The 115,343-nt window shown below is 50.7% G+C and carries 106 protein-coding genes and 1 riboswitch (2 of these 107 running past the window's edge); of the genes, 62 read left to right on the forward strand and 44 right to left on the reverse strand.

Annotated features, from left to right (window positions below; translation table 11 throughout):
• The 11 genes from serC to rfaE1 form a co-directional block, all read left to right on the forward strand.
• On the forward strand, positions 1-711 hold the 3' portion of the coding sequence (gene serC / locus Q8K39_RS17695; protein WP_305262267.1) for a 3-phosphoserine/phosphohydroxythreonine transaminase. 393 nt of this gene lie to the left of the window's left edge; only the last 711 of its 1,104 coding nucleotides appear in the window; the start codon falls outside the window, past its left edge; the stop codon is at positions 709-711.
• A gap of 203 nt (positions 712-914) precedes the next feature.
• Positions 915-1,988, forward strand: a complete 1,074-nt coding sequence (gene pheA, locus Q8K39_RS17700; protein WP_305262269.1) for a prephenate dehydratase — start codon at positions 915-917, stop codon at positions 1,986-1,988.
• 7 nt (positions 1,989-1,995) lie between these two features.
• Positions 1,996-2,904 (forward strand): prephenate dehydrogenase/arogenate dehydrogenase family protein, encoded by a 909-nt coding sequence (locus Q8K39_RS17705; RefSeq protein ID WP_305262271.1) that lies wholly within the window; start codon positions 1,996-1,998, stop codon positions 2,902-2,904.
• A gap of 54 nt (positions 2,905-2,958) precedes the next feature.
• Positions 2,959-4,296 carry a 3-phosphoshikimate 1-carboxyvinyltransferase gene (gene aroA / locus Q8K39_RS17710; RefSeq protein ID WP_305262273.1) on the forward strand — a complete coding sequence of 446 codons (1,338 nt, stop codon included), beginning with the start codon at positions 2,959-2,961 and terminating at the stop codon, positions 4,294-4,296.
• A gap of 18 nt (positions 4,297-4,314) precedes the next feature.
• Positions 4,315-4,992 carry a (d)CMP kinase gene (cmk, locus tag Q8K39_RS17715; protein ID WP_186952924.1) on the forward strand — a complete coding sequence of 226 codons (678 nt, stop codon included), beginning with the start codon at positions 4,315-4,317 and terminating at the stop codon, positions 4,990-4,992.
• 154 nt (positions 4,993-5,146) lie between these two features.
• Entirely contained in the window at positions 5,147-6,850 is a 1,704-nt protein-coding gene (gene rpsA / locus Q8K39_RS17720) for a 30S ribosomal protein S1 (RefSeq protein ID WP_186952926.1), read from the forward strand.
• 24 nt (positions 6,851-6,874) lie between these two features.
• A complete protein-coding gene (locus Q8K39_RS17725; protein ID WP_110256992.1) occupies positions 6,875-7,180 on the forward strand; it encodes an integration host factor subunit beta in 306 nt (101 codons plus the stop codon).
• A gap of 166 nt (positions 7,181-7,346) precedes the next feature.
• The gene (locus Q8K39_RS17730) at positions 7,347-7,661 is read left to right on the forward strand and encodes a lipopolysaccharide assembly LapA domain-containing protein (RefSeq protein ID WP_305262277.1); all 315 of its coding nucleotides are present in this window, start codon (positions 7,347-7,349) and stop codon (positions 7,659-7,661) included.
• Between the two features lie 23 nt (positions 7,662-7,684).
• Positions 7,685-8,860: a lipopolysaccharide assembly protein LapB gene (gene lapB / locus Q8K39_RS17735; RefSeq protein ID WP_305262278.1), complete on the forward strand. Its 1,176-nt coding sequence runs from the start codon at positions 7,685-7,687 to the stop codon at positions 8,858-8,860.
• 148 nt (positions 8,861-9,008) lie between these two features.
• A complete protein-coding gene (locus Q8K39_RS17740) occupies positions 9,009-10,382 on the forward strand; it encodes a UDP-glucose/GDP-mannose dehydrogenase family protein (protein WP_305262279.1) in 1,374 nt (457 codons plus the stop codon).
• A gap of 10 nt (positions 10,383-10,392) precedes the next feature.
• Positions 10,393-11,328, forward strand: coding sequence for a D-glycero-beta-D-manno-heptose-7-phosphate kinase (gene rfaE1 / locus Q8K39_RS17745; protein WP_305262280.1), 936 nt, complete (start codon positions 10,393-10,395; stop codon positions 11,326-11,328).
• Positions 11,329-11,383: 55 nt separating this feature from the next.
• Here rfaE1 and Q8K39_RS17750 read toward each other — a convergent pair whose 3' ends face one another.
• Complete coding sequence (locus tag Q8K39_RS17750; RefSeq protein WP_305262281.1) at positions 11,384-12,187, reverse strand: class III extradiol ring-cleavage dioxygenase; 804 nt, start codon at positions 12,185-12,187, stop codon at positions 11,384-11,386.
• A gap of 158 nt (positions 12,188-12,345) precedes the next feature.
• Here Q8K39_RS17750 and Q8K39_RS17755 point away from each other — a divergent pair, with 158 nt between their 5' ends.
• The 3 genes from Q8K39_RS17755 to cysM all read left to right on the forward strand — a co-directional run bounded on the left by Q8K39_RS17755 (position 12,346) and on the right by cysM (position 15,020).
• The gene (locus Q8K39_RS17755; RefSeq protein WP_305262282.1) at positions 12,346-13,227 is read left to right on the forward strand and encodes a LysR family transcriptional regulator; all 882 of its coding nucleotides are present in this window, start codon (positions 12,346-12,348) and stop codon (positions 13,225-13,227) included.
• A 142-nt stretch (positions 13,228-13,369) separates the two neighbouring features.
• Entirely contained in the window at positions 13,370-13,852 is a 483-nt protein-coding gene (locus tag Q8K39_RS17760; protein ID WP_305262283.1) for a helix-hairpin-helix domain-containing protein, read from the forward strand.
• Positions 13,853-14,117: 265 nt separating this feature from the next.
• Positions 14,118-15,020 carry a cysteine synthase CysM gene (gene cysM / locus Q8K39_RS17765; RefSeq protein ID WP_305262507.1) on the forward strand — a complete coding sequence of 301 codons (903 nt, stop codon included), beginning with the start codon at positions 14,118-14,120 and terminating at the stop codon, positions 15,018-15,020.
• Between the two features lie 227 nt (positions 15,021-15,247).
• On the opposite strand, the gene Q8K39_RS17770 is transcribed toward cysM, so the two are convergent.
• From Q8K39_RS17770 to Q8K39_RS17790, 5 genes are all read right to left on the reverse strand, one after another.
• On the reverse strand, positions 15,248-15,547 hold the full coding sequence (locus tag Q8K39_RS17770) for a hypothetical protein (RefSeq protein ID WP_110257001.1): 300 nt from the start codon (positions 15,545-15,547) through the stop codon (positions 15,248-15,250).
• A gap of 325 nt (positions 15,548-15,872) precedes the next feature.
• The gene (gene mltB, locus Q8K39_RS17775) at positions 15,873-16,901 is read right to left on the reverse strand and encodes a lytic murein transglycosylase B (RefSeq protein ID WP_305262284.1); all 1,029 of its coding nucleotides are present in this window, start codon (positions 16,899-16,901) and stop codon (positions 15,873-15,875) included.
• A 104-nt stretch (positions 16,902-17,005) separates the two neighbouring features.
• Positions 17,006-19,018 carry a DUF3488 and transglutaminase-like domain-containing protein gene (locus Q8K39_RS17780; RefSeq protein WP_305262286.1) on the reverse strand — a complete coding sequence of 671 codons (2,013 nt, stop codon included), beginning with the start codon at positions 19,016-19,018 and terminating at the stop codon, positions 17,006-17,008.
• Between the two features lie 5 nt (positions 19,019-19,023).
• Entirely contained in the window at positions 19,024-19,998 is a 975-nt protein-coding gene (locus Q8K39_RS17785) for a DUF58 domain-containing protein (RefSeq protein ID WP_305262288.1), read from the reverse strand.
• A gap of 27 nt (positions 19,999-20,025) precedes the next feature.
• Positions 20,026-20,946: a MoxR family ATPase gene (locus Q8K39_RS17790; protein ID WP_305262293.1), complete on the reverse strand. Its 921-nt coding sequence runs from the start codon at positions 20,944-20,946 to the stop codon at positions 20,026-20,028.
• A gap of 288 nt (positions 20,947-21,234) precedes the next feature.
• Here Q8K39_RS17790 and Q8K39_RS17795 point away from each other — a divergent pair, with 288 nt between their 5' ends.
• The 3 genes from Q8K39_RS17795 to Q8K39_RS17805 all read left to right on the forward strand — a co-directional run bounded on the left by Q8K39_RS17795 (position 21,235) and on the right by Q8K39_RS17805 (position 24,061).
• The gene (locus tag Q8K39_RS17795; RefSeq protein WP_305262508.1) at positions 21,235-22,173 is read left to right on the forward strand and encodes a histone deacetylase family protein; all 939 of its coding nucleotides are present in this window, start codon (positions 21,235-21,237) and stop codon (positions 22,171-22,173) included.
• Between the two features lie 3 nt (positions 22,174-22,176).
• Positions 22,177-22,731, forward strand: a complete 555-nt coding sequence (locus tag Q8K39_RS17800) for a GNAT family N-acetyltransferase (protein ID WP_305262295.1) — start codon at positions 22,177-22,179, stop codon at positions 22,729-22,731.
• 583 nt (positions 22,732-23,314) lie between these two features.
• Complete coding sequence (locus Q8K39_RS17805; protein ID WP_305262297.1) at positions 23,315-24,061, forward strand: hypothetical protein; 747 nt, start codon at positions 23,315-23,317, stop codon at positions 24,059-24,061.
• 130 nt (positions 24,062-24,191) lie between these two features.
• Here Q8K39_RS17805 and Q8K39_RS17810 read toward each other — a convergent pair whose 3' ends face one another.
• The gene (locus Q8K39_RS17810) at positions 24,192-25,118 is read right to left on the reverse strand and encodes a hypothetical protein (protein WP_305262299.1); all 927 of its coding nucleotides are present in this window, start codon (positions 25,116-25,118) and stop codon (positions 24,192-24,194) included.
• A gap of 102 nt (positions 25,119-25,220) precedes the next feature.
• Here Q8K39_RS17810 and Q8K39_RS17815 point away from each other — a divergent pair, with 102 nt between their 5' ends.
• Positions 25,221-25,745, forward strand: a complete 525-nt coding sequence (locus Q8K39_RS17815; protein ID WP_305262301.1) for a nuclear transport factor 2 family protein — start codon at positions 25,221-25,223, stop codon at positions 25,743-25,745.
• Positions 25,746-25,776: 31 nt separating this feature from the next.
• Here the strand turns inward: Q8K39_RS17815 and Q8K39_RS17820 are convergent, their stop codons facing one another.
• Positions 25,777-26,244, reverse strand: a complete 468-nt coding sequence (locus tag Q8K39_RS17820; RefSeq protein WP_305262303.1) for a DUF4952 domain-containing protein — start codon at positions 26,242-26,244, stop codon at positions 25,777-25,779.
• A gap of 232 nt (positions 26,245-26,476) precedes the next feature.
• Between Q8K39_RS17820 and ylqF the strand changes: the two genes are divergently transcribed.
• Together ylqF and Q8K39_RS17830 are read left to right on the forward strand one after the other, a co-directional pair.
• The gene (gene ylqF / locus Q8K39_RS17825) at positions 26,477-27,409 is read left to right on the forward strand and encodes a ribosome biogenesis GTPase YlqF (RefSeq protein WP_186952957.1); all 933 of its coding nucleotides are present in this window, start codon (positions 26,477-26,479) and stop codon (positions 27,407-27,409) included.
• Positions 27,406-28,191, forward strand: a complete 786-nt coding sequence (locus Q8K39_RS17830; protein WP_305262306.1) for an enoyl-CoA hydratase — start codon at positions 27,406-27,408, stop codon at positions 28,189-28,191. Before ylqF ends, Q8K39_RS17830 begins: the two co-directional genes overlap by 4 nt.
• A 1-nt stretch (position 28,192) precedes the next feature.
• On the opposite strand, the gene Q8K39_RS17835 is transcribed toward Q8K39_RS17830, so the two are convergent.
• Positions 28,193-28,627, reverse strand: a complete 435-nt coding sequence (locus Q8K39_RS17835) for a hypothetical protein (protein WP_305262308.1) — start codon at positions 28,625-28,627, stop codon at positions 28,193-28,195.
• Between the two features lie 594 nt (positions 28,628-29,221).
• Entirely contained in the window at positions 29,222-29,890 is a 669-nt protein-coding gene (locus tag Q8K39_RS17840; protein WP_186952963.1) for a GntR family transcriptional regulator, read from the reverse strand.
• 324 nt (positions 29,891-30,214) lie between these two features.
• Here Q8K39_RS17840 and Q8K39_RS17845 point away from each other — a divergent pair, with 324 nt between their 5' ends.
• Positions 30,215-30,982: an AraC family transcriptional regulator gene (locus Q8K39_RS17845; protein ID WP_230413638.1), complete on the forward strand. Its 768-nt coding sequence runs from the start codon at positions 30,215-30,217 to the stop codon at positions 30,980-30,982.
• Between the two features lie 164 nt (positions 30,983-31,146).
• Positions 31,147-32,289 (forward strand): ABC transporter substrate-binding protein, encoded by a 1,143-nt coding sequence (locus Q8K39_RS17850; protein ID WP_305262312.1) that lies wholly within the window; start codon positions 31,147-31,149, stop codon positions 32,287-32,289.
• A 44-nt stretch (positions 32,290-32,333) separates the two neighbouring features.
• On the opposite strand, the gene Q8K39_RS17855 is transcribed toward Q8K39_RS17850, so the two are convergent.
• Together Q8K39_RS17855 and Q8K39_RS17860 are read right to left on the reverse strand one after the other, a co-directional pair.
• Positions 32,334-33,272, reverse strand: coding sequence for a 4-hydroxyproline epimerase (locus tag Q8K39_RS17855; protein WP_305262313.1), 939 nt, complete (start codon positions 33,270-33,272; stop codon positions 32,334-32,336).
• A 214-nt stretch (positions 33,273-33,486) separates the two neighbouring features.
• A complete protein-coding gene (locus Q8K39_RS17860) occupies positions 33,487-34,050 on the reverse strand; it encodes a hypothetical protein (RefSeq protein WP_305262314.1) in 564 nt (187 codons plus the stop codon).
• 164 nt (positions 34,051-34,214) lie between these two features.
• Between Q8K39_RS17860 and Q8K39_RS17865 the strand changes: the two genes are divergently transcribed.
• Positions 34,215-36,233 carry a TonB family protein gene (locus Q8K39_RS17865; protein ID WP_305262316.1) on the forward strand — a complete coding sequence of 673 codons (2,019 nt, stop codon included), beginning with the start codon at positions 34,215-34,217 and terminating at the stop codon, positions 36,231-36,233.
• A gap of 70 nt (positions 36,234-36,303) precedes the next feature.
• Positions 36,304-37,338 carry a rhomboid family intramembrane serine protease gene (locus Q8K39_RS17870; RefSeq protein ID WP_305262318.1) on the forward strand — a complete coding sequence of 345 codons (1,035 nt, stop codon included), beginning with the start codon at positions 36,304-36,306 and terminating at the stop codon, positions 37,336-37,338.
• 286 nt (positions 37,339-37,624) lie between these two features.
• On the opposite strand, the gene Q8K39_RS17875 is transcribed toward Q8K39_RS17870, so the two are convergent.
• Positions 37,625-38,926, reverse strand: coding sequence for a hypothetical protein (locus tag Q8K39_RS17875; protein WP_305262320.1), 1,302 nt, complete (start codon positions 38,924-38,926; stop codon positions 37,625-37,627).
• A 163-nt stretch (positions 38,927-39,089) separates the two neighbouring features.
• Here Q8K39_RS17875 and Q8K39_RS17880 point away from each other — a divergent pair, with 163 nt between their 5' ends.
• Positions 39,090-39,710 (forward strand): tRNA-uridine aminocarboxypropyltransferase, encoded by a 621-nt coding sequence (locus tag Q8K39_RS17880; protein WP_305262322.1) that lies wholly within the window; start codon positions 39,090-39,092, stop codon positions 39,708-39,710.
• Between the two features lie 139 nt (positions 39,711-39,849).
• On the opposite strand, the gene Q8K39_RS17885 is transcribed toward Q8K39_RS17880, so the two are convergent.
• From Q8K39_RS17885 to Q8K39_RS17910, 6 genes are all read right to left on the reverse strand, one after another.
• Complete coding sequence (locus tag Q8K39_RS17885; RefSeq protein WP_305262324.1) at positions 39,850-40,761, reverse strand: LysR family transcriptional regulator; 912 nt, start codon at positions 40,759-40,761, stop codon at positions 39,850-39,852.
• A 268-nt stretch (positions 40,762-41,029) separates the two neighbouring features.
• Positions 41,030-42,007: an MBL fold metallo-hydrolase gene (locus Q8K39_RS17890; protein WP_305262325.1), complete on the reverse strand. Its 978-nt coding sequence runs from the start codon at positions 42,005-42,007 to the stop codon at positions 41,030-41,032.
• Between the two features lie 18 nt (positions 42,008-42,025).
• Positions 42,026-42,514: an ester cyclase gene (locus Q8K39_RS17895; protein WP_305262327.1), complete on the reverse strand. Its 489-nt coding sequence runs from the start codon at positions 42,512-42,514 to the stop codon at positions 42,026-42,028.
• A 58-nt stretch (positions 42,515-42,572) separates the two neighbouring features.
• Complete coding sequence (locus Q8K39_RS17900) at positions 42,573-43,496, reverse strand: NADP-dependent oxidoreductase (RefSeq protein ID WP_305262329.1); 924 nt, start codon at positions 43,494-43,496, stop codon at positions 42,573-42,575.
• Positions 43,497-44,071: 575 nt separating this feature from the next.
• A complete protein-coding gene (locus Q8K39_RS17905; protein WP_305262330.1) occupies positions 44,072-44,698 on the reverse strand; it encodes a hypothetical protein in 627 nt (208 codons plus the stop codon).
• Positions 44,699-44,835: 137 nt separating this feature from the next.
• Positions 44,836-45,534 (reverse strand): NADPH-dependent F420 reductase, encoded by a 699-nt coding sequence (locus Q8K39_RS17910; RefSeq protein ID WP_305262332.1) that lies wholly within the window; start codon positions 45,532-45,534, stop codon positions 44,836-44,838.
• A gap of 112 nt (positions 45,535-45,646) precedes the next feature.
• Between Q8K39_RS17910 and Q8K39_RS17915 the strand changes: the two genes are divergently transcribed.
• Entirely contained in the window at positions 45,647-46,537 is an 891-nt protein-coding gene (locus tag Q8K39_RS17915; RefSeq protein ID WP_305262334.1) for a LysR family transcriptional regulator, read from the forward strand.
• 91 nt (positions 46,538-46,628) lie between these two features.
• Here the strand turns inward: Q8K39_RS17915 and Q8K39_RS17920 are convergent, their stop codons facing one another.
• Together Q8K39_RS17920 and Q8K39_RS17925 are read right to left on the reverse strand one after the other, a co-directional pair.
• A complete protein-coding gene (locus tag Q8K39_RS17920; protein WP_305262336.1) occupies positions 46,629-47,084 on the reverse strand; it encodes a nuclear transport factor 2 family protein in 456 nt (151 codons plus the stop codon).
• A gap of 251 nt (positions 47,085-47,335) precedes the next feature.
• On the reverse strand, positions 47,336-49,318 hold the full coding sequence (locus Q8K39_RS17925; protein WP_186952969.1) for an OPT family oligopeptide transporter: 1,983 nt from the start codon (positions 49,316-49,318) through the stop codon (positions 47,336-47,338).
• A gap of 22 nt (positions 49,319-49,340) precedes the next feature.
• Between Q8K39_RS17925 and Q8K39_RS17930 the strand changes: the two genes are divergently transcribed.
• Positions 49,341-49,601, forward strand: a complete 261-nt coding sequence (locus tag Q8K39_RS17930) for a hypothetical protein (protein ID WP_305262339.1) — start codon at positions 49,341-49,343, stop codon at positions 49,599-49,601.
• Between the two features lie 88 nt (positions 49,602-49,689).
• On the opposite strand, the gene groL is transcribed toward Q8K39_RS17930, so the two are convergent.
• The 3 genes from groL to Q8K39_RS17945 all read right to left on the reverse strand — a co-directional run bounded on the left by groL (position 49,690) and on the right by Q8K39_RS17945 (position 54,505).
• Positions 49,690-51,342 carry a chaperonin GroEL gene (gene groL / locus Q8K39_RS17935; RefSeq protein WP_186952971.1) on the reverse strand — a complete coding sequence of 551 codons (1,653 nt, stop codon included), beginning with the start codon at positions 51,340-51,342 and terminating at the stop codon, positions 49,690-49,692.
• A 41-nt stretch (positions 51,343-51,383) separates the two neighbouring features.
• Positions 51,384-51,674: a co-chaperone GroES gene (gene groES / locus Q8K39_RS17940; RefSeq protein ID WP_110257032.1), complete on the reverse strand. Its 291-nt coding sequence runs from the start codon at positions 51,672-51,674 to the stop codon at positions 51,384-51,386.
• 416 nt (positions 51,675-52,090) lie between these two features.
• Positions 52,091-54,505, reverse strand: a complete 2,415-nt coding sequence (locus Q8K39_RS17945) for a phosphocholine-specific phospholipase C (protein WP_305262344.1) — start codon at positions 54,503-54,505, stop codon at positions 52,091-52,093.
• A gap of 237 nt (positions 54,506-54,742) precedes the next feature.
• Between Q8K39_RS17945 and coaE the strand changes: the two genes are divergently transcribed.
• The 4 genes from coaE (at position 54,743) to Q8K39_RS17965 (ending at position 59,132) form a co-directional block, all read left to right on the forward strand.
• Positions 54,743-55,387: a dephospho-CoA kinase gene (gene coaE, locus Q8K39_RS17950; RefSeq protein WP_305262346.1), complete on the forward strand. Its 645-nt coding sequence runs from the start codon at positions 54,743-54,745 to the stop codon at positions 55,385-55,387.
• Positions 55,384-56,538, forward strand: a complete 1,155-nt coding sequence (gene coaD / locus Q8K39_RS17955; RefSeq protein WP_305262347.1) for a pantetheine-phosphate adenylyltransferase — start codon at positions 55,384-55,386, stop codon at positions 56,536-56,538. The genes coaE and coaD overlap by 4 nt, the downstream gene beginning before the upstream one ends.
• A gap of 201 nt (positions 56,539-56,739) precedes the next feature.
• Positions 56,740-57,867: an ABC transporter substrate-binding protein gene (locus Q8K39_RS17960; protein WP_305262348.1), complete on the forward strand. Its 1,128-nt coding sequence runs from the start codon at positions 56,740-56,742 to the stop codon at positions 57,865-57,867.
• Positions 57,864-59,132 carry a sensor domain-containing diguanylate cyclase gene (locus Q8K39_RS17965; protein ID WP_305262350.1) on the forward strand — a complete coding sequence of 423 codons (1,269 nt, stop codon included), beginning with the start codon at positions 57,864-57,866 and terminating at the stop codon, positions 59,130-59,132. Before Q8K39_RS17960 ends, Q8K39_RS17965 begins: the two co-directional genes overlap by 4 nt.
• Here Q8K39_RS17965 and argP read toward each other — a convergent pair.
• Positions 59,113-60,024, reverse strand: coding sequence for an HTH-type transcriptional regulator ArgP (gene argP, locus Q8K39_RS17970; protein ID WP_186952976.1), 912 nt, complete (start codon positions 60,022-60,024; stop codon positions 59,113-59,115). The two genes, Q8K39_RS17965 and argP, sit on opposite strands and share 20 nt — an antisense overlap.
• 177 nt (positions 60,025-60,201) lie before the next feature.
• On the opposite strand from argP, the gene Q8K39_RS17975 reads away from it, so the two are divergent.
• The 4 genes from Q8K39_RS17975 (at position 60,202) to Q8K39_RS17990 (ending at position 64,171) form a co-directional block, all read left to right on the forward strand.
• Positions 60,202-60,810 (forward strand): LysE/ArgO family amino acid transporter, encoded by a 609-nt coding sequence (locus Q8K39_RS17975; RefSeq protein WP_305262353.1) that lies wholly within the window; start codon positions 60,202-60,204, stop codon positions 60,808-60,810.
• Between the two features lie 54 nt (positions 60,811-60,864).
• A complete protein-coding gene (locus Q8K39_RS17980; protein WP_305262355.1) occupies positions 60,865-61,239 on the forward strand; it encodes a hypothetical protein in 375 nt (124 codons plus the stop codon).
• Between the two features lie 94 nt (positions 61,240-61,333).
• On the forward strand, positions 61,334-62,743 hold the full coding sequence (locus tag Q8K39_RS17985) for a TolC family protein (RefSeq protein WP_305262357.1): 1,410 nt from the start codon (positions 61,334-61,336) through the stop codon (positions 62,741-62,743).
• A gap of 24 nt (positions 62,744-62,767) precedes the next feature.
• A complete protein-coding gene (locus tag Q8K39_RS17990) occupies positions 62,768-64,171 on the forward strand; it encodes a multicopper oxidase family protein (RefSeq protein WP_305262359.1) in 1,404 nt (467 codons plus the stop codon).
• Between the two features lie 92 nt (positions 64,172-64,263).
• On the opposite strand, the gene Q8K39_RS17995 is transcribed toward Q8K39_RS17990, so the two are convergent.
• Positions 64,264-67,137, reverse strand: coding sequence for a S53 family peptidase (locus tag Q8K39_RS17995; RefSeq protein WP_305262361.1), 2,874 nt, complete (start codon positions 67,135-67,137; stop codon positions 64,264-64,266).
• Between the two features lie 83 nt (positions 67,138-67,220).
• A riboswitch (cyclic di-GMP riboswitch) is annotated at positions 67,221-67,307 on the reverse strand.
• A gap of 268 nt (positions 67,308-67,575) precedes the next feature.
• Here Q8K39_RS17995 and Q8K39_RS18000 point away from each other — a divergent pair.
• From Q8K39_RS18000 to Q8K39_RS18015, 4 genes are all read left to right on the forward strand, one after another.
• Positions 67,576-68,244, forward strand: a complete 669-nt coding sequence (locus Q8K39_RS18000; RefSeq protein ID WP_305262364.1) for a hypothetical protein — start codon at positions 67,576-67,578, stop codon at positions 68,242-68,244.
• Between the two features lie 61 nt (positions 68,245-68,305).
• Positions 68,306-68,500: a hypothetical protein gene (locus Q8K39_RS18005; protein ID WP_305262366.1), complete on the forward strand. Its 195-nt coding sequence runs from the start codon at positions 68,306-68,308 to the stop codon at positions 68,498-68,500.
• Between the two features lie 2 nt (positions 68,501-68,502).
• The gene (locus tag Q8K39_RS18010; RefSeq protein WP_305262368.1) at positions 68,503-68,751 is read left to right on the forward strand and encodes a hypothetical protein; all 249 of its coding nucleotides are present in this window, start codon (positions 68,503-68,505) and stop codon (positions 68,749-68,751) included.
• Between the two features lie 213 nt (positions 68,752-68,964).
• Positions 68,965-69,438 carry a hypothetical protein gene (locus Q8K39_RS18015; protein WP_305262370.1) on the forward strand — a complete coding sequence of 158 codons (474 nt, stop codon included), beginning with the start codon at positions 68,965-68,967 and terminating at the stop codon, positions 69,436-69,438.
• Between the two features lie 132 nt (positions 69,439-69,570).
• Here Q8K39_RS18015 and gluQRS read toward each other — a convergent pair whose 3' ends face one another.
• Together gluQRS and Q8K39_RS18025 are read right to left on the reverse strand one after the other, a co-directional pair.
• The gene (gluQRS, locus tag Q8K39_RS18020; protein ID WP_305262372.1) at positions 69,571-70,491 is read right to left on the reverse strand and encodes a tRNA glutamyl-Q(34) synthetase GluQRS; all 921 of its coding nucleotides are present in this window, start codon (positions 70,489-70,491) and stop codon (positions 69,571-69,573) included.
• 9 nt (positions 70,492-70,500) lie between these two features.
• The gene (locus tag Q8K39_RS18025; protein ID WP_305262374.1) at positions 70,501-71,418 is read right to left on the reverse strand and encodes a LysR family transcriptional regulator; all 918 of its coding nucleotides are present in this window, start codon (positions 71,416-71,418) and stop codon (positions 70,501-70,503) included.
• A gap of 119 nt (positions 71,419-71,537) precedes the next feature.
• Between Q8K39_RS18025 and Q8K39_RS18030 the strand changes: the two genes are divergently transcribed.
• Both Q8K39_RS18030 and Q8K39_RS18035 read left to right on the forward strand, forming a co-directional pair.
• Positions 71,538-72,239 (forward strand): pirin family protein, encoded by a 702-nt coding sequence (locus Q8K39_RS18030; protein WP_305262376.1) that lies wholly within the window; start codon positions 71,538-71,540, stop codon positions 72,237-72,239.
• Positions 72,240-72,328: 89 nt separating this feature from the next.
• The gene (locus tag Q8K39_RS18035; RefSeq protein ID WP_305262378.1) at positions 72,329-72,898 is read left to right on the forward strand and encodes an NAD(P)H-dependent oxidoreductase; all 570 of its coding nucleotides are present in this window, start codon (positions 72,329-72,331) and stop codon (positions 72,896-72,898) included.
• 597 nt (positions 72,899-73,495) lie between these two features.
• On the opposite strand, the gene Q8K39_RS18040 is transcribed toward Q8K39_RS18035, so the two are convergent.
• The 7 genes from Q8K39_RS18040 to Q8K39_RS18070 form a co-directional block, all read right to left on the reverse strand.
• Positions 73,496-74,440 (reverse strand): alpha/beta hydrolase, encoded by a 945-nt coding sequence (locus Q8K39_RS18040; protein ID WP_305262379.1) that lies wholly within the window; start codon positions 74,438-74,440, stop codon positions 73,496-73,498.
• A gap of 192 nt (positions 74,441-74,632) precedes the next feature.
• Complete coding sequence (locus Q8K39_RS18045; protein ID WP_186952988.1) at positions 74,633-75,037, reverse strand: VOC family protein; 405 nt, start codon at positions 75,035-75,037, stop codon at positions 74,633-74,635.
• Positions 75,038-75,104: 67 nt separating this feature from the next.
• Complete coding sequence (locus tag Q8K39_RS18050) at positions 75,105-75,509, reverse strand: VOC family protein (protein ID WP_305262381.1); 405 nt, start codon at positions 75,507-75,509, stop codon at positions 75,105-75,107.
• Between the two features lie 11 nt (positions 75,510-75,520).
• Positions 75,521-75,871, reverse strand: coding sequence for a YciI family protein (locus Q8K39_RS18055; RefSeq protein WP_305262383.1), 351 nt, complete (start codon positions 75,869-75,871; stop codon positions 75,521-75,523).
• 36 nt (positions 75,872-75,907) lie between these two features.
• Complete coding sequence (locus Q8K39_RS18060; protein ID WP_186952991.1) at positions 75,908-76,330, reverse strand: VOC family protein; 423 nt, start codon at positions 76,328-76,330, stop codon at positions 75,908-75,910.
• Positions 76,331-76,471: 141 nt separating this feature from the next.
• On the reverse strand, positions 76,472-77,536 hold the full coding sequence (locus tag Q8K39_RS18065; RefSeq protein WP_305262387.1) for an alpha/beta fold hydrolase: 1,065 nt from the start codon (positions 77,534-77,536) through the stop codon (positions 76,472-76,474).
• Between the two features lie 69 nt (positions 77,537-77,605).
• The gene (locus Q8K39_RS18070) at positions 77,606-78,871 is read right to left on the reverse strand and encodes an RNA polymerase sigma factor (RefSeq protein WP_305262389.1); all 1,266 of its coding nucleotides are present in this window, start codon (positions 78,869-78,871) and stop codon (positions 77,606-77,608) included.
• A 387-nt stretch (positions 78,872-79,258) separates the two neighbouring features.
• Here Q8K39_RS18070 and Q8K39_RS18075 point away from each other — a divergent pair, with 387 nt between their 5' ends.
• From Q8K39_RS18075 to Q8K39_RS18130, 12 genes are all read left to right on the forward strand, one after another.
• Complete coding sequence (locus Q8K39_RS18075) at positions 79,259-82,108, forward strand: aminotransferase class III-fold pyridoxal phosphate-dependent enzyme (RefSeq protein ID WP_305262391.1); 2,850 nt, start codon at positions 79,259-79,261, stop codon at positions 82,106-82,108.
• An 8-nt stretch (positions 82,109-82,116) separates the two neighbouring features.
• Positions 82,117-84,744: a PEP/pyruvate-binding domain-containing protein gene (locus Q8K39_RS18080; RefSeq protein ID WP_305262392.1), complete on the forward strand. Its 2,628-nt coding sequence runs from the start codon at positions 82,117-82,119 to the stop codon at positions 84,742-84,744.
• Positions 84,737-85,300 carry a CDP-archaeol synthase gene (locus Q8K39_RS18085; protein ID WP_305262394.1) on the forward strand — a complete coding sequence of 188 codons (564 nt, stop codon included), beginning with the start codon at positions 84,737-84,739 and terminating at the stop codon, positions 85,298-85,300. The genes Q8K39_RS18080 and Q8K39_RS18085 overlap by 8 nt, the downstream gene beginning before the upstream one ends.
• Before the next feature lie 7 nt (positions 85,301-85,307).
• Complete coding sequence (locus Q8K39_RS18090; RefSeq protein WP_186952997.1) at positions 85,308-85,898, forward strand: phosphatidylcholine/phosphatidylserine synthase; 591 nt, start codon at positions 85,308-85,310, stop codon at positions 85,896-85,898.
• A complete protein-coding gene (locus Q8K39_RS18095) occupies positions 85,895-86,830 on the forward strand; it encodes a phosphatidylserine decarboxylase (RefSeq protein ID WP_305262397.1) in 936 nt (311 codons plus the stop codon). Before Q8K39_RS18090 ends, Q8K39_RS18095 begins: the two co-directional genes overlap by 4 nt.
• A complete protein-coding gene (locus Q8K39_RS18100) occupies positions 86,820-89,540 on the forward strand; it encodes a PEP/pyruvate-binding domain-containing protein (RefSeq protein WP_305262398.1) in 2,721 nt (906 codons plus the stop codon). The genes Q8K39_RS18095 and Q8K39_RS18100 overlap by 11 nt, the downstream gene beginning before the upstream one ends.
• On the forward strand, positions 89,537-90,376 hold the full coding sequence (locus tag Q8K39_RS18105) for a hypothetical protein (RefSeq protein ID WP_305262399.1): 840 nt from the start codon (positions 89,537-89,539) through the stop codon (positions 90,374-90,376). Before Q8K39_RS18100 ends, Q8K39_RS18105 begins: the two co-directional genes overlap by 4 nt.
• Positions 90,377-90,544: 168 nt before the next feature.
• A complete protein-coding gene (locus Q8K39_RS18110) occupies positions 90,545-91,441 on the forward strand; it encodes a diiron oxygenase (protein ID WP_305262401.1) in 897 nt (298 codons plus the stop codon).
• Positions 91,419-91,664, forward strand: coding sequence for an acyl carrier protein (locus Q8K39_RS18115; RefSeq protein ID WP_186953001.1), 246 nt, complete (start codon positions 91,419-91,421; stop codon positions 91,662-91,664). The genes Q8K39_RS18110 and Q8K39_RS18115 overlap by 23 nt, the downstream gene beginning before the upstream one ends.
• A 49-nt stretch (positions 91,665-91,713) precedes the next feature.
• Entirely contained in the window at positions 91,714-93,780 is a 2,067-nt protein-coding gene (locus Q8K39_RS18120; RefSeq protein WP_305262404.1) for an alpha/beta fold hydrolase, read from the forward strand.
• Positions 93,781-93,893: 113 nt separating this feature from the next.
• Positions 93,894-95,531 carry an amino acid adenylation domain-containing protein gene (locus tag Q8K39_RS18125; RefSeq protein ID WP_305262406.1) on the forward strand — a complete coding sequence of 546 codons (1,638 nt, stop codon included), beginning with the start codon at positions 93,894-93,896 and terminating at the stop codon, positions 95,529-95,531.
• A gap of 92 nt (positions 95,532-95,623) precedes the next feature.
• A complete protein-coding gene (locus Q8K39_RS18130) occupies positions 95,624-96,091 on the forward strand; it encodes an HIT family protein (protein ID WP_305262408.1) in 468 nt (155 codons plus the stop codon).
• 80 nt (positions 96,092-96,171) lie between these two features.
• On the opposite strand, the gene Q8K39_RS18135 is transcribed toward Q8K39_RS18130, so the two are convergent.
• The 9 genes from Q8K39_RS18135 to Q8K39_RS18175 all read right to left on the reverse strand — a co-directional run bounded on the left by Q8K39_RS18135 (position 96,172) and on the right by Q8K39_RS18175 (position 106,672).
• On the reverse strand, positions 96,172-97,854 hold the full coding sequence (locus Q8K39_RS18135) for a long-chain-fatty-acid--CoA ligase (protein ID WP_186953005.1): 1,683 nt from the start codon (positions 97,852-97,854) through the stop codon (positions 96,172-96,174).
• A 285-nt stretch (positions 97,855-98,139) separates the two neighbouring features.
• Positions 98,140-98,955 (reverse strand): DUF2145 domain-containing protein, encoded by an 816-nt coding sequence (locus tag Q8K39_RS18140; protein WP_305262412.1) that lies wholly within the window; start codon positions 98,953-98,955, stop codon positions 98,140-98,142.
• Between the two features lie 9 nt (positions 98,956-98,964).
• Positions 98,965-99,396, reverse strand: coding sequence for a hypothetical protein (locus Q8K39_RS18145; protein ID WP_305262414.1), 432 nt, complete (start codon positions 99,394-99,396; stop codon positions 98,965-98,967).
• A gap of 231 nt (positions 99,397-99,627) precedes the next feature.
• Positions 99,628-101,688, reverse strand: coding sequence for a M13 family metallopeptidase (locus tag Q8K39_RS18150; RefSeq protein WP_305262416.1), 2,061 nt, complete (start codon positions 101,686-101,688; stop codon positions 99,628-99,630).
• 168 nt (positions 101,689-101,856) lie between these two features.
• Entirely contained in the window at positions 101,857-102,753 is an 897-nt protein-coding gene (locus Q8K39_RS18155) for a sulfurtransferase (RefSeq protein ID WP_305262418.1), read from the reverse strand.
• A gap of 48 nt (positions 102,754-102,801) precedes the next feature.
• Complete coding sequence (locus Q8K39_RS18160; RefSeq protein ID WP_305262420.1) at positions 102,802-103,281, reverse strand: GNAT family N-acetyltransferase; 480 nt, start codon at positions 103,279-103,281, stop codon at positions 102,802-102,804.
• A 35-nt stretch (positions 103,282-103,316) separates the two neighbouring features.
• Positions 103,317-104,138, reverse strand: coding sequence for a LytTR family DNA-binding domain-containing protein (locus Q8K39_RS18165; RefSeq protein WP_305262421.1), 822 nt, complete (start codon positions 104,136-104,138; stop codon positions 103,317-103,319).
• A gap of 15 nt (positions 104,139-104,153) precedes the next feature.
• On the reverse strand, positions 104,154-105,281 hold the full coding sequence (locus Q8K39_RS18170) for a sensor histidine kinase (protein ID WP_305262423.1): 1,128 nt from the start codon (positions 105,279-105,281) through the stop codon (positions 104,154-104,156).
• A gap of 149 nt (positions 105,282-105,430) precedes the next feature.
• Complete coding sequence (locus Q8K39_RS18175) at positions 105,431-106,672, reverse strand: CaiB/BaiF CoA-transferase family protein (protein ID WP_305262425.1); 1,242 nt, start codon at positions 106,670-106,672, stop codon at positions 105,431-105,433.
• 48 nt (positions 106,673-106,720) lie between these two features.
• On the opposite strand from Q8K39_RS18175, the gene ugpQ reads away from it, so the two are divergent.
• The 9 genes from ugpQ to Q8K39_RS18220 all read left to right on the forward strand — a co-directional run.
• A complete protein-coding gene (gene ugpQ / locus Q8K39_RS18180) occupies positions 106,721-107,467 on the forward strand; it encodes a glycerophosphodiester phosphodiesterase (RefSeq protein ID WP_305262426.1) in 747 nt (248 codons plus the stop codon).
• Between the two features lie 151 nt (positions 107,468-107,618).
• Entirely contained in the window at positions 107,619-107,939 is a 321-nt protein-coding gene (locus Q8K39_RS18185; protein WP_305262427.1) for a hypothetical protein, read from the forward strand.
• 316 nt (positions 107,940-108,255) lie between these two features.
• A complete protein-coding gene (gene alaS / locus Q8K39_RS18190; RefSeq protein ID WP_305262429.1) occupies positions 108,256-110,868 on the forward strand; it encodes an alanine--tRNA ligase in 2,613 nt (870 codons plus the stop codon).
• The gene (locus tag Q8K39_RS18195) at positions 110,865-111,383 is read left to right on the forward strand and encodes a GNAT family N-acetyltransferase (RefSeq protein ID WP_305262431.1); all 519 of its coding nucleotides are present in this window, start codon (positions 110,865-110,867) and stop codon (positions 111,381-111,383) included. The genes alaS and Q8K39_RS18195 overlap by 4 nt, the downstream gene beginning before the upstream one ends.
• Positions 111,384-111,390: 7 nt before the next feature.
• A complete protein-coding gene (locus tag Q8K39_RS18200; protein WP_305262433.1) occupies positions 111,391-111,909 on the forward strand; it encodes an NUDIX domain-containing protein in 519 nt (172 codons plus the stop codon).
• A gap of 332 nt (positions 111,910-112,241) precedes the next feature.
• On the forward strand, positions 112,242-112,469 hold the full coding sequence (locus tag Q8K39_RS18205) for a sulfurtransferase TusA family protein (protein WP_110257077.1): 228 nt from the start codon (positions 112,242-112,244) through the stop codon (positions 112,467-112,469).
• Positions 112,470-112,958: 489 nt separating this feature from the next.
• Positions 112,959-113,711 (forward strand): electron transfer flavoprotein subunit beta/FixA family protein, encoded by a 753-nt coding sequence (locus Q8K39_RS18210; RefSeq protein WP_186953019.1) that lies wholly within the window; start codon positions 112,959-112,961, stop codon positions 113,709-113,711.
• A gap of 81 nt (positions 113,712-113,792) precedes the next feature.
• Positions 113,793-114,722 carry an electron transfer flavoprotein subunit alpha/FixB family protein gene (locus Q8K39_RS18215; RefSeq protein ID WP_305262436.1) on the forward strand — a complete coding sequence of 310 codons (930 nt, stop codon included), beginning with the start codon at positions 113,793-113,795 and terminating at the stop codon, positions 114,720-114,722.
• Positions 114,723-114,837: 115 nt separating this feature from the next.
• Positions 114,838-115,343 carry the 5' end (the start) of an acyl-CoA dehydrogenase gene (locus Q8K39_RS18220; protein ID WP_305262438.1) on the forward strand. 1,285 nt of this gene lie beyond the right edge of the window, so the window shows 506 of its 1,791 coding nt (coding positions 1-506); the start codon lies at positions 114,838-114,840; its stop codon lies off the right edge, out of view.

The following is a 115,343-nucleotide window of genomic DNA, read 5'->3' on the forward strand; positions in this document are numbered from 1 at the left end:
ACCGTGCCACCACGCGATAGCTGGAAATTGACGCCAGGTGCAGCCTATGTGCATCTGTGCACCAATGAAACCATAGATGGTATCGAATACAATTTTGCTCCGGATATCGCCGCTGAAACTGGCGATGCGCCGATTGTTGCCGATATGTCTTCGCACATATTGTCACGCGTGATTGACGTGTCCAAATATGGCGTCATCTTTGGTGGCGCGCAAAAGAATATCGGCCCGGCAGGTCTGACCATCGTCATTGTGCGTGAAGATTTGCTAGGCCATGCCTTGCCGATCTGCCCATCCGCCTTTGACTGGAAAATCGTCGCCGACAATGATTCCATGTACAACACCCCGCCGACCTATGCGATTTATATCGCGGGCCTGGTGTTCCAGTGGCTCAAGCAGCAGGGCGGTGTGGCAGCGATGGAGCAAAAGAATATTGCCAAATCCAACCTGTTGTATGACTACCTGGATTCCACAGACTTTTATGAAAACCGGGTAGAAAAAGGCAGCCGTTCGCGTATGAATGTGCCTTTCTACCTGAAAGATGAAAATCTGAATGCGGCATTCCTGGCAGAAGCCAAGGCGAATGGCCTGTTGCAATTGAAAGGCCATAAATCAGTAGGCGGCATGCGTGCATCGATTTATAACGCCATGCCTATAGAAGGTGTACAGGCCCTGGTCAGCTTCATGCAAGAGTTTGCCCGCAAACATTCCTGAGCAAGTTTGCATTAAAATCACTTGTTCAATATATATACTCCAGTCAGCCCTTTCTGAGCATGGCACAACACCATCACCTGGAAACCGTGGCGCTGACAAGCCGGATCAAAAGCCTGGCGAGTAGCAAAGTATGATCTGGCATGGCGCAGTTAAACACTGCTGGCCATGCCCACACCTTATCAAACACGGTTTTTAGGTACAGTATGAGCGACAATAAATTACTCCCCCTGCGCATCAAAATTGATGCCATCGATGCACAAATCCTGGATTTGCTGAACCAGCGCGCCCGCGTGGCCGAAGAAGTAGGTCATGTCAAGGCAGAAACCAATGCCCCGGTGTTTCGCCCGGAACGCGAAGCACAAGTCTTGCGCGGCGTGGCGGAGCGCAATCCGGGTCCGTTGCTCAGTGACGATATACAACTGATCTTCCGCGAAATCATGTCGGCTTGCCGTGCACTGGAGCGCCGCGTGGTGGTGGCTTTCCTTGGCCCTGTCGGCACCTTCAGTGAGCAGGCCGTCTACAAGCAATTTGGTCATGCTATCCAGCCTTTGCCTTGCGTATCCATTGATGAAGTTTTTCGTGCTACAGAAGCTGGTACGGCAGATTTTGGTGTCGTGCCTATCGAGAATTCATCAGAAGGCGCGATCAACCGCACGCTCGACCTGCTCTTGCAAACCAGCCTCGCCATCAGTGGTGAGTTGGCGATAGCTGTGCAGCATAGCCTGATGAGCAAGTCTGGCAATATGGAGGGCATCAGCCGCATCTGCGCCCACTCACAAGCTCTGGCGCAATGCCAGGCCTGGCTGAACCAGCATTATCCACATGTGGAAAGACATGCAGTGGCATCGAATGCAGAGGCAGCACGCATGGCCAGTGGTGACTATACGGTGGCGGCGATTGCCAGTGAAATTGCCGGTCATCAGTACAACCTGGGCATAGTCTCTGCACATATCCAGGACGACCCGCATAACCGTACCCGTTTTGCGGTCATTGGCCGTCTGCGTACCACGCCTAGCGGCAAAGACCAGACTTCCATCGTGCTGGCGACGCCAAACAAGGCGGGCGCTGTCTACAACCTGCTGGCCCCACTGGAAAAGCATGGCGTATCGATGACGCGTTTTGAGTCACGCCCTGCACGCACCGGCAATTGGGAATATTATTTCTATGTTGATGTGGAAGGCCATGTCATGGATGCCAAGGTAGAAGCCGCCATGTCCGAGTTGAATGACAAGGCAGCCTTCTTCAAGGTGCTGGGCTCTTACCCTTGTACAGTGTGAGTGCCTGATGCAAAAAGCTTTTCAACGTATTGCGATTTTTGGCGTAGGTTTGATTGGTGGCTCGTTTGCCCTGGCTTTAAAAAAGGCTGGTGCAGTTGAGCAGATAGTCGGAGTAGGGCGCAGTCAAGCTTCGCTGGAAAAAGCGCAGCAACTGGGTATCATCAATGAAATAGCCTTGAATGCCGAGCAGGCATTGCGCAACTGTGATCTGGTGCTGATTGCCGCGCCCGTCGCACAAACCGGCGCGATATTGAAGGCGATTTATCCGCATCTGCAAGCCGGTACGATAGTCACGGATGCGGGCAGTACCAAGGCCGATGTGGTGGCAGCAGCACGCGCCAGCCTCGGTGAAAAGATTGCGCAATTTGTACCGGCGCATCCGATAGCCGGACGTGAACTAAATGGGCCTGAGGCAGCACTGGTGGATTTGTATGTTGGCAAAAAAGCGGTCATCACCCGCCTGCCAGAAAATACTGATGCTGATGTGGCTAGGGTGGCCTGGGCCTGGCAGCAATGCGGTGCCATCATTCATCATCTGGAGCCTGCGGCACATGACGGCGTATTTGCCGCAGTCAGCCATTTGCCGCATTTGCTGGCTTATGCCCTGGTCGATGATATTGCCCGCAAGCCGCATGCGGATACCTTGTTCCAATATGCAGCAAGTGGCTTCCGCGACTTTACCCGCATTGCCGGTTCATCACCAGAAATGTGGCGTGACATCAGCCTGGCGAACCGTGCTGCGATGTTGCAGGAACTGGATTCGTATACTGCCCGCCTGTCCATTTTGCGCCAGCATCTGGTGGATGCCAACAGTGACGGCATAGAAGGTATTTACGCCAATGCCCAGCGCGCGCGCCATAACTGGATCAGCGCCATTGAGGCAGCCGAGAAACAGCAGCGTGAAGGTGGGGATTGATAACGCTTATGCGTTTCTCTCGTCTTCAAACTCAGATCAGAATTGAATAAGACCATGACACAAGCAAGCAAACATTATCCGCATTACCTCGATCTGCAACCTGTCATGCAGGTGCAGGGCACTGTCAAATTACCGGGTTCAAAAAGCATTTCCAATCGTACACTTTTGCTGGCAGCGCTGGCGGAAGGTAAGACCCAGATCATGGATTTGCTGGCATCCGATGACACCCTGGTCATGCTGAACGCTTTGACGCAATTAGGCGTGCACTGGGAACAGGATGGCGATAGCCAGAACTACACGGTAGATGGCGTCAAAGGTCATTTCCCCAAACACCAGGCCGATTTGTTCATGGGCAATGCCGGTACTGCGATACGCCCGTTGGTTGGCGCACTGGCGGTATTGGGTGGGGATTACACCATCCACGGTGTGCACCGCATGCATGAACGTCCTATCGGTGACCTGGTTGATGCACTCAACGAAGCTGGTGCGCAGATTGAATATACAGGTAATCCCGGTTACCCGCCGCTGCATATACGCCGTGGCCATATCCATGCCCAGCGTTTGCAGGTCAAAGGTAATGTTTCCAGCCAGTTTTTGACTGCATTGTTGATGGCCGCACCTTTGATGGCACGTGAACATGACGTGACGATAGAAGTGGTCGGTGAGCTGATTTCCAAGCCCTATATCGAAATCACTCTGAACCTCATGCAAAAATTTGGCGTGACGGTAGCGCGTGATGGCTGGCAGGCATTTACAGTCGCAAAAGGCCAGCATTATGTGTCGCCTGGCGTCATCCATGTGGAAGGCGATGCTTCTTCTGCATCCTATTTCCTGGCGGCAGGTGCAATCGCTGGCGGTCCTATCCGTGTAGAAGGTGTGGGCAAGTCCAGCATCCAAGGCGATGTACGCTTTGCAGAAGCGCTGGAAAAGATGGGGGCAACGATTACCCGTGGCGATAACTGGATAGAAGCCAGCTCGAACGGTGTCTTGCAAGCCATAGACATGGACTTCAACCATATTCCCGATGCTGCCATGACGATTGCGGTAGCTGCTCTGTATGCCAATGGCACCACTACGCTGCGCAATATTGCCAGCTGGCGCGTCAAGGAGACCGATCGCTTGTCTGCCATGGCGACAGAATTGCGCAAACTGGGTGCGATAGTGGAAGAGGGGGCCGACTATATGACGGTGACGCCGCCTGGGCATATATTGCCAGCTACCATCGATACCTATGATGATCACCGGATGGCTATGTGTTTCTCTTTGGCCAGTCTCGATGGACGTGCCCGCAGAGGTGCTACTATGCGCATCAACGATCCAAAATGCGTGGCCAAGACTTTTCCTGATTATTTTGAAGTCTTTGCCAAGATTAATCACAAAGATTTGTTTTAAAGGTTTTTATTGTTATCTATGACTGCACGTAGTCCTGTTATCACGATAGACGGCCCTACCGCATCCGGTAAGGGCACGGTGGCACACAGGGTAGCCAAGCATCTGGGTTTTCATTACCTGGATTCTGGAGCCTTGTACCGCCTCACTGCCCTAATGGCTACCCGCCATGGCATCGCACTGGAAGATGAAGCTGCCATTGCTACGATGGCAAGAACCCTGCCTTGTCGTTTTGTTCACGGACATGTTTTTCTTGAAGAAGCTGATGTTACCGACGCTGTGCGGGCAGAAGAAGTTGGCGTGGCTGCCTCGCGCATTGCTGTTTTGCCAGCAGTGCGCCAGGCGCTGGTCGATTTGCAGGTGGCTTTTCGCTATACACCCGGTCTGGTGGCTGACGGCCGTGATATGGGAACTGTCATCTTCCCTGATGCCAGCTTAAAAGTTTTCTTGACAGCAAGTGCAGAGGCGCGCGCAAGCCGTCGATATAAGCAATTGATTGAAAAGGGAATTTCTGCTAATATGGAAAACTTGGTAAAAGATTTGATGGAACGTGATGCGAGAGATAGTGCCCGCACCACAGCGCCGCTCAAGCCTGCGCCAGACGCGATCATCCTGGATACATCTGAATTAACTGCTGAAGAAGCAGTCAGTAAAGTCCTGGTCTGGTATGCGCAAACACAGACAAACAACGCCGTATAGGTAGCTTAGGTAATAAGTAGCTGGTGAAGTCTGCATGTGTCGTTTCAAGTGCCTTTATTGACGCAAGGTTAATAAAGGGATGTTCAACCTAACCCGGTAAACAGTGCCTTTGTGCTATTCCGGCTAACTTGTAAATACTATGTCTACTGTTTTTATGTCCCAAGATTTCGCAACCGGTGCAGATAGCTTCGCAGCTTTGTTCGAAGAATCCCTGTCACGTCAGGATATGCGTTCCGGTGAAGTGATTTCTGCTGAAGTTGTCCGTATCGACCACAACTTCGTGATCGTTAACGCTGGCTTGAAGTCTGAAGCCTTTATCCCTGTTGAAGAATTCAAAAACGACCAGGGCGACCTGGAAGTTAATATCGGCGATTTCGTTTCCGTAGCGATTGATTCGCTGGAAAACGGTTTCGGCGACACAATTTTGTCCCGTGACAAAGCTAAACGTCTGGCTTCCTGGCTCGCGCTGGAAAAAGCGCTGGAGTCTGGCGAGATCGTTACTGGTACAGTAAATGGCAAAGTCAAAGGTGGTCTGACTGTTCTGACGAACGGCATCCGCGCTTTCTTGCCAGGTTCTTTGGTTGATACACGCCCAGTTAAGGATACAACTCCTTACGAAGGCAAAACCATGGAATTCAAAGTTATCAAGCTCGACCGCAAACGTAATAACGTTGTGCTGTCCCGCCGCGCTGTTGTTGAAGCGTCCATGGGCGAAGAGCGTCAAAAACTGATGGAAACCCTGAAAGAAGGCACAGTGGTTACTGGTATTGTTAAAAATATCACTGACTACGGCGCGTTCGTTGATCTGGGCGGCATCGATGGCTTGTTGCATATCACTGATCTGGCATGGCGTCGTGTACGTCACCCTTCCGAGGTGTTGACAGTTGGTCAGGAAATCACTGCAAAAGTATTGAAATTCGACCAAGAGAAAAACCGTGTTTCCCTGGGCGTAAAACAACTGGGCGACGACCCATGGACAGGTTTGTCCCGTCGTTACCCAGCGAACACACGTCTGTTCGGTAAAGTAACGAATCTGACCGACTACGGCGCGTTTGTTGAAGTCGAGCAAGGTATCGAAGGTCTGGTTCACGTTTCCGAAATGGACTGGACTAACAAAAACGTTGCACCAAACAAAGTTGTTCAATTGGGCGACGAAGTTGAAGTCATGGTTCTGGAAATCGACGAAGAACGTCGTCGTATCAGCCTGGGCATGAAACAGTGCAAAGCCAATCCTTGGGATGATTTCGCGATCAACCACAAGAAAGGTGACAAAGTTCGCGGCGCGATCAAGTCCATCACTGACTTCGGCGTATTTATCGGTTTGTCTGGCAACATCGACGGTCTGGTACATTTGTCTGATCTGTCCTGGAACGAAACAGGCGAAGAAGCGGTACGTCGCTTCAAGAAAGGTGACGAACTGGAAGCTATCGTTCTGGCTATCGATGTTGAGCGTGAGCGTGTTTCTCTGGGCGTTAAACAGCTGGAAGGCGACCCATTCAACAACTACTGCGCAATGAATGACAAAGGTGCAGTTGTCGTTGGTACAGTTAAATCTGTTGAAGCCAAAGGCGCAGTAATCCAGTTGGCAGACGACGTTGAAGGTTACCTGCGTGCATCCGAAATCTCCCGCGACCGCGTGGAAGATGCTGGTACACACCTGAAAGTCGGCGACAGCGTTGAAGCCCTGGTATTGAACATCGATCGCAAAGCTCGTGGCATCCAATTGTCTATCAAAGCTAAAGATAGCGTTGAAACACAAGAAGCTATGCAAAAAATGTCCGTTACTGATTCCAACGCAGCATCCGGCACAACCAGCCTGGGCGCTTTGTTGAAAGCCAAGCTCGACAATAAAAACTAAGCTTACGTCATAAGATTTATTACTATGACTAAGTCGGAGCTGATAGCTCGTCTGGCAGAGCGATATCCGCAACTGGTAGCTAAAGATGTGGATATTGCTGTTAAAACTATACTGGATGCAATGTCGGATGCCCTGGCAACAGGACAACGCATAGAAATCCGTGGGTTTGGCAGCTTTGCACTGAACAGTCGTCCACCACGGATAGGTCGTAATCCTAAATCCGGTGACAAGGTGATGGTCCCTGAAAAACGGGTGCCGCACTTCAAGCCAGGTAAGGAATTGCGCGAACGTGTTGATGCCATGGTGGGGCAACCGATACACGATGACTAAGTCAGGCTGACTGGTTGTTGAGCTCGGAATTTTGAGCTAATTAGATGACGCAAAGATAAAAACGGCATATCGGTTTTCCGATATGCCGTTTTTTTTCAGTACAATGCTCTTTTCGGGATTAATTGCTTAATTGACGATTTTTCCGCTTATCCTCAAGGATGCATACATGAAATATATTTCAAGATTGTTCGCCATTGTCCTGTTTATCCTGTTCTTTGGCTTTGCCTTGAAAAACGACCAGATAGTCACGCTGCAATATTTCTTTGGCTATCAACAGTCTGCGCCGCTGGTCATCATGCTGCTGGCTTTTTTTGCTGGCGGTGCTACGCTGGGCGCACTGGCCATGGTACCTATGGTCTTCCGCCACAGACGCGATCTGCACAAGCATAAAAAGACCCTGGCAGAAATTGAAAAAGAACGTGAAGCAGCGCAAAGGGCCAGCACACAAGCCCCGCAGCCTGATAGCATTCGCAATACCTGAAAACACAATAAGAAAAAACGCACATGGAATTTGAAATCTGGTGGTTACTTGGTATCCCCTTATTCTTCACCCTTGGCTGGACTGCTGCGCGTATCGATATACGTCAGTTGATCTCGGAATCCCGCAGCCTGCCGCGTGGCTATTTCAAGGGTTTGAATTTCCTGCTGAATGATGAGCCTGACAAGGCCATTGATGCCTTCATCGACATTGTCAGGCTTGATCCTGAGGCAGTAGACTTGCATTTTGCCCTTGGTAACTTGTTCCGCCGCCGTGGCGAGACTGAACGAGCTATCCGCGTCCATCAAAACCTGCTGGCCAGGCCAGACTTGCCTACCGAGCAAAAAACCCAGGCCATGTATGAACTGGGCCAGGATTACCTGAAAGCCGGTTTGCTCGACCGCGCCGAAGAAACCTATAACCTGCTCGTCAATAGTCCCTATGAAGCCCAGGCCAGGCGCGCCTTGCTGGAAATCTACCAGCGTGAAAAAGAATGGGCGCGCGCCATAGAAGCAGCGAATGCCTTGCAGGAATGTGGTGCTGGTGGCCGTCAAAAAGAAATTGCCCAGTTCTACTGTGAAATTGCCCAGGATGAACTGGTGCATACCAATACCGCTGCCGCTTTGGCCAGCCTGGAAAAAGCACTGGCAGCAGACCGCAATAATGTACGTGCCATCATTCTCATGGGTGACGTGTATATGGCCAGTGGCGACACTGAAGTAGCCTTGTCCACCTGGCGCAGGGTAGAGCAGCAAAGTGTGCCGCACGTAGCCCTGGTAGCCCAGCGCCTCATGGATGGTTACCGCAAGCTCGACAAACCGCAAGAAGGCTTGAATCTACTGAAGAATTATCTGGCGGAGGCGCCATCCATCGATTTGCTGGAAGTGGTTTTCAAGGCCACGCTGGAACTGGAAGGTGTGGAAGCAGTCAATAGCCTGGTCAGTGAAGAATTACGCAGGACGCCGACGCTGCTGGGCCTGGATAAATTGCTGGATGGCCGCATCATGGTTGTGCCACCTGAAGTCAGGCCTGAATTGGCCATCATCAAGAATCTGGTCCACGGTTACGCACAAAAGCTGGCTCGCTATCAGTGCTCGCATTGCGGGTTCAAGGCTAGGCAATTTTACTGGCATTGCCCGGGTTGCAGTAAATGGGAAACTTACCCACCGCGCCGTACTGAAGAACTCAATGTAATGAATTAATAGGCTCGCTCCAGATAAGGAAAGAGCATTCCCTGAATACTCATTGAGCTTTAAAGAATCTTGAATAAGGTCCGTGATCCGAAACTCTATGTTGATGACTAGATGTCTGGATGCACGGAATGACTTATTTTTATATGGTGATGAAAAAATGAAAATCACAATTATTGGTACAGGTTATGTTGGTCTGGTCACAGGCGCCTGCCTGGCTGAATTGGGAAATGATGTGTTTTGCCTGGATGTTGACCAGCGCAAAATTGATATTCTCAATAACGGCGGCATCCCTATCCATGAGCCTGGCCTGGAAGAAATCGTCGCGCGCAACCGAGCTGCGGGCCGCATACAGTTTTCTACCGATGTCGAAGCCAGCGTCAAGCACGGTGATGTGCAGTTCATCGCTGTCGGCACACCGCCAGATGAAGATGGTTCTGCCGATTTGCAATATGTCGTTGCTGCGGCAAAAAACATCGGCAAGTACATGACGAATTTCAAGGTCGTCGTTGATAAATCTACCGTGCCTGTCGGCACGGCTGACCGCGTCAGTGCCGCCATTTCTGCGGAGCTAGGGGCACGTTCTGTGACGGCAGAATTTTCGGTGGTATCCAATCCAGAATTTTTGAAAGAAGGCGCGGCCGTAGAAGACTTCATGCGTCCTGACCGCATCGTCATCGGTTGCGACCAGACACCGCAGGGAGAGAAAGCCCGTAGCCAGATGAAGAAACTGTATGCGCCTTTCAATCGCAATCATGAACGCACTTACTGGATGGATGTGCGCTCGGCAGAGTTCACCAAATATGCCGCGAACGCCATGCTGGCGACCCGCATCTCGTTCATGAACGAGCTGGCGAATCTGGCTGACCATGTCGGTGCCGATATTGAAGCAGTACGTCACGGCATCGGCTCTGATCCTCGCATAGGCCACAGTTTTTTGTATGCCGGTTGCGGCTATGGCGGCTCTTGCTTCCCCAAAGACGTGCAGGCGCTGGAACGCACAGCACAGGACTATGGTCTGAATCTTCTGATACTGCAGGCGGTGGAAGCAGTCAATGCACGTCAAAAGCAGGTACTTGGCGACAAGATGCAGCAGCGCTTTGGTGAAAATCTCAGTGGCCGCCATTTCGCCATCTGGGGCCTGGCATTCAAACCGAATACCGATGATATGCGTGCGGCGTCTTCGCGTGTCTTGCTGGGCGAATTGTTGCGCGCAGGTGCTACGGTGGCGGTTTATGACCCGGTGGCCATGCAGGAAGCCAAGCGCGTGCTGGAACTGGATTTCTATGATGCACCAGAATTGCTGGCTTCCATACGCTATGCCGCCAACCCCATGGATGCGCTGGTGGATGCTGACGCATTGGCCATTGTTACTGAATGGAAGGCCTTCCGCAGTCCGGATTTTGACGAAGTCAAGGCGCGCCTGAAACAGCCGGTGGTGTTTGATGGCCGCAATCTGTTCGAGCCTACGGTCATGACTGAGTTGGGCATTGAATACCACGGCATAGGCCGCTCCGTATTGACAAGTAAATGACGAACAAATAATGCAAAATATTGATGCAAAGATGAAGCGTATTCTGGTCGCTGGCGATGTCATGCTGGACAGATACTGGTTTGGCGAAGTTAACCGCATATCACCCGAAGCCCCGGTGCCTATCGTGCGCGTGGAAAAAAGTGAAGAACGCCTCGGTGGTGCAGCCAATGTGGCACGCAATGCCGTCGCCCTGGGTGTGCAGGCTGCCTTGATGGGAGTCATTGGTGACGATGATGCTGGCAATAGCATGGAGCGCCTGCTGAAGACTTCAGGCATAGAAGCTTATCTCAGCCGTGATCAGCAAATTTCTACCATCATCAAGCTGCGCGTCATCGGCAGGCAACAGCAATTGTTGCGTATCGATTTTGAAGAACGTCCGACTGAGCATGTCCTGCGTGACAAACTCAATCGCTTCAATTCCTTGTTGACTGGCTATGATGTCGTCGTCTTGTCAGACTATGCAAAAGGCAGTCTGGTGAATGTCAGCGCCATGATCGCTGCGGCAAAGGCAGCGGGCAAGATTGTGCTGGTTGACCCCAAGGGGAGTGACTTCAAACGTTATGCCGGTGCCAGCTTGCTGACTCCGAACAAGTCGGAGCTGAAGCAAATCATCGGAGACTGGCCAAATGAAGAAGAACTGACAGCCAGGGCGCAGCAACTGCGCGCAGAGCTGTACATCGACGCCTTGCTGCTGACCCGTTCTGAAGAAGGCATGACCTTATTCACAGCTGATGGTGTGACCCATGTGCCAGCAATGGCGCGTGAAGTATTTGATGTTTCTGGTGCCGGTGATACCGTCATCGCTACCATGGCTGTCATGCTGGCGCAAGGAAAGTCCATGCAAGAGGCGGTAGTGATTGCCAACCGTGCGGGCGGTATAGTCGTTGGCAAGCTGGGTACGGCGACTGTGACGCGAGAAGAACTCTTTCCTGAGTCTGCACATTAAATTGATAACTGTACTGGCTTGAAGTATTCAAGCCAGCATTCTCAATACAGGTTTATCAGGCAATCGTCCCAAAGCGGAAGCTCGATGCCACCACACCGCCAAAGATGTTTTCTTCATGATAAACACAACTGGCAACTTCATCCTCTGCCGCACCCACGGCCACCATCAGTGGCAGTAAATGCTCTTCCCTTGGATGGGCTACCCTTGCTGCCGGCGCATCTTCCCAATGGATCAGGCGGGCGACTCTTTCTGTGGTGCTGCTGGCGATCAGGCTATCCTGCAACCAGTCATCAAAACTCGATGATGGTTCTTTCGCCAGCGGACCAAAGCGGCGCAGGTTATGGTAGCTGAGCCCGCTGCCTATGATCAGCACTCCCTCGGCCCGCAAAGGGGCCAGGGTACGTCCCAAAGCCAGATGCTCGGCCGGGTCCAGACCTGTGCGCAGTGATAATTGCACGACAGGCATATCCGCTTCAGGGTACATGACGGCCAGTGGTGCAAATGCGCCATGATCAAAGCCACGTTGTCCATCAGCTTGCGCGGGCAGTCCTGCTGCCCTGATCAGGCCAATTACACGGTCAGCCAGCTCTGGCGAGCCTGGGGCAGGGTAGCGCACATGATAGGTATGCTCGGGAAAGCCACCATAGTCATACACCATGCCCGGCCTGGGATTACTCATGAGCGTAAAAGAACTCTCTTCCCAGTGCGCCGAGATCATCAGTATGGCCTTGGGCTTGTGTGGCAATTGTTGTGGTATATCGACCAACGACGTTTCCAGCATATGCATGGCTTTGCGCATATCTTCGATGTATGGCCAGGGGCCGCCGCCATGCGAGATAAAGTAGGTAGGCAGGTTCATATGAGTATCCTTGAGTAGTTATTCAGCACGGGGGCTCATTTTCTTGAAGATGGAGCCAGATGTAATCCATCATAATGTTTCCCATTGAGGAAAACGATGGTGGTAAAGTAATTGTATTGTTTCCATAAATGGAAACATTAGACAAGTGAAGGCTGGTCATGGAGGAACTTGATATCAATGGCATCAGGGTGTTTCGCGAAATCGTCGAGTCAGGCAGCTTTACTGCTGCAGCAGATCGCCTGGGCATGGCCGCGCCCATGGTCAGCAAACATATCGCCAGGCTGGAGCGCAAGCTCGGGGCGCGGTTACTGAATCGCAGCAGCCGCAGCATGAGCTTGACTGAAGCAGGCAAGGATTTTTTTGCGCAGGGCAGGCAGGCACTGGATATTCTTGATGCTGCGGTCGCCTCGGTCGCGCAAACGAGCGGGCCGCCCCGCGGCGAACTGAAAATCAGCGCGCCTGTCTGGTGTGCCAACCCTGGCTTTGCCAAAGTGCTGGCAGATTTTCGGCAACACTATCCAGAGGTGCGGCTGGATCTGCACCTGGATAATCATATGGTGGATCTGGTGGCGGATGGCTTTGACCTGGCCTTGCGGGCCACCGATGAGCCTTCTTCTGCCCTGATCGCGAGGCGCTTGTGCAAGGTGGAATTCCATCTGGTAGCGACGCCAGCCTATTTGCTTGTGAGAGCTGAGAAAGCAGCCGAGCAGGCTGCCATGGCTGTCATCTTGCCCAATTATGTGCAGTTGGAACGGTTTCGTTTGCCACTACAAACAGAAATGCCACCATTGAAGCTAGATGCCATCATGAAATGTAGCGACACCACACTCAGCTATCATTGCGTACTGTCAGACATGGGCGCTGCATTTTTGCCAGCCTGGTTAGTGGATGATGATCTTGCCTCCGGCCGTTTGCAACTGGTCGGCGGTAATGAGCCGGGTTTTGCCGCCAATCTGTATGCCATCTATGCAAGTCGCCGCCAGATGCCACCCAAGCTGCGTTGTTTTATTGATTTTTTGATAGACAGGCTGGGCGATTGAATAAAGTTGACATATGTATACAGTGATTTTGTGGAATACTTGTCAACGGAATGTAGTTGATTCCGTTGATATCCATATAGACAGTGATAAAAACTGAACTATACCGCTTAAATAAATGTTCAATTATTGAGGGAGTATTCGCATGTTGAAGAAATTAGTGTTTGGCTTGATGGCTTTGTTGGCAGCTACCGGATTTGCATTTGCTGATGTTGATGTCAATAAAGGTGACCAGGCTGCATTGGATGGTATCAAGGGTATAGGTCCGACCAAATCCAAGGCCATCATAGAAGAGCGTACCAAGAATGGTGCCTTCAAGGACTGGGCAGATTTTGAAAGCCGCGTCAAAGGCATAGGCGAAAAGAGTTCGGCTAAGTTGTCTGCTGCAGGTTTGACGGTCAATGGTCAGGCAAAACCTGGTGCTGCAGCAAAACCTGTGGCCAGTGCTGCGTCTGCCAAGACTGATAAGGCAGAAAAAGCGGCAGATAAAGCTGCAGATAAGGCTGGAGCTCCAGCGGCGGCATCAGCACCTGCTGCTACCGCTAAACCCGCATCTGCCCCGGCAGCTGCCAAGGCTCCCGCTGCGGCTTCTGCAGCCGCGGCAGCGTCCAAGGCCAGCGCTAAATAAAGTCAAGTGAGCAATTTGCTGGACGCTGTATGTGCCAGCCATAAACCTCAGGGGTGACCCTGAGGTTTTTTATTAGCTTATTCAAAATTTGTATAAGCAAGTCATACACCTCAAATGACAAGGTGAAGCTCTTGATCTCTCTGGGGAGCAAGGCATTTCTGCTTGATGAAGACAGGTATCACCAGCTAACCAACTAGCTTATGCAGCAAGCGTCTAATGGTAACTGCGATTAGAATGAGGCTTTGCAATTTTAAGCATGCTGACCATGACCTATCTGACCATTGAAGATACCATAGGCAATACCCCACTCGTAAGATTGCAGCGTATACCAGGTGCTGAAAACCAGCGACGTAATAATGTCATTCTCGGCAAGCTGGAAGGAAACAATCCTGCTGGCTCAGTCAAGGACAGACCTGCCTTGTCCATGATCAAAAGGGCAGAAGAACGTGGCCAAATCAAGTCTGGCGATACCCTGATAGAAGCTACCAGTGGCAACACCGGCATTGCTCTGGCCATGGCTGCGGCCATGCGTGGTTACAAGATGATTTTGCTGATGCCAGAAAACCTGAGTATAGAGCGACGCCAAAGCATGGCCGCTTACGGCGCACAAATCATGTTGACGCCCAAGACGGGGGGGATGGAGTATGCCCGTGATCTGGCAACACAAATGCAGGCAGAAGGGCGGGGGGTGATACTCGATCAGTTCGCCAACCCTGATAATCCTTTGGCGCACTATGAAGCCACGGGACCAGAAATCTGGCGTGATACCAAGGGGCAGGTCACTCACTTCGTCAGTGCCATGGGCACGACTGGCACCATCATGGGTGTATCCGCTTACTTGAAGGAACAAAATCCGCAGATCCACATCATTGGCGCGCAACCAGAAGAGGGTTCACAGATACCTGGCATACGCAAATGGCCGGAAGCATATTTACCCAAAATCTATGACAAGGCCAGGGTGGATCAGGTGGAGTCTGTGACGCAGGCCGATGCCGAACACATGGCGCGCAGGATGGCAGTGGAGGAGGGGATATTCTGTGGTATTTCTGCCGCAGGAGCATGCGAAATTGCTTTACGCGTAGCACAGACTGTAGAAAATGCCACCATCGTCTTCATCGTTTGCGACCGTGGTGACCGCTATTTGTCTACTGGCGTATTTCCTGCCTGATAGACTTAGCCTGGTGGGTGCTGGCATTGCGCTCACCTTGTACTTACTCTGCAAGCCCGACTCTGTCAGCTCTTTACATCACGCTGTCACAAATCCTCAGCATAATAAAAAAAGCCAAAAAAATACCGAAATCACGCTTTTGGCGCATTTTCGGTATTTTTCAATAAAGCAGTTTTCCTGGAAATCCGAAGACTTATCAGGCAGCAACCACCGATCAAATAAAAGACTTATGCTGCGTCTTTTGGTTTGAATTGTTTGTCGCTGATACGGAACTTCGCACGACGGTCGCCCATCAATTCGCGCAGTTCTTTGATGCTGACATCGCTGATTTCATGCATGCGTATCAGTAATGATGCGCCTACAGGCAGGCGACGATGCCTGATTTTACTAATTACTGGTGGTGCCACTTCCAATGCTCTGGAGAGTGCCGCATCATTTTTCAAATGCAATTGCTTGATCAGAGTATCCAACAGATTGTTTGGATCATAGTCGATTTCATCGGATTCAAGCTGGGTCAGGTTTGCCATAATTACCTCGCTGTTTAGTTTATTGATGCTAAATTTAGTTGCTTCAATAAAAAATTAATCAAACGGTAATATTGTATCTTTAAAATATAATTTGCTTGTCAGAAAAATAGCAAACCATTGTTAAATCTCTTGACACATTGCTTACTTCATACATAAATGTGTCAACTAGATAACAACACTTTAGTTTAGAAAATACTGAATGGCAATGTTTATTCCAGTAATTAGTTACTAGAATAACATAAATTAACAATTTTATTCGGGCATGAAAAATCTGTTAAATTGTTATTATCCCCTTCAAATGTACCTCAAACTGCTTCTATGCTCATTATTTATGTCTGGCAGCTGCGATCATACGGCCCAAGTCAAACACTGACATGGCATAAAAATAACTCCGATTGTATAGCGTAATGGCAAAAAAATTGTCTGTTGCAAACCAGTACTCTGTTGCGTCATTGCCATTTTGCAGATCAACGAGCCCATAGGAAATATTTGTTGGCGCTTCGCTACTTGCTGTTGTCGCGATGGCTTTTAAATCCTGCAACTGATAGCTGGCCAGTAAACCTTTCCCCAGAGCAGTATTGAGTTGCTCGCTCTTTTCAGGGACGACCAGGGTCGCTGGAAAAGCAATCGGTAAGTTGCGTTTCCAGCCATGAACCGCCAGATAGTGGGCGACGCTGCCGATGGCATCGACTGGTGAGTCAGTCAAATTGATCTTGCCATCACCATCAAAGTCAACGGCATATTTCCTGATACTGCCAGGCATGAATTGTGGCCAGCCTATAGCACCTGCATAAGAACCCTTGAAAACAAATGGGTCGAGCGAAGATTCTTTGGCCATCAGCAACATGTTTTCCAGTTCACCACGGAAAAACTGCATGCGCGCATCGCGGGTCGGCGTGTCTGGGTAATCAAATGCCAATGTAGTCAACACATCCATGCCGCGAAAGCCACCAGTCTGTTTGCCGAAGATGGTTTCCACGCCTATCAAGCCAACGATAATCTCAGGCGGGACACCATATTCTTGCTCAGCTTTTGTCAGTGCATCAGCATATTTGTCCCAGAAGGCAGCGCCGGCTTCAATGCGATAAGGTTCGACAAATCGCGCGCGGTAGGCTTTCCAGTTCTTGGGCTTTCCCGGTGGGGCAGGGCGCATCAATTGCCTGGCGGATTCGATGTGTTTGACCTGCTTGAAAGTGGCTTTCAATTCAGTTTCAGTAAAGCCATGCTTGCTGATCATGCTGGCGATAAATCCTGAGACTTCTTTCCATTGCTCAAAATGGCTTTCGCTTGCAGTAGCAGCGGCAGCCGCTTTTTTTACTTGCTTTTTCGTTGCAGCATTTGCTTCACCCGTCATGATAAGTGCCGTTGCAATGATGAGGGAATAGATGCAGTTTTGCAAAGTGCCAGGCTTGCTTGTTACCGGTGTTATGGGAGAAATCAAAATGCGTCAATAAAAAATTAGCGGCATGCTGCCAGCAAGGTTTTTAAACGCCGGATCAATACGTTGTCCGGGCCTGGGTTTTTGCCGTAGCGGGCGCTGGCATACAGTTTCAGAAAACGCTCGGCATTTTCAAAATCGGCTGCGGGCAGGCTGGTGCGCAATCTTTCCAGATAGGCGGAAGGGCCTTCATGCAAGGCACGCGCTGCGGTCTTTTTTTCCATCTTGCGACAGAAAGAAAAGTATACCTTATCAAGAGCACTTAGACGTGGTCGGTTGCGTATCAAAGGCAAGGCCATCAAACCCAGTACCAGGCTGGTGAGAATGAAAAACAGCAAGGTAATCTGAGCCCAGTCGATTTTTTTGAAGCCCAGTGAGTTTAGCAGGCTGATTTGTTTGCTCTGATTGTAGTTCAGGACCCACTGGTTCCAGGAGTTATTGACGGCACTCCATTGCATGCGCATCTGATTGAAAAAAGAGATGCCGTCAGGGCTGAGGTTCATGAGCCCGGCCAAACCCTGGCGTGGCACGGCGTAATTGAGAGAACGTTCTACCCTCTCAGGAGCAACTGCGGCAGTGGGGTCTACCCTGATCCAGCCCTTGCCCTCCAGCCAGACTTCTGCCCAGGCATGGGCATTGGATTGGCGTATTTCCAGAAAACCGTCGATGGAATTCAATTCGCCACCCTGATAACCGGCAACCACGCGCGCCGGTATATTCGCAGCACGCATCAGCAAGACAAAGGCACTGGCATAGTGTTCACAAAATCCAGCTTTGGTATCGAACAAAAATTCATCGGCACTATTTTTGCCCAGCAGTGGTGGTTCCAGCGTATACGAATAGGCTTCGCGGCGGAAATAATCGAGTACCGCCCGAACCAGTTGCAAGTCATCCTGATATTGTTGCCGCAGGCTGGCTGCAAAGGCAGTAGTCCGCGGGTTATAGCCCGCCGGTAGATACAGAGAATGTGCTTGCATTTCCCGGCTGCTATTGGCTTCCAGGCTATAGCCGGGATAAGACGCTATCTTGTACTTGATTCTTTCCTGGGTACTCTGTTCGCGCCGGGTTTCCATTTGCTGGTTAATGACAATACTGCTTGCCGAGCTGCCTTCAATTTCGGGCTCGCTGGCGGGCATGTCCAGTGCGAACAACCAGTTTTGACCATTGGCTTCCAGCGTGATTTCTTGGTGTACAGGTTGACCGGTATAGCTGATCCAGTTTCTTTCCTCTGCATTCCTGTAGAGCGATCTCCTGTCTTCATGTGACCAACTGCGGCCATCAAATTTATCCATGACGATGCCGCGCCAGTACAACAAGGGTTTGGCAGGGATTTCCTGGGTAAACTTGACACGAAAGGCAATCTCTTCGGATTGCGCCAAATCACTGATATTGCCCGGTGACATGGAGCTGGACAAACCACTGCGTGCCGAATGTGCATCACCCGGCAAACCCCAGAGTGGCCCCTGTATGCGTGGAAACAACACAAAGGCGATAATCGTAAGCGGGATTGCCAAACCCAATATAGTGGCGCCGAACTTGAGTCTTTGCCTTAGTGGAGGTACCACGCCAGTATAGTGAAACGATAATTGTGCAGTCAGTAGCAGGCACAAGCCTGTCAGGGTAAGTACGGCGGCAAGTATGGTTTGTTGATAAAAGAAACTGGTCAGCAAGATAAAGAAACCGAGAAAGATAACCACGAACAAATCGCGTTTGGCATGCATCTCCAGAAGTTTGCAAGTCAATAGCAAGACCAGCATGGTGACACCAGCTTCCCGGCCAAAAAAAGTTCTGTGTGTCAAGTAAACGCATGCCATCATCAGGACTGCGACTGGCAGTAATATCATGGCATGCGGCAGGCGACGGCCACTCAAGGTCAACCAGCCACGCCAGGTCAGTAGCAAGGCACAGGATGCATTCACCCACCACATCACATGATCGGCATGTGGCAAGAGGACAAAGGCACAGGCGAAGATCAAGAGCAGGGTGTCGGCTTTGTCACGTGACAGGATGGTGCGGAATAAGGGCGTTTTCATGATGCTCACATATCGTAAAGCGCCAGCGCACGCAGGCAGGCATCGCAATGCTCAGGTCCGCTTGCCGCTGGATATTTTGTTTGCCCCAGGCGAAAACCATACATCAGCCCACGCTGGTCTGCCTCCAATACCCAACTGGTCATGCGCGATAGTTTGAGCTCGATATCCATGCTGCCGGGCAGGGCAGAAAAATCGAGCATGACATCACTACCAGAACCACCGGCAAATTGCTTGGTCACCAATTGACCGCCCAGTGCGGTATCGACTTTGGCAATTTGTTTCCAGGCCAGATGTTTCATCGGGTCTCCTGGCTGATAGGCGCGCACCCCAGCAAAGTCTTCATCACCGGCATGTCCGGGCACCTCGGTTTTTTTTCCCTGGCCGGACATGGGCAAAGGTGGTGCATTGACTTCAGGCTGCGGGTAGACCAGGGCATGGGCATCCGCCAGCCAGGTGCTCCAGGCGCGCAACAAGCCTAGCGGATAATAGGTTTGCAAGCGTATTCTGGGGATAGCCTGCAAGCCCCTGCTGATGGTGGGATAGCTGAGTTGTACTGCAACCCGGCTGTCTGCGGCAATATCGACAAACTTCTCCGGGTGACCTTTGTCGGCAAAACCCACGCTGATGGCGTAACGTGCATGGGCACGGCGGTTGATCAGGTAAACTGTAAATTCAGTTTCTTCTCCAGCAAATACAGCCCGGGCAGAACCTGGCAATAAATGCAGATAGGCCAGATTGCGGAAGGCATAAAACACATTGATCAGGGCGACGCCGCCCAGTACATATGTCAGGCCAAAGCCAAGATTAAGGCTGTAGTTGGTCGCGGCTAAAAACATCAGCAGCAGCAAGACGACAAATACCAGCCCGGGTTTGCTGGGCACGGTAAATACCCGTCGCTGGCTCAGGAAGACTTCACCACTTTCTGGCTTACTTTCCAGGAAAACGATTTTGCGCAGCTTTTTTTTAATCGATGTGAACATGCAGTTAGATATCTTTTACTGGCAAGATCAGACGCTGACACGTTTCATCAATTGCGCCAGCAATTCGCTGCTGGCACTGACTTTGCCCGTCATTGATTTTAGTGGGCGCAGCCTGTGCGCAATCACGGGGATCAGGATCGCCTGCACATCCTCTGGCAAGACGTGGTCACGACCTTCCATGGCAGCCCAGGCGCGGGCAGCTTGCAACAGGGCGATAGAGGCGCGCGGGCTCATGCCCTCGGCAAACAGATCACCCTGACGCGTGGCATGGGCCAGCGATTGCACATAATCGATCAGCGGCGCAGATGTATGGATTTTTTTCAGTTGCTGCTGGGCTTCCATCAATTCTTCGGCCTGCATGACGGCAGGTAGTTGGGCCAGCAGGCTGCGCCTGTCTTCGCCCAGCAACAATGCACGTTCAGCCGCGGCATCAGGATAACCCAGCGACAGGCACATCAAAAACCGGTCCAGCTGCGATTCAGGCAAGGCAAAAGTGCCGACCTGATGTGCCGGGTTTTGGGTGGCGATGACAAAAAAGGGCTTGGGCAGGTTGCGGGTTTGTCCCTCTACCGAAACTTGTCTTTCTTCCATGGCTTCGAGCAAGGACGATTGTGTCTTGGGCGTGGCACGGTTGATTTCATCGGCAAGCAAGACCTGGGCAAAGATGGGGCCGGGATGGAAAATAAATTGTGACTTTTCCCTGTCGAAAATCGATATCCCAACTACATCAGCTGGCAGCAGATCACTGGTGAATTGCAGGCGGTTGAATTTCAAGCCCAGGGAAATCGCCAGGGCATGCGCCAGCGTTGTCTTGCCCACGCCAGGCAAATCTTCTATCAATAAATGGCCGCCTGCCAGCAAGCAAACCAGTGCCTGTCTGATTTGCTGCTCTTTGCCTATGATGACGCTGTTGACCTGTTTTGCTACTTTATGTACTTTGGAAAACATGTTCTTCCTTGCTGAGCTGTGTTTGTTGTTGCCTGAAATTCAAGAAGTGCATACCTGAACTGGGAAGATCAGGTTCATGAATTGTCAAATTTCTGTGCCCACAGTGTAAACCGAAATGTCAAAAACTGTTGCTCCTGGTGAAAAGATTCAGACAAACGGATTTGCAAATTCAGGCAAATAGGGTGAAACTGATAATAAGACAGATAAGATAAGCAGAACAAATATCACATTTTTATGCGCTGGCAGCTGTCTGCCAGGCTGGATATGTGGCAGTTCTGGCACAGAGACATGACAACTGCGTATTACACCCATGCTGATTGCAAGCGCCATGAAATGGGCTCCTGGCATCCGGAATCACCGGATCGTTTGCAAGCCATAGACGATCAATTGATCGCCAGCCGCATCAGTACTTTGCTTGATCACCGCGATGCACCGCAAGCCTCGGAGGCGCACCTGGCACGTGTGCACACTGCCGATGCCATCTACCGGATACGGGAGAACTGTCCTTCCGAAAAATCGGAGTACAGCCATTTTCCGCTGGATGCTGATACCTCATTGAATGCTTATACCTGGCGTGCCTCGCTGCGCGCTGCTGGTGCTGCAGTCGCCGCGACCGATGCCGTGCTGGATGGCGAAGTGGAAAATGCCTTTTGCGCAGTGCGCCCGCCAGGCCATCACGCCACGCCCAGCGAAGCCATGGGTTTTTGCATGTTTAATAATATTGCCGTCGCAGCCAAGCATGCACTGGAAGTGCGCGGTTTGCAGCGCATTGCCATCGTTGACTTTGATGTCCATCATGGCAATGGCACGGAAGAAGCTTTCCGCAATGATGAACGGGTGCTGATGGTGAGTTTTTTTCAGCACCCCTATTATCCCTACACCGGTACTGAGCATCCTGCCAGCAATATGGTGAATATCCCTGTCCCGGCGCATAGTTATGGCGACGTCGTGCGCCAGTTGATTACCGAGCAGTGGTTGCCCGCCCTGCGCAAGTTTGCGCCAGAAATGATCTTCATCTCGGCCGGTTTTGATGCCCACCGTGAAGATGATATGGGGCAGATGGGCCTGGTCGAAGCCGACTATGCCTGGATCACGAAAGAGATCATGAAGATAGCCCAGGAGTTTTCCAATAAACGCATCGTCAGTTGCCTGGAAGGCGGCTATAACCTGTCAGCCCTGGGACGTAGCGTAGTCGCGCATCTCAAAGTCCTGGCTGATCTGGATTGATGCATGATTAATTACAGTAGCCTGAGTCCGCTGAAAACGCAGCGCCTGTTATTGCGCAAACTGGAACGCAGCGACATAGACAGCGCTGCCATCATCCATGGTGACCCTGCCACCAATATCCATAATCCTACTGGCCCCAGATCACGCGAAACCACCAGGGTATTGCTGGATGATTGGGCAGGTTCATGGGAGCGCCAGCGTTTTGGTTACTGGACAGTCTGCTCTATAGACGAACCAGATCAGGTGTTGGGTTTTGGTGGCGTCATGCGCAAGCAGATAGGTGACTTCAGTGGTTTGAATCTTTATTTCCGTTTTGCAGCCCACACTTGGGGCAAGGGCTATGCCACGGAAATGGCCATGGCAGCCTTGCATGCCTCCTTCGTGGTGCTGGCTGAGGATGCTGTGTATGGCCTGGTCAGGCCCGCTAATACGCCCTCGCGCCGCACCCTGGAAAAAATCGGCATGCAGCTATACTCAGAAGTGACGGATGTGCCAGGCGAAGCCGCCAGCCTGATTTACCGTATAACGCGCACAGATTATTTGGCCGCGCAGCCCTGATCCTCCCCTCTTTAAATGTTGATGCTAAAGTCATCAAGCGCGAATCCTTGCGTCAACCAGTTGACGGTCGACAGAAAGTCCGCAAGTTTCGTCAAACAAGACTTATCAATTGCTCCGCGAATTCGATACCTATCGCCTTCTTGGACTGATACAGGTGTCTTTACTTCAGCGGTAAACCTTGACATCAAATTTCCGAAACGAAAGAATTTATTTTCCAAATAAGTGCAGAATTTGTTCATAACTCAGCATGAAAAAAATCAGTTATTATTTGTTCGAAATTCGCGCACTTCAGTAGTGTGGATTCCACAATCCATGTCATCAGCGAGCGCGAATATGAAGTAGGCGATTTTGAATACAGCGCAAGCGAGTAGATGGTGTTCTGTGCTGAAATGCGAGTGCCACACTATGTGCTGCTTGCGCCGCCCTAATCGTCAGAACCCTAATTTCTGCGCTTCAAGCTTACTCGCGTCTCTATGCCCTACGTGGCTGAGTCATACGGTTCTTGTTGACGATATGTAGCCAGGAAAAATCCCAGGTGCAGAAGAGTTGAATGCGATGAACGCATTTTTTTGAGGAAATATATATGAATCTTGATTCTCCAGAAGTATCAATGAATACATCAGGCGGTTTTGCAGGTGGTACGCTAATTCATACCAAAGATGGTCTGCGGCGTATAGATACGATCAAGGTCGGTGATCTGATTCTGGTTCCCAATGGACCGAACGGGGAAGGCACTTATAAGCCAGTTGCCAGGATCAGCAAATCTGATCATTCAGTGATGGTAGCTGCTAATATTGGGTTTTGTGAGCAATGGCAAGAGTATCCAAATTTTAAACTGATATTTTCAGGCCTTCCTGCATTCCTGTTCTCTGGAATCGTGCCAGACTATCCAGAAGACGAAGCGGAAGAGTATCGGTCTTCTTTCGGCTGGAAAAGCGTGAATTCGATTAACGCCATATATTTGCTTGCCAGTTCACCAGCCAAGCAAGCTAATTTGGGTAGTTTAGCGCCGTTATGGAAGACGAAAGATGCAAACGTTGCTTTTGAGCTGTTTGGTTACGATGCGGAAGTAGGTTACCAGTTAACAATTAAAAACGGTGAAATCGTCGATAAAAAGACTGCAGATTGCGATCTATTTCACGATGATGACTTTATTTCTAAGGATGACTCACCAGAGGATGCAGAACAATGCGCTTATAAAGACACTGCGTTCAGCATAGAAACTGCAGATGTAGACCCGTTTTTTGTTGGCGAAGGGGGATTGCTCGTGTATGCCGGACGGGGGAGTGCGGAATATAAAGTATGGGCATATGGCAGAATTTGGGAATAATCCCCTACCGGCCCATTCATCTTTTGGATACGTGGTTTTTGCTACAAGAGAATTTCAACAGAATCCACGATAAGCTGCCGATTAAATTTATCCTGGCGCGCAAAGATGAATTGCGCGCATCTCTGGATTGCTAATGAGATAGATTTATAAGTGCTTGCTGGAGTTTTGGGGCGAAACTGGATTCACCCCAGGTTGTCATTTCCATGATGCTATGTGTTTCGGCTATTTTGCTGACAGCACGGAGGCCAAGGCAATAGCCACGGCGTTTGATATCCTGGCTGCTGATGACTCTGAACCAGTCGGCATACTGCTTGCCTTGCGGTTTCAACATCATGATTGTGGAGTAATCTTTTGCCCACGTCTTGATGTTGTTTTCAATGCAGGCTTCCGCCAAGTCTTCCTGCATTAATTGCTGTGACAACGTGGACTCGGGATTCAGCATTTTGCTGACATATGTTGCCAGCCCCTCATGCCACAAAGGTGATGCCATGGAAGAACCGGACTTCAGATGAGAAATTTTTTGGGACAGATACAAATGAAAGAATTCATGTGAAAATAATACGTCGAGAGACTCCCCGGTTTCGGCGATACGATCAACACCAATAATAAGCACCCATGCATCCTTGGACTTCAGGTATCTTTGTGCGCCATTGATCCCCAGTGTAGGCAAGAAAATAATCTGCATGCCATCCTGCATATCAGGAAATTGACGTTTGAACCGCTCACCTTGTGATGCTGTGAGTTTTTCTGCATTAGCGTAGAGCTGGAATATAGTTTTTTCGGTTACTGGCAAGGTTCGAAGCAGGTGTTGTATCTTCTCTTTGTATAGTGTGTGGCCGTCTGAAGTTGTTAAATCTGGCAGCAATTGTTCGTAGACATCTGCGTACTTGCGCTCAAACTGTAACCATAATTCTTCTTGCTCTGCCAGATCCTTGCCGTTTGCTTGTGCCCAAAATTGCTGAAAATCTGCTCCTGTTGATGTGATGGCCAGTTTTTGTGCGTGAGCAGGAAATGCAAAGCAAAAAAAAGTAAGCAAACTATTTAGCAAGTACTTCATTCGCCCATTCTCCATTGAATATTGACATAAAGCTGTTTATTTTAACACTTCGGATACAGGGCGACGTCAATGGCTTTCATGAGGTTTTTCAAAGGAGATATCATGCTGATAAAAATTTTAAAAGTCATTACTTTGAGCTCTGCAGTGAGCTTCATTATGCTGCCAGCACATGCATTTGCGACTGAAGACATGACCGTACTTGCAGAGAAAGTGACCCATTTTATCGATGAATGGCATGACGATGCCGCACACGCACGTCTGCAGTATTTTGACAAGATTGCAAAAGACGGTATCTACATAGGCACGGACAAGACCGAACGCTGGACACGGGATGAATTCAAGGTATGGGCCAAGCGTTTTTTCGAGCGCCAGTCCGCCTGGGCTTTCAAATCCTTTAACCGCCATATCAGTATGTCAGAAGACCGCAAGATTATCTGGTTTGATGAGCAACTACAAACCCAGATGGGCATCTGCCAGGCGACGGGCGTGATAGCGCAAACAGCAAAAGGGTTCGAGATCAGGCACTACCAGTTGTCGCTGACTGTACCGAATGAATTGACTGATTACCTGGCAGCAGGTGTCAAAAAGCTGGATGAAAAAAACGCTGGGCAAGTGCAAAAGAAATAAGCTTGGATTCCTGCCTTCAATCAAGTACGGTTCAAGGTGATTCCAGTGCCAGTTCAACGCTGACATAAAACCAGTCTATTTTTGCCCAATCTTTCCGTTGACTGATCAAATTTTCAGTGGTCCCCATGCTGATCCGGTAATTGAATTCAGTTTGGCTGACTAGCTGGCCACTACCCTTGCCATGCGCAGGGCTATTGCGGTTTTCCCAGATGCAGCAGACACGGTGTAGTGGCTGCATTCTGGTGTGCAGTATCAGATAGCGCTCTATTTGTGCTGCCTCACTCCCCTTGGTTTTGTAACTGGCCAGCAGGGTGTGTATTTGTGCATCCATCGCGGGCTTACATCCCAAGAAAATCAGGGCAGCAGGTTTTTTGCCCAGTTTTTGCAAAAAGTCGGCACATTGCGGCGTACTGCTGTTGACACGGGGTGCAACGTCGCTAGCCCAGACTTCGCTTGCAAACAGCACAGTCAAGATACTCAGCAAGAATCGTTTGTACAAAATTTTCGTCCTATGTAACGGTCAGCAAGCCTCCATACATAGTAACCCGGAGAATGCCATTCAATTATCTCTGATGATTAAAATCCTGACTTCCTTGCTGCATTCAGGATGTCAATCTGATAAAATTGGTGCTTAAATAGGGTGGTTTTCCGATGTAGGAAGCAAAATCCGGCGCAAGCAGGGCAGAGTTCCGTACAATATCGCTTTGTTTTTGCTAAAAAGAAGAATAAGCATGTCCATACAATGGTTCCCCGGCCACATGAACGCCGCCCGCAAGAAGGCGGCGGAAACCATGGAAAACACCGACCTGGTGATAGAAGTGCAGGATGCCCGCATTCCTCAAGCCTCTTGCAACCCCATGGTTGAGTCGCTGCGCAACTTTCGCCAGCGCCCTTGCCTGAAAATCTTGAACAAGTCTGACCTGGCTGACCCGAATGCCACCAAGGCATGGCTGGATTTCTACAATGCCCAAAAAGGTGTGTTCGCCGTTGCCCTGAGCTGCAAAAAGCCGTCTGATGTTGCCAAAGTGCCAGGCCTGGCACTGAAGCTGGCACCGCATCGCGGCGTACCTACCAAGCCGCTGCGCATGATGATCATGGGCATACCCAACGTCGGTAAATCGACCTTGATGAATGCCCTGCTCAAAAAGCGTGTTGCCAATGTCGGTGATGAACCAGCCGTGACCAAGACCCAGCAGCGCCTTTACCTGGGCAAGAACATGATCCTGACAGACACTCCCGGTATGCTTTGGCCCAAGATAGAACATCCTACGGATGGTCTGATGCTGGCTGCCAGTCATGCAGTCGGTGTGAATGCCCTGATAGAAGAAGAAATTGCGACTTTTTTGGCAGAGCAATTGCTGATTCATTATCCACAATTCATCACTGCTCGCTATGGCTTTCCGGTTGACGGCATAGATGCGGTCTCGGTCATAGAAGGCGTGGCCAAAAAACGTGGCTATAAGCTCAAAGGTGGTGATTGGGATTATGAGAAGGCTTCCCACACACTGTTGCTTGATTACCGCAGTGGTGCGTTAGGACGTGTGAGTCTGGAAACCCCGGCCAGCCGCGAGCATTTGCTGGCGACTTATGTTCCTCCGATTTTGCTGGGACAGGGCAAGAGTGTGCAAACTGGCATGGAGCCAGAACAGGAAGACGCAGAATGAGTCTACAGGCAGACACGCCTTTCGTATTGCGTAGCGACGCAACTGGCGTCACTACGCTGACACTGAACCGTGGCGAACGCTTCAACCCTCTGTCGGAAGAAATGCTGGTTGCCCTGCAGACTGAATTTAAGGCCATTGCTGCCGACGAGAGCGTGCGGGTAGTTGTGCTGGCTGCTGCTGGCAAGGCGTTTTGCGCTGGCCATGACCTGAAGCAAATGCAGGCTAATTCCTCGGAAGCGTATTACAAGAGTCTGTTCCAGCAATGCAGCAAGCTTATGCTGGCTATCCAGAAATTACCCCAACCAGTCATTGCCCGTGTGCATGGCTTGGCTACAGCAGCAGGTTGTCAGTTGGTCGTCATGTGTGACCTGGCTGTTGCCAGCGACAATGCCAGCTTTGCCGTGTCTGGCGTCAGTGTTGGCCTGTTTTGCTCTACACCGGCAGTTGCCTTGTCTCGTAACGTCTCGCGCAAGCAGGCCATGGAAATGCTGTTGACGGGAGAATTCATTGATGCCCAGGCAGCAATGCAGCGCGGACTCATCAATCGTGTCGTCAGCACTGAACAACTCGATACCTGCGTTGCAGAACTGGCTGCCAGCATTGTAGCCAAGCCTGCTATCGCCATCAGCATGGGCAAACAGTTATTCTATAAACAGCTGGAAATGGGTGTCGAAGCAGCTTATCAACTTGCCGGACAAACCATGGCTTGCAATATGCTGGATGCTTCCGCGCAAGAGGGTGTGCAGGCTTTCCTGGCAAAACGCCGGCCTGACTGGTCTTGATTTACTTCTTTTCTTGCTTGTGGGTTCTGAGATGATCGGCAATGACTGCGCCAAGCGAGCACCAGACTCCCGCAACAAAGCAGGTGTACAAGACTGTATATGAAGTGGGTAGCTGTGCAGGAGTGTCGCTATAGGCAAAGCTGGCATAGGTATAGACCAGCGCTGTTGTTGCTATTCCCAACAGATACCCATGCATCATCGGCGATTTCTCAGCCAGATATCCCACCAGCAATCCCGGTACTAGATACTGGGCAAAACCAAAGATGGTCATAAATAACTGGTTGCCCCATAAACCGGTATCTGTATTCACCAGTGTTGCTGGTGCCATGGATGCTTTTAGCATCGCGATGAACACGAAATACAGCAGGCCGTACGCAACAGTCGACAGGGCGATTGCTTGGGTATTCGGTTTGGAAATAAAGGGGTGGAATGCCATAGGGGCAAGATTATACTCTTAGCTGCTGAAGAATTGGGCACAATTGAGGGTGTTTTGTGGCATTCTTTAAGGTGATGCTTCATCACTCTATGGCTGGAGTTTGAGTTGCAATCTGAGTAACGTCATTCCAGCGTGTTTTTGGCTGGAATCCACTAGGCTGTTGCTCCAGCAGAGTTCGTGGCATGCTGGCAAGCACATTAATTTTAGATTCGTAGTGTTTTGCGTAACTGATTTTCAAATACATTCGTAATTAATCTACGATTGCAGGCCGGTGGTAGACCGGCGGCTACACACCTTTTTGCTTCGCCAAAAAGGTGTGCCAAAAAGGCGACCTAGGCGTCATCGCCCCTGCGGGGTTCCCGTTTGTACGGTACAAAAAATGGGAAATGTCCGAAACTCGCTACGCTCAAACACGGGCATTTCTTAATCCATTTTCCGTACCGCACAAACGGCGTCGACACATGGGAACTGCGGAAAGTCAAAACCAACCCCGACTTCAAAAGCAACTCCAACGTCAAAAGCAACGTCACTGCGACCTTGTTTCATATTCTTTTGGTTACGGTGTAGCGTTTCTACCTCACCTAAATAATAAGCCTACCCAATCACCTTACGCGCAAACGACTCCAGGTAATCCATGAGGCCATCGGCTGCCTTGGCTGCCTGTTCTTCATTGCCTTTGGCGATTGCCTTGGCGACCAGCATGTGGCAGCGGGCGCCTTCTTCTATGTCGCCTTCGTGCTGGAAGGCGTACCAGAAGCGGCGGCATTTGATGATGAGGGGGATGACGGCGGCTACGGCAGAGGGGTTGCGGCAGGCTTCGTGGACGACGTGGTCGAGGGCCTGGTCGGCGGCCATGTAGTCGTTGAGGTCATTGCGCTTGGCGGCGACCAGCATTTTGTCGGCGCATTCTATGATGTCTTTGCGGTGCTGCGGTGTAGCGCGGCGGGCGGCGCTGGCACCGATCAGGCGTTCGATGACGCGGCGAGTTTCTATCAGCGTCATGTGCTCGGCGGCTTCGATGTCGCTGATGATCAGGCCACGTCTGGGCATTTGCTGTATCAGGCCATTCGAGGACATGCGCATCAACGCTTCCCGCAGCGGTGTGCGGCCCAAGCCGGTCCTTTCTACCAGTTCAGACTCGACTACGGGAGAGCCGGGTTTTAACTGCAGTGTGACGATCATGCTTTCTATGGCGTCATAGGCAACGTCGGCTGCACGCAGCTTGGGAGGGAATGTCAGTATTTTTTCAGGGGTAGCGAGCATCAGATATCCATGTTCTGTATTTTGTATGGATTTTACCTATTAATATACGAATATTACCTTGTAAAAAGCTGGAATCATCAAATTCTACGTGTTTTTCGATAACTTTCGCAGTTTTTTGATGTGTAGAAATATATTCCTGCCTCCAATTTTGCCATGGACTGTCCTTGTTTGCTGAGGATTTACGCAGAATTCGGCATAGGTGTAGATTTTAGACTGGATTTTGAGATAAGCTACGCATTATAAATATAATTTAAATATATTTATAAATTACTTTAATCTCAATAAGATTGATGCTGATTACCCTTTGTATATGGAGTTGACCAATTGACGCTACCAGCCACCACTTTTCCTGCTCAGGAAAAACGCCAGCAAATGGCCAGCCAGATGGCGAATGTGTTTTTTTCTGAAAGTCTGTTCGATGCCATGTCGGACATCGTGTTTTTCGTCAAGGATAATGAGGGTCGTTATCTGGTGGTGAATCACACGCTCGTCAGGCGTTGCGGGGGCCGGGATAAGGATGCCCTGATAGGCAAAAAAGCCGAGGAATTGTTTCCGGCGACGCTGGCCGCCAGTTATGCTGCGCAAGACGCGCTGGTCTTGAGTGGCAAGAAAGAAATCCATGATCAGTTGGAATTACATCTTTATCCCAACCGCTCGCCAGGCTGGTGTCTGACGCAAAAAATCCCATTACGTGATACCCGTCATCAAATCATAGGCATGACCGGCATTTCACGTGACCTGGCCATGCCGGATCAACGTCATCCTGTGTATGCCAAGATTGCCGCTGCTGTAAAACATCTGCATCAGCACTATACGCAAACCATCGCGATGGCTGACCTTGTCAAGCTGACAGGTTTGTCGGTGGCGCAACTGGAACGTAATTTTCACAAGATATTCTCCCTGACCCCGAGACAGATGATGGTCAAGATTCGACTGGACGCAGCCTCCTCACTATTGGCCGAATCGCAATTAAGCATCACTGATATTGCGGTTGCCTGTGGTTATCAAGACCATAGCGCATTTTCCCGCATTTTCAAGGCGACAGTCGGGATGACACCCAGTGAGTACCGCGACGTTGTGGTGCGCACCTGAGAGAATTGAAATATTTCTTTTTGCTAACAAGATAGTCATTCAAATGACAATCTTTAACAAAAATGTGTTCTATTCTTTACGCAGTGTCTCGGGTGCTAACTTTGAGTCATAAAATCAAAACACCTCCTGGCATCTTGCACGGGAGGAAAAAAACTGGAGACAACATGTTTTTAAAATTGAATCGCTGCAAAGCGATGGCTAGGCTTTTGCTTGTGAATTTGATGCTGTGCTGCAGCGTCAGCGCCCATGCTGACGCGAATGACATCGTAATCGGCCAATCCACTGCGTTGACTGGCATCCTGGCTGAACTTGGCGTTGCCCATTCCACTGGTGCCAAAGCTTATTTTGACTATGTCAATTCTCAGGGCGGCGTGAATGGTCGCAAGATACGCCTGATCACTCTGGATGATGCCTATGACGCCACTAAATCCATCGCCAATGCGAAGCAATTAATAGAAAAAGAAAAAGCCGTCGCCTTGTTTGGCATGTTGGGCACGCCAGCCAATACAGCCTTGATCCCTTTACTGGACGAAGCAAACATACTGAGTTTTGCCCCGGTCACTGGTGCTGAAGTGGTGCGCAAGCCTTTTAATCGCCGCATTTTTAATATCCGCGCTGGTTATATTACCGAGACTGAAAAAATCATCGACCACCTGAGTGTGCGTGGCATCAAGAAAGTTGGTGTGGTGTTCCAGAATAATGCCTTTGGCAAGGAAGGCTTGGCGGGCATAGAGCAGGCGGCAGGCAAGCGCCAACTGAAGCTGGCTTCTACCGTCAGCATCAATAGTGACTCATCTGATCTGGAAAAAGCCGTCAGCACAATGGAAGCCGCCGATGTGCAATCCATCATCATGATCACGGCGGGCAAGCCTTCGAGTGATTTTATCCAGGCTTATAACAAGAAGGTCAAGGGCATGCAGTATTTTGCCTTGTCAGTACTGGCCTCGCAGGCAGGTATCAATGCCCTTGGCAAGGATGGTGTCGGCGTCATCATTTCACAAGTATTACCTTTCCCGTTTTCTGCGACTACCACGCTGGTCCGGGAGTACCAGAAAGTCATGAGCAAGATGGGCGTGAAAGAATACTCTTATCTGGGTATAGAAGGTTTTCTCGATGCTAAGGTGTTTGTTGAAGCCATTAAACGCGCAGGCAAGGATGTCAGCAGCGAACGCCTGATTACTGCACTTGAAGGCATGGGGCGAACTGACTTCGATGGCTTTATCGTTACCTTTGGCAAGAATAATCACCAGGGTTCTGATTATGCCGAGCTGACTGTAGTGTCAAAAGACGGGCGCTTTTTGCGTTGATTCTGGAAATGCCGCTTGATCGACTGTATCAAGCGGCAAGCAGACTAGCGTATGCCCCAGACAAAGGGGTCGCGTTCATCGAGCATTAACTGTGCTTCTGCATTGACAAAGGCGCTGCCCCGCAGGCTGGGCAGGACCTTGCCATCTTCTGCATAGCGATAGCTGGCTTCGAAGACGCTGCCGAGTATGCTTTCCTGCCGCCAGACCTGACCTTCTTCCAGCTTCTTATCCGCTGCCAGACAAGCCAGTTTGGCACTGGTGCCGGTGCCGCAGGGGGACCTGTCATAGGCTTTGCCGGGGCACAGCACAAAGTTCTGGCTGTGGTTGTCGGCTGATATCGGTGGACCAAATAATTCTACATGGTCGATCAATGCGCCGTTCTCGCCAGTGATGCCTTGGGCTTCCAGTGCTTTTCGGACTCGCCAGCTAAAGTCTGTCAATTGATCCACATTCGACAAGCGCAATTCTTGTCCGTGCTGGTTGATCAAAAAGAACCAGTTGCCGCCCCAGGCAATATCTCCACTCACTTGTCCATGCCCCGCGACATCGATTTGCACTGCCTGGCGATAACGGTAAGCCGGTACATTGTGTACCGTCACCGTGTTATCGGCATGCAGTTCTGCCTCTACGATGCCCACCGGGGTTTCTATCTTGTGCTTGCCTGCCGTGATATTGCCCTGATAAGCGAGGGTGACGATAAAACCTATCATGCCGTGGCCGCACATGCCCAGGTAGCCAACATTATTGAAAAAAATCACGCCAGCAGTACAAGATGGGTCATGTGGGGCGCAAGCCAGTGCGCCAACGATGACATCTGAACCACGCGGTTCGCAAACAGTGGCCGAACGATAATGATCATATTTGTCACGGAATACTTGCAGACGCGTAGCCAGGTCGCTAGTACCCAGATCAGGGCCGCCATCGACAATAATGCGCGTAGGTTCTCCACCAGTGTGTGAATCGATGACCGAGATTTTTTTCATGTTTTTGCCATTATGAAGGGGTTTGCCAGATAAGGGGCTTGTCAAATCAGGCAAGCCTGCATGCAGGGCGGCCTGATTTATGATGAATGCGAAAATGGCATCAGCTTACGCAAAGTGGCTATATTTGTCTTGACACAAATTTGGCAGACGCACGACGAAATCAGCATAGTCATGCTGATAATGGAAGACTCATTCCAGAGGGCAGATTTGCTACTCAGTCGACCTTGCCGGTATTCGCCAGATTCTTGTAGCGTGTGATTTGCTCACCCAGCATGCCGTTTACCATCGGTGCCATTTTGTCAAAACTGCCCGTCATATACCCGCCAACGCTATAAGTTAATACCAGTTTGCTCAATGCCTGGTTGTTGTCTGCCGTTTTTTGCGCAATAAAATCCCAGCTCATGCTACCTGCCAAGCCATGCGCCTGCATAGGCCCAAGTGCCCCTGTCATGCGCAAGGCTTTGCCCGGCGCAGCATGGACGACACTCATATGCTGGACACCGCCACCATTGGGGTACTTTTCACAAAAGCAGCCACCTGGTCTGGCATCGATGTTCAGGTTCTTGGTGTTCAAAGTATACGTATGCGAGGGATTCCACCAACTGCCGACATTCACCAGCAATTCATAAGCCTCTTCAGGCGGTATATTCAATTGCACTTCATGGCGAACCAGGAAACCATTGCTGCTGATATTGACAACTTCTGCCATGCTGGGTGCGCCAAGGACTGACAGACCGAGCAGGGCAGTGGCGACACAAATACGTAGTGAAGAGTTCATTTGCAGCTCCTTTTTGATTGTCCAGCAAGTTTAGGCGATGAATTTATGATGCTGAAGCACTTTTTTGATGCATACAGATGGTAAAGTACGTTTCGCATTTTGGCCATGCGATAATCTTTGCCATAAGCCTGTGCAAAACCTGAGGAATTGATTAAACCTGCTGCATGAATCTGTATCCAGACCAAACTGAACATACGATACCCAAAGAGATCAAGCAACGCCTGACTGGCGGATTGCTCATCTCTATCGCAGTGCATGCATTTATCCTGTCCCTGCAGTTTGGCTTGCCTGGCCTGGGTATGCCCGGCCTGGAAGCACCCTGGGCCAAACGCAGGGCTGAGTCGCCGCAAATCAGTATACAGATTGCCAATTCAACACCAGCCAGTAAGGCTGATGCTGCGGCACCTGCCAGTGTTGCGGCAAGTAGCGAAACCCCCACACCCGCCAAGCCTTTGCCACCACTTCCATCTACCAGGGAAGTGACGCCCAAGCCTGATCCTGCCAGCGCCAGCAGTGCCGTTGCACCACTGGCTGCTGCCAGCGACAAGACAGAAAGCAAGGCTGCCCTGACAGGCATACGTTTGATTGCGCCGCAAAAGGCGGCCCCTGTACCGGTTCCTGCACAAAGCAAGCCAGCCACCAGGCCGAGTGCTGCTCGCAAGGCCAAAACCAATACCACGCCACCTGCCGCGCAACAGCGCAAAGTACAAGCCCCCGATGTGGCCAGGGTGATTACCCAGGATATACAGCGCGATGACAGCTTCTCCATGGCCGTGCCCAATCCTGACGATATTCCCAAGAAAGCCGATGCAGAACCTGATCCCAGGAAGCAATATGACTCTGTAACACAAGAAGGCGTAGAGCAAGAAACACCACAAGAGTTGGAGGCAAAAACCCGCGAAAAAGAGCAAAAACGCAAGAAGCGTGAAGAACTCATGCGCAAACAAGCCGAAGACCTGGCGCGGCAAGTGGCTACAGATGGCAAGGCAGAACTTCAGCAAATAAGCAAGGAACTCGACGAAGAAAGCCGTAAAATTGCCGATGAAGCCAACCGCAAGCAGGCGGCTGCATTAGCCTTGCAAAAACAACTGGAAGCAGAAGAACAAAACCGGCGCGCCCAACGCGAAGCCGCACAGGCTGAAGAAATCAAACTGGCCGAACAAAAAAGCCAGGAAGATAGCAAGCGCCAGGAAGAAGAAAAACAACGCACGCAGCAATTGGCGCAGGCACAGCAGCAAGCAAAAGAACAACAAGTAAAAGAGCAGCAAGCGAAAGAGCTACAAGTCGCGCTTGAGGCAGAAAAACGCAAGCAGGAAGAGCAGCGCCAGCAAGCCGCCGTCCGCCAAAAGCAACAGGATGAACTGCTTGCCAAACAAAAATCTGAAGAACAGCTGGCAAAGCAAAAATCAGATGAACTGGTAGCAAGGCAAAAAGCGGACGAACAAGCGGCTCGCCAGCGGGTGGAGCAAGTCGCCGCAGAACAGCGTGCGCAGGCACAAACTCAAGCTGCAGCTCATGCCGCAGCGCAGGCACAGGCAGCCGCCTCCGCCAAAGCGGCAGCTCAGGCCGCAGCCAATAATCAAACTGCCAGCACTGGCATTAGTCCTGGCCAGAGTACAGGTCAAAGCGCAGGCCAGCAAAATAATGCGGGTGCTACTACCCCAGGCAATGGTACCGCTCAGGGTAACAAGTCTGACCCGTTTAGTTTGCCTAAGAATATACTGGGCAGTGACCTGGCCAATAAAGCCAGGGACCAGGCCCGTGGTATTGATCTATTGCGTGGTGCACCACCCGTAGTAAGCAGGGATGCAGAAGACAAGCCACGCCGCCGCAGCTTGTTTGGCAGTCAGGACAAAGACGTGCCTCTGCGTCTTTACATCGATAGCTGGAAACAAAAAATAGAGCGTAACGGTAGCCTGAATTATTCACAGCTTGCCAAAGACCGTGCGCGTGGCGACCCTGTCGTTGTGGTTTCCATCCGTAGCGATGGCAGCGTGGAAGACATCAGCATCGTTCGTTCAAGCGGCCGAGCCGACATCGACGAAGCGGTGCGCCGTATCGTGCGCCTCAACGCCAAATACGCAGCCTTCCCACCTAATATCGCTGCGCAATACGATGTCATCGAAATACGCCGCATCTGGAATTTTGAAGATAATCTGCGCCTGGTAGAAGAGTTGCGCTAATAACCAAGGTTCTTTCGCAAGGATGAGCACACCCAAAACATGGACGAATGGCTGATTTTTCTGATTGTCAATGACGCAAGCTAAAAACTATTCGATAGTATCCATCGCACTGATTGCAATGAGTGCTCTTGTCGCGCTGTTGTCCAGTTTTGGTACCTTGGCTGAAAGTTTACGTATCCTGTTCATCTCCGACCCTGACCAGTCAGGGTTTGCCAGTGTTTTTTCTGGCCAGATCTGGCGCTTGCTGACCCCGGCATTCATTCATTTCGGCCCCATGCATCTGATCTTCAATTTGCTGTGGGTGTGGGATCTGGGTATCGTGATTGAAAATAGAAAAGGGCCAGGTTTTTATCTGGGTTTTTTCGTCGTTGCAGCAGTCATTTCAAATGTTGCGCAATATTTGCTGACTAGTAACCCGCAATTTGGCGGTATGTCAGGCGTTGTTTACGGGCTGTTTTCTTATGTCTGGATACGCGGTCGTTATGACCCCGCATTCAATGGCATCATGCGCAAGGCAACCGTCAACATGATGCTGGCCTGGTTTGTATTGTGCTGGACAGGGCTGCTTGGCCCAATTGCCAACTGGGCGCATACCATGGGTCTGGTCGTTGGGGCTGTCTGGGCTTATCTGGAGTGCAAGAGCCTGCGACTAGACCAGACTTCCGCTTCGCTGCCTGCAAACAAAGTCCAGAGTCTGGAGTATTTTTCCACTGCCGACATACTGAAAGCCGAGGCTCTGAGGAGTTGGGTCAAAGACCAGTGTCTGCCAGAGGCAAGACAACAGTTTGACACGATAGACGGCAAGTTGAAAATCATCACCGCGATAATTCAGCAAAAAGGTATTGAGACACTTCCACCGCATGAAACTCAAGCACTGGAGATCGTATTTGCTGATGCCCTGGTACAAGAAACAGGCTTGAACTGGGCGGTGATTGATGATGATGATCAGCGAACATTTATCTTGCTCAAGTCTGGCACACCGCCGCTTAGTTTTAGCCTTGTCCCTGCCACCAGGATCGCGGAAGCCGTGAAGGATGGCAAGCTCAATGAACTATTCCAAACCAGTGTGCAAACCATACGCAACAGTCAGTTGCCGCAAACCTGATTTGATGCATCAATACATCACTCCGGGATAAATATCATGAGTATGCAAAAAACAGTCCGTGCCATCGCTATTTTTGATTTGCCAGGCTTTGATGCATGGCCTATTCCTTGAGAACAGAATATAAAACTGTATCGCAGACTCGCTATTGTGATCCGTAGTCTCTGGTGGAAGGCCGTGGCAATACCATCGATAGAGTGCCAGAGGGTAAGAAGAAAAAAACACATACCACTGGTAGAGATCAACTGAAAAATGCCAGCCTATGTCAGCAAGGCTGGCATATCCAGTATCAGGGCAAGGCTGCAGGTTTTGCCAGATAACTTGTGGAATAAGTCTTGAACTGCCCGCCGTCAGTATTGATAGAAGTCTGATTCACTTCACCTGTGCTGAACACGGCACCCAGGCCACCAACCGCCACCATTTCTGATGCATGCGTGAGGAAATACCGTACCTTATTGTCGCGGTATTTGCCTGACGAGCCACCTATTTGAGTCGATGGCACGCCCAGCGGGGTTTGCCACCATAGGACGGGTAATTGCAAGCCCTGATAATAAGTCTTGGCCAGTGCGAAATGTTCCTTGAAATTGGGGGAAGTCAGGTTGGACTCATCCCAGTACCAGCCTGTGCCAGCGCGCGTACAGTAAGACACTTGCGGTACAGTTTCAAAACAACCGCCATCTCTGTCCAGGGTTTGCATGACGATGAAATCTGCCTTGTCTGCACCCAGTTTCAACATGTAAGACATGGCTGTTGAATGCAAATCGCCAAACAGGGCAGGGGGGAAGCCGATATAGGCGTGTGGTGCAATCGCTCTAGCCATTTGCATCAGGCATTGACTAAGACCGGCGACACTATTTGGCTGGTTGCTGCAATCTGGATTGTTGCTGACTTGTGCTGATACTGTAGCCGGGTCGGCATTATTGGATATCCTCTGCGTATAACCCCAAAAGTCAGGCTCAAAATTGACCAGGGCAGGTTTGCCGTAAGCCTTGATTTGCTGGAACATCAGACGTACATTATCCCAATAGCCCTTCATGAAAGCAGTATTGGTCAAGCCACTCAGGTTACCGTCACCATTGCTGGCCATCTGATACAGGGTGAACATGGGAACAGCACCCAGCTTGTCGGCATTTTGCGCAACGATTTGCACATAAGCACCGGAAGGGCTGTTCCATGTCGGCCAGGAGCCTGCACCTACGCCGACCAGATATTGATCATAAATATCCGGGGTAATGCCTTGCTTTTGTATATCTGCCATGTCCGCACTGCCCAGACCAACCAGAAAGCGGCTGGACTTGCCCAACTTGGCAACCAGAGCAGCAGCTTTTTTCTCCAGAGTAACGACGGTGGTGCCTGTCGTTGTGCCCGTACCCGTAGTTGTGCCTGTACCAGTCGTAGTTCCAGTGCCGGTCGTAGTTCCTGTACCAGTCGTTGTACCTGTGCTAGTCCCGGTACCGGTTCCCGTTGTGGTACCTGTATTTGTTCCTGTACCTGTGGTAGTGCCGGTAGTTGTACCCGAGGTAGTCGTACCAGTAGTGGTTGCGGCAGTAGAGCTACCACCGCCGCCGCAGGCACTGGTAGCCAGTAACAAGCATGCTACAAGGAGAGTTGGGAGTTTCATAAGACTGGTTGTTGCGTCAATATTTCGTCAATGTTGCGTCAAAAGTATTTGTTCATGATAGACGAAGCTATCCATGCTTGCTTGTGTGCAGTCAAGGCTTGCCGCTTAAATAACAATCCTTCACAATGTTGGCATGCCAGAACCCAAGCCCCAAAGAAAAACCTGTCCACGCTGTTTCCGCCCGGCCAGTGCCTGCATATGCAACTGGATTTGCAGTATTGCCAATACGCCAGAAGTATTGGTATTGCAACATCCACTGGAAGTGAATAATGCCAAGGGCAGCGCACGCCTGTTGGACTTGTGCCTGCAAGATTCGAGAATGCTTGAAGCTGAGCAATTTGATGAACAATTATTGACCGGCCTGTTGCAAGCAAATGGCAAGCAAGCCGTCTTGCTTTATCCGGCAACCACGCAAAATGAAGCGGTTGACCTGCAACATGAGGCACCAGAATTTGTCTTGCAAGATTACGCGCTGGCGAATTTGCGGCTGGTGATTATCGATGCTACCTGGCGCAAGAGTCGCAAGATGTTATACCTCAACCCAGTCTTGCAGCAACTTCCGCGACTGAGCCTGCAAAACATGCCTGCCTCTCACTACCGCATCCGCAAAGCCCATGCGCCTGACCAGTTATCAACGCTGGAGGCCACCTGTTATGCGCTGATGCAACTGGAGCAGGATGAGGAAAAATACCAGCCGCTATTGCAGGCGTTTGATGGGTTTGTGGGGCAGCAGATGGGGTTTCGTTTAAAATAAAGCAAGCACCATAAGTGTGGGTTTCGATCTGTCAAACTATGATCAAATCAACAAACTACTATTGATATAGGTGGAGAATGGCGTAGGACTACAAAGTAATACTGATATGCCGCGAGGTTCAATCAGCACTACAGCCTTGTCAAAGTGCAGATGCCAATAAAGCAATTTGTTCTCGCAACCATTGCTGTGCTGGATGCATATCATTGCGTTTATGCCACATCAGATCATAGCTGATCGTTGGCATGGCAACGGGAGGTGTAAAAACAGCCAGTTTGCGCCAGTCGCGCGATTGCCTGGCAATGCGTTTCATCACTGTCGCCACCAGGTCTGTCTGTGCGACTACGGAGGGTGCCGCAAACATGTGTGGTAATGTGAGCCCTAATGTGCGGCGCTTGCCCAGATGTCCTAACGCTTGATCGACCATGCCATAGCGGTCACCTTCTGGCGATACCAGCAAATGAGTTAGCTTGAGGAAAGTTTGCATATTCATGCCGTCTGTCACCTCTGGATGGTCGCGACGGACAATAGTAATGAATTCGTCATACATGATTGTCCGGGTCAATATCCGCTTTTCTGCAACGGTGGGAGGCGCACCAACTGCGAGGTCTATCGTTCCTGCATCCAGCAAGTCGACTGCACTGTCGCGACTGCCGATACCATGCACGGCCAGGGATAATCCTTTTCCATGTTTTTCCATAGCTTTAACAATGATAGGAAGCAAGACAAAAGCAGGGTATTCAGACAGACCGAGTGTGAATGTTATTGACGCCTTTGCTGGTTCAAAATGTGGCTTCGGTAGCAGAGCTTGCTCTATCTGTTTGAGCGCCTGAGAGACTGGCTCCGCCAGATCTCTGGCTTTTGGCGTCAGCAGCAGACCATGTGCACTGCGCAGGAATAACTGATCATTGAAAAGCGTGCGCAGACGAGATAATGCCGCGCTCATCGCTGGCTGGCTAACACCGACATGGGCTGCTGCGCGTGTGACATTGCGTTCGTTGACAAGGGCGTCAAAGGCAGCAAGCAGATTGAGGTCTATCCCGTGAAAATCCATATTTCATCTATGCTTTATAGGTAGGTATCCGCTAGGCTGTTGTGAAGTCGTCGCAGATGACCGGGGCAGGGTATCAGGCATGTTCTAAAAGCTTGTTGTTGAAAGCGAGTGTATCAAATAATCGAAGCGAGTTTCACAACGATAGCCTGAGACCCACCCGCTTTGCGGCATAAAGAAATGGGGGAAGCGCTGATCAGATGATTGCGCATCAGAACCTGAACTAAAGTTGTTCGCTTCACTTGACCAGAGATTCCCTCGCCCTTTAATGTTACTTGCGACACAGACGCTCGTAGTACACCTGAATTTCCATGCCTATCCAGTCCTTCAGGTCCCAGTCGGGGTGTTGGGCTGTCAGGACGGGTGTTAACTCTTTCTGGATATCAGGAAGGAGCTTACCAGCGGTACATAGCTTGATCACCTCTTCACGGGCGAAATCCATATGCTGTGCTGACGCGTCCAGGTCTGCTCGGGTACCTATGTTGCCGTGTCCAGGAATGACGATTTTAGGATTGCTAGCGGCGACCTTGCGAAAAATCTCGCGCCAGTTCAAAGGATCGACATCAGTGTCTTGCAGATCGGGAAACCAGGGCATGATAGGGAAAGAGTTTGTTTCCAGCAGATCACCTAATATCACAACCCCTTGTTCTGGAATCGAGATAACCTGGTCTCCGAGCGTGTGCGCAGCCTGGTAGTAATGGAGCTTTACCACGCGGCCACCAAGATCAATCGACGCTTCATTGTCGTAAGTAATATCCGGTTCTACGAAATTCACATCTTTCATTGCTTCGCTGACGGCCAGTTTTTCAGAGAAAAGTGTTCGGAAAATGGGCCCTTTTTTCAGTAATTCATCACGTTGAGCGCGGTTGTAGATGATGGTCGCCTGGCCCTTGAAAACTTGCGCACCGAAACCGTGTTCGGGATGAAAGTGCGTGACAGTCAGATACATTTTTTTGTTACCTGCCAGTCTGCGTGCTTCTTGCAACACGAGCTCAGCGCTTGCTGTACCAAGGCCAGTATCAACGATCAGGACAGCATCCTTGCCAGTGATGATAGTGACATTGGGCACCAGGAAAATGTGCTGTCTGTCTTCGATCACATGCACACCAGGGCTGACCTCAGTGATGTTGGCGAGACTGACTATTTTTTCTTTTGAAATATCACTATTTGCCGCGAACGCAATTGGGGCGGCGAAGGTAGACGCCATCGAAGTAGCCAGGAAGAGAGCAGCGAGTTTGATTTTTTTCACGAAATTTCCTCCTGGTGATTACTTGGTTTTGAGTTGTTCAATCGCGCCATGCCAGTCTTCGACATGATATGACTTGACGATCTTGTGGTTTTCGACGGTATGAATGTCGATGGACATGATGTTGAAGCTGCGGTCGGATGGTTCCACTCCCAGGAATGGCCGCACAGGTTTTGCACTTGCGTGCCCGCGGACAACATAGCGGTTGCCAATATGAAGAATTTCTTCAATCTTCCAGGTGAGGTTAGGAACGATGCTACCGGTGCCCTGTAGTTGTTTTAAAAATTGGTCGCGTGTTTTTGCGACGCTGGCATAGTCGCCTCTGCTTTGCCAGTCAGGCGCAAGCACTTCTTCCATTCTGGCTGGCAGATCGGCGCTGGTGGTGCCGCTCAATAGTTTGCTGTAGAACGCTTCGACAACAGCGCGGTCATCATCTGCTTTGGCAGCATGGGTGGTAAATGCACTGGCGAAGATAGTAAGTGTAAGGATGAAGCGGGTAATCTTGGTCATGGTAGGTAGGCTAAGTATGTTGGCTCATTTAGGGATTGATCATGGTTACTTGATATGTTCAGGTTCCGATGCTGATGACGACCTTGCCACGGGAATGGCCGGCGGCTACCCGCTCAAGGGCGTCATGCGCCAACTCCAGAATATGAGTCGAGTCGAGTTGTACGCGCAGGCGTTTAGCGTCAACTTCTTTCAGCAGATCTGACAAGATGGATGCATCATGTTTGATTGCGGTGAAAACACCCTGAATGGCATTGCGTGGCTGGATGGTGTTATCAACGATGGATACTATCGTTCCTCCTGGCCGGACTGTTGCCCAGGAGCGTTCCAGGGTTTCGCCCCCACGAGTATCCAGTACCAGATGCATGCCCTGGAGATGTTGCAGGAGTTCTTCATCGTGATAGTCCAGGACGACATCGGCTCCGAGTTCGCGTATCAGGTCCGCGTTGCGGGCAGAGGCTGTGGCGATAACATAGGCACCTGCCTGCTTGGCAAGTTGCACCGCAAAACTGCCGACGCCGCCAGCGCCAGCATGGATGAGGACGTGCTGTCCTTGCATTAATTTGCCAACACTGAACAGGGCCTGCCTGGCAGTTCCTGCCGCAGTTGGCAAGGCACTTGCCTGCTCATCACTGACGCTGGCCGGGATATGGCACAGGAGTTCCGCTGGTACGGCGGTATATTCTGCAAATGCGCCACCAGCAGTCGGATTCAGACGACCAGCCACGCGATCGCCATGCTTGAAACCAGTAATGCCGTCACTGGTAGTTTCAACAATGCCTGCAAAGTCAGTCCCCAATGTGTAAGGAAAATTCACGGGAAATGCCGCCTGCTTTTGGCCTGCCAGAATTTTTAAATCCAGCGGATTCACTGACGCTGCTGTGATGCGTACTAAAACTTGATGGGCCGCTAAAGTTGGGACTGGAACTTCATCCAGGCTGGCTGCCGATAGCAGGCCAAATTGACGAATGGTCAGTGCTTTCATGCTTATCTTTCGAAAAATTTGAGAAGAGTTGATGGATAAATGATAGGGGCGCAGCTAATATCCGTCCAATAAATAGCAGGTATAAATGATTATTTGGAATATGGATAATGCGTGAGCTGTGCGTGCTCACCATTGAATCGAATTGATATGGCGAATACCGATATTCTTTGATAACTCGCCCTGGAAGAATATCAGCCGGTAGTAAATGGAATGCCCCCAAAATCATGGATACCCTCATGCAGGGAAGTGTCGTGCAACTTGCTCTTTAGCGAGGATTGCGATCAGGCAGGATGAGCTTATGAGGGGATGAAGGAAAATGGCTGTCCATCCCGACAATTTTGCAAGATGATTAAATTCAAAGCTGGCAAAATCTATAGGGCAGAAGGTGCGTCCCTGGCACTCTCAGGCAGATAGCACCAATTATTCGCGGTGTATGCCAGTCAGGTTGGGTGCCAGGACGACAGTGGTGTTGGATTAAGTTGATGGCTTCTGGAATTTTCAGCAGGTATCGAATGCTTGTGGATTATCGCGGACTTTATTGAAAGCCTTTACTTCCATTGATCATAAAAATGGCATCACTGTGCATTGCGACGGGTATAAATGTACTGATGCGCGAGCCATTTTGTGCCGCTACCATCGGCAAGTATGAAATATTGGTTCTTGATTTCCTTGTCTGGACTTGGCTTTTCGATGATTTGCTCCATCCTTAACAATTGACCAGTGACCAAGTTGCCACTGCCGGGAACAACAAATGGGTCGAACTGCGTACGGATGCGATCGACAGGGTCTTTGTCGAAGCTCCAGGCTGGCATCAGGCCAACTGCTAAGCGGGTGTCCATCGACAGGTATTCCCAGCGACCCGTCACACGGTTGAACCCAAGATAATCCAGGCGATTCACGCCTTTGTCGGCTGTATCTGATGAGGGATGTAGTAGCTCTTGCAGATATAAGCCGACCATCCGTCTTTCGGCAACCTGGCCGCGGATGATTTCTGGTGTCGCACCAGGACGTGACCAGGCCGTTTCAACGACATCCCACAGACCGACACGGCTGGCAAGTGCTTCACCCTCCCGGCCCAGAATATTCATATTGGCAGGCGTGATATCTGTGGCCGCTGGCACCGTAGCCGTTTGTGCATGTACAGACATGCTAAAGATGGTATTGATGGCAGCAAAAAGTGCAAGTTTTACAAAGTTGTGCATGGCAATTTTCCAATAGAAATAAATTTGTCTCATATGCGATTCTGGCGCGGACTTATCTTGCAACTTCCCGCGCTGGAGTCCGGCAAAGGTTGAATACCGTGATATCGCAAATATAATCAAGGTGGCGTGGCCAGGGATCAGGCTGGTGATTCGAAAGTGCCTGGACTATTCACGGTAGCTCGCCATTCCGGTGTCCGTTCCTGGCTTGCTTCTGACAATGCCTTTCGCACCCCGGCGGCATCGTAGTCTTTCAAATAGCCCGGTGATCCTGGTTGCTGGCGCCATGACTGCGCAATCGAACCTGCGTCAACTGCTTCAAAACCGATTTCTTCGACAAGGTGCATGACGGCTGTTTTGGCCTTCACATCATCGCCAGCGACTGCCAGAGCGACGAGGTTAGTACGCGTATCCGGCTTACCCATGTTTAGCAGGTGATCTGCCAGTATGCTGTTGAATACTTTGATCACTGGACGTCCAAGCTGCTGCTCAACCCAGGCGCTTTCTGTCATTCCAGCCTCGACTTCGACGATCAAACCGTCACGGTGCTGTGGATAATAGTTGCTGGTGTCGATGACTATCAAGTCTGCAGGGGCATTGCTGAACAGGTCTTTGGGCAGGCTGGCGACTGCTATCATGGGGATGGTCACGACCACAATCTCACTATCCTGCACTGCTTGAGTGATCGTCACTGGACTTGCACCAGTTTCATTTGCCAAATCCTGCAGCGAAGATGGGCCACGTGAGTTGGCTACCGCCACATCGTGTCCTGCTTTGGTGAACAAACGTGTCAGGGTGCCACCGATATTGCCGGAGCCGATAATTCCGATTTTACTCATGATGTCTTTCCTTATTTAACGCCGCCTCTGGGGCTGAGACGGTGATATTATTCCTATCAGAATCGCGCATAAATGCTGATGTGAGTATGTGTGTAACAACCAGGAGTGTGTAATGGATAGGCTCGCAAGCATGGCCGCCTTTGTCAAAACAGTGGAAGTTGGCTCTTTTGCCGCGGCTGCCAGTGCGCTGAACATGTCGCCCCAGATGATCGCCAAGCATGTCAGCTGGCTGGAAAGCCGTCTCGGTACACGACTGATTAACCGGACAACCCGGCGACAAAGCTTGACGGATATAGGCAAGGCCTATTACGACCGTTGCAAAATGGTGCTGGCCGATGCTGACTGGGCTGATTCGCTTGCCGATGAGGTAGCAGGAACACCAAAAGGGCGCTTGCGTATCAATGCACCCGTGTCGTTTGGCACGTATGCGCTGACACCCGTCATTGCCCGTTATTTGCGGCATTACCCGGAAGTGGAGATTGATCTGGTCTTGAGCGACCGCTATGTTGATCTGGTTGATGAAGAGTTTGAGGCGGTGTTTCGCATAGGCCGCTTGAACGACTCCAGCTTTATCGCGCGCCAGCTTGCGCCGTTTGGTCTGGTCGCCTGCGCATCACCAGACTATCTCAAAGAAAGAGGTATACCCAATACACCGCTTGATCTGGAAAAACACGAGTGCCTGGCTTATGCATCCAGCACTGGTTCAACCGCCAGCGAATGGCGGTTTATGCGCGGAGCAGAAAAATACCAGGCCAAGGTCAGGCATCGTTTGCAACTCAATGATGCGAAGGCATTGTTGGTCGCCGCCTTGAATGGCGCGGGAGTGGCTTATATCGCTGAGGATCTTGCGCGTGAAGAGCTACGCTCTGGGCGTCTCATCAAAGTCTTGCCTGATTATGAAACTCCTTCGCGGCCTGTGCATCTTATCTACCATCCTGGCCGCGGACAAACTCCCAAGCTAAAGAGTTTTATTGCCACAGTGGTCAGCGAGCTTGGTACATAAGCCATATCCCGTTTTCCTATTGAATCGAATCCCTGCCTATTTAGACAATCAATAGGCTCGACCGCGGGGCAGGGCCGTATTCCATTCTCAACTAACTGCTCTTCTTTGGCTTGCTATACCAAAGCGCATTCACAATAATCCAGCGGTCTTCAAATCTGCCCATGTGGAAATAATCGACAAACCACGGGGTTTCCAGGCGCACTGAGGCGGCTTTGTCTGTCACGTCGAGGACGGTACAGGTGCGGCTCCATTCTGCCTTTGGCGTTTTAAGTGCGCCTGCTTTGGTCAGGTTGACCAGTTCTTCTTTGGACATGCGTCGCAGACCCAGGCGTTCGTCTGGCGTGTCGCCGATCACGGCACGCTTCGCCAGGTCTGGATGTAGCGACCGGGCTACCCGTTTGGGATCTGCTTCCAGTTGGCCATCGATATAGTCGTAGCAAGTGGCTTCGATTGCTGCAATGGTGGCAGCATCTGCGGTGGATGGGGTTTGATTGGTGCCAGGGCTGGCGTAAAAGGTAGCTGCGACGAAAAGGCTCACAAGGGACATGGTTTTTGGCTCCTGATTAGGTGCAGCTTTTATAGGATTGATTAAGGGACGAAATAAAGAATGACATGTTTGATGACACTTTAGCAGTACTCAACTTGCCTGGGCCTTGCTTAAGCAAGCGCATCCATTTACCTTGACCCTGAATATTCATGTTGGTTCCTGGAAGTTGTTCACATTGCTATCGTCAGGAAAAATCTTCACAGCCATAAAAAAGCCCCGCGAGAAGCGGGGCCAGTAGTATCAATTCAAGATTACATCAGCACATTGATGATCGCATTACCGATACCAATCAATGCTGCACCAGAGATCAGGCCAGCGCAGATAGGTTCACAGCCTTCTACCCAGAAGTCATGACCTTTGCTGCCAGGTGTGCTGTTCTTGCGACCCATCCACCAGAATATGGCTGCACCTATCCACATCGCCAGGCAAGACTCTGGTGGCAGGATGACGCCCAGGCCGATGGAAACAGCGGACAACGGGAAGCGGCCCTTGGTAAAGATGCGGGCAAGTTCGATGATGGTGGCGGCGACTGCTGCCACGATGATGCCGGTGATAGCAGAGGCTGGAAGGCTGCTGAAGCCTTTGGCGATCAGTTCGGCCACGCCTTTCCATTGCATCGCACCGGGGAATGCGAACTTGTCGGAGACGATAGTGGCGGTGGAACGTATGCCATCTGCATCAGGCGGCAGGAACAGCAGGAAGTACAAGGGAACGCAAGCCAGCGCGCCAGAGAAGATGCCGATGATATGGCCTATCGCTTGCTGCCTTGGTTTCGCACCTAGCATATAGCCAGGTTTGATGTCGGACAGCAGGTTGGAAGCATTCGATGCCACTTCTGCCGTCATGCCGGCAGGTATCAGGTTGTTGGCTGGGTTTGTGCTGTCGATGGCACCCATGCTGAACTGGGTGATCTTTGACAGTGTGCCTGTCGGTGTCCAGGATGTCAGTGCCATTGCATTGGCGCAGATAATGGTCAGGATGAATACCAGCGGCAGGGTGATGATGGACATCAGCCACGGCACACCAAAGAATTCATGGGTGGTCCAGGCAGCCAGGATACTGAAGATGGGTATACCTATGTAAGAGACAATCAGTGGTACTTCAATATGATCGAGAATGGTGCTGGTCTGGTCAGGCACTTTCTTTTGTTCGGATTTTTTGAACAGGCTGGTGAACAGTTCAGGCTTGGCGGCCAGGCTGATGAAAGAAGCGACCACCATCATGGAAACCGCCCACCATAAGCCCCATTGATTGACGATCTCGGTACGCGAGATTGGCACCAGTTTGCCGCTAGGAGCTATACGCTCGACGATGTCGCCGCGCTGTATCATCCACGGTGCGAGGAAAACGAAATTGATGATGGTGCCCAGCAAAACGCTGCTGGCAACACGGATACCCATCAGGCCACCGACGCCCAGCATGGCAGCATCCAGGGTAAAGCGCAGACCAAGGGCACGGAAATCCGTGCCCAGGATTTTTGGGATCAGCATGTCATATTTGACGGCTGCAGTGTAATAGTAGTAATCGACACGTTCCTGAAAGTGCCAGGCTTCTGTCATGCCCGCCCATTTATCCATACGCAGGATTTTGAACTGGATGAACTTCATCCAGCCATCGCTGGTAATCATCTGGTAAATTGCTGTCCACATGGCTGTGAAAGCCATCAGGCGCGCCTTGTACATGCCACTGGCAGCTTCGCCGGTATATACCGCATCCAGCACCACGCCACAGGCTCGGCCTTCAGGGAAAGGTAGTTGGTCTTCATTGATGAAGCGACGCTTCATCGGGAAGGCCACCAGTACACCCAGGATGGAGCAGATACTCATCCATACCACCAGGTGCCACCAGCTGACTACTGTACCGCTAATCAGCATATAGGCTGACAGCACGGTATTGAGTGGCATGGTCATGTAACCGGCAGCTGTCGCGATGGATTGCGTGCAGTTGTTTTCAAGGATGGTGAAATCCTTGGCGAGACCCAGGTTGGCAAGGATTTTGAAAATCGCAAAGGCCAGGATGACCGAGGTCAGGCCGACGCCAATGGTGATACCGGTCTTGGCACCAATGTATAAAGCGGTTGCCGACAATATGCCGCCAAGCAAAAAGCCTGTGAATGCCGAGCGTATGGTCAACTGTGCCATGTCTCCACGATAGATATTGGCAAACCACCACTCGTCCTTTTGGGCGCGGGTCCAGGTTCGTATTTGCTCTTCGCTTAATTGTTGCAGCGCCATATTTTCTCCAAAGCGGGTTGTCGTGCTTGAAATGATGCCCAGCCCCTTGATGCATATGCAAGCTTATTGCAAATATGAAACTCAGAGCCGGAAATATGAAAATTTTCTTTCAGGTGCGGCAGTATCCAAGCGACAGATGTTTTCTGTCAAGCACGGGAAAGAAAAAGTTTATATATTTGTTGCTGCCTGGGTAGAGAGCGGAGATTTGAAGCTTCTTTTGCTTGAGTCTGCGGGAAATTATTGGCTATTTAATCCGCTTTGCTGCAGTTCATATATTGATTGATACAAGCAACAAAAAACCCCGCAACTTGCGTTGCGGGGTTTTGAGCAATGTGACTCTCGGTTAGATCACTGAGAGTAGCACGCAGCTATTACATCATGCCGCCCATACCACCCATACCGCCCATGCCACCCATATCACCACCCATGCCGCCGCCTGCTTTGTCGTCAGGCAATTCAGCAACCAGCGCATCAGTAGTCAGGATCAGGCCAGCAACAGATGCTGCATTTTGCAATGCAGAGCGAGTTACTTTAGCTGGATCGAGAATACCCATTTCTATCATGTCGCCGTATGTGTCATTGGCAGCATTGAAGCCGTAGTTGCCTTTGCCATTGATGATAGCATTAACAACAACACTAGGTTCGCCACCGGCGTTAGCAACGATTTCACGCAAAGGTGCTTCGATTGCTTTCAGAACCAGTTTGATGCCTGCTTCTTGATCTGGATTGTCGCCTTTGATTTCGCCAGCAGCTTGACGTGCGCGCAGCAGGGCAACGCCACCGCCAGGAACAACGCCTTCTTCTACGGCAGCGCGAGTTGCATGCAGAGCATCTTCAACGCGGGCTTTTTTCTCTTTCATTTCAACTTCAGTTGCAGCACCAACCTTGATCACAGCAACGCCGCCTGCCAGTTTGGCAACGCGTTCTTGCAGTTTTTCACGGTCGTAGTCAGAAGTTGCTTCTTCGATTTGCGCACGGATTTGTTTAACGCGTGCTTCGATACCTACAGCCTGGCCAGCGCCATCGATAACGGTGGTGTTTTCTTTACCGATTTCGATACGCTTAGCTTGACCCAGATCAGCCAGAGTCGCTTTTTCCAGTGTCAGGCCAACTTCTTCAGCAATCACTTGACCACCGGTCAGGATAGCGATGTCTTCCAGCATGGCTTTGCGACGGTCACCGAAGCCTGGAGCCTTAACAGCTGCAGTTTTCAGGATGCCACGGATGTTGTTCACAACCAGAGTTGCCAGCGCTTCGCCGTCTACATCTTCAGCGATGATCAGCAGTGGGCGACCGGATTTTGCAACTTGTTCCAATACTGGCAGCAGGTCACGGATGTTCGAGATTTTTTTGTCGAACAACAGGATGAACGGGTTTTCCAGGATAACGGATTGTTTTTCTGGATTGTTGATGAAGTATGGTGACAGATAGCCACGGTCAAACTGCATACCTTCAACGATGTCGAGTTCGTTGTCCAGGGATTTGCCGTCTTCAACAGTGATCACGCCTTCTTTGCCGACTTTGTCCATTGCTTTGGCAATGATGTCGCCGATGTTTGCATCGGAGTTGGCAGAGATGGAACCAACTTGAGCGATTTCTTTGTTGGTTGTTGTTGGCTTGGACAGAGTTTTGATTTCAGCAACGATGGCTGTAACCGCTTTGTCGATACCGCGTTTCAAGTCAGTTGGGTTGAAACCAGCTGCTACATATTTGAAACCTTCGCGAACGATGGCTTGTGCCAGAACTGTCGCTGTAGTTGTACCGTCACCAGCGTTGTCAGAAGTGCGGGAAGCCACTTCTTTCACCAGTTGTGCACCCATGTTTTCCAGCTTGTCTTTCAGTTCGATTTCTTTAGCTACAGAAACACCGTCTTTGGTTACTGTAGGCGCGCCGAAAGAGCGTTCCAGAACTACGTTACGGCCTTTAGGGCCCAAAGTTACTTTAACTGCGTTCGCCAGGATGTTGACGCCATTGACGATTTTCGCACGTGCGTCATCACCAAAAATTACTTGTTTAGCTGCCATATTAATTCTCCGAATTCTTTAATTGATATCGTGGATGTCGATTACTTCTGTACGACCGCGAAGATATCTTCTTCACGCATCACCAGAACTTCGTTGCCGTCAACTTTGACAGCCTGGCCAGAATATTTACCGAACAAAACGCGGTCGCCGACTTTAACGTCCAGGGCGCGCACAGTACCGTTGTCCAGCAATTTGCCAGGACCAACAGCCAGCACTTCACCTTGATCTGGCTTTTCAGCAGCAGCGTCAGGCAGAACGATACCGGATGCGGTTTTTGTTTCTTGATCCAGGCGTTTCACGATCAGGCGATCATGCAGGGGACGAAGGTTCATACTAGCTCCTTTAAATTTGCGAGTAATTACTATTGGAATTCAATTAAGCTGGGGAAAGACTTTGTTAGCACTCTCTCCCAACGAGTGCTAAGTATATGGGCGAGGCATGGGCTTTTCAAGAGCTAAAAAAGAGCTAAATCAATATTTCTTTAATAATCAGTAGCTTAAGCATAATTTGCATGCGTGTTTTACGCGTTCTTTTCGACGGTTCAATAGATTTATTGACCTTTACAGGGGCGGGTAGTTTTGGGGGGATGTTAAAGAGATAATTTCACTAATGAGCTTTGTCAAACTAAATTCATGGTCTTTTTAATATTAACTGGTTTCGTGCTTGCAAAGAAAAACTTATTTGGCAGGTACGGCATCTTTAAGCCAGGCAATTTTTGATTTACCTGGCTTTTAGAACGCAATACGAGTTAGACAATAGTCAATCCCAGTGGGCTTGTCAGAGATACATATGCATCGTTGTACAAAAGCCAGACTGCATAATTTCCTGCTGCCAGGTTTGCGGTATTAAGTGTCAGGCTACCCTGAGCATTGCCTGCATATTGCCAGGTCAGTGAATTCACCTTGCCTGGCACTGCTGCGGCAGGGTACACACCTATCCAGTTTTTGGTGCTGACCTGGGTTTGCGGCACTGTATATGAGACGACAAAATTACTGCCGCTTGTTATGCGTGGGGTTGTCGTGCTCAGGCGGGCTACATTGTGGTTGCCGCCTATCATCGGATCAGTGCGGTTATTGTTGCTATTGCCGCTTACCGCTTCCACATGGCCTGCAATCCTGCGCAAAAATTGAGTATCGGTATTGCTGGTGATGCTGAAATCGTACCAGCCAAAGCTATTGATTAATGGATATTCCAGGCGCAAGCTTTGCCCACCCGCCAGTGAGTAGTTGCTTGGCAGGCTTCCATAGGCATTGTCACTGATGTTGAAAGTGCAGGGTTGTACATTATCGACATTGGATAAAGTCAGCACCAGCTTGCCGCTGTTGCTATCGTGCACAGCCTGGATTTCTGGCTTGACGAGAGAGCTAGTGCTGCCAGCCCATTCCCGCATGAAGCCATTGGGACCAAACGCGTTGAGATGATAGTTAGTGGAGCTCCAGTTCCAGGTTTCTTTTTGTATTTGCTTGCCTGCCTCGACGGTGTAATACCAGGGGCCATCTGCCCGCACTTTTGAATACACGATAAAAGCTGCACCAGCGGTGCCTGCATTGCTGAAACCCACTTCCAGTTGCTTGCTGGTATTGAGCTTGGCCTGTGCTGCCAGCAGGTAAGGCAGGCGGCAGGCTGGGCGTGGACCTTGTGAGGCGGCATATGCTTCCTGCCGTGGTTGTACCTGGTTTGCTGGTGGCACGGGGTAGGGTTTGCCATTGACAGGTACGTAGGCCGCTGTTTTTGGTACTGTTGCTGGCCAGTTCTGGTCTGGTGATTTGAAATCAAATGCGGAAGTCAAATCGCCACAGACAGTACGCCGCCATGGTGATATCAGCTTGCAGGTGACAGCTGCCCTGTCCTTGCCCAAGCCATGCACCAGCCACTCTTCGAGAAAGCGCAACTTGGATGTGTGATCAAATACCTGGGAACACACCTTGCCGCCCTTGCTCCAGGGGGAAATCACCAGCATGGGGACGCGCGGCCCCAGTCCGACGGGTTCAGTGCCGTATTTTTCATACACACCATTGTCGGCCAGAGTTGATCGCCCCATGGCTGCGGTAATGGGGGGGATATGAGGGGGAACATGGTCGAAGAAACCATCGTTCTCATCATACATCAACAAAAACACGGTCTTGGCCCACACTTCTGGTTCTGCCACCAGGGCAGCAAGCAATCTTGCCGTCAGGTTTTCACCTGCATTGGGGGAGTTGGGCGAATGCTCGGTGTAATCATTCGGCGCACATATCCAGGATACTTGCGGCAAGCGCTTGTTGCGCACATCACTGGCGAAGGCACTGACCAGGCCATCACCCTTGCTTCCACCCACACTGGCACCGGGTGCCATGCTGCGGGCTTTCTGGTGCAGCGGCGAACTGCTGCTTAATTTGCTGCCGTCTGCATTCACCCGGAAGTTCTTGAAATAGGCAAGGTAGTTGTCGCCGTAGTTATCCCATTCCTGGTACACCTTCCAGCTCACCTGATTGGCTTCCAGTACTTCGGCATAGGTTTGCCAGTTTGGCGCGCTGGCTGTGACAGCGGCAGAGACATTGTCATTGGCCGGGTCGGCATTGTAATAGCCCTTGGCATCAATGTTATACAGGCTTCCCATGGCACCTATCCAGCCCTGGCTTGTGCCCGTTAGCGAGTACATGCGATTGGGATCAGTCGCGCCAAAGATGGAGCAATGATAGGCGTCGCAAATCGTGAAAGCGTCAGCCAGTGCGTAATAAAACGGCAGGTCGCCCCTGTCAAAATAACCCATGGTTTGCACGGTCTTTTTGCTGACCCAGGCATCCCAGGCTTGCCAGGCTTGCTGCGAACCTTTCCATGAATGATTCGTGCCCACAGACAGGGCGCTGGTATTCTTGGCATCGAAATGAAAAGGCAAGATACTGCCGCCTGCCGGATTGGGTTGCTGCCAGACTGGCGCACCATTTGGCAGGCTGATCGCACGTGGGTCTTCAAAGCCGCGAACGCCGGCGAGCGTTCCAAAATAATGATCAAAGGAGCGATTTTCCTGCATGAAAATCACTACATGACCAACATCTGCCAGGGTGCCAGTAGCATTGTTTGCCGGAACAGCAAGAGCTTGCTGTATCACACCAGGCAGCATGCTCGCTCCCGCACTTGCGGCTGAAAATTGCAGAAACTTTCTCCGGCTATCAGAAATCATTGCTCTTCCTTTTTAATCTAGTAAAACGCTATGGCAGGGTAGATGTAGCGGCATAATATATTTGTAATATGTCGGAAATATGACAGCGCAAGCTTTAAAGCAGAAATCAGTCTTACTGTGAAGCGCCTTGGTTTTTCGTCCTATTAATTTGGCTGAACAACCAAAATAAGTTTGTCATTTATATGAAGATGCGCTAATCTCTTAATATTGGTTGAATAACCAGTATTGGGGGGTGATATGCATGATGTTATTAATCCAGTTACTGACAAAGCCAGACAAGCTCGTTTGGTGTTAATGGCGGGTGGCATGGGCTGCGGCAAATCCAGTGCTGCGGCTGCTTTTTTCAAGCTGGGCGTGCCGGTGATTGATGCAGGCCTGGTGGCGCGCGCAATACACCAGGATAGCCAACACCCGGTAATGTCCGAAATCGCAATGATATTGCCGCACTTATTGACAGAAGCTGGCCGTCTGCGACGCGGCATTTTGCGTACTGTTCTGGTCAGTGATGCCCATGCGAACCGCTGTTTGCGGAATTTGCTGCAGCCATATGTATTGCAGGCCATGTGGCAATGGACTTTGCAGCAAACAGCCACCTATGTCATTTGGGAATCGGCATTGCTGCCTGATGAAGTTGATGGCTTCGTGTACGATAGCGTCTTGCTACTGCAGGCGGATGAAGAAACACGCCTGCAGCGCGTACGTCATCGTAATCCTGACTGGACTGAAGCGGAAATCAAGCAAGTTTTCAGTATGCAGGCAAAGGAATATGCTGTGCGGAGACAAGCCTGTGACCAGATAGTCAATCAGGGTAGCATCGCAGAGCTGGAGCAAGAAGTCTTGCAGCAACACCTCACTTATATGTCGTACTGGAACTTACAATGAAAAAAATCGCTTTCTCCGGCACTCTTGATCCCATCACCAATGGTCATCTGTGGGTTATACAGGAAGCCAGAGCATTGGCTGATGAAGTCGTCGTATTCATTTCTGAAAACCCTGTTAAGAAGCCACAGTTTTCTGCTCTGGAGCGCAAGGACATCATTGAGCGTAGTGTGGCTGAGTGTGGCTGGGACAATGTCAGCGTCGTCATTGTCAAAGGTGATTACACTGCACGTGCTGCCAAGCGCCACGGCATTGAGTATCTGGTGCGCGGCATACGCAATACCTCTGACTTCGATTATGAAAACCTGATACAGCAAACCAATGTCGATGTGCTTGACGGTGCCAAGACTATCTTCGTCATGCCGCCACGTGACCTTGGGTCGGTCAGTTCCAGTTTCGTACGTGCCTTGCAAGGGCCAGTAGGTTGGCACTGGACAGTAAAAAAATTCATGCCCATGCCAGCCTATATCGCCTGGATCAAGAGCTGGTTGCGCACTGACTGGCAAAAACTATGGGAAACTGAAACTGAAACTGACATTGACAGCAGCAAACTTGTCCACTGGTTTGATTATCTGACAGGTGAAGAGGCCTATGGTGCGGCGCGTCGGCCTTATCATAATCTCGATCACCTGGTGCATGGTCTCAGTGAAATTTCTGCCTGGGCAAGCAATACAGGAGCCAGCAATTCGGATGTGGCGATACTGAAAAAAGCTTTTTGGTTCCATGATGCCGTGTATGGTGGTAAGTCTGCAGATCTGTCGAATGAAGAGCAGAGTGCGCGCATGTGGCTGGAGGCTGGTTTGGGGTCACAACATCAGCAGGAAGTGGCTGACCTGATCCGGGTGACTGATCACTTCCAGAGCGCCATGCTGGTGCATCCACTGAAGGATGCAATGCTCAGTGTAGATCTGGCTATCCTGGGGCAGGCGGTCGATACCTACGAGGCTTACGCAGCCGCAGTGAGAATAGAATATAACGAAGTTGATGATGCAGCTTATCGTGCAGGACGGGGCAGGGTCCTGGATTATTTTCAGGGACTTGCAGAGAGTGGTCACTTGTTCGCAGATCCATGGTTTGCTGATTTGTATACCAGCCAGGCTCTCATCAATATCAAACGTGAAAAAGCGCAATCGCAAGTGTTGACTGGAAAGTAATTCATCTTGCTAAAGTCCTGACTTCGCTCATCAGCATAAATGTGAGTTTTTGTGAATGAGCAACTTTTTTCCCTGAAAACCGCCAAAATAGAGCCTGAATAAAAACCTGCGCTGCTTGCAAATCTTTGGATTTTAAAGCGGGCGGGGACTTGTGCGATCTGCGTTGTTCACTACGGCATGATCGAATGCCCGGAGGCGGATATGTGGATTTGTCGTGTGATATTAAGCTTGCTGGCAGGCTGTTTCCTGCTCGTGCCTGCAACTGTGATGGCCATGGCTGTTACCTTTCTCAACCCGGGGAAGTCGGACGAAATTTATTGGGCCACCGCCAGTAATTGCATGATGACTGCGGCGCGGAATTTGGGCGTGCAACTGGAAATCATCTATGTCGAGCGCGATCACTTAAAAACCCTGGAACTGGCAAGACAAATTGCAGCGCGCCCTCTGCAGAGTAGACCAGACTATGTGATTCTTTCGAATGACTATGCCGTAGGTGCCGAAGCCTTGCGGATACTTGATGGTGCCCATATCAAAACCTTTTTTGCCTATAGCGGCTTTAGTGATGCTGGCGAGCGTGAAAAAGTCGGTATCCCCAGACAAATCTACAAAGGCTGGCTCGGCGGGCTGGAGCCGCATGCCGAAGACGCAGGATATTTGACCGCACGTGCCCTGATACAGCGCGGCAGGGCCGAAAAACTAATGCATAGTGACGGAAAATTGCATATGCTGGCGATAGCGGGCGACAGATCCACTACCACTTCTTATAAACGTAATGAGGGCATGCGCCGCGCGGTCGCTGAGGCAAAAAATGTAGTGATTGATCAGGTCATTTATGGCGACTGGAATCGAGCCAAGGCACAAGAGCAAAGTGTCTGGCTGTATCAGCGCTATCCACATACCCGGCTGGTCTGGGCAGGAAATGACTTGATGGCCTTTGGTGCCATGGAAAGCTGGCGCGCCCGTGGTGGCAAGCCAGGGCGCGATGCGTACTTCAGTGGTATCAATACTTCATCCGAAGCTTTTACGGCACTGGAGTCAGGCAGCCTGAGTGCGCTGGCGGGCGGTCATTTCATTACCGGCGCATTCAGCCTGGTGATGCTTTATGACTATCATCACGGCAGGGATTTTGCTGACGAAGGCCTGGAGCTGGACAGGTCCATGTTCATCTTGTTCACGCCAGAAGAAACCCGACGCTTCCAGCATTTATTTGGTGCGCAGAATTTTGACAGGCTTGATTTCAGGAAATTCAGTAAAGTCCTCAATCCTGCCATCAAAAAATATGATTTCAGCTTCCGTCAAATATTGAACCAGGCAGACTTGCGCAAATGAGCCATCCACCTTTGCAACCTATTGCCAGTTTATTGATACGCCGTGTCTTCAAATGGGTCATTTTGTGCGTGGTTTGCATTAGCAGCTTGCAAGCATGGCTGAACTACCGTGCCATAGAAACAAACTTCAATATGGCAGTCGCTGATGTCGCCCGTGCTAACCTGCCATTGCTGTCGGTCGCGATCTGGGACATAGAGCCGCAAACCATACAAAAGCAAATTGCCCAGATCTTGAAAAACCCCAGCATTGCCTATGTCGCCATCACGGCCAGTACCGGGCAACAGTTTACCGGGGGTGATAACAATCGTGTCGCCAGTGGGCAGCATATGGTGTTTGAGATACCTGCACCGGCAGATGCCAGCACCTCTGTTGGTAAAGTTGAATTTGTGGTGGACCAGACGGTCTTGCGCAAAGAGTTGTTGCGCAGCTTTATCATCATCATCATTGAAGTTGTGATTTTGTCTGTATTCATCTTTGTGGCCGTAGTAGCGATCTTGCGACGCGACCTGGAAAAGCCCATGCGCCAACTGGCCGATTTTGTCAAAAACCTGCAAGCCAATCAACTGTCGACCAAGCTGGAATTGAAACGCATACCAGAAAACGGTTATAACGAAATTGACCTGGTTGTCGACGGGTTTCGTACCATGCAAGACAGTTTGCAAAAGCATATCGCCAACCAGGATGCCCTGGTGGCAGAAAGAACCAGCCAGCTTGAAGCAGCCATGAAAAGCCTGAAGCAATTATCCATCACCGATGGTTTGACCAGTTGTTATAACCGCCTGTTATTCAATGAGCGCATGCCGGCAGAAATACAAAGAGCTGTGCGCTACCAACGCCAATTGTCACTGGTGTTTTGCGATATTGATTTTTTCAAGCGAATCAATGATGAACACGGCCATGCCGCAGGTGACCAAGTATTGTTGACTTTTGCTCAAAGTCTGGCAAAAGAACTGCGTGTCGATGTGGACTGGGTGGTTCGTTATGGCGGTGAGGAGTTCATCATGGTGTTGCCCGAGACGAAACTGATCGCCGCGCTGGAGGTCGCAGAGAGAATACGTCGGCAAGTAGAGCGGCATTTGTTTATTCGCATGCCTGATGGGAAGGTATTGCGCGTCACCGCCAGTTTTGGTGTTTCCGAATTGCTGGCAACTGATACGGTGGAAAGCCTGGTTCACCGTGCTGACAAATGGCTGTATTTTGCCAAGTCGAATGGTCGCAATCAGGTGCAGCCGATTGATCATTTAATTAGCGCGCCAGCGGAATAAATTGTAGCAAACTGCTTCTTGCTTGCCTGACCAGGGTATTTGTCAGGCGTGCCAGCCTGGGTGTTTGCACTTTCCAGTGGTGCCAGTAAAGTGCCACATCTACAGGGTGATCTGGCATCAGCCTGACAAGCTTGTCCTGCTCCAGATTTTTCAGCATCACATCTGGGATGACACCCCAGCCCAAACCTAGCAGAATGGCGCGGTTATACGGCGTCGTCGCGGGCACATAATGGGTGGGGTAGGCGTTTTCCTGCAGACCAAAATGCTCCAGTAAAATCTGGGCTTGCAATTTGTCTTTGCGATTGAAGGTCAGCACAGGTGCCAGCCGTGCTGCTTCGCGTGTCATGCCTTGCGGGAACCAGCGCTGGCAATAAGCGTCGCTGGCAACCAGGTGGTAACGCATGATGCCCAATGGTACAGCCTGGCAACCGCGCATGGCTTGCGATTCTGCCGATATGCAACCCAATACCATGCCACTTTCCAGCAAGTCATGGGTATGGTCCTGATCATCGATAGCGACATCCAGCAAAATGTTTTCGGCGATGAGGAACTCAGCCAGGGCAGGTAGTAGCCAGCTATCCAGACTATCGGCATTGACGCCAAGCGCAATGCTGATAGCTGCACTTTGCTGGCCAGCAAATTCACTTTGTAAATCCTGTTCCAGTTCTGCGACGCGGCGCAAGTGCTGAACGAGCTTCTGCCCTGCAGCGGTGGCGCGGCAGGGGCGGCTGCGTATCAGCAGGGTATTGCCCAATTCCATTTCCAGGGCCTTGATGCGCTGGGAAATCGCAGAGCTGGTCAGGTTCAGGGCTTGCGCAGCTTGTTCCAGACTGCCATGATCAATGACACTGAGAAAGGCTTCGCACTGGCGGCTGTCTAGTCTTGTTTGCATGCTTTATTCGAAGACATTGGTGATTTTTGCTTACGACCCCTCAACACAGGGGCACAGAGTAATCCAAAGAATTAATTCTAAAATTAAGAAAATTTAATGAAATCGTAAATATTTTAAATTTGCTTCATATTAAACCTTTTCTTGCCCAAACTACCTACATCAACAAACGGGAGACAGATGATGTTGGCTTTTATACTCAAGGGAATGGGCATGAGTGCGGGTTTGATCATGGCGATTGGTTCGCAAAATGCGCATGTCTTGCGCATGGGTTTGCGTAAGCAGCACGTGGGCTTGACGGTAATGATTTGTATCGTTTGTGAAGCACTGTTGATCTCAGCGGGGGTGGCAGGTATAGGTGGCTTGATCAATAGTCAACCAGTCTTGCTGATGATAGCTCGCTGGGGCGGGGCAGCATTTTTGGTCTGGTATGGCGTGAGGTCCTTGCGGGCAGCTTCCAGCCAGCAAAGTTTGGTTGCTGAAGGCGGGGAGTTGAGCATGACGGCAGGTAAAGCGGCTTTGGCAGTGCTGGGCGTGACTTTGCTTAATCCTCATGTGTATCTCGACACCGTGGTCTTGCTTGGCGCTATCGGTGGCCAGCAGCCGGATGATGGCAAATACTGGTTTGCCGTCGGTGCTGTCCTGAATGCCATCATCTGGTATCTGGCACTGGGCTATGGTGCGCGCTTGCTGGCCCCGGTGTTTGCCAAACCTGTGGCATGGCGGGTGCTGGACAGCCTGATAGGTGTAGTGATGCTAATACTGGCACTGAATTTACTGCTGAGCTAATCTTGTTTGACCTGCTTGTTTGTTGAAATCCTTGTTTTGTGATAACGTCGGCGCATGAAAAAATCCTGGCGTCTTTTTATTGCTTGCCTGTTACTGGTACTGCTGCCCCTGCAGGGCTTTGCTGTCGCCAGTAAATTGGCATGCGCCATGGATGTACCTGTTCAGCCTGGTATGTCAGTTGCCAGCGACAATGAGCATTGCCAGCCAGCCGCCAAGGCTGGTGATGCTGGCACCGAAGCCGAAAAAGGCAAGGTTGGCGATCATTGTAAATCTTCTTCCCCCTGTTGTATGGGCATGGCCCTGATGCCTGCTATCCAGATTTCCGCCTTTGTTCCCGTGCACGATGATGCCCAGGTGCTGCCAGTCCTTCTGCCAGCATCGGTGCCTGTGCGCATGCTGGAACGTCCCCCCAAAGCTGCTATCGCCTGAATCGGCTTAGGTTTGTAGGTCGGGCTTTGTCCAGCCGACGACAATTGTACGCCCCTCCAATTTTGCGGAAACACACAACTCATCGCGAGGACTCATGTCGCACATACACTACCGATATCTGGCACCAGCATTGCTGGTACTGGCTGGCTGTGCCAGTTTTGATATTGACCAAAGTACCCAAAAAATCAATCAGCAATACCCTGCCTATACTCAGGGGAAACTTGCCCTGGCCAGCAAGCCAGCCCAGCAAAAAGACATGCGAGACCAAGCTGCAGTCTTGTTGAAAGCACCGTTGACGCAAGATGTCGCAGTGCAAATTGCCTTGCTGAATAGTTCGGCCCTGCAAGCTATGCTGGCGCAACACCAGGCAGCAGGCGCAATGGCGGCCCAGAGTGGCGGTATCGCCAATCCGCTCTTTAGCTTTGAACGCAATCGTCAATCCGGTGAACTGGAAATGGGCCGTTTGCTCAGTGTTGGCCTGCTTGATTTATTGAGCCTGCCACAAAGGCAAAGCATGGCACAGCACAGTCTGGCACAGGCACAAACACAGCTGAGCCTGGATGTCATTGACCGTGTCAGCCAGGTGCGCGTAGCTTGGGTTAAGGCAGTTGCGGCGCAACAGAGCCTGGAATACGCCAGACAAGTTGGCGAAGCCGCCGATGCCAGTGCCATTTTGGCAGAGCGTATGCTCAAGGCGGGTAACTTCAATAACTTGCAGGCTGCACGCCAGCAAGCGTTTAAGGCCGATGCAGTGGCCCAGCTCAGCTTTGCCCTTCATAACAGCCTGTCTACACGTGAAGAGCTGGTGCGTTTGCTGGGCTTGGATGACGAGCAGGAAAAAGCCCTCAAGTTACCTGAGCACCTGCCTGATTTGCCCGCCACGCCATTGGCGGTAGAAGCGATAGGCCCGCAAGCGACAAAAAACCGCCTCGATATACAGCTGGCAAAGCAGGAACTGGATGCTGCTGCAGCACGCCAGGGTGTGAGTTTGTTTAGTAGCTTTACAGACATCGAGCTAGGTATCCGGCGCGATACCAACTTTGATGCGGCAGGACGCAGCGACATCAAGCGCGGTGTCGAAGTCAGCCTCAGATTACCCTTGTTTGATTGGGGTGATGCACAAAGAACAGCCATGAACGCAAATACTCTGGCAGCAAGTTATCGTCTGCAAACTACGATGAATAATGCTGGCTCGCATTTACGCGTCAGTTATTCTGCCTATCGCAGCATGTACGATATCGCCAGACAATACCGCGACGAGATCCTGCCGCTGCGCAAACGCATCTCTGTAGAAAACCAGTTGCGCTACAACGGCATGTTCATCAGCGTGTTTGAATTGCTGGCTGACAGCCGTGAACAAATCAATAGCGTGTTGGCAGCCATCAATGCAGAACAACAATTCTGGATGGCAGATGCGGCCTTGAAGGCTGAACTCTTGGGGCGCCCATCAGCAAGCAATCTGAATCCCGTCAAATCAACTGCTCCGGCAGAAGTAGCGCATTGATCACAGATCAGCGAAGGAAATATCATGAGTACAAGAAGAGATTTTTTTAAATTGGCAGGTATCGCTGGCGGTGCCCTGGCAGCCAGCAGTGTCAGTAAAGTCGCCATGGCAGCCTTGCCTGAAACTGTGACACAAACCAGTCCTGACACCATGCCGCCGTTGCAACAAAAAACGGGCCGGCCGTATAATCCAGTCGTTACATTGAATGGCTGGACCCTGCCATGGCGCATGAATAATGGCGTCAAGGAATTTCACCTGGTGGCAGAGCCCGTGGTGCGTGAAATGGCTCCCGGCATGAAAGCACATCTGTGGGGTTATAACGGACAAAGTCCTGGCCCGACGATAGAAGTGGTGGAGGGGGATAGGGTACGCATCTTCGTCACCAACCGCTTGCCAGAACACACCAGCGTTCACTGGCACGGCCAGCGCCTGCCAAATGGCATGGATGGCGTTTCCGGCCTGACCCAGCCATCGATACAGCCAGGCAAGACCTTTGTTTATGAATTTGTGGCACGTCGCCCCGGTACTTTCATGTATCACCCGCATGCCGACGAAATGACGCAGATGGCCATGGGCATGATGGGTTCATGGATCACCCATCCAAAAAATAAGCACCCTCAAATTGATGAAGTGGACAGGGACTTTATCTTTTTACTCAATGCCTATGACATAGAACCTGGTGCCTTCAAGCCTAACATCATGACCATGACAGATTTCAACCTGTGGTCATGGAATAGCCGTATCTTCCCCGGCATCGATACGCTGAATGTGCGCAAGAATGACCGGGTCAGGATACGCATAGGCAATCTGACGATGACCAATCACCCCATCCACATTCACGGTCATGAATTCACAGTGACAGGCACAGATGGCGGGCCAGTTCCAAGGACTGCACGCTGGCAGGAAGTGACTACGGATGTGGCTGTGGGTCAGATGCGGCAAATAGAATTTGTCGCAGATGAAGAAGGCGACTGGGCCTTCCATTGCCACAAGAGCCATCACACCATGAATGCCATGGGCCATAACGTGCCATCGATGATAGGAGTCGATCACAAGGACGTGGCTGACAAGATCAACAAGCTCATTCCTTCCTACATGACCATGGGAGACAAGGGTATGGCTGACATGGGTGCAATGGAAATGCCGCTACCGGACAACACCATTCCCATGATGACAGGCGAAGGGCCGTTTGGCGGGCTGGAGATGGGCGGCATGTTCAGCGTCGTCAAAGTGCGCAAGGGCCAGAAGCCGGGTGACTATAAAGACCCAGGCTGGTATCAACATCCCAAGGGGACAGTTGCCTATGAATATGGAGGCCCTGTCAGTGACGCACCACGCCAGCCTCCTGACGTCCACACCAGGATGGGGCACGCACACCCAGAACTAGAGGTGCATGTCAGGAAGCCGCAAGCACATGGCAGCCACTGAGATAATCGGCATGTAGGAACCGGAAAGCGTCATTTGTGTAAGCTGTTCCTCAAAACAAAAGCGGAGCAAATGGCTCCGCTTTTGGTTGGGTTTTAGTTGATCTTGATCGGGACGTTGGCTGTGGTTTTTCTGCCGAGATTGTCCGTGACCGTAATCACCAAGGTATAGCTGCCTCTAATCGGGCTTGCCCAATTGGTAGTAATGCTCAACCCACTCATTGAGAATCCCAGGCCCAAGGGCGCGCCAGTGATGGAGATAGAAACAGATGTCGCGCCAGGTGCACTGATGTTGATAGAACCTGTCAAGGCTTTGCCGGCAGTACCTGTCATTGCTGGCGCGTTGATACTTAAACCAGATGCGATGACATTGAAGCTGATGACGGCCTGGCCGCTCAAGCCTGTTTTACTGTCTTTTGCGATCATGGTGACGGCGTAGTTCCCTGCAACAGGGCTGGTCCAGGTGATGACACCGCCTGCACTGATCGCCATGCCGGCAGGTGCCCCTGTCATTGTATAAGTGACCGCGTTCGAGGTCTTGACGATAACGGTGTACGACAAGGCCGTGCCAACCATGCCATTGACTGTTGCTGCTGTAACGACGGGAGCAGGTTGCTGTGCAATGACCACGGTGTAGACCGCTTTTCCAGTCAGGGCAGTTTTGCTGTCGGTTGCATTCACCGTGACTGAATAAGTCCCAATGACAGGCGATGGCCAGCTTACGGTACCGGTCGTGCCGATAGTCATGCCAGAAGGTGCACCGGTGAGTTTGTAAGTCATCGTGTTGCTGGAAGTGGCAGTCACATTAAAACTCAGGGCAGTAGCGAACACTCCGTTGATGGTGGCTGCGGTTACGACCGGTGGTGTAGCTGCGGCAACGACGACGGTGTACACAGCTTTGCTGCTCAATCCAGTTTTTGCGTCCAATGCGGTTGCTGTGACTGAATAGGTTCCCGCAACTGGGGTTGACCATGAAACAGCACCAGTTGTTGTCGCTGTCATCCCGTTTGGGGCACCACTGATACTGTAGGTCAAAGGATTGGTCGAAGTTGCCGTGATGTTGAACGACAATGCCGTACCGACCTTACCATTAATCGAGGTCGCTTTAATGGCTGGTGGCGTAGGTGCAGCGATGATGACAGTGTAAGTGCCTTTGCCACTCAGGCCAGTCTTTGCATCCAATGCAGTGACAACGACTGTGTAAGTGCCTGCCACTGGTTTGGCCCAGGTGACGATACCGCTGCTATTAATGCTCAAGCCTGAAGGATTGCCACTCAATGTATAAGTGAGGGGATTATTTGCAGTAGCCGATACGGTAAAGCTCAATGCTGTGCCTACTTGCCCACTGATACTGGCTGACGTTACGGTCGGGGCAGTTGCGACTACCGTGCCGCCGAGTGTGCTTAGCAAGCTGCTGACGTTCGGTGTGCCGAGGCCAGTTTGCTGATCATGTCCCGTTTTTGCAGCGCAGCTTGCGCAGCTACCGTTACTGCCTTTGGCGATGTCTGCAAAGCTGCTGGCGTAGTTGCCTGGTGTCGTCGCAATCTTGTTGTAAAGCACAGCATGCGGTGCGCCCATCATTGGTTTTCCAGCCTGTGCAAGAGTTGCATTGGCTATCGCGATAACCCCGGCCCATTGCGGTGTCGCCAGACTGGTACCACCTGCACTGACCCAGTTAACAGTGCTGCTACCTGGTGTCATGATCGCCACATACTGTCCAGTGTTAGGATCAGCATTCATAGCGACATCAGCGACAGTCCTGCGTGTCGGTGTTCCCAGTCCAGGTACTGTGTTGTTTTGATAGCTTGGTACTGCGGTATAGGCGCTTACACCACCACCGGTGTTGGACCAGGCCACTTCGCTGCGAGTGGTGCCGGAGTAGGTGAGGCTGGTGCCACCAACAGCGACGACATTGGGAGAAACAGCTGGCCATTCCACTGCAGGGCCATTGTCACCGGTAGCTGCCAAGTAGGTCATTTTGGGAGTGGTGAAGGCGCTCTCAACACTGGCAGTCCAGCTACCTTCGTGCGCACCAAAACTCATGGAGACGACTCCTGGACCCATGGCATTAGCCAATTTAATACCGCCCACCATGTTGTTCATGGACGCGTCCGCCGCCTCGATCAAGATAATGCGTGCCAGTGGCGCTGTTGCGTGAGCCCATTGCACGTCAAGCGCAATTTCAGTTGCCCAGCCAGAATTGTAGGCAGGAACAGTGCTGCTCATGCCGCCAGCACTTGTACTATAAACGACAGAGAACTCACAGCCACTGCCAGACGCGGCAGCAAGCGGTAATGCAGTCGTGGCAGGAATGCTTTTTACTGTGCATGCGGGCAGGCCAAATTTTTGATTGAATGCATTGAGCTCTGCGACGATATTCGGATCATGATTGGCATTGACAATATAGATTGTCTGGCCGGCACCTAGCTGCGCAGCTTGACTGGCAGTCAGACCGCTGGTACTGGCAGGTAAAGTTGGTAGCGCATAGGCTGCGCGTATTTGTGCTGGCGTGTAAGTGGATACCACACCCGCGCCAGCCATAGGTTGCACGTTGTCGCCAGCAGGAGGAGGTGCCAGTAAGTCACGAGGCATGGAGCGAATTGTGCTCACCGTCAGACCGCGCCCGCGAACGCCCAGCATGTCGCGAGGAATAGACTGACGTGCTACAGGCAGACCAGCGGATCGGCTATTGTCGTTGACGTCGACATCTGCTGGCGCATCAAGTAGAACAGGAGCAAGGTGAAACGTATGCTGGGTAGATTGCGCGCCCACGTCTACCGGCAAGACAGGCAGCGTTGCATCCAGCGTTGTCATACCAGTGGCAACTTCCGCTGGTGGCAGGGCGACAGTTGCGCTGTTGACTTGTGGGTTGTCGCCGCCGCATGCAGAAAGGATACTTGCACTGATCAGGACACTCATCCAGGTCAGGGGCTTAAGAGATTTGCTAGATATTTTGTTTTCGATGATCACGAATGCACTCCGATATGAGCAGAGGGCGGTGATACAACGTTTAATGGTATGAGCTGTCAAAAACCAATCGAGCAGATACCATCACCGGCAACCCCGCTACCATGACGCTGTCGCGCTTTAGGTCGGTGGCTTTGCGTCCCCGCTTTTCAACGGGTTTGCCCTCAAGTTTTGGAAAATAAAGAATACAGATTCAGGGTAAGAATATTCTGCTCAAAAATAAAGCAGAAAAATGTCAAGGATTGTTGAAACAATGCAGTGAAAACAAGCTTCGATTTCGCTTTGATAACAGAAGCGGATGAAAGTTGTTTTGTAGACTTTTGATTAAAACAAGAGTGTTAATTTGTAAAATCATTTCCCTTGTTTTTTTGCTCTGGCAGCATGAGTGCACTTAAAGCAGTGTTCTATCCGCCCTTTTTATTTGAAAGAAGTAAACGATATATGAAAATGCGTCTTAAAAAATTACGCCTGAGTTTTCCGCTTGTCCTGGCACTGATTGGTGCAAATTCACATGCCGAAAAAATCAGCCTGGATGATTGCGACCTGATCACCGCCAAACCCTTGCGCGCTGATTTTCAGAGCTGGTTGAACAAGAACCGCAAGCTGGCAAATGAAGGAAATGTTGAAGCATTGACCATGGTTGCTGCCGAAGCGAATAATCGTCTCGCATGTCTGGAAGAAAAGATCACAGAAAATTCAGGTTGGTCGATGACCATGAGCAGTGCTGAAGGTACGAGCGAGACGACGTCGAATCCTGGTATTCCGAATATCAAAAAGAATGCTGATGCCTATGCTGCATTGAAGGACGCCGTCAAATATACCCATCTGGCCGGTGCGACTGACCCGGCTTACCGTGGCATGTCAGCACAATTGGTATTGCGTTATCAAGCAACCCTGCCAGAAGCGCTGGAAACTGCCTATGAAGACGTGGCTGGTGCCAATCAGCTTGAGTGTGTACTCAAGCGTAAATTTGGCAAGCGTGACGCCCAATTTGCCTGCTCATCTCACAGAACCACGTTGGCACAACTAATAACCAAGATCCCGGCAGAGCGCCGCGCATTACTGGATCAGAAAGCACATCAATGGGCTGCGGGGTTCCCAGTCAAATGATTCCTCAACTGCGCATTTTATTTCGAGAAAATACACATCGTGTTGATGCAGCTGACTATTCATGACTTTGAAAAATATCAGAAGCTTGCCCTGGGACCGGATTGCACATTGGTATGGTCGTGGCGATGTCTTGCCCAGGTTAATCAATGATTTGGGTAATGAAAACCATGCATGGGCTGTGCGGGAGCTAGAGCGCAATCTTGAGCATCAGGATGGTTTGAATCAAGCAACGTCATTCGCCGTGTTTTTATCGTGAAGATGCTGAAAGAAAATGCCGTGCGGGACCAATTAACAGTGTGGGGAATATTGCGTAAATTTGACGAAGCGGCAGCTTTTCAAATGCGCAGCGATAAGACTGTTCCTATATTGCTAGACTGGGATCAATTGCTGGATGAGCGTAGACTTTTACCCGTTTATATTGATGAATACAACGATGAAATTCTTTGGGGGAATGGAACCCACCGCTTGAAGAATGGCATTCATGATATCCACTCACATGACAAATAGTCCGAAGCGCATACCCTGATTTTCCTGAGAATAAGGTGTCCGACAATATGTAAAGATATGCCAGGTACGGTCATTGTGTTGGCTAACGTACAGACCGCTTAAGACTAAGCCTTCAGAATGTTCGCAAATGAAGTTACCAGATGCGCTGCATGAACGTTATGGATGATAAACACGGTAAGTAATTCTCGGAGCGAGTATAAAAAGGGGTATGCAATGAAAACCATGACAGTCAGTAAAATATTGTTGGCAGGTGCTGCTTGTGCTTCAGTATTCATAACGAATCTGACACAGGCACAGGATATTGGCGTCTCAGTGCAATTTGGACAGCCAGGATTTTATGGTCATGTGGATATAGGAAACTTCCCGCAACCAAGTGTAATTTACCGTGAACCGCGCATCGTACAAAGGGGAAATGTAGTACGGCCACCTATGTATTTAGTGGTGCCACCAGGTCACAGGAATAAATGGGGGAAAAGCTGCTACCGTTACGATGCCTGTGATCGTCAGGTGTACTTTGTTCAAGAGAACTGGTACAACACGCAGGTAGTGCCGCGTTATCGCGATGGCTATTATCGTGAACACGAGTATGACAGGCGCGACGATGGGCGGGGGCGCGGTAATGAAAGAGGTCGCGAGCGGAATCATGGTCGCGGAAATGGTCATGGGCGGGGTCATGGCAGAGACTGATGGCGGCACCGCATCCTGTTCCGATTAGCCCCTGACCTGCGACTTGACTCCTTATTCTAAGGCAGATATTTACAAGCAACTTTATTGTGTTAACTGAAGTTAGCAGAACACTGCGTATCCAGTCGCCTTCGATCACGCGTTGGCGCTTTCTCTCAAGATTGTTGTGTTGTCGAGTTTGTTTTTCCAGGCAAGAGTTGCCCATTGCCAGAACTCTTCTATGTTGCTGAAACTTGCTGGCGGATATAAAGCCAAAAACTGAGCTGCTGGTATCAATGCCTCATGCAAAATATCATTGTCACCGCGATCAAATGCCAGTGCCCCAGTTTGCTTGGACAGTTTTTCTCCATCTGCATTGGTGACCACAGGTACATGCAAGTAAGCTGGCGTTGGCAAACCAAGCAAAGTTTGCAGACAGATTTGGCGCGCTGTGGAATCGATCAAATCGGCACCGCGCACGACGTGGCTTATGCCTTGGCCAGCATCATCAACCACCACTGCAAGCTGATAGGCCCAAAACCCGTCGGCACGCTTTAGTACAAAATCACCTACCTCCCTAGCAACATTTTGTGTTTGCCTGCCGACTAGACGGTCATGAAATTCATAAGTGCAATCTGGCACGCGCAGACGCAATGCCCTGGCTATTTTGCCATGGGCAAGACCATATCGACAGGTGCCAGGGTATATCTGGCTGGCCGCTTCACCCAGGCGCAGGCGAGAATCAGCGATTTCCTTGCGTGAACAGGCGCAGGGGTAGAGATTGCCTCCCAGTTTCTTCAGCGCAGCTTCATACAGATGCTGGCGCTGGCTTTGCCAGGTGATGTCGCCATCCCAGTGCATGCCGCAACGTTGCAGCGAGTGGATGATATGCTGGCCTGCACCTTTGACATTGCGGTCAAAATCCAGGTCTTCCATGCGTAGCAGCCATCGCCCGTCATGGGCTTTTGCATCGAGATAGCTGGCCATGGCAGCGACCAGTGAACCCATGTGCAAGGGGCCAGTTGGTGAAGGGGCGAAACGTCCTGTATATGTTTGCGTCATCTTTTCTGTTGGCATGGACATTCTTCAATTTCCTATCAACATGCGTTGTACGACAGGGTCTTGCAATTTTTGTAAAAACCACAGCAATGCCTTGCCCTTGTTGGCATTGCGCCAGACCAGGCGGTTGTCTTCTGGCGGGCGGTTGGCGCTGGTCTTCTTTTCTATCAGCGCGCCGCTGCGCAGGTGTGGCAAAGCCAGGCGACGTGGCAAATGGCCGCATCCCAGGCACGCCAGTTGCGCTGCCAGCTTGGCATGCATGGTAGGCACGGTCAGGGTGTCTTGCCCGCTTAGCAAGCCTGCCGTCATTGAGGGCAGCGTCAGGCCAGTATCACCGATAGCGATCGCCCTGTACGCTTGCAAAATCGCCGGTGTCAGCGGTTCTTCAGCTTGTGCCAGTGGATGTTGCGGTGCCACCGCAAACACCCATTCCACGCTGCCCAGCAAACGGGTCTGGAACTCGCCCTGCATGCGTATCGCATCTGGTCCGTAATAGGCGGCACCTATAGCCAGGTCGGCACGGCCAGAAACCATGGTTTCCCAGACCCCAGACAAAATCTCCTGGCTGATACGGATACGCGTACCACAAGCCTGTTGTTCAAATTCCTTGATCAAGGGGATGATATCCTCGAATTGTATGATGCCATCAATGACGATGCGCAGCTCCGCTTCCCAGCCGCTGGCGGCGCGTTTTACGCGGTTTTCCAGTTCTTGAGCCGCGTTCAGCAAGTGCCTGCCCTGCATCAGTAGCTCTTCCCCTGCGATCGTTAGCTTGGCTCTATGGCCACGCCTGTCATATAGCAGCACGTCCAGATCTTCTTCCAGCTTGCGTATGCTGTAAGTGATGGCCGAGGGCACTTTATCCAGGGCCGCCGCAGCCGCCGCAAAGCTGCCCTTGCGGTCTATCGCATCGAGGATTTGCAGGGCCTCAAGAGTCAGATTCATGCTTGTTCAAATAATTTGAATGAGTTGTATGAAATTCTACCCTTATGTCAAAAAGTTTGCACGTATATAGTGCCTACATCGCCTGAACACATTCTTCAGGAAATTTGAAAGGGACTTATATGATTACGCTCAGACCATCACAAGAACGCGGCCACGCCGAGCACGGCTGGCTGAAATCACATCACAGTTTTTCATTTGCAGAATATTACGATCCGCAACACATGGGCTTTGGCCCCTTGCGTGTGATTAATGATGACTGGATCGCTCCTGCCATGGGTTTTGGTACACATCCGCACCAGAACATGGAGATTATTACTTATGTGCTCGAAGGTGCGATTGCGCACAAAGACAGCATGGGTAATGGCAGTACGATACGTCCAGGTAATGTGCAGTACATGAGTGCAGGCACTGGTGTGCGCCATTCGGAGTTTAATCCGGCCAATAACGAGCACACACGTTTGCTGCAAATCTGGATACAGCCGGACCAGTTGGGTGGTGAACCTCTGTACGGTGAAAAAGAATTCAGCCGTGAAGAAAAACAGGGCCGCTTGCGCCTCGTGGTCTCCGGCGATGGTGCCGATGGCTCCATCAAAATCCGCCAGAACGCACGTCTGCAAATTGGTTTGTTTGATGCAGAACAAAGGCAGGAATTGCCGCTGGCAACTGATCGCCTGACCTATGTCCATGTGGCTCGTGGTCAATTGCAAGTAAATGGCATATCTCTGAAAGAAGGTGATGCCGTGATGATGACAGCCGAAGAAAAACTCGTGCTGGAGCAAGGCAAACAGGCAGAAGTGCTGGTATTTGATCTGCCCCATTAAGTTGTGAACACGGGCAAATCACTGGTGTGAAAACACGCCAGTGATTTGTCTTTTTGCGTAAAAACTCAATATCCACACTGGAGTAAAACATGTCTAAAGTCGCGATTATTTATCATTCAGGTTATGGCCACACAACCAAGGCCGCAGAAGCAGTACACGCAGGTGCCGCTGCTGCTGGTGCCGATGCTGAACTCATCAAGATTGATGCCGAAGGCAATATCAGCGACGCCCAATGGGAAACCCTGGCCGCTGCTGATGCCATTGTTTTTGGTTCGCCAACCTACATGGGTACAGTATCCTGGCAATTCAAAAAATTTGCCGATGCTTCTTCCAAGCCCTGGTATAGCCAGGTCTGGAAAGACAAGATTGCCGCAGGTTTTACCAATTCTGCCACCATGAATGGCGACAAGCTGTCCACTCTGCATTATTTGTTCACCCTGTCCCAGCAGCACTCCATGATCTGGGTAGGTACAGGCCTGATGCCAGCCAACAGCAAAGCGGCCACACGCAACGACATCAACTACGTCGGCAGCTTCAGCGGCTTGATGACACAATCCCCATCCGACTCTTCACCAGAAGAAGGCCCGCTGCCAGGTGACCTGGAAACGGCGAAATTGTTCGGTAAGCGGATTGCGGAAGTGGCTAAGAAGTTTGAGTGAGTTGAATTAGTGCAGAAGTAAAAAGACCCGCCATATTGATTGGCGGGTTTTTCTATGGAGATCCAGAACGTTGAATCACCACTAGCTTGAGAAATATGTAAATACGTCGTGTTGACGTTGCTTTTGACTTTTGTCGTTCCCATGTGTCGATGCCTTTGCTGCGAGGCTGAAAATGGAAAAAGAAGGATCGATGTTTGAGCGCAGCGAGTTTTCGAGCCTTCCCATTTTTTGCCTCGTAGCAAAGGGAACCCCCTTCAGGGGGCAGCGACGCCTGGGTCGCCTTCTTTGGCATACCTTTCTTGGCGACGCAAGAAAGGTATGTAGCTGTCGGGCTACCCCCGACCTGCAATCGTAAATGACGCTTGCAGGTGATTAATAAAAGATGCGTAAAACACGAATAAATCTGAAATTAATTTTTTAAATAGCTTGCTACGAACGTCGCTGGAGCGGCAGCTCGGTGGATTCCAGCTTTAAGCACGCTGGAGCGCCAGCCCGGTGGAATGACGACTTCGAGGGGGCGGCAGTTCAATCAATATCCCGTTGCATAAGCAACGCAAATATCTGAACATCTACTACAGTGCTGCAGGAATAAATCCCCTACAGTTTCTCCTTTAAAAACTGCAATAATCGCGGTGCCAAATACCCAGAATCAGTCCCCGGTACCTTGATAGGCTCAGAAGCCCAATAATGCCCAGCATTTTTCAACACGACAGAACTCACAGAAAACCCCGCCTGCTTCAAGGCATGCATGAAAGTCATCGACTGTTCTTCAGGATCAACAAATTTATCCTTCGCCCCCCAGCTGAACAAGAACTGCGTGCGATTATTATCACGCGTCACATACGACAACGGTGATGCTTCAAAATAGATTTTTCGATTATCGATCAGACTGCTGCCGGGGAAGCCCTGGGCAATATTATTATCAGGGTAGCAGCGGTTCGAATGCTCCCATTTCACAGCCAAATCATAACTGCCATAAATACCTATGCACACCTTGACCTTTGTCGTGGGATTCATGCCATCCGAGAACGGAGGCTGATCACCAGCCAGCGCAACGAGAGTCGCAAGCTGCGCCCCTGCAGAATCACCCATCAAGCCTATGCGATCAGGATCAGGCTGGTAAGTCGCAGCTTGCTGACGCAAGAATTGCACGGCAGCTCGTACATCATGGACTGCCGGCCGGTAGAGATTAGTCTTGTCTTTCACAAGACGATAATTGACCGCAAGTACGGCATAGCCATTCATTGCCAGATACGGTCCCCAGTGCTTATACAGGCTGGCATCGGCAAAACGCCAGTCACCGCCGTGCACTGCAATCCGCACAGGATGGTTCCCGTTTTTCTTGGGACGGTATAAATCCCCCGTCAACACCTCATCACCAGTACGGTGATAGATGATACCTGGTTGAATGTCATGGCCAGCATCTGGCATTGCTGCATGCGTAGAAGCTGCCGCGAACAGACTAAGGATGAAACAGTTAATCAAACGATACAAAAAGGAGGTGAACCTGCATAGATTGTTGGCCTGGCTAAACATTTTCATTTCATATTTCCCGCGACATGAGGAGTTATACATAGAGATATCCAAGTGTGCTGCGTCAGAAAAGGGAGGTGACAGACAATGTGACCAAGCTTGAATATGCCGTGACGAATTGCATGAAAGCGATAGTAATACTCATAAAAAAACCGCCTGAAGAACAAGCGGTTTGGTGGGGCAGCTCCAGCTTGCGCAGATTTATTTACAATCGCCTTCGGCTACCATGTGCACGAATTCCCAGCCATGACCGTCAATATCGTGGAAACCATGCACATACATGAAACCATGGTCTACGGGTTCCTTGGGTACTGTGGCACCCGCCGCTTTTGCCTTGGACACCAGGCTGTCGACGTGTTCGCGGCTGTCGCAGGACAGGCAGTTCAATACTTCAGTACGTTCACGTGCATCGCTAATGGGTTTGTTGGTAAAGCCGGCAAAAAATTCTTCTATCAGCAACATGACGAACAGGTTTTCTCCAAGCACCATGCAGGCACCCTGGTCATTGGTGAATTTTGCTTCAAAACTATAACCCAGGTTGCTCCAGAATTCCTTGGAACGGGGTAGGTCTTTGACAGACAGGTTTACAAAAATTTGCTTATGCATTTTGTCTTCCTTTAATTTGTAGTAGTGTTACTGAGCGGTACGGGCAGGCTCAGCGAGTCATGTCGATTTATTTGCATTCAGCTTCAGTTGACCATGCACAGCAATTCCAGCCATGACCGTCAAGATCATAAAAACCCTGTGCATACATGAAGCCATCATCATCTGCTTCATCGGGGATGGTGGCACCGGCTGCCCTGGCTTTTGCGATGAGAGTATCGACATGTTCTCGGTTATCGCAAGTCAGAGCATGCAAGACTTCCACCCGCTCATGCGCATCGCAAACGGGTTTGTGGGCGAAACCGGCAAAGAGATCTTCTACCAGTAGCATGACCAGAATGCTTTCACCCAAAATGATGCAGGCGGATTTTTCACCGGCGAATTTGGCGTCAAAGCTGTAACCCAGGCTGCTCCAGAATTCTTTGGCGCGGGCCAGGTCCTTCACAGGCAGGTTGACAAAGATTTTCGTGTGCATGTCGTTCTCCTTTAATTTGCTATCGCTGCTGGCAAGTCCAGTGTGCGCACCGGGCGTATTTCTATACTGCCATGCTGGGCTGGCGGGATTTTTGAAGCCAGGTGTATGGCTTCATTCAAATCCCTGGCATCAATGAGATAAAAACCGGCGAGCATTTCCTTGGTTTCTGCAAATGGGCCATCGGTGACTGACAATTGCCCGTTCCTTACCCTGACGGTCGTTGCAGTGTGTACGGGATGCAGAGGCTCGGCTGCAAGCATATGACCACTGTCCAGCAAGCCCTGGGCATACACGGCACATTTTTCGTCAGGACAGGCATTCCAGTGTTCATTGTCGAGATAAACCAGGCATAGGTATTTCATAGCTGCTCCAGCAAGGATGGATTAACGTTGATCAGGTTACAGTGGCAGTTGCTCGCCATTGATGATCCATGGCGTGCCGTATTTGTCGATCAGCATACCCCAGGATTTTGCCCAGAATGCAGGTTGTACCGGCATGGTGATCTGGCCGCCTTCTGCCAGTGCGTTGAAGATCCTGGCGGCTTCTTCTGTGGTATCGTAATTCAGCGTAAATGAGACGCCCTTGATACCGTCATAGGGCATTTGCTGTGGGCAGTCACCCGCATAGAGCAAGCCACCATCTGCCAGTTCCAGGCGTGCATGCAGGATGCGGTGGGCAGACTCCGCCGGTATCATGGCTGCCATGGGTGAATCGGCACCACTCATCATGACGGTGATTTTTCCGCCCAGAACTTGTTCATAAAAGTACATGGCTTCCTTGCAGTTGCCATTGAAAGACAGGTAAGCGACAGGATGTGGCATGGATATTTCCTTTATAAAATTGTTGGACTATCGTGTGAAAGTATCTCCACATCTGATAGTCGAATGGCTGGACAGTAAATCGACACTAAACCAAAAATATTTTTTTATTTTCTTAGACAGACATGAAATTGCCAATGGGCATTAATTGCTCAGCGGGCGAACACGCTCATTAAGCAACTTCAATTGTGCCTCTATAAACGGTAAATTTGGATCATGTCCCACTCGTGGCACCAGGATGTATTCTTTTTGCGGCGCAGTAATGCTATCCACATACTGGCGGGTAATCTCAGGCATGGTCAGCAAATCTTCTGCACCCTGGACGAAAAAAACCGGGAGAGCAAATCTGGTGGCGGTAGAAGCAAAGTCTACTTTGCTGAGCATGCCGTCACCCTTGTAGCCGACAAACTTCAGGAAAGAGTAATCTTCACCGCCTTCATAATCAGCCTGGGCCGCTGGTGTCGCGTAGGCTGGTTCTGGTGCCCACCATGTTGCTGGTGCAGGGGCTGTGCGCTGCGCTTCATATTTTCTGATTACCTTGCGCAAGATGCCGAAATTGCGTGGATTACTCCACGGTGGCGGGCCAAGTGCACGCACTTTTGCAACGGTCTCCTGATCGCCCGCAGCCTGTGCCAGAGCAATTACCTTGTTATAGCTGGCGGTCTGGTTCTCTTTGTAGCTGATGATTTGCGAAGTACCTACATAAGCATAAAATAATTCAGGTTTCGATAAACTCATTTGCACGCCGAGTATCGAACCCCAGGAGCTACCAGTCAAAATGATTTTTTTCTTGCCCAGATGTTGGGTCAGATAAGTTGCCAATGCGACACCATCTTCAGCCATTTGTGCAACTGTCAAAGACGTCGCTTCTGTTGGTTTATTTTTGCCATAGGTCTTGCCCGCACCGCGCTGGTCCCATTGCACCAGGGTGTAGTCTTTTTCCCAGGCACCATAAATGGCGCTGGCATAGGGGCTCATGGTATTGCCGGGGCCGCCATGCAAGACCAGGATGACGGGGTTGCCGCAATGCTTGCCCTTGATGGTGATCCATTGCGGTATGCCGCCTATGTCTACAAAACCTTCTTCATTGATTGCTTGCTTCTCAGACTTGCAGGCAAGGCCAGGCGAAATGGGTGTCGCTTCAGCCATGCAAAATGCAGGAAGCAGACTGATTAACAAAGCGGGAAGGATGTGGTGCAGTTCTGGCATATATCTCCTTGGTAAATAATGAGGTTTCTTTTGTTGCATGGGTAAAGATGGCATGTGTCAGATAGCCTTTTAATTTGTTAATGCCTGCAAGCGGCGTTCAATAAAGCGCTTTTCGGGTCCCTGTTTGCAGAGTGTCAGTGCCTGTTCATAGGACAGCCTTGCCTGCGCCAGATCACTATTGCGGCGACACAGTTCAGCTCTGGCTGCATGGGCCAGATGGTAGTTACGCATCTCGTCTTTTTCCAGCAAGGCTTCCACCAACTGCAAGCCTGTCTTCAATCCACCAGCACACATGGCAAGAGCGATGGCCCGGTTCAATTCTATGATGGAGCTGGCTTCGACGCGCAAGAGTGCATCATACAAGCCAACGATCTGCGGCCAGTCGGTATCGGCGTATGCACTTGCCTCTGAGTGGACGGCAGAAATTGCCGCCTGCAAGGTATATGCTCCAAAACGGCCGGAGCGCAAGGAATGCTCCACCAATGTTGACCCTTCCTGTATCAGTGTTTGATCCCATAATTGCCGGTCTTGCTCATCAAGGGAGACCAATTCTCCCAATTTATCGGTGCGGGCAGGGCGGCGTGATTCATGCAGTAACATCAGTGCCAGCAAACCACTGACTTCTGGCTCTGGCAATAACTCTTGCAGCAGGCGTGTCAGCCGTATGGCTTCTTCTGCCAGGTCAAGGCGCAATGCAGATTCACCGGCTGAGCTGGAATAGCCTTCATTAAAAACCAGATAAATCACTCTCAGTACACTATGCAGGCGGGCTGGCAGTTCTTCTTGCTCAGGAACTTGATAAGGAATTTTTGCATCTCGGATTTTTGCCTTGGCACGCACGATGCGCTGTGCCAGGGTAGGTGCCGGAGTCAGGAAGGCATGAGCGACTTCTTCCGTTGTCAGGCCACAGACTTCACGCAGCGTCAGCGCGATTTGGGCATCTGCGGCCAGTGCCGGGTGGCAGCAAGTGAAGATTAGACGTAGCCTGTCGTCTTCCATCAGCGATGCTGCGGCTGCAGGCTTACCTGGTTGTGCGCTTTCATCCACCAGTGCTTCCACGGTTTCCATGTGCTGGTCCAGCGGATCAAAGCGTTTTTGCCTGCGTATGCTATCTATCGCCTTATAGCGTCCTGCCGACACCAGCCAGGCGTAGGGATATTCGGGCATGCCTTTCTCTGGCCATTGTTCAAGCGCTGCCTTGAAGGCCTCATGCAGGGCTTCTTCTGCCAGATCAAAATCGCCCAGCAAATGCACCAGGGTCGCAAATACCCGTCGCGATTCCTGCTGATAAATGCGGTCTATGTCCTGATGCAGGGATTTGTCAGCCGGATTCATGCATGCACCTTGCATGAGTTGATACCTGTTCTTTGCCCGTATAACAACGCCAGCCGTCTGATATTTAGCATTTTATGTACCAGAAAAATAGATGGATGATTCTATCGTAATCTTTGTGGGGCATGCTTAATTGATATTAATATAAAACAAATCTTCGGGCCATCTTGGTCCGTCCTCCCCTCGTTGTCTGGATCGTTATTGTGAGTATGTGCCTGCCATTTCATGGCCTGGGTTTAGGTATTTTCACACTTTGATTTTGTACTCAGGCCAAGTTTTTGTATCACCGGGCAATGTTTTTATTCAGGAAACAGAAATAAGATGAATCCGCAGTTGAATACAGTTTCTTCCTCTGATTATGCGCAGTACTGCCAGCCCAGATTAAGTGAAATGTTGAACATCGCAGGTCTGGACAAGCATTATTTCAAGGGCGAAGGCAGTCGCCTCTGGTATCACGAAGACGATGGAAATGAAAAAGAAGTCATCGACTTCCTCGGCGGCTACGGCTCCACGCTGCTGGGGCACAATCATCCACAACTGGTGGCACATGCAGTTGCCATGCTACAGGGCGGCATGGTGCATCACGGCCAGTTGGGCATGCGCAAACATGCAGGTGAATTGGGACGGCGGCTGGCGGAACACATGCAAGCCACCACCGGCAGGCCGCATATGGTCTTGCAGGCCAACTCCGGTGCTGAAGCAGTCGAGCTGGCGCTGAAGTTGGCTGAATTTGGCAAGCGCGCCCGCATAGACCGCCTCCAAAAACGTATAGACGGCGATTTGTATGAAGCTGCCAGAGCAGCAAGCGAAGGCCTGAATATGCGGGCTGCTGACTTGAGCACCTTGAACGGCTTATTGGGTGAGGCTGCCAGCACTTTGCCACTGTCTGAGCAATTTGCCTTGCTGGCGGAATTCAATCACAAGGCCGCATCGGCCCGCCCGGTCTTATTGGGCCTGGAGAGAGCATTCCATGGCAAGACTACAGGGGCTTTGCAACTGACGAACAACAGCAGCTACCGGCAACCCTTTGAACGTCTTGGCGCACCTGTTCATTTTATTGCACCAGGCAAGCTTGATGCGGTGCAGGACGTGATCGCCAGCAGCAGGGTGTATTTGCATACCGTGCAGGAGAACGATGGCGAGCTGATTCTGCAAAGGCAGGAATTTAGCAATGTATCTGCATTTTTTGTGGAACCCATACAAGGAGAGGGCGGTGTCCATCCTCTTGATATCGGTTATCTGCAGGGTTTGCGCGCATGTGCCGATGCCCATGATTTCCCGCTGGTGCTGGATGAAATACAAACCGGCATGGGGCGCACAGGCAGCCTGCTGTATGCAGAGCAAATGGGGATACGTGGCGATATCTGTCTGCTGGGAAAAAGCTTGGGCGGTGCACTGGCAAAAATCAGCGCGATACTGGTGGATCAAGAGTGGTATGAACCAGAATTTGGCCTCTTGCACAGCTCCACTTTTGCTGAGGATGATTATTCTTCCAGCCTGGCTTGCCAGGTACTGGATGTGATTGAGCAAGAAGGCCTGCTCGAGCAATGTGCCAGCAAGGGACGCAAACTGGCAGAGGCGCTGAATGGTTTGCAAAAGGCTTACCCTGAAGTCATACGTGAAGTGCGTGGCGCAGGTCTCTTGCTAGGGTTGGAGTTTATGCCACGTGAGCATGGCAGTACGACCTTGCGCGATATCTTCATGGAGGGGCGACTCGGCTATGTGATAGCCGGGTATCTGTTGAACAAGCATGGCATACGGGTGGCGCCTACCTTGTCCAGCCCGGCTACCATCAGGCTGGAACCTGCGGCGCTGATCACGGATGAAGAATGCCAGAAACTGATGGCAGCACTGACCCATGTCTGTGAAATCCTGCGCCGGCAAAATGCCTATGAGATGAGTAATTACATCATCGGTAACCGGCATGTGCCTGCTCTGGATGAGATGGATGATTACCGCGCCATGTTCCCATACGCCACAAGCGCACCAGAAGTAGATGCACAAGCAGGTGCAGAAGTAAATGTGCAAAAGAAAGTCGCTTTTCTCGGCCACTTATCCATCATTTCCAATTTACGTCACTGGGACCCTTCGCTGGCCAACTTCAGCGATGCAGAAGCATCTGCCTGGTTGCGCAAGCTCAGTCCCATGGTGGGGCCACTGGTGCATAAGTCAGAAGTCATCGAGTCCATCACCGGTGAGCGCGTGCTGCTGGAATTCATCACGCTTTATTTTGATTCAGAAATGATTGTCGAACAAGTCAAGGCGGGCAAGCAACATGAAATACGGGATTGCGTGCAAAGGGCAGTTGACTATGCGGTCGAACGCGGCTGCGAAGCCATAGGTTTTGGTGGCTATAGTTCTGTCGTGACAGGCAACTGCAAGCGTGTCCAGTTGCGCCAGGATGTGGCGCTGACCAGTGGCAATTCGCTGACCGTGGCCATGGGCATACAAGCCTTGCTGGATACCGCTGCCGAACAAGGTATAGCGCTGGAACAAAGCTGTTTCGCTGCGGTGGGTGCGGCTGGCAATATCGCCAGCATTTATTCCGAGCTCATGGCCAGCCACGTGCCACGCTTGCTGCTGATAGGTACGACAGCTTCTGTCAAGCGCATGCAGCAGCTCGCAAAAAATATTTACGATGAAGCGTTTGAAGACTTGCTGGTCAAACTGGGTACAGGAGAAAAATTAAACGGTGTGCCACAAGCCCTGGCAGCGTATGTCTGCGTCAAGAAACTGCTGGCCCTGCCTGCTGCTGCGCGTCCTGGCGATATTGGTGCCTATCTGTATCAGGCTTTGCAGGACGAAACGCTTAATCCTCCCATAAGTATCAGTGAAAACCTCGATGACCTGACAGAAGCCAACCTGATACTCGGCGCCAGCACCACACCCGCTGCCCTGATTTATCCGCAGCACATAGCAGAGGGGCCGGTGGTTATTTGCGATATTGCCGTACCGCTGGATGTCGATGCCTCGGTGCGCGAGCAATGCAGCAATGTCGTGGTGATACAGGGCGGCATGGTCAGGCTGCCACTGGATTCTGCCTACACCATACCAGGCATACCACTGGAGCCGGGCCTGGCTTTTGCCTGCAATGCAGAAACCATCATCATGGGTTTTGCCAATCTGAAATCCCACTATAGCTATGGCAAGATCACCAAGGACCAGGTGCAAGAGATATCCCGGCTCGCCAAATTGCATGGATTGACTTTGGCGCGTCCGCGCCTGGAAGCGAGTTACTGATGTCTCAAATGAAAAACCTCTATACCTTCTCTGAACTGCAGGAGCAGGAAGATGCGCTGGCCATCGTTGGCAGCAAGGCAGCTTCGCTGCTGGCTTTGTTGAAAATAGGTGTGCAAGTACCAGATGGCCTGGTACTGAGCACTCAGGCTTTTCGGGATTTCATTCTACATAACCAGCTCTCAGCAATGCAGGAGTCAGTGCTGGAACAGTTGCGCACACCGGATGCGGCTGGTGTCAATGATGCCGTCACTACTTTCCGGCAATGCCTGCTGACAGGCAGCATGCCGCCTGATATCAGCCTTGCCTTGCGCCAGTTGAGTGAGACTCAGCAAGACGCGGCCTGGGCTGTGCGCAGCAGTTGCACGCAAGAAGATCTGGCAGGTGCTTCTTTTGCCGGTATCTATGAAACAGTATTGAATGTGCGCGGTGAACTGGCCTTGCAGGATGCCATCAGGCAGTGCTGGGCTTCGCTGTTTGGCGACAGTGTGGTGCGCTACTGCGCGCATAACCGCATTGCACTTGAACAGGGGAGCATGGCCGTCATACTCCAGCGTATGGTCATTGCCGATGCCAGTGGCGTGGCATTCTCTGTCAATCCGCAAAGCGGGCATGATACCGAGATGGTGATTGAAGCCTGCTTTGGCCTGGGTGAGGCCCTGGTGGCCGGGCAGATGACACCTGACCAGTACCGCTATGACTGGTATCGCGAGCAATTGACAGGCAGGGATATCCATCACAAGGCCCTGCGCATCCTTGCGCAGGCGGATGGCAGCAATGAAACCGAGATGCTGGATGATCAGCAAGCTTCGCGTCCTGTCCTCGATGAAGCACAGGTATTGTCGCTGGCACAGGAATGCTTGCGCATACAAAAATCCTATGGCTTCCCGGTAGACATAGAATGGACCATGCAGGACGGCCAGTTTTACTTCGTACAAGCCAGGCCGATTACCGCCATTCATTATGCCGGCGTCAATATGGAGTGGAGTAATGCCGACTTCAAGGATGGCGGCGTCTCTTCTTCCGTATGTTCGACCTATATGTGGTCGCTCTACGACTATATCTGGGAAGCGATTTGTCCAAACTACACCAGCAGCATACGCATACATCCTGAATTCAAGGTAGATGCCTGGGGGCGCATGTTCTTTGCCCGTCCTTACTGGAACCTGAGCGCCATCAAGGCCGGGGTGAAAACCCTGCCTGGCTTCGTCGAGCGTGAATTCGATGAAAGCGTGGGCGTCAAGGTCAACTATGAAGGTAATGGCCATGTAACGCCGATGACGGCAAAGATACTGGCGCGTGGCGTGAATGTGCTGATACGGCTGAAATGGATTATCTGGCGCAGCAAGTCGCGCCTGGCTGGCTTCAAGCAGGAACAAATGGCCAGACTGGAAGCCTTGCCAGAGGTACTGGCAAATTTGTCGGATAAAGACTTGCCTGCTTTCTATACCCGCTTTGTCAACGAAGAATATTACCGCAGCGAGTACACCTATTTCCATCACATTTTCAGTACCAATAATGTGATGACCCTGTTCCGTGATGATTTCAAGAAATTAAAATCCAACTACACTGTACTGGATTTTATTTCTGGCCTGGCTGGCTTGTCCCACCTGCACCTGAATATAGATTTATGGGATTGCGCACAAGACTTGCGCAAGAACGAGATTGCAGCAGCCTACTGGACGGATACACCCATGGCGCAACTCATCGCTGACTGGAAGCAGGGTTCACCATTCATGGGTATGGACAAGGTGGCAGCCGTGGTGGAACGTCACAAATATCGTTCCACCCGTGAACTTGATATTACCGTAGAACGCTTCGGTGAAAACCCGCAATTCATTTTTGAAAACCTCAAGCAATGCCTGGCACTGGGGGAGGGTAGTAATCCCCATGACGGCGTACATGAGCAGGCTGAAAGGCATGCAGAAAAACTCCGGCAATTCGCTGCCAGCCTGCCTTTCCATAAACGTGCAGGCATGCTGAAGAAAATTGAAGAATTGCGCTACTACCTGTGGTGGCGTGAAGAATTACGCGACCTGTCAACGGCTTATTATTACTGGGTAAGGCAACTGACATTGCGAGTGGGCAAGCACTTGCAGAGTGCAGGCATACTCGACCAGGTCGAGGATATTTTCCATCTCAGTAAAGATGAAGTCGTTGCCGTACTGGATGGCAGCCTGGATGCGACCAGTGCCAGCCAGAGTTGGCGCAAGAATCGCGATTATTACCAGTCCTTCCGCCATTTCACACCACCAGATGAGATAGGCGCAGGTTTCTTGCAAACGGCAGAATTGTCGGATGCCAGCGTAGCAGCCACCAGTTTCAAGGGCATACCTTGCAGCCAGGGCATAGTCGAAGGCAGGGTCAAGGTAATAGCCAACATCCAGGATGCAGAAAGACTGGAGAAGGGCGATATTCTTATCACCCGTTTTACTGATCCCGGCTGGACCGCAAAATTCCCCTTGCTGGCGGCAGTGGCGACCGAGACAGGCGGCTTGCTGTCCCATGCCGCTGTGATTTCACGTGAATATGGCATACCAGCCGTGCTGGCCGTCAAAAACCTGACAGGCTTGCTGGTGGATGGCCAACTGGTGCGCATAGATGGCGGGCGTGGCCTGGTTGAGGTCATCCATGAATGAGGCAGCATTGTGGACGCAGGTGATTGCACCTGTGCTGCTGGGTGGTGTCAGCAATATGGTGTTTGTCAAATCAAAATGGCTCGATAGCTGGAAACATCCCATGGATGCGGGCCGCCTTGCCAGAGATGGCCGCCGCCTGTTTGGCGCCAACAAAACCTGGAAGGGTTTTTGGGGCATGGTGATAGGCACTGCCTGCTGGTCCATCCTGATTTTCTTGCTCCTCAATTTGGCGGGAGCTATCAGCCTTGAAGGCTTGTTCAAAGCCGCACTGATAGGTGCCCTGCTGGGCCTGGCCTATGTGCTGGCAGAGCTGCCTAACAGCTATGTCAAGCGTCGACTGGACATCGCACCCGGCCAGAATAGCCGCGGCTGGAAGGGCAGGTTATTCATCGTCATTGACCAGATTGATTCTGTCCTTGGCTGTTTATTGCTGGCGATGCTGTTGATGCCCTTGCAATGGATAGATGCCGTCAAGATCGTCATTATCTGCGGTGGTTTGCATCTGATGGTGAACTGGCTGCTGTTCCAGTTGAAATTGAAAAATCAAAAATTCTGAATGCACCATGCTGATACTCGCTTATCTTAATCTTCCCAATCTCATTACGCTGGCGGGCATGCTGTGCGGCCTGTCTAGCATGATACTGTCATTGCATGCTTATCCTGGGTTTGCGCTACTGGCGCTGGGGTGTGCAGGCATTTGCGATTTGCTGGATGGCCATGTGGCACGCCGCATGTCAGCCCATGGCAAGCGTAGTGATGCACAAAGCCAGTTTGGCCAGACGCTTGACAGCCTGGTTGATGTCATCAATTTTGGCATGGCACCCATGGTTTTCATCTATGCCTTACAGCCATCACCATCTGTCAGCTTTTATTTGTGTGCAGGATTTTATGTGGCCTGCGCCGTATTGCGGCTTGCTTATTTTACTGTGCATGGTTTGCTGGAAGACAGCCGCGGCAAGTATTACAGTGGCTTGCCCGTGACATATGCTGCCTTGCTTTTGCCTGTGACCATGCTGCCGGGTTTGCTGTCTTGGCCTCTGTCGTGGTTATTGTGGCTGTTGCATGTGTGGCCGCTGCTGATTGGCAGCCTGTTCATTTCACGTCTGCGCTTTCGCAAACCGGGTAGTGCCAGAACTGTGAGCGCCGGTGCATGAGTGCTGTTTCTGAAATCACGCTGTATGACAGGAAGCAGGCACGCCTGGTCAGCGAGCAAGTGTTTGAAAAAAGCTTCATGCAGTTTTTTTACGGTCACCCTCTTGGCCTGGCGCTGGCGGATATCTTCATCAAGAGAGCCTGGTTTTCAAGACTGTATGGCTGGTTGAAGTCGCGCAAGTCTTCTGCCAGTCAAATCCAGGCATTTGTCGAGCAGTACGACATCAATGTTGCCGAGGTCGAACTGCCCTTGCATGCCTATCCCTGTTTCAGCGCTTTTTTCACGCGTAAGCTGAAAGCGGAGTCCCGTCCTGTACCCGATGATCAGCGTATCCTGTTTTCTCCAGCTGATGCCCGTCTGTCGGTGTGGAAGATACAAGCCGACCAGGTCTTGCCAGTCAAGGGGCGGCATTTCAGCCTGGTGCAACTGCTGCGCGATGAGGCACTGGCAGTTGGATATCGCGATGGCGATTGTCTGGTATTCAGGCTGGCACCGGCCGATTATCACCGCTTCATCCATATCGACCACGGCATGCAGGGCCCGGTCAGGCGTATCAATGGTTACCTGCATTCTGTCAGCCCGCTGGCCTTGCAAAACATGCTGGCAGTGTTCACTGAAAACCAGCGCGAATTTTGCAATATACAAACCCGCAACTTTGGCGAGGTCATACAAGTTGATGTGGGCGCGCTGGTGGTTGGCCGCATCAACCAGCACAAGGCTGGTGGTGGCCTGGTCGAACGCGGCGAAGAAAAAGGCTATTTCGATTTTGGTGGCTCTACCATCATTTTACTTTTCAAGGCAGGGGTAATCAGCATCGATGCCGATATCCGGCAGCACAGCGCCCAGGGTATAGAAACCCTGGTCAAGCAAGGGGAAGGCATCGCTTACTCTTTGCTCCCTCCATCCAGTATCCAGGAAATACATGCAAACTGAAATTATCTCATCGTCTTCGACACAGACGGATGCCAGTGTCACTCAATTGGGTGGCAAGGGTAAAAATTTATTGACTTTGAGCCGCGCGGGTTTCCAGGTTCCTTATTTCATTGTATTGCCAGTTGCCTTCTTTGAAGAATTGATGGGTACTGATTTGCCCGTGCTTGACAGGCTTTGCCTCACCGCGTCCAATAGTGTTGGAGCAGAACGTGACGCCGCCATGGCAGCAGCACGCCAACTGATATTGGACAAGAAACTCGATACCATCACCGAGCAAGAAATTTTGCGGTTGCTGGTGGGGCAGGGTGAGTATTTTGCTGTACGCTCATCAGCAGTTGATGAAGATGCTAGCACCCATTCTTTTGCCGGTCAGCTAGACAGTTTCTTGTTCGTCCCTGCTGATGAAATTATCTTCAGCAAGATATTGGCATGTTATGCCTCGGCCTATAATGACCGCAGCTTTGCCTATCGATCTGAGCATGCCTTGACGCGTGATTGCATAAGGCCTGCCGTGGTCGTGCAGACCATGGTGTTTGCAGACGTATCCGGTCTGGTGTTTACCGGCAACCCCATGAATTGCAACCCCGATGAAATGGTAATCAGTGCCAGCTTTGGCGCAGGCGAGGGCGTGGTTTCCGGCGAGATGGATTGCGATACCTGGTATATAGATGAGTCAGGTGCAGTCGTCAGAAAAGTCATCGTCGAAAAAGCGGCAGGCCTGTTCTTTGATGAGGAGCAAGGTCATGGCCTGAAGCGAAAAAATGTTGATGCCGCAATCGCGCTCAAGGAGTGTCTCACTGATGCACAAGTGCAGCAACTGACCCAGATAGCACATCATATAGAACTGGCTTACGGTGGCATACCGCAAGACATAGAGTGGGGATTTGTCAAAGACCAGTTATACATCCTGCAGGCCAGACCAGTTTCCAATCTCTCGCATATCTGCAAGTTCTCGGCAAGGACCATACTGGACAATTCCAATATTGTAGAAAGTTTTTCCGGTGTGACTTCACCGCTGACTTTTTCTTTTGCCAGCAGGGTATATGAAAAAGTTTATGAACAGTTTTACGGTTTGTTTGGCGTACCTGCGTCTGAAATACAAAGCCTGAAGCCCGTATTTCGCAATATGCTGGCTTACTACCAGGGCCATGTTTACTACAATTTGAATAGCTGGTATCGCAGCCTCTCATTGCTGCCATTTTTTGATACCAATAAAAAAAACTTCGATGCCTCCATCGGTGTCCAGGCAAGGTCGGGTACAGCCGGGCTTGCTCATACCATGCAGCGCGGGCGTCTGGCATCTGGCTGGCGTGCCCTGACTGCTGGTGTGCGCATGACTTATTTCTATCTGCGCCGTCACTGCATATGCCGCCGCTTTGCCAGTGATTTTGATGTATTCATGCAGCCATACATGCAACTGGATATGTCAGGTTTGAACAATGTCGAATTACTGGCCACCTATGACAGGGTGGAGCAGCGTCTCCTGAACGACTGGCGTGCGCCCATCATCAATGATTTTTTTGCCGAGACCTTCCATGGTTTGTTGCGCCTCTTCCTGAAGCGTTATATCTGCCAGGATGAGCAGCAAGTCTCGCTATTGCATAATGATTTGCTGTGCGGCCAGGGTGGCATGGCCAGCGTGGCTCCTACCAATATGCTGATGGACATCGCCGCCTGGATCAGGCAAGTGCCTGATCTGACTTTTGCCATGCGCAACTATGGCGTGCGTGAATTGCAACAAATGATAGAGAAAGGGCATGGGCCAGACTGGCATGCCTTGAAGCAGCGCATGGATGCCTATCGCCATGAATTTGGATTTCGCTGCATCAATGAGTTGAAGCTGGAAGAAATCAGTATCAAGGATGACCCTGCCTTTATCATACAGGCGCTTAAAAATTACCTCATGCCCGATGATGCCATTCGCCAAGATGTCGATGGTGAACACACCCAGGTTGCAAAAACTGCTGAGCAAAAGGTAATGCAAGGCTGTGGCAATAATATTTTTTTACGCTTGCTAGCTTCGTGGCTGATAAAAAATGCCCGCCTTTGCGTGAAAGAAAGGGAAGATCTGCGCTTCTACAGGACCAAGGTGTTTGGTTTTGTCCGTTACCTGACCAGGGCGATGGGTGCCAACTTTGTCAGGAATGGCCAGTTGCTGAAGGTGGAGCATATCTATCTGCTGAGCATAGACGAGGTATTTGGCCTGATAGAACAGCGCGCTGTCAGTCAGGATGTGGCAAGCGGGATTATTCCCTTAAGACAGCGTGAGCAAGCCGTATTTCACTTGCTGGATGAAGTGCCACCCCGCTTGCATTTCTACGGTGAACTGCGGCCAGAACGCATGGTGGTAGTCAGTGCCGATGACAGCGTCTCCGCAGGCTTGATTGATGATGTCGCGGGGCGTTACCAGGGCATACCTTGCAGCTCTGGCCTGGTACAAGGCCGGGTCAAGGTGGTTCACGATACCCGCGATGTGCAGTTGAATGGGGAGATACTGGTGACGCGACGTACTGACCCGGGCTGGGTACCATTTTTCCCTTGTATATCTGGTTTGATTGTCGAGCGCGGTAGTGTGCTTTCACATTCTGCCGTGGTGGCGCGTGAAATGGGCATCCCAGCCGTGGTGGGTTTGCGTGGCATCAGTGCCTTGCTGAAAGATGGCGACGAGGTGCAACTGGATGGGGCTGTTGGCCTGGTGTGCCGCAGGTGAAAACTGCATTGCGCTGGCTGTCCTGGGGCCGGCAGGCATTTTCATGGCAGGACTGGTTGTTGTTTTCCAGTGTGTTTCTGGCAACAAGCGCATTGTCTGCGCAATCACTTGCTACCTGGCTGGCCATCGCGAGCTGGAGTGTGGCGCTGAGTTTTTTTTTGCTGTTGAAGCTGCTCGACGAGCTACTGGATTTTGACGTGGACCAGCGGGCCGGGCGGGATTCATGCCTGCTTCGCGGGGAGGTCAGTCAGTATGAATTATGGCTACTGGTATTATTGGTCTTGGCAGGCCAATTATACTATTTGCTTTCCTTTCAGCGCAGCCAGGCACTGATTGCATGGTCGGTCTTGACGGTCAGTGCTGTCCTGCTGGCACATCCCCGGCTGGCTGGCAGGCCGGTACTATATTCCCTTTTGCATTATTTGTTACTGCCAGGTTTTGCTGCCTGGCAATTCTCTCTCAACACCGCCTGGGTTGACTTCCAGGCTCAGCATGCTTTGCTCATGCTGATGTTGTATACCGGTGCCTTGCAATATGAGCTGAGTCGCAAACTTGATCTGCGTAGCGGTTATGCGGGTGTCTTGTCGCTGCTCCAGGCTTGCCTGGGCATAGGGTTCATGAACTTGCTGGCCTGCATAAGTTGTGCTATTTTGATAATGATCGCTGACAGCAAGTTGCTGGTAACAGAAATAATAATGTGTGTCTTTTTTGCCACTATCTATGCACTGGTCTGCTTGCTCATCAAGCCTGTGCCATCCACAAAAATTCTGCTGAGAAATGTCAGTGGATTCTCCCTTCTGTGTCTCAATCTGGTTATTTTTACATCCCTGGTTTAGGTTTTTCCGGCGGCTAGTTATCAAGTTCTGTGCCAGAAACTTAGATGAAAAATTCTATCGAATTTGATGGACGTCAATGTTGGACTTTTATTAATGTGGTTAAAGCGATATCTCAAAATGGCAATATAAAAATTAACTGATTAATAAAAGTGTTGGAGACAGGAAACGATGAGCATTACACAGACCATGTACACCGACAGGATAGCCAGGCTGGTTCAACTATCCCGTGAGCGGCACGTATTCAGCTTCACCCGTTTTGACTGGGTTGATGACATAAGCGAAACCGACTGGTGGGTAAGCCCAGAATTATTGACGACCCATGGCACGCCTTATTATGAGCAGGCGACTGAAGCGCAACGCAAGTTGCTCAGCAAATGGGAGTGCATCAATCTCTTTAGCCTGAATGTGACGGGTGAGCAAGAGTTGATCGCAGGCGTGGCAGAACTCTTACACACCCCCATGCTGAAAGAAGCGAATGACTACCTGCATCATTTCATTGACGAGGAAAACCAGCACATGTGGTATTTCGCGAAATTCTGTGAAAACTATGCAGGCAAGATTTACGGCAATAAAAAAATACAGCTCACTGAATTGAATCTGGATCCACGTCTTTCCGTGCTGGTGCGTTTTGCCCAGATATTCATCTTTGAAGAAGTCGGTCATTACTATAATCTGAAGATCGCACTGGATGACAGGGTCCACCCCTTCATACGTGAAATCAATGAAGCGCACCGCAATGACGAGTCACGCCACATCACTTTTGGCCGTATCTTGCTGGCCAGGCTGGCCGATGGCATTGCTGAGGACTACGCGCCTGAAGTATTGCAAAAAGTTTCCAATCACTTACGCAAGTATGTGCAAGTCACGATCGAGTCTTTATACAACCCAACCATGTATCGCGATGCCGGTTTTGCCAGTGGCATTGCAGTGCGCAGCGCATTGCTGAGCCATCCAGTGCGGCAAGAATTTCATGCCCGTGAATTGCTCAAGAAAGTCCTGGCTTTGCTGGGAGATACCAATTTAATCGAGAAGGAGACAAGTTTTGAACCAGATTATCAATCTTGACAAGATCAATGAAGTCAGACAGTGGCTGTTGTCGAAGAAAAAGTATCTATCCGATATTCCATTCGACCTTGATTTGATAGAAAACGATGTAGTCGATTCCCTCAGCTTTGTGGAATATGTACTAGTCATAGAAGAAATCAGTGGCAAGGAAGTCGTCGTCGACGACACCGTGCTCGACAAAGTCAGAACGCTGGACAGGGTACAACTGCATTACATGGAATAACACCGGTGATGACACATTTACCTGCACAATAATTACAAGGACAAACAAGATGGAACACCAATTAACTGATTATCGCTACGGTGATTTGCTGGAACTGACGAACCGCCACCGCAATACGACAAAAAATATTATCTTGACCGGCGCTACTGGTTTCCTCGGTAGTAATTTCCTGTTCTGGCGTTTGCGCCAGAGTGGCAAGATTTATGTCCTGGTCAGGGGAGAGTCAGAGGAGCATGCGAAACAGCGCGTATATGATGCACTGGCAGTCTGTGCCTCGGCGTACAACCAGCCCATCCCCAAGGCCGACATAGACAGCAAGCTGGAATACATACTGGGCGACATGACAGAGACCATGTGTGCGATCAGCAAGGCTGACCTGGAAAAACTCGCGGCTGGCAACATCTCCGAGTTTTGGCATTGCGCTGCCAGCCTCAAATTTGAAGACCGTCACAAAGAAGAAATCTATCATCACAATATCAATGGCACCCAGAATGTGATGGACCTGGCACGCCGCGTCAATTGTCAGCATTATTTACATATTTCCACCGCCTATACCTCAGGCCGTGTGGCAGGAGAAATACCCGAGAGCCTGCATCCTGTTGATATCGCCTATAACAATTTTTACGAGAGCAGTAAAAATGAAGGTGAGCACGAAGTCGCCAGATTTTGTGATGCCAATGGGCTGGACTACCGCATTCTGCGCCCGGCCATCATCATGGGCCCGCTGGCTTCGCGCCGCAGTGGTGGCACACGTTTTGGCATCTATGGCTTGACGCAGGAAATGTACCGCCTGCGCGAAACATTGAGCAAGTTGCAGACGCCGTTGCGCCTCATCGGTGATCTGGCTGCAGCTGGGAATCTGGTGCCTGTGGATCAATGCGTGTTCGATATGATCTATCTCAGCAATATCGGCTTTGGCGATCAAAAGGTATATCACCTGACCAATTCCAGTGACTTGAACGTCAAGACCATGCTGGAAAAAATCGATGTGGCATTGGGCATGAAGAGCATCAACTTCGTCCCTGAACGTGATACGCCGGCAACGGCGATAGAAGAATTGTTTGACAAGCGCACGGTGTTTTATGGCGGCTACTATCGCACCATCAAGAATTTTGCCCGCAGCCTGCCCAAGCATGCTGGCCTGAGTTGGGCAGATTATGGTACTTATTTGACGGCCTTCATCAAGGAACTGGATGAGCAGCAAAGTGGCACCACTTTTAACCGTACACAGGTGACGGCAGAAGATGGCACTGAACTGTGCGTACTGACGTTGGGTGATAACAGCAAGCCACCATTGGTGCTGGCGAATGCCTATGGCATGCCGTCTGACTTCATGTTCCCGCTGGCCAAGCGGCTGTCCGACCAGTTCCAGGTTATCACCTGGGAAAGCCGCTGGGTGCCTGCAATTACGCATGAATTTGACCTGGGAAAATGCCATTCCCTGACCCATGCCAGGGATATGATTTCCATACTTGACCATTTTGGCATTGCCAAAAGCGCGGTCGCTGGCTGGAGTAGTGGTGCCCAGGTGTGCCTGCGTACCATGGCAGAATTTCCTGATCGTATTTCATCGGCAGTGCTGCTCAATGGCGGCGTTTCATTGCCTGCATCGAATGAAATCAAGATCACGGAATTTGAAAAGAATATCCGTACGCTCTTCCCGAAAATCGCAGCCAATTATCGCTTTGCGCAAAAGTACTGTGACCTGATTTATGGCGCGCATGCGACTTCGGACGATGGTGAAGACAGGAAAATGATTTCTACCATTTTGACCAGTACCGACCCCTTCCTGTTGTATATGACTAGTGTCCCTTTCCGTACGCCGGAATCCCTGTTCAGGTATGCCAACATGATGAACGGCTTGTTCAATGAGCGTGCCGATGCATGGACAGCGGATGTCCCGCATCCTGTGCTGGTACATGTCGGCGGCAATGATCTGGTGACACATGCTGATGTAGGCCGCTTCCTGGTGGCGGGGCTGGAAAATGGCGTGTTGTCCTTCGATGAAAATGGCGATCACTTTTCTCATTTCTACGATGAAGACCTGGCAACGATGATCAAGCAATTTGTCGCTCAGCATGATGATCAGACCCAGGATGCGCTGAGCATGACCTGATGCCTGATTTGAACTGAAGCAATGCCCTCTGGCCAAGTTGGCTGAGGGCACTGTTCAATTGACTTATCGTTTTTCGATCATGACCGCTGCGGCGGTCAGGGAGAGGTATTGCCATGAAAAAAACAGCAAATTTATTGATTTCAGGCTTTCTCAATGCCGCCAGAAATCACCCCAATAGCAATGCTTTGTGGGTGGACGAACAAGTCTATACCTATGCCGAACTGTTGCTGCGGGTAGCCAGAATCTCGCGTACCCTGGACAGGGAAATCAAGCATGCACATCAACAACGTTGTGCAGTGCTGGTTGACCGCAGCATTACTGCCTATGCTTCGGTGTTGGGCAGTTTACTGGCGGGGATGAGTTACGTGCCCTTGAATGCGAAGTTCCCGGCACAACGCAATTTACGTATGCTGGAACTGTCATCATCCACGTCCATCGTGGTTGATGAACGTTCCTTGGATGCCGCCAAAGAGATATTGCAGGCCTATCCCGATCCATTGATGGTGCTGATGCCCGAGACCGATAGCCTGCCCACCTGGGCCGCCAGCGCCAGCCAGCATACTTACATCCTGAAGCGCCAGATGGCAGAAGCAGACACGGCCAGCCTGGCCCTGCCGCAGAAAGCCAATTCTGTCGCCTATGTCCTCTTCACTTCGGGCAGTACGGGTTTGCCCAAGGGTGTGGCCGTCACCAATGACAATGCCAGTACCTATGTCGCCAATATCATTGAGCGTTATCAGCCAGGCCCGGGTGACCGCTTTACCCAGTTCTTTGATTTTACTTTTGACTTGTCAGTGCACGACATCTTTGTCAGCCTGAGTTCCGGAGCGTGTCTGTACAGTGTGCCTGGGCGTGTCATGATGATGCCATTGAAGTTTGTCCAGCAACATGAGCTGACACACTGGTTTTCCGTGCCTTCACTGGCGGCTTGCCTGAAACGCTATAACGCGCTGCGCCCTGACATTTTGCCCAGCCTTAAATACAGCCTGTTTTGCGGCGAAGCCTTGCCCACCAGCCTGGCGCAAGACTGGCAACCGGCTGCACCCAATTCCATCATAGAGAATTTGTATGGACCAACCGAAGCGACGATTGCCTTTACCGTTTATCCTTATCAGGCAGATGACCAGCGCATTGCCGCTCTGCCAGTGGTGCCCATAGGCATGCCTTTGCCTGGGCAGGAAGTCGTGATACTGGATGAACATTTTTTACCCGTAGCTGATGGCGAGATTGGTGAACTCTACCTCGGTGGTTCCCAACTGGCCCAGGGCTATTGGGAAAACACAGAGCTGACACGCCAGCGCTTCCTGAGCATGCACTTCGAGGGCAAACAGGCGAGTCGCTGGTATCGTACTGGCGATCTGGCCAGCTTTGATGCACAAGCAGGTTTGTTGTATGGGGGGCGTATCGATAATCAGGTAAAAATACGTGGCTATCGTGTCGAGGTGCAAGAAGTGGAGGCGGTAATCCGGCGCCTGGGTGGATCTGACCTGGTAGCCGTCGTGCCCTGGCCTTTGGCCGCAGATGGCAGTGTGCAAGGCTTGCTTGCGTACGGCTGTGGCTTTACCGTATCATCAATGGACATCCTCAAGGCATGCACTCTGCAATTGCCTGCCTATATGGTTCCACAGGATTTGATAGAGCTGCGCAAGATGCCATTCAATTCAAATGGCAAGATTGATTATCCGGCGCTGCAAAAAATGGCAGGTGATGGTGATAAATTGAAAAGAGAAGCAGTGGTGCAGGGACCATAAGGAGATTTAAGAATGACGAGGCCAGCCCGCCAAACTCTGGCGGGTTTTTTATTGATTCAGCTTTATTGATCCAATTGCATGAGGAAGAATTGATGGCAAGCACACACAGATGCATTTTTTGCGACATCCTGAATGGACAGAGTGAAGCTGCAGTGGTTTACCGGGACCAGCATTGCATCGCCATACTTGATGCGTTTCCATTGACGCGGGGACATTTACTGGTGATTCCACATCAGCATCAGCAGCATATAGAAGAATTACCTGCAGAAACCGTCGCCTACCTGTTTGCGCTGGCGAGCCGTTTTTCGTCAGCCCTGCGCCTGGGCGGGGAAAGTGAAGCGACTGCCGTGGTCCTGAACAATGGCAAGGCAGCCAACCAGCATGTGGCACATGTACACTTGCATGTGATACCCCGCAGGCAGGGTGATACCGCGCTGGTGGTATGGCGCTATGTGACGCGCTTTATCAACCCCTGGTCGTACATCGGTCGCAGCAAACGGCTAGGGCAACAGGCCACGCGCTGGCAAAGCTTGTTACGGAAAGCTGAAATAGCAACGTGATGTATAAAAAAACGCCTGACATTCAGGCGTTTTTTTTGTTTTTTGAAGGGGGAATGCGCAATGCACTCTCTTCAAATAATTTACGCAACTTTTTTCTCGTCACGCAATTCGCGTCGCAAAATCTTGCCCACATTCGATTTCGGCAATTCAGTGCGGAACTCTATATATTTGGGTTTCTTGTAGGAAGTCAGTTGTTCCTTGCAATAAGTCATCAACTGTTCATCCGTCAACTGAGCATCTTTCTTGACGACATACAGTTTCACGGCTTCTCCAGAATTGGCATCTGGCACACCTATGCAGGCGCATTCCAGTACGCCAGGATGGCCAGCGACCACGCCTTCAATTTCATTCGGGTAGACATTGAAACCAGACACCAGGATCATGTCTTTCTTGCGATCGACCACGCGGATAAAACCATTGGCTTCCATGATGCCGACGTCACCTGATTTGAAGAAGCCATCGGCTGTCATTACCTTCTCGGTTTCATCGGGGCGGTTCCAATAACCCACCATGGTTTGCGGGCCGCGTATGGCAATTTCACCTGGCTCTCCCAATGGCACACGGTTGCCTGCATCATCGAGGATGGCAATTTCTGTCGAGGGCAGGGGCAAGCCTATGGTGCCACTGAATGTGACTGAGTCAGTCGGGTTGCAAGTGGCGACTGGAGATGTCTCGGACAGGCCATAGCCTTCGACGATGGGGCAGCCAGTCACAGCTTGCCAACGTTCTGCCACTGATTTTTGGACGGCTGTGCCACCGCCATTGCAGGCTTTCAATAAAGAGAAATCCAGTTTGGCAAAATCCGGATTATTCAACAAGCCGTTATACAGGGTGTTGACGGCAGGCAGCATGCTGATCTGGTGACTGGACAAGGTTTTCACCAGGCCGGGAATATCACGCGGATTGGGAATCAGGATATTCAGACCACCCAGGCGCGTACCCATCAGGCAGCAACTCGTCAGCGCAAAGATATGGTACAGAGGCAAGGCACAGACGATGGTCATGGACTCTACTTTGGGTGCCTTGCTAAGTGCAGGTTGTGCCCAGGCTTCATTTTGCAAGACATTCGCGGTGACATTACGATGCGACAAGGTGGCACCCTTGGAGACACCAGTAGTACCGCCGGTATATTGCAGGAAAGCGATATCATCGTGCGTGATGGTGACAGGCTTGAGTTGCAAGGCTGCACCATCTGCCAGCACTTTCTTGAAGCTGATGGCAGTTGGCAGAGAAAATTCCGGCACCATTTTTTTGATATGGCGTACCGCAAAATTAACGACCATGCCTTTGAGGCCACCCATCAAATCACCCATGCTGGTGACGACCACATGCTTGATTTTTGTTTTGCTTAGTACCTGTTGCAAAGTCGTGGCAAAATTTTCCAAGATAATGATGGCTTCAGAACCTGAGTCATTCAACTGATGCTCAAGCTCACGCGGCGTGTATAAAGGGTTGACGTTGACGGCGGTGTAGCCTGCACGCAAGACTGCGGCGATGACGACAGGGTATTGCAAGACATTTGGCATCATGATGGCTACCCGCGCACCTTTTTCCAGCCCCTTGTTTTGCAGCCAGGCGGCAAACTTCTTCGACAGATCATCCACCTCACCATAGGTCAGATATTTGTCCATGCAAACATAGGCCTTGCGCTGCGCATATTTCTGGAAAGACTCTTCCAGCATATGCACCAGCGAAGTGTATTGTTGATAGTTGATTTCTGCGGGTACGCCCTTGGGGTAGGATTGCAGCCAAAATTTATCCATGTTTTTACCTCTTGTCTCTGGTTGTTATAGAAATCTGGCAACGCAGGGCCGACTGTATCAGCCGCCTGCATCTTGATATTGGCAAACTCATTATTGTTCTAAATGCATGCTAGCGGGAAGCAGGGAGGGCGGGCAAGGATTATTCTTAGTATTTGAATAAAACTTCTAATCGGTGCGGGTGTGGTTTTTTGTGGGTTTGCTGGCAGGCGCGGTCAAACCAGGTCAATCTAGAACAGTCAGGGCCTGCATATGAAGTGTGGCCCTGACTGGTAACGCTGGCTGCTGTTATTTCAGGACCAATTTCTCGGCCTTGCTGTCGCGTGACATCATGAAGTGTACGATGGATTCGACGGTGACCGTATCAATTTGCCCTGCCATGCGGCGGTCGAACGGGTGGTCATCGAATGCCACGTTGGCGCGGAACATGCGTGCACCCAGGCGTGTGAGAGAGGGTATCTGGAGAGTGTCTGGTTTATAGGATGCCGATTTAAGCCAGGCTTGCGCTTGCGTACGGTTTTCTATGCGCACATCATTGGCCTGCGCTGCTGCGATAACTTCCAGTGCCCACTGATTCGAGTTTTGATACATCGTGGAATAGGCATAAGCCAGCATGTTATAGCGTGCAGCATGCAGGTTCCTGGCGCGGCCATCAGTCATCACTTGTTGTATTTTCAGCTGCAATTCCGGGTTGGGGATGAGGATCAGGCTTTCAAAGGCGAACATGTCATCCATGAAAAAATTACCCAGGCCTTCCCTGAATAATTCTGAGTTGGCAGTGCCGCACTGGTTCAGTTCATGCATGACGGACCAGGTACCATCCGGCAGGCGTTCTATCAGGCCCAGATGGGAATAACGTAAATTGTATTTGGACAAATCCTGACCTACACGGGCAATGATGGCAACATTGGCCTTGCTTTCATCCAGTTTGATTTGGGTCTTGTGCGCAAACTCCAGCGCCTGCATGACTTTTTTGGGGTCGTAATTACTTTCTTCGCAGGCGCGCCCGGCAAATGCCGGAGCCGCGCAAGCCAGTGTGAAGACGATGAGTAAGCGCCGGACCAAGCTCAGCGCAGCGTGGGAAGTCAGTGAGTTTTTGCGCATATGAGGTGATCAGACCTTGTTGTGATGCATCAAGGCAGTACCTATTTCATTCGGGATAAATGCGATTACCTTGCCTGCACTGACCAGCAGATACCCGGTTGTGGTGGCACTGACTTCGACCACAGCACCGCTGACCAGGCCAACTTTTTCTATGCCCTTGCCAGATAATCTGACCGTGGTACTGACAGCCTGGGTTGAGCCTTTCAACACGACGGTGACGCCATCGGCACCCGCCTTAACTGTGTCAACGATCATTTCACCTGATCCGGCCACCATGGAAAATCCACCGAGCATGATGATGCCCACACCCATTGACAAGGCTTCAGAGCCACCAGAAGGACCGCAAGAGATGCAGCCACGGCCAGCGTGTGCTGAAAGGGGTAACAGGCTGCTGGCACAAAGAGTGGCAATCAGGGCGAATTGACGAATTGATGCTGACATGAGGTCTCCATTAATGTAGAAATAATATCCACAATAATATAAGACCATAAAATCACAAGCTATTTGTCGTCAGTAGCAAATAGTTACAGAAGAGGTAGTGGAATCTGATACCCAGGACCATTCCATCCTTGCTGGTAAAAGAGTGGCAAATCCTGCCCTTCTTGGGAAAATGGATACTTTCCATGCTACCTGCCTTCGCTTTTGAAAGGGCAGGTAGCAGGATGCTGCTGATTACCAGATGCTGACGCGTTTTTCTGGCGTCAAATACATCTTGTCGCCAGGTTTGACATCAAAGGAAGAGTAAAAATCTGGGTGATTGACTAGGCTGCCATTGACGCGGAATTCGCCAGGGGAATGTGGGTCTACTTTGATCAGGGTGATGGCACGCTGCTCGCGTGACTTGCCGCGTCTGGCTTGGGCCAGGCCCATGAACAGGCGTTGCTCGGCAGTCCATCCATCGATCACAGGGGCAGGTTTGCCTTGCAGTGACAGCTTGTAGGCACGCAATGCCATGACGATACCGGCATTGTCGGCAATGTTTTCACCCAGCGTCAGCTCGCCATTGAGGAAATGGCCAGCCACCGGGCTGTAAGCATTGTATTGCTCAACCAGGGTCTTGGTCTTTGCCTTGAATTTTTCCTGGTCTTCAGCAGTCCACCAGTTGCGCAAATTGCCATCGCCATCATACTGCGAACCCTGGTCATCAAAGGCATGGCTGATTTCATGACCGATGGAAATGCCCAGTGAACCGTAGTTGAAAGCATCTTCTGCGTTCACATCGAACAGCGGTGACTGCAGGCGCGCCGCCGGGAAGACGATTTCATTCATCTCCGGGCTGTAATAGGCATTCACCGTCTGGGGTGTCATATGCCATTCTTCACGGTCTATGGGCCCGCCCAGCTTGGCGATTTCCCTGTCATGGTTTGCCTTGCGTACGCGCATGAGATTACCCACGAGGTCATCGTTCTTTATCGTCAGGCTGGAGTAGTCACGCCATTGTTTTGGGTAGCCTATCTTGACACTGATTTTGGAGAGTTTGATCTGCGCTTGTTTCTTGGTTTCCGGACTCATCCAGTCCAGGGTATCTATGCTCTGCCTGAAGGCTTCGAGGAAATAGCCCACCATTTTTTCAGTGCGCTGTTTGACTTCAGGCGAGAAATGTTTTTCTACATAAATCTTGCCCACCGCTTCACCCAGCATCTGATCGACCAGGGCGATACCACGTTTGTCACGGCTGCGGTTTTCCTTGATTCCGGCAATCGCCGCACCCTTGAAGGCGAAGTCTTCGTTGATAAATTCTGACGACAGGTAGGGGCTGTAAGCGCTGATCAGATGCCAGTTGAAATAGGACTTCCAGTTTTCCAGCGGAATGGCATGCAGATTATCGCCAAAGCCCTTGACGAAGCTGGGCTGTTGTACGATCAGGTCACTCACTTTTTGACGCATGTGTGCAGCCTGCAAATAAGCAGCCCAATCGAAGGCGGGCGTCATTTTGTTTAATTCACTGACAGACAATTTGTTGTAGGTCTTGACCGGGTTGCGGTTTTCTACCGCCGTCCATTGCACCTTGGCCAGCTCGGTTTCCAGTGCGATGATATTGTCAGCTTGTGCAGCTACATTTTTCTCGCCAGCCAGCATCAGCATTTTTTCTATATGCGCCTTGTACCTGGCACGGATGTCGGCCATTTTATGATCATCCTGCTTCAGGTAGTAATCCCGGTTAGGCAAGCCCAGACCACCCTGGGAGACATCAACGGCATACCGGCTGGAATTCTTGCTGTCCTGGCCTACACCTACACGTAAGGGAGTGTTCACGCCAATCTCATGAAAGCGTGCAATCAAGGCAGGAATGGCTTTTTTATTCTGTATTGCTGCGATTTGTGTCAGTTCATTTTTCAATGCAGCGATGCCCTGCGCATTGAGATTTTTCTCATCCATAAAGCTATTGTAGAGATCACCGATTTTTTGCAAATCTGAACCTGCCAGCTGCTTGCTATCTTTGGCTGCGCCTTCAACAATGCTGCGTAACTGTTGTTGCACATCCTCACGCGCTTTCATGAAAGTGCCCCAGTCCGACTTGTCAGCCGGAATTTCATTGGCAGACAACCAGGCACCTTGGGCATGCCGGTAAAAATTATCCTGAGCGCGTACAGTCTTGTCGAAGTTCTCTGACTGTATGCCAGAGCCAAGGGAAGTTGCTCTGGCGACTGTTGTCGCCGGGCTGGTTTCTGCTGCCTGGACGGCATTGGCCAGCAAGCTGAGGGCGAGAGTGCTGAGTAATATGCGTTTCATGTGGTGTCCCTGGGAGGATGTTTTTTGTCTGAGCAGGTGCTCTTGATTATAGGGCTAGTGGATGGATAGACTGGTTGAACTTGATGAAGTTCATTGCGAAAAACAAAAAAAGCATTACTGATAAATTCAGTAATGCTTTTTTCTGAAAGTTTATTTCAGCAGTTTTGACTATTGAGCAACTGTGGTTTCAGCTTCTGCTGCCCCTGTCGATTCTTTCTTGCAATGCGGACAAGACTTGCCTGAGATATACCAGGGGGACAATTGCTCACGCGGGGTGACTACTGCACGGCAGGCAAAGCATTGCTTGGTATCGGTGGCTTCCAGTTGTGGATTTAGTGCTGTGCGATAGTCAAACACAAAGCAGTCACCATGATAATGATCGCCACCGACTTCTTCAAAATACTTGAGGATGCCGCCTTCGAGCTGGTAGACGCTGTCAAAGCCAACATTCTGCATGTGGATAGCGGCTTTTTCACAGCGTATGCCACCGGTGCAGAAAGTCACCACGGTCTTGTCATTCAATGCATCGCGATTGGCTTCGATCACAGCCGGGAACTCTGTGAACTTGGCAATGCGGTAATCGATGGTATTGTCAAAACTGCCAACATCAACTTCAAAATCATTGCGGGTATCGACCATGACCACGGCTTTGCCGTTGTCATCATGGCCCTGGTCCAGCCAGCGCTTGAGTGTATGGGCATCAACGGCAGGGGCGCGGCCTTCTTCAGGCTTGATCAGCGGCATGCGCATAGTGATGATTTCTGCCTTCAGCTTGACCAGTATCTTGGTGAAGGGCTGGTGATCAGAAAAACTTTCCTTGGCGACGACGTCTGCAAAACGTGGGTCCTGATGCAGCCAATCCATATAGGCATCAATCTCATGGCGCAAACCAGCCAGAAACATATTGATACCTTCTGGTGTCAGCAGTACCGTGCCCTTCAGATTCAGTTCCTTGCATTTATCCAGAAACACCTGCCGTTTTTCAGCGGTGTCATCGAAGGTGATGAACTTGTAGGCAGAAATATTGACGTAGGGTTTATCGGGTGTTTGTATTACAGCTGGCATGATGAAGTTCAGTAAGTCATTGATTTGGCAGCATTATAAGCGATTTAGTCAGGCTTTTGCGACCAACAGCATCTCGAGATGGGGAATATCGTCTTCCAGATAGACGTCAGAAACCGTCTCAAAACCAAAGCCGCCATAGAATTTTTCGAGATAAGCCTGAGCGCCGATACGGATGGGGGCGGCTGGGTAGAGCGCATGCAAAGCCTTGATGCCGTTTGCAATCAATGCTTTGCCAACGCCGGTGCCACGCCAGTCCTGGGTACTGATGACACGACCCAGCGAGACTTCAGCAAAACTGATGCCGGCGGGAACGATGCGCAGGTAAGCCGCGACTTCGCCTTCAGGTGTCCAGGCTATCAGATGATGTGAAACCGGGTCTTTGCCATCTACATCCTGATAGGCGCAATTTTGTTCAAGGATAAACACGGCAGCCCGCGCCTGGTATATCGCATGCAATTGCAAATTGCTTAATTCGGCAAAAGTGGCACATTGCCATTGCAAATCGCTTAAGTTTTTAGTTGTACTCATCTGTATTTTGTCAGGTTTTGTTGGATCAGGATAGCTTACATCTGTCTGAACAGATGTGCATAGACTCTGCTGACTTGCAGCTTGTCTTCACTACCTTTCAGCTTCAGGCTGATCTTGCCAGTGTCATCCTTGTTGGCAATTTGTATATGCAGGGTATTGACCACGGTGCTGCGATGGATTTGCCAAAAGATACTACTATCCAGTTGTGGCAATAATTCACGCAAGCTGCTGCGTATCAGGGATGAATGTTCTCTGGTGACGACATTAATGTATTTGTCGGTGGCTTCAAAATACAACACGTCATCGACATTGATCATGCGTATCTGGTTGCCAACTGCGGCGCGGATAATGCGCAGGCGTTCTGGTGTTGCCTGGTTGCCGGTGCCATTGCCTCCTGGTAAAGCCTGGCCGGGCACCAGGTGGCGTAATTGTTCGAGCACGCGATCCAGTTCATTTGACCTTTGCACGCCATCAGCCAGCCTGGCTTGCAGTCTTTGCACAGTCTTGCCAAGACGTTCTTCGCTGACTGGCTTCAAGACATAATCAGATGCAGAATGTTCAAAGGCTTCTATCGCATATTCATCATAGGCCGTGACATAGACGATGAGCGGGAAGGCTTTATCATCTGGCCATTCTTCGGCCAGTTCCTGTGCTACTTCGAGGCCAGTTTTTCCTGGCATTTTAATGTCGAGAAACAGGATGTCGGGTTGCTTGTCCAGTGCTTCTTGGACCGCATGCACACCGTTTTCAACCACGGCACAGAGTTGTAGTTCTGGCCAGAGTTTTTCCAGCATTTTTTGCAGGGTCAGCGCAAGTATGGGTTCGTCTTCTGCAATCAGGGCACGTTTGGCTGTCATGGTCATGTGGATTATTTAATTGATAGGGATGCTGAGGTGGGCAATCGCGCCTTCAGGCTGATTGGCTTGCAGGCTCAGGCTGGCTTGTGTCCCGTACAGGGCCAGCAAGCGCTCGCGGATATTCGCATTACCTATATTACTCGCCGCGCTACTGACATTTTTGCTGTCGTCATAATTGAAAGACAAGCCCAGGCCGGTGTCGATGACTTTCAGGTGTAGTTGCGAACCTTGTTTTTCTGCGACGACATGGATGCTGCCGCCTTCCATTTTCGGTTCAAGCCCGTGCTTGATGGCGTTTTCCACCAATGGTTGCAAGAGCATGGGGGCAATTGGAGTTTGCTGCAAATCGTCGGGCAAATCCAGGGTATATTGCAGGCGCTTGCCCATGCGTATGGCCAGCAATTCCAGATAGGCTTGCATGAGCGTGAATTCCTGCTTCAGCGTGGTTTGCTCTGAACGGGAAGAGCTCAGGGTGTTGCGCAGATAGACGATCAATTGTGCCAGCATGTGTTGGGCGCGCGGCGGGTCTATCGCGATCAGGCCTTGCAGATTGGCCAGGGTATTGAACAGCATATGAGGTTCAATCTGTGCCTGGAGCATTTGCAGTTGAGCTTGCATGGCTTGCTTTTCTATGCCGGCGTTCTTGGCTTTCTCGGTTTCTGCGGCGGCTTGCAGCTCAGCCATACGGCTGCGGCTCCAGAATGACCAGGCAGCGATCAGGCTGACTATGCAAGTCATGATGACAACACTGCCCAGATAGGACCACCTGAATTTGCTAATGTTGGGAATGGGATAATTGAAGACAAAGTAGGCGATGGCCATGCCTATGAATAAGGCAAGTGGGGCAACCATCAAACACATGACATAAAAACCAAGAGTGTGCGGCTTGCCAGCACCCCAGAACAGACGTTTGAACAGCTTGATCAGTGTGTAAGCGGAAATGCCTATGAACATGGAAAACACGATGTTTTGAAACAAACTACCACCCGCATGCAAGACATAGGTGACGGCAAAACCGCAAGCCAGGTTGATGACTAACAGACGCGGCAGGTCCGCCACGATCGTCATCAGGATGTGGTAGGTATCGGGCTTGACGTTTGCCTGTAAATAAACTTGAAACTGTTGCAAGGATTTAATATTCATTTCATCATACGCAGATGGCTAGGTGTGCTGTCAGCTTATCCTGCCAGTTGTCAGTTCCGTAGCCGGATAAGACAAAGGCAATGTTTTTTGTCGTAAAGCCCGTCGAAGCTGGCGCGAGTTTTTGCGCCAGAGCTTGGGCAGCCTATCTTTTAAATGATATTTTTGGTTTTCAATGCCTGTAATTGGTGGGCGTCATAACCCAGTACATCAGTCAGCACTGTCTGGGTATGCTGCCCCAGCAATGGTGGTGCAGAGGAATAGGTAACAGGTGTTGCCGACAACTTCATCGGGCTGGCCACCAGTTTGACCTGACCGGCAGTCGGGTGGGGCAGGTTGATCTGCATCTGGCGTGCCAGCACTTGCGGGTCTTCAAATACCTCATTGAGTTTATTGATGGGGCCGCAAGGCACGCCAGCCTCTTCCAGCAGCGTGATCCATTCCTGCTTGGACTTGAGCCTGACCATGTCTGCCAGTATCGGCACCAGCACATCCCTGTGCTCAACCCGTTTTGGGTTGGTACTGAAACGCGGGTCGTCTGCCAGTTCAGGCAGGCCACCTATTTGCACGAATTTTTTATACTGACCATCATTACCTGCGGCCACAATGATATGTCCATCAGCCGTCGCAAAGGTTTGGTAAGGCACGATATTTGGATGGGCATTGCCCCAGCGCTTGGGTGCATTGCCGCTGGCCAGGTAATTCATGTTCATATTGGCGAGCATGGCTACCTGTACATCCAGCAGGGCCATGTCTATGTACTGGCCTTCACCTGTCCTGTCCCTATGTGTCAGCGCAGCCATGACGGCTATAGTGGAATACATGCCCGTCATCAGATCGGCAATTGCCACCCCGGCTTTTTGCGGGCCGCCACCTGGCAAGTCATCACGCTCGCCCGTTAGTGACATGAAGCCGCCCATGCCTTGCACGATAAAATCGTAACCGGCGCGGTGGGCATAGGGGCCATCCTGGCCAAAGCCAGTGATGGAGCAATACACCAGATCAGGCTTGACCAGCTTTAACGAATCATAATCTAGGCCATATTTTTTTAACTGGCCAACCTTGTAGTTTTCCAGCACAACATCGGACTTGGCCGCCAGTTCACGGATAATTTGCTGGCCCTCAGGCGTGGCTATGTCTACCGTAATGGCTTGCTTGCCACGGTTCGCGGCCAGGTAATAGGCTGCCTCTGTGGTGTCATTACCTTCTGCATCGCGCAAGTAAGGTGGCCCCCAGGTGCGAGTATCGTCGCCACTACCCGGCCTTTCGACCTTGATGACTTCTGCCCCCAGGTCGGCCAGGTTTTGTGCGCACCAGGGACCAGCAAGCACCCGCGTCAAGTCAAGAACGCGGATATGGCCAAGTGCGGTTTTTTGTAGCGACGATGTCGACATCTTAGATTATCCTATTAATATTATTAATCTTCTTGTACGGAGAGCAAAATGTGGCCCTATCCTAAAGTCATCGCCCACCGTGGTGGTGGAACTCTTGCGCCAGAAAATACCCTGGCAGCGATGCGTTGCGGATGGGAGCACGGTTTTGCCGCCGTGGAATTTGATGTCATGTTATCAAAGGATAGCGTCCCTGTGCTCATGCATGATCCTGAATTTGGCAGAACAGTGGCGGGTAATGGGCGCGTGGCAGACACTTTGGCAGCAGATTTGCTGAAGTTGGATGTTGGCAAATGGTTTTCAGCGCTGTTCGTGGGAGAGCATGTGCCCCTGTATGCCGATGTGGTCAGGTTTTGCCGGCAGCATGGCATCTGGATGAATGTGGAGATTAAGCCTTCACCAGGAGCGGAAGAAGAAACTGGGCGTATCGTTGCAGAACAGACGCAAGCCCTGTTTGCTGATGTCGCGGTGGTTGATGCCCTGCATCTGCCGCTGTTTTCTTCGTTTTCATTTGCCGCTTTGATGGCCGCCAAACATGCTGCGCCCACCATACCACGCGGTTTTTTGATGGATAAAGTTGCACCCGACTGGAAAGCTCGCCTGCAGGAGTTGGCAGCCAAAGCCTTGCATACCAATCATAAATATCTGACACAAGAGCAGGTGAGGGAAGTCAAGGATGCAGGCTACGGCGTGTTTTGTTATACCGTTAACACGCCAGAGCGGGCAGCAGAAATCCTGCACTGGGGTGTCGATGCTTTTTGTACCGACAGGATAGATTTGATACCGGCAGATTTTTAAGATTCTTTGAGGAAAGAATATAGTTACGAGTGCTTACACCGATTACATTTTCTTTGTCATCGGAATAAATCCGGATTTCGTTATTGCCGCATGGGCAGTGTGCTCATGCTACACAATCATTTAGCTCAGATCATTCTTTAGAGGAACAACCATGAAATCCATCAAATTTGCTGCTGCCCTAATCGCTACACTCATCGCTGGTTCCGTTTTCGCGCAAACCAACACCCCGAATATTGATAAGCGCCAGGAAGTGCAGCAAAAGCGTATTGCCAAAGGTATGGAAAGTGGTGCTTTGACTGCGCAAGAAGCCGCCAATCTGGAAAAACGTGAAGCCAAGATTGAAGCCGACAAGCAAGCAGCCAAAGCGGACGGTGTCGTCACCAAGGCTGAGCGTGCCAAGCTGCAACATGAAGAAAACCGGGCCAGCAAAAAGATACGGAATAGAAAACACAATGCCAATGTTGCTGGTTAAGCTGAAACATCTTTAAAATTAAGTCGCCAGTTGTGCTGGCGACTTTTTTTGTAAAAAGACAATCATATTCTTTGCGTATTGCTGCGGCAATCACTCCTGGTGATAACGATAAAACAACAATAGAATCACAAAAATATAAACTGGCTTTTTCCTGATTTTCTCTGTGTCTCTGTGCCTCTGTGTTGAGAGGTCTTCTATTTTTAAGCAAATTTTTTAATAAACTTGCTTGTCTGCTACCAGTCAGCATAGATATCGAGCTGAATTTATACCGTATAATCAGAAGCTACACCCATTTTTCAGCTTAGAACCATCATTTATGAACTCGTCAGAAATCCGCGATAAATTCCTCAGCTTTTTCGAATCCAAGGGCCATACCCGTGTGCGCTCTTCCAGCCTGATACCCGGCAATGATCCTACTTTGTTGTTCACCAACTCCGGTATGGTGCAGTTCAAGGATGTGTTTCTCGGGCAGGACAAACGTGCCTACACCCGTGCCACGACAGCGCAACGCAGTGTACGTGCCGGCGGCAAACATAATGATCTGGAAAATGTGGGTTACACCGCGCGTCACCACACTTTCTTTGAAATGCTGGGCAATTTCTCTTTCGGCGATTATTTCAAGAAAGATGCGATTCACTACGCCTGGGAATTGCTGACCTCAGTCTATGGCTTGCCAAAAGACAAGCTGACTGTCACCGTCTATCAGGAAGATGATGAAGCCTACGATATCTGGAAAAACGAAATTGGCGTACCGGTAGAACGCATTATCCGCATCGGTGACAACAAAGGTGCACGTTATGCATCCGATAATTTCTGGCAAATGGCCGACACTGGCCCTTGCGGCCCTTGTACCGAGATTTTCTATGACCACGGCCCGGAAATCTGGGGTGGCCCTCCAGGCTCACCAGATGAAGATGGCGACCGTTTCATCGAAATCTGGAATCTGGTGTTCATGCAGTTCAACAAGGATGAAGCAGGTGTACTGAATCCTTTGCCTAAACCATGCGTGGATACCGGCATGGGTCTGGAACGCCTGTCTGCAGTCTTGCAGCATGTGCATTCCAATTATGAAATCGATACTTTCCAGAACCTGATCAAGGCAGCGGCCCGTGAAACTGGCTGTACTGATCTGGAACACAATTCCCTGCGCGTGATTGCCGATCATATCCGCTGCGCTTGCTTCTTGATCGTTGATGGCATCATCCCAGGTAATGAAGGCCGTGGCTATGTGCTGCGCCGCATTACCCGTCGTGCTTTGCGTCACGGTCACAAGCTGGGCCAAAGCCAGCCTTTCTTCTACAAGCTGGTGCCTGATCTGGTCAAGGAAATGGGTGTTGCCTACCCAGAGTTGGCTGAAATGGCAGACCGGGTTGCTCAAGTACTGAAGCAAGAAGAATTGCGTTTCGGTGAAACTCTTGGTAACGGTATGAAGATACTGGAAGCCGCACTTGCCAGAGACAGTAAAAATCTTGATGGCAAAACAGCCTTCACTTTGCATGACACTTATGGCTTCCCGCTTGATCTGACCGCAGATATTTGCCGTGAGCGTAATGTTGTGCTGGATGAGGCAGGTTTCCAGGTGTGTATGGACATACAGAAGAAGGGCGGACAAGATAACGACGACTTCAAAATGGCCGCTGCAATTGAATATAGTGGCGAAAAAACAAAATTCGTCGGCTACGATCAATTGCAACATGAAGCCAAAGTGATAGCCCTGTACGTTGATGGCACAGCCGTCAATGAAATCAAGGCTGGCCAAAAGGCAATCGTCGTTCTTGATACCACACCTTTTTATGCAGAATCAGGCGGTCAGGCAGGTGACTCTGGTGTGCTGGTGGGCGCGGATGGCACTCTGTTTGAAGTGAGTGACACAAGAAAAATCCAGGCAGATGTATTCGGCCATCACGGCGTATTGAAATCTGGCAGCCTGGCTATTGCACAGAATCTCAAGGCAGAAGTGAACCAGGAAATCCGCGCACAAACCATGCGCAATCACTCTGCCACGCATTTGATGCACAAGGCCTTGCGTGAAGTATTGGGCAGCCATGTCGCACAAAAAGGTTCTTTGGTTGATGTGGAAAAAACCCGCTTCGACTTTAGCCACAATGGCCCTATGACTGCGGATGAAATCCGTCAGGTAGAAACCATTGTCAACCGTGAGATTTTGTCGAATGCTGCAACCCAGGCACAAGTCATGGGTTATGACGATGCGGTCAAACACGGTGCGATGGCACTTTTCGGCGAAAAATATGGCGATGAAGTGCGCGTGCTTGACATCGGCACTTCCCGTGAACTGTGCGGTGGTACTCACGTATCCCGCACTGGCGATATCGGCCTGTTCAAGATCGTTGCTGAAGGTGGCGTTGCTGCCGGTATCCGTCGTGTTGAGGCCGTGACTGGTGAAGTTGCACTGACACTGGTACAAAACCTGAACAGCCGTATCAATGAAGCAGCTGCAGCCTTGAAAACCCAGCCAGAAGAACTGACGCTGCGTATTGGACAAGTGCAGGATCACGTCAAGGCTTTGGAAAAAGAACTGGCCACCTTAAAATCCAAAATGGCTTCCAGCCAGGGCGATGACCTGGTGAACCAGGCTGTGGATGTCAAAGGCATCAAGGTGCTGGCAGCGACACTGGAAGGTGCCGACGTGACAGCGCTGCGCGAAACGATGGACAAGCTCAAGGACAAGCTGAAAACAGCAGCCATCGTGCTGGCTTCTGTCAATGATGGCAAGGTCAGCCTGATTGCTGGTGTGACAGCGGACAGCACATCCAAAGTCAAGGCGGGTGATCTGGTCAATTTTGTGGCGCAGCAAGTTGGTGGCAAAGGTGGTGGCCGTCCTGACATGGCGCAAGCGGGTGGTACTGATGCCAGTGGCCTGGCAAAAGCCCTGGCTGGTGTCAGTGAATGGGTTAGCGCCAAGTTATGATACACGTACGTCGCGCTGAAATTTCAGATGCGGCCCAGCTGCAAAGGGTGTTCGCCAGTGGCGGCACCTATGCAGGTACTTTGCAACTGCCGCATCCCTCATTGGAGATGTGGCAGGAGCGGCTGGAAAATGCCGATCCCAAGGACACCCGTCTGGTCGCCATCTACGATGGTGTGGTGGTTGGCACAGCCAGTTTGCACCTGGAGAAAAAACAAAGACGCCAGCACGTTGCCAGCCTGGGAATGGGCGTGGCTGACTCTTTCACCGGACGGGGTGTAGGCACAGCTTTATTAGGAGAGCTTTTGCATTTGTCCGATAACTGGCTCAATCTCTTGCGTCTGGAATTGAGTGTCTTTTGCGACAACACGGCCGCTATCCATCTGTATAAAAAATTTGGCTTCGATATTGAAGGCACCATGCGCGCTCATGCATTTCGCAATGGACAATATGTCGACAGCTATGCCATGGCGCGTTTGCATCCCAGACAGGCGATGATACCGCTGAGGGAAACCTGAGGTCAGCATGGAAATAAAGTTTTGCCCGGTATGTGCAACATCATTGATAGAACGTGCAGATGAACAAGAAGCAGGCAAGCTCAGGCTGGCTTGCCCTGAAGGCCACTGGACCCATTGGGACAACCCCTTGCCTGTGCTGGCTGCCCTGGTCGAATTTGAAGGCAAAATACTGCTGGCCCGCAATGCAGCGTGGCCAGCAAATACCTTTGCCCTCATCACAGGATTCATGGAACGCGGTGAAACCCCCGAGCAGGGCGTGGCGCGCGAGCTCAAGGAAGAAACCAATCTCGATGCAGATGAAGTGACACTGATCGGCGTCTATGAATTCATTCGCAAGAATGAGCTCATCATTGCCTATCACGTCAAGGCGTCCGGCGAGGTGATACTGTCTCCGGAATTGCTGGAATACAGACTCATAGAGACTGAAAAACTCCGGCCCTGGAATGCTGGTACCGGTCACGCCATGGCAGACTGGATGCGCAAGCGTGGCCTGGAGCCAGTTTATCGTGAATGGGAAAGTAAATAAGTTTTTTTTGCAATGCAAACAAGGCTTGCAGTTTGGAATAAGAATTGGTGGCTAATTCATGCTGCGATGCAATTAAAAGGCAGTTTTACAATTGTTTTAATGAAATATCTGGATTTAGTAAGTCAACAGTAAGTTTAGTGACTAAGATAAGAGCAGTCGATATAAAAGAATAATTCTTTGTTCTGCACTATTTCAGTGCAGAAACTTTCTAAAATAATTGGTCTTTTGTTGTTAGTCTGTTGCGACGCACCATACGAATGAAAATTCCGGTAGAATTGGTGCATTAATTGTAGAGCTTATGTGCTTACTCAATTTGTATTACTGGGAAAATCATGCAATTCAATAAAGAACTGGATGCACGCGGACTGAACTGTCCTCTTCCAATTTTAAAAACCAAGAAGGCGCTGGCCGAAATGCTCACTGGTGAAGTGTTGCATGTGCTGGCGACTGATCCTGGTTCGGTAAGGGACTTCAAGGCCTTTTCCAAGCAAACCGGCAATGAGCTGTTGTCGCATCAGGAAAACAGCAAAGAGTTTGAGTACTTCATCAAACGCAAATAAGCCAAATAGTTTGTTCAGCTTGCTTACCCGCCGGCAAAGCAGCGCAAGAAAACCCGCACTCTGTTGCGGGTTTTTTCGTTTCTATATTTTAGTTTCTCTATAATTTCCCTGTTATTTGTCATTTATCTCCCATTTAAATATGACTTGAATTGGCCTTATATGCTTTCTTCGGCGTATTGGATTAGGCATTCTGCTCTAGTGGTAAAGTGGATTAAAAAGAACGCTCGTGCTAAATTGTGCAAAATCTTGATGTTTTCGTTTTATAATCAATGGAATTTACGTATACGTCAATTTGCAGGTGCGAAAGCGCAGTAATATAAGAGACTTGATTGAGTAACAGACCTGTAAGGTCATACTCAATGTAGAAGCTCTGCACGTTTTCTTTCTTGCAACCAAAATGATGGAACGTCAGGCAGCAAATTTTTTAGTATCAAGCTTTAACATTCGTATCAATTCGGTATTCCCCAATTAGCTCATAAAGGCAGAACTATGAAAGTCCTGGTACCAGTCAAACGCGTCGTCGATTACAACGTCAAAGTACGTGTTAAATCTGATGGCTCTGGCGTTGATATCGCCAACGTCAAAATGTCCATGAACCCATTTGATGAAATCGCTGTTGAAGAGGCGACTCGTTTGAAAGAAGCGGGCGTAGTGACAGAAGTTATCGCTGTTTCTTGTGGCGTGGCGCAATGCCAGGAAACCCTGCGTACTGCCATGGCGATTGGTGCTGACCGTGGCATCCTGGTCGAAAGCGATGCAGAACTGCAACCGCTGGCCGTCGCCAAATTGCTCAAGGCACTGGCTGATAAAGAGCAACCACAACTGATCATACTCGGCAAACAGGCAATTGATGATGACAGTAACCAGACTGGTCAGATGCTTGCAGCCCTGCTGGGTTGGCCACAGGCGACTTTCGCATCTAAAGTCACGGTTGCAGATGGTAAAGCCACAGTGACTCGTGAAGTAGACGGCGGCCTGGAAACATTGTCACTGACACTGCCAGCCATCATCACTACAGACTTGCGCTTGAATGAGCCACGTTATGTGACTTTGCCCAACATCATGAAGGCCAAGAAAAAACAATTGGACAACGTCAAGCCAGCAGACCTGGGTGTAGACGTTGCTTCCCGCGTCAAGACTCTGAAAGTAACTGAGCCAGCAAAACGCAGCGCCGGTATCAAAGTACCTGACGTGGCGACTCTGGTTGCCAAGCTGCGCAATGAAGCCAAGGTTATTGGCTGATAGTTTTCATAAAGACAGAATTTAAGAATAATTTTTGTTGCTGGGATATTGATCCTGACAACACATCAAGTGGAAGACATCATGACTACACTCGTCATCGCTGAACACGACAACGCTGGCCTCAAGGGCAGCACATTGAATACCGTAACTGCAGCTGCACAATGCGGCGCAGATGTGCACGTACTGGTTGCTGGCCACAACGCTGGCGCAGTAGCGCAAGCCGCAGCACAAATCGCTGGCGTCAGCAAAGTATTACATGCAGATGCAGCGCATTTTGCTGATGGCCTGGCGGAAAACATTGCTGAGCAGGTATTGGCAATCGCCTCTGGCTATAGCCATATCCTGGCACCGGCAACTGCCTATGGCAAAAACATTTTGCCACGCGTTGCTGCCAAGCTCGACGTATCGCAAATTTCTGAAATCACCAAGGTAGATAGCCCTGACACTTTCGAGCGTCCTATCTATGCTGGCAATGCCATCGCCACTGTGCAATCGACGGACGCGATCAAGGTCATCACTGTACGTACGACAGGTTTTGATGCTGCTGCCAATGGTGGTTCTGCTGCTGTGGAAACTGTTGCTGCTGTTGCTGACTCTGGCAAATCTGCTTTCGTTTCGCGCGAAGTGGCCAAGTCTGACCGTCCTGAGCTGACCGCTGCCAAAGTCATCGTTTCCGGAGGCCGTGGCATGGGTTCTGGCGACAACTTCAAGATTCTGGAACCGCTGGCTGACAAGCTGGGTGCAGCCATGGGTGCATCCCGCGCTGCGGTGGATGCTGGTTTTGTACCGAATGACTGGCAAGTTGGCCAAACAGGCAAAATCGTTGCTCCTACGCTGTATATCGCCGTGGGTATCTCTGGCGCGATCCAGCATCTGGCTGGTATGAAAGACTCCAAAACCATTGTCGCCATCAATAAAGATCCTGAAGCACCGATCTTCTCTGTTGCGGATTACGGCATTGTTGGCGATCTGTTTGATATCGTTCCACAATTGGTAGCTGAATTAGGTTAATAATCTATTGTAATTTGTTGGTCGCCACGGCGGCCTGATGGGGGCAGGTAAGCGGTTTATCGCATCATTCTGGCGATCTTCCTGACCTGCCCTTTTTCTTTTTTTGGATACAAAAATGAGCTATGTAGCCCCTGTCAAGGATATGCTGTTCCTCATCAATGAACTGGCTGGTCTGGCGGAAGTCAATGCCTTGCCTGGCTGTGAAGATGCAACCGCAGAAACCGTAGAAGCTGTGCTGGAAGAAAACGCCAAGTTTGCCGGCGAAGTTGTTGCGCCATTGAACTGGCCAGGCGATCAGGCACCAAGTTATTGGAAAGAGGGTGAAGTCTTCACCACCAAGGGCTTTAAAGAAGCCTTCAAGATGTTTGGTGAAGCAGGCTGGCAGGGTGTGCAGCATCCGCAAGAATTTGGCGGCCAGGGCTTGCCCAAGCTGGTGGCAACACCGTGTATAGAAATGCTTAATGCGGCCAGCATCTCGTTTGCCCTTTGCCCGCTGCTGACTGATGGCGCGATTGAAGCCTTGCTGACGGCAGGTAGCGACGAGCAAAAAGCTATTTACCTGGAAAACCTGATTTCTGGTAAATGGACAGGCACCATGAACTTGACCGAACCGCAAGCTGG

This window comes from Undibacterium sp., assembly GCF_030683615.1.
GTDB classification, from domain to species: Bacteria; Pseudomonadota; Gammaproteobacteria; order Burkholderiales; family Burkholderiaceae_D; genus Undibacterium; species Undibacterium umbellatum.

Excerpts from the sequence above, each read along its gene's own strand:
- pheA (WP_305262269.1), top strand. The coding sequence starts at position 915 with ATGAGCGACAATAAATTACTCCCCCTGCGCATCAAAATTGATGCCATC.
- Q8K39_RS17705 (WP_305262271.1), top strand. The coding sequence starts at position 1,996 with ATGCAAAAAGCTTTTCAACGTATTGCGATTTTTGGCGTAGGTTTGATT.
- aroA (WP_305262273.1), top strand. The coding sequence starts at position 2,959 with ATGACACAAGCAAGCAAACATTATCCGCATTACCTCGATCTGCAACCT.
- cmk (WP_186952924.1), top strand. The coding sequence starts at position 4,315 with ATGACTGCACGTAGTCCTGTTATCACGATAGACGGCCCTACCGCATCC.
- rpsA (WP_186952926.1), top strand. The coding sequence starts at position 5,147 with ATGTCCCAAGATTTCGCAACCGGTGCAGATAGCTTCGCAGCTTTGTTC.
- Q8K39_RS17725 (WP_110256992.1), top strand. The coding sequence starts at position 6,875 with ATGACTAAGTCGGAGCTGATAGCTCGTCTGGCAGAGCGATATCCGCAA.
- Q8K39_RS17730 (WP_305262277.1), top strand. The coding sequence starts at position 7,347 with ATGAAATATATTTCAAGATTGTTCGCCATTGTCCTGTTTATCCTGTTC.
- lapB (WP_305262278.1), top strand. The coding sequence starts at position 7,685 with ATGGAATTTGAAATCTGGTGGTTACTTGGTATCCCCTTATTCTTCACC.
- Q8K39_RS17740 (WP_305262279.1), top strand. The coding sequence starts at position 9,009 with ATGAAAATCACAATTATTGGTACAGGTTATGTTGGTCTGGTCACAGGC.
- rfaE1 (WP_305262280.1), top strand. The coding sequence starts at position 10,393 with ATGCAAAATATTGATGCAAAGATGAAGCGTATTCTGGTCGCTGGCGAT.
- Q8K39_RS17750 (WP_305262281.1), bottom strand. The coding sequence starts at position 12,187 with ATGAACCTGCCTACCTACTTTATCTCGCATGGCGGCGGCCCCTGGCCA.
- Q8K39_RS17755 (WP_305262282.1), top strand. The coding sequence starts at position 12,346 with ATGGAGGAACTTGATATCAATGGCATCAGGGTGTTTCGCGAAATCGTC.
- Q8K39_RS17760 (WP_305262283.1), top strand. The coding sequence starts at position 13,370 with ATGTTGAAGAAATTAGTGTTTGGCTTGATGGCTTTGTTGGCAGCTACC.
- cysM (WP_305262507.1), top strand. The coding sequence starts at position 14,118 with ATGACCTATCTGACCATTGAAGATACCATAGGCAATACCCCACTCGTA.
- Q8K39_RS17770 (WP_110257001.1), bottom strand. The coding sequence starts at position 15,547 with ATGGCAAACCTGACCCAGCTTGAATCCGATGAAATCGACTATGATCCA.
- mltB (WP_305262284.1), bottom strand. The coding sequence starts at position 16,901 with ATGACGGGTGAAGCAAATGCTGCAACGAAAAAGCAAGTAAAAAAAGCG.
- Q8K39_RS17780 (WP_305262286.1), bottom strand. The coding sequence starts at position 19,018 with ATGAAAACGCCCTTATTCCGCACCATCCTGTCACGTGACAAAGCCGAC.
- Q8K39_RS17785 (WP_305262288.1), bottom strand. The coding sequence starts at position 19,998 with ATGTTCACATCGATTAAAAAAAAGCTGCGCAAAATCGTTTTCCTGGAA.
- Q8K39_RS17790 (WP_305262293.1), bottom strand. The coding sequence starts at position 20,946 with ATGTTTTCCAAAGTACATAAAGTAGCAAAACAGGTCAACAGCGTCATC.
- Q8K39_RS17795 (WP_305262508.1), top strand. The coding sequence starts at position 21,235 with ATGACAACTGCGTATTACACCCATGCTGATTGCAAGCGCCATGAAATG.
- Q8K39_RS17800 (WP_305262295.1), top strand. The coding sequence starts at position 22,177 with ATGATTAATTACAGTAGCCTGAGTCCGCTGAAAACGCAGCGCCTGTTA.
- Q8K39_RS17805 (WP_305262297.1), top strand. The coding sequence starts at position 23,315 with ATGAATCTTGATTCTCCAGAAGTATCAATGAATACATCAGGCGGTTTT.
- Q8K39_RS17810 (WP_305262299.1), bottom strand. The coding sequence starts at position 25,118 with ATGAAGTACTTGCTAAATAGTTTGCTTACTTTTTTTTGCTTTGCATTT.
- Q8K39_RS17815 (WP_305262301.1), top strand. The coding sequence starts at position 25,221 with ATGCTGATAAAAATTTTAAAAGTCATTACTTTGAGCTCTGCAGTGAGC.
- ylqF (WP_186952957.1), top strand. The coding sequence starts at position 26,477 with ATGTCCATACAATGGTTCCCCGGCCACATGAACGCCGCCCGCAAGAAG.
- Q8K39_RS17830 (WP_305262306.1), top strand. The coding sequence starts at position 27,406 with ATGAGTCTACAGGCAGACACGCCTTTCGTATTGCGTAGCGACGCAACT.
- Q8K39_RS17835 (WP_305262308.1), bottom strand. The coding sequence starts at position 28,627 with ATGGCATTCCACCCCTTTATTTCCAAACCGAATACCCAAGCAATCGCC.
- Q8K39_RS17840 (WP_186952963.1), bottom strand. The coding sequence starts at position 29,890 with ATGCTCGCTACCCCTGAAAAAATACTGACATTCCCTCCCAAGCTGCGT.
- Q8K39_RS17850 (WP_305262312.1), top strand. The coding sequence starts at position 31,147 with ATGTTTTTAAAATTGAATCGCTGCAAAGCGATGGCTAGGCTTTTGCTT.
- Q8K39_RS17855 (WP_305262313.1), bottom strand. The coding sequence starts at position 33,272 with ATGAAAAAAATCTCGGTCATCGATTCACACACTGGTGGAGAACCTACG.
- Q8K39_RS17860 (WP_305262314.1), bottom strand. The coding sequence starts at position 34,050 with ATGAACTCTTCACTACGTATTTGTGTCGCCACTGCCCTGCTCGGTCTG.
- Q8K39_RS17865 (WP_305262316.1), top strand. The coding sequence starts at position 34,215 with ATGAATCTGTATCCAGACCAAACTGAACATACGATACCCAAAGAGATC.
- Q8K39_RS17870 (WP_305262318.1), top strand. The coding sequence starts at position 36,304 with ATGACGCAAGCTAAAAACTATTCGATAGTATCCATCGCACTGATTGCA.
- Q8K39_RS17880 (WP_305262322.1), top strand. The coding sequence starts at position 39,090 with ATGCCAGAACCCAAGCCCCAAAGAAAAACCTGTCCACGCTGTTTCCGC.
- Q8K39_RS17885 (WP_305262324.1), bottom strand. The coding sequence starts at position 40,761 with ATGGATTTTCACGGGATAGACCTCAATCTGCTTGCTGCCTTTGACGCC.
- Q8K39_RS17895 (WP_305262327.1), bottom strand. The coding sequence starts at position 42,514 with ATGACCAAGATTACCCGCTTCATCCTTACACTTACTATCTTCGCCAGT.
- Q8K39_RS17900 (WP_305262329.1), bottom strand. The coding sequence starts at position 43,496 with ATGAAAGCACTGACCATTCGTCAATTTGGCCTGCTATCGGCAGCCAGC.
- Q8K39_RS17905 (WP_305262330.1), bottom strand. The coding sequence starts at position 44,698 with ATGCACAACTTTGTAAAACTTGCACTTTTTGCTGCCATCAATACCATC.
- Q8K39_RS17910 (WP_305262332.1), bottom strand. The coding sequence starts at position 45,534 with ATGAGTAAAATCGGAATTATCGGCTCCGGCAATATCGGTGGCACCCTG.
- Q8K39_RS17915 (WP_305262334.1), top strand. The coding sequence starts at position 45,647 with ATGGATAGGCTCGCAAGCATGGCCGCCTTTGTCAAAACAGTGGAAGTT.
- Q8K39_RS17920 (WP_305262336.1), bottom strand. The coding sequence starts at position 47,084 with ATGTCCCTTGTGAGCCTTTTCGTCGCAGCTACCTTTTACGCCAGCCCT.
- Q8K39_RS17925 (WP_186952969.1), bottom strand. The coding sequence starts at position 49,318 with ATGGCGCTGCAACAATTAAGCGAAGAGCAAATACGAACCTGGACCCGC.
- groL (WP_186952971.1), bottom strand. The coding sequence starts at position 51,342 with ATGGCAGCTAAACAAGTAATTTTTGGTGATGACGCACGTGCGAAAATC.
- groES (WP_110257032.1), bottom strand. The coding sequence starts at position 51,674 with ATGAACCTTCGTCCCCTGCATGATCGCCTGATCGTGAAACGCCTGGAT.
- Q8K39_RS17945 (WP_305262344.1), bottom strand. The coding sequence starts at position 54,505 with ATGATTTCTGATAGCCGGAGAAAGTTTCTGCAATTTTCAGCCGCAAGT.
- coaE (WP_305262346.1), top strand. The coding sequence starts at position 54,743 with ATGCATGATGTTATTAATCCAGTTACTGACAAAGCCAGACAAGCTCGT.
- coaD (WP_305262347.1), top strand. The coding sequence starts at position 55,384 with ATGAAAAAAATCGCTTTCTCCGGCACTCTTGATCCCATCACCAATGGT.
- Q8K39_RS17960 (WP_305262348.1), top strand. The coding sequence starts at position 56,740 with ATGTGGATTTGTCGTGTGATATTAAGCTTGCTGGCAGGCTGTTTCCTG.
- Q8K39_RS17965 (WP_305262350.1), top strand. The coding sequence starts at position 57,864 with ATGAGCCATCCACCTTTGCAACCTATTGCCAGTTTATTGATACGCCGT.
- argP (WP_186952976.1), bottom strand. The coding sequence starts at position 60,024 with ATGCAAACAAGACTAGACAGCCGCCAGTGCGAAGCCTTTCTCAGTGTC.
- Q8K39_RS17975 (WP_305262353.1), top strand. The coding sequence starts at position 60,202 with ATGATGTTGGCTTTTATACTCAAGGGAATGGGCATGAGTGCGGGTTTG.
- Q8K39_RS17980 (WP_305262355.1), top strand. The coding sequence starts at position 60,865 with ATGAAAAAATCCTGGCGTCTTTTTATTGCTTGCCTGTTACTGGTACTG.
- Q8K39_RS17985 (WP_305262357.1), top strand. The coding sequence starts at position 61,334 with ATGTCGCACATACACTACCGATATCTGGCACCAGCATTGCTGGTACTG.
- Q8K39_RS17990 (WP_305262359.1), top strand. The coding sequence starts at position 62,768 with ATGAGTACAAGAAGAGATTTTTTTAAATTGGCAGGTATCGCTGGCGGT.
- Q8K39_RS18000 (WP_305262364.1), top strand. The coding sequence starts at position 67,576 with ATGAAAATGCGTCTTAAAAAATTACGCCTGAGTTTTCCGCTTGTCCTG.
- Q8K39_RS18005 (WP_305262366.1), top strand. The coding sequence starts at position 68,306 with ATGACTTTGAAAAATATCAGAAGCTTGCCCTGGGACCGGATTGCACAT.
- Q8K39_RS18010 (WP_305262368.1), top strand. The coding sequence starts at position 68,503 with ATGCTGAAAGAAAATGCCGTGCGGGACCAATTAACAGTGTGGGGAATA.
- Q8K39_RS18015 (WP_305262370.1), top strand. The coding sequence starts at position 68,965 with ATGAAAACCATGACAGTCAGTAAAATATTGTTGGCAGGTGCTGCTTGT.
- gluQRS (WP_305262372.1), bottom strand. The coding sequence starts at position 70,491 with ATGCCAACAGAAAAGATGACGCAAACATATACAGGACGTTTCGCCCCT.
- Q8K39_RS18025 (WP_305262374.1), bottom strand. The coding sequence starts at position 71,418 with ATGAATCTGACTCTTGAGGCCCTGCAAATCCTCGATGCGATAGACCGC.
- Q8K39_RS18030 (WP_305262376.1), top strand. The coding sequence starts at position 71,538 with ATGATTACGCTCAGACCATCACAAGAACGCGGCCACGCCGAGCACGGC.
- Q8K39_RS18035 (WP_305262378.1), top strand. The coding sequence starts at position 72,329 with ATGTCTAAAGTCGCGATTATTTATCATTCAGGTTATGGCCACACAACC.
- Q8K39_RS18040 (WP_305262379.1), bottom strand. The coding sequence starts at position 74,440 with ATGAAAATGTTTAGCCAGGCCAACAATCTATGCAGGTTCACCTCCTTT.
- Q8K39_RS18045 (WP_186952988.1), bottom strand. The coding sequence starts at position 75,037 with ATGCATAAGCAAATTTTTGTAAACCTGTCTGTCAAAGACCTACCCCGT.
- Q8K39_RS18050 (WP_305262381.1), bottom strand. The coding sequence starts at position 75,509 with ATGCACACGAAAATCTTTGTCAACCTGCCTGTGAAGGACCTGGCCCGC.
- Q8K39_RS18055 (WP_305262383.1), bottom strand. The coding sequence starts at position 75,871 with ATGAAATACCTATGCCTGGTTTATCTCGACAATGAACACTGGAATGCC.
- Q8K39_RS18060 (WP_186952991.1), bottom strand. The coding sequence starts at position 76,330 with ATGCCACATCCTGTCGCTTACCTGTCTTTCAATGGCAACTGCAAGGAA.
- Q8K39_RS18065 (WP_305262387.1), bottom strand. The coding sequence starts at position 77,536 with ATGCCAGAACTGCACCACATCCTTCCCGCTTTGTTAATCAGTCTGCTT.
- Q8K39_RS18070 (WP_305262389.1), bottom strand. The coding sequence starts at position 78,871 with ATGAATCCGGCTGACAAATCCCTGCATCAGGACATAGACCGCATTTAT.
- Q8K39_RS18075 (WP_305262391.1), top strand. The coding sequence starts at position 79,259 with ATGTTGAACATCGCAGGTCTGGACAAGCATTATTTCAAGGGCGAAGGC.
- Q8K39_RS18080 (WP_305262392.1), top strand. The coding sequence starts at position 82,117 with ATGAAAAACCTCTATACCTTCTCTGAACTGCAGGAGCAGGAAGATGCG.
- Q8K39_RS18085 (WP_305262394.1), top strand. The coding sequence starts at position 84,737 with ATGAATGAGGCAGCATTGTGGACGCAGGTGATTGCACCTGTGCTGCTG.
- Q8K39_RS18090 (WP_186952997.1), top strand. The coding sequence starts at position 85,308 with ATGCTGATACTCGCTTATCTTAATCTTCCCAATCTCATTACGCTGGCG.
- Q8K39_RS18095 (WP_305262397.1), top strand. The coding sequence starts at position 85,895 with ATGAGTGCTGTTTCTGAAATCACGCTGTATGACAGGAAGCAGGCACGC.
- Q8K39_RS18100 (WP_305262398.1), top strand. The coding sequence starts at position 86,820 with ATGCAAACTGAAATTATCTCATCGTCTTCGACACAGACGGATGCCAGT.
- Q8K39_RS18110 (WP_305262401.1), top strand. The coding sequence starts at position 90,545 with ATGAGCATTACACAGACCATGTACACCGACAGGATAGCCAGGCTGGTT.
- Q8K39_RS18120 (WP_305262404.1), top strand. The coding sequence starts at position 91,714 with ATGGAACACCAATTAACTGATTATCGCTACGGTGATTTGCTGGAACTG.
- Q8K39_RS18125 (WP_305262406.1), top strand. The coding sequence starts at position 93,894 with ATGAAAAAAACAGCAAATTTATTGATTTCAGGCTTTCTCAATGCCGCC.
- Q8K39_RS18130 (WP_305262408.1), top strand. The coding sequence starts at position 95,624 with ATGGCAAGCACACACAGATGCATTTTTTGCGACATCCTGAATGGACAG.
- Q8K39_RS18135 (WP_186953005.1), bottom strand. The coding sequence starts at position 97,854 with ATGGATAAATTTTGGCTGCAATCCTACCCCAAGGGCGTACCCGCAGAA.
- Q8K39_RS18140 (WP_305262412.1), bottom strand. The coding sequence starts at position 98,955 with ATGCGCAAAAACTCACTGACTTCCCACGCTGCGCTGAGCTTGGTCCGG.
- Q8K39_RS18145 (WP_305262414.1), bottom strand. The coding sequence starts at position 99,396 with ATGTCAGCATCAATTCGTCAATTCGCCCTGATTGCCACTCTTTGTGCC.
- Q8K39_RS18150 (WP_305262416.1), bottom strand. The coding sequence starts at position 101,688 with ATGAAACGCATATTACTCAGCACTCTCGCCCTCAGCTTGCTGGCCAAT.
- Q8K39_RS18155 (WP_305262418.1), bottom strand. The coding sequence starts at position 102,753 with ATGCCAGCTGTAATACAAACACCCGATAAACCCTACGTCAATATTTCT.
- Q8K39_RS18160 (WP_305262420.1), bottom strand. The coding sequence starts at position 103,281 with ATGAGTACAACTAAAAACTTAAGCGATTTGCAATGGCAATGTGCCACT.
- Q8K39_RS18165 (WP_305262421.1), bottom strand. The coding sequence starts at position 104,138 with ATGACAGCCAAACGTGCCCTGATTGCAGAAGACGAACCCATACTTGCG.
- Q8K39_RS18170 (WP_305262423.1), bottom strand. The coding sequence starts at position 105,281 with ATGAATATTAAATCCTTGCAACAGTTTCAAGTTTATTTACAGGCAAAC.
- Q8K39_RS18175 (WP_305262425.1), bottom strand. The coding sequence starts at position 106,672 with ATGTCGACATCGTCGCTACAAAAAACCGCACTTGGCCATATCCGCGTT.
- ugpQ (WP_305262426.1), top strand. The coding sequence starts at position 106,721 with ATGTGGCCCTATCCTAAAGTCATCGCCCACCGTGGTGGTGGAACTCTT.
- Q8K39_RS18185 (WP_305262427.1), top strand. The coding sequence starts at position 107,619 with ATGAAATCCATCAAATTTGCTGCTGCCCTAATCGCTACACTCATCGCT.
- alaS (WP_305262429.1), top strand. The coding sequence starts at position 108,256 with ATGAACTCGTCAGAAATCCGCGATAAATTCCTCAGCTTTTTCGAATCC.
- Q8K39_RS18195 (WP_305262431.1), top strand. The coding sequence starts at position 110,865 with ATGATACACGTACGTCGCGCTGAAATTTCAGATGCGGCCCAGCTGCAA.
- Q8K39_RS18200 (WP_305262433.1), top strand. The coding sequence starts at position 111,391 with ATGGAAATAAAGTTTTGCCCGGTATGTGCAACATCATTGATAGAACGT.
- Q8K39_RS18205 (WP_110257077.1), top strand. The coding sequence starts at position 112,242 with ATGCAATTCAATAAAGAACTGGATGCACGCGGACTGAACTGTCCTCTT.
- Q8K39_RS18210 (WP_186953019.1), top strand. The coding sequence starts at position 112,959 with ATGAAAGTCCTGGTACCAGTCAAACGCGTCGTCGATTACAACGTCAAA.
- Q8K39_RS18215 (WP_305262436.1), top strand. The coding sequence starts at position 113,793 with ATGACTACACTCGTCATCGCTGAACACGACAACGCTGGCCTCAAGGGC.